Annotated in this window: 71 protein-coding genes and 1 riboswitch (1 of these 72 only partly in view); of the genes, 17 read left to right on the top strand and 54 right to left on the bottom strand. The window is 65.5% G+C overall.

Translation table 11 applies throughout. The features are described 5' to 3' along the window. Nucleotides 1–405 precede the first annotated feature (405 nt). The 8 genes from METUNV2_RS18970 to guaB all read right to left on the bottom strand — a co-directional run bounded on the left by METUNV2_RS18970 (nucleotide 406) and on the right by guaB (nucleotide 15,899). Nucleotides 406–3,789: an EAL domain-containing protein gene (locus METUNV2_RS18970; protein WP_018228681.1), complete on the bottom strand. Its 3,384-nt coding sequence runs from the start codon at nucleotides 3,787–3,789 to the stop codon at nucleotides 406–408. After that, complete coding sequence (locus METUNV2_RS0106505) at nucleotides 3,789–4,235, bottom strand: response regulator (RefSeq protein WP_018228680.1); 447 nt, start codon at nucleotides 4,233–4,235, stop codon at nucleotides 3,789–3,791. The genes METUNV2_RS18970 and METUNV2_RS0106505 overlap by 1 nt, the downstream gene beginning before the upstream one ends. Further along, a complete protein-coding gene (locus METUNV2_RS0106500) occupies nucleotides 4,232–7,252 on the bottom strand; it encodes a PAS domain S-box protein (RefSeq protein WP_018228679.1) in 3,021 nt (1,006 codons plus the stop codon). Before METUNV2_RS0106500 ends, METUNV2_RS0106505 begins: the two co-directional genes overlap by 4 nt. Then, nucleotides 7,249–8,196: an ABC transporter substrate-binding protein gene (locus METUNV2_RS0106495; protein WP_232415628.1), complete on the bottom strand. Its 948-nt coding sequence runs from the start codon at nucleotides 8,194–8,196 to the stop codon at nucleotides 7,249–7,251. The genes METUNV2_RS0106500 and METUNV2_RS0106495 overlap by 4 nt, the downstream gene beginning before the upstream one ends. A gap of 174 nt (nucleotides 8,197–8,370) precedes the next feature. Continuing rightward, nucleotides 8,371–11,256, bottom strand: a complete 2,886-nt coding sequence (locus METUNV2_RS0106490) for a PAS domain-containing sensor histidine kinase (protein WP_081618518.1) — start codon at nucleotides 11,254–11,256, stop codon at nucleotides 8,371–8,373. Then, the gene (locus tag METUNV2_RS0106485; RefSeq protein ID WP_018228676.1) at nucleotides 11,240–12,367 is read right to left on the bottom strand and encodes an HD domain-containing phosphohydrolase; all 1,128 of its coding nucleotides are present in this window, start codon (nucleotides 12,365–12,367) and stop codon (nucleotides 11,240–11,242) included. The genes METUNV2_RS0106490 and METUNV2_RS0106485 overlap by 17 nt, the downstream gene beginning before the upstream one ends. A 374-nt stretch (nucleotides 12,368–12,741) precedes the next feature. Then, a complete protein-coding gene (gene guaA, locus METUNV2_RS0106480; protein WP_018228675.1) occupies nucleotides 12,742–14,346 on the bottom strand; it encodes a glutamine-hydrolyzing GMP synthase in 1,605 nt (534 codons plus the stop codon). Between the two features lie 92 nt (nucleotides 14,347–14,438). After that, the gene (gene guaB, locus METUNV2_RS0106475; RefSeq protein ID WP_018228674.1) at nucleotides 14,439–15,899 is read right to left on the bottom strand and encodes an IMP dehydrogenase; all 1,461 of its coding nucleotides are present in this window, start codon (nucleotides 15,897–15,899) and stop codon (nucleotides 14,439–14,441) included. Between the two features lie 161 nt (nucleotides 15,900–16,060). Here guaB and METUNV2_RS0106470 point away from each other — a divergent pair, with 161 nt between their 5' ends. Next, nucleotides 16,061–16,513 carry a DUF4124 domain-containing protein gene (locus METUNV2_RS0106470; protein ID WP_018228673.1) on the top strand — a complete coding sequence of 151 codons (453 nt, stop codon included), beginning with the start codon at nucleotides 16,061–16,063 and terminating at the stop codon, nucleotides 16,511–16,513. Nucleotides 16,514–16,557: 44 nt separating this feature from the next. Here the strand turns inward: METUNV2_RS0106470 and METUNV2_RS0106465 are convergent, their stop codons facing one another. Further along, a complete protein-coding gene (locus METUNV2_RS0106465) occupies nucleotides 16,558–16,902 on the bottom strand; it encodes an RnfH family protein (RefSeq protein ID WP_018228672.1) in 345 nt (114 codons plus the stop codon). A 4-nt stretch (nucleotides 16,903–16,906) separates the two neighbouring features. After that, on the bottom strand, nucleotides 16,907–17,347 hold the full coding sequence (locus tag METUNV2_RS0106460) for a type II toxin-antitoxin system RatA family toxin (protein WP_018228671.1): 441 nt from the start codon (nucleotides 17,345–17,347) through the stop codon (nucleotides 16,907–16,909). A 93-nt stretch (nucleotides 17,348–17,440) separates the two neighbouring features. Here METUNV2_RS0106460 and smpB point away from each other — a divergent pair, with 93 nt between their 5' ends. Continuing rightward, nucleotides 17,441–17,887 carry an SsrA-binding protein SmpB gene (gene smpB / locus METUNV2_RS0106455; protein ID WP_018228670.1) on the top strand — a complete coding sequence of 149 codons (447 nt, stop codon included), beginning with the start codon at nucleotides 17,441–17,443 and terminating at the stop codon, nucleotides 17,885–17,887. A 7-nt stretch (nucleotides 17,888–17,894) separates the two neighbouring features. Here smpB and METUNV2_RS0106450 read toward each other — a convergent pair whose 3' ends face one another. Continuing rightward, a complete protein-coding gene (locus METUNV2_RS0106450) occupies nucleotides 17,895–18,320 on the bottom strand; it encodes a hemerythrin domain-containing protein (RefSeq protein ID WP_026187928.1) in 426 nt (141 codons plus the stop codon). 171 nt (nucleotides 18,321–18,491) lie between these two features. Here METUNV2_RS0106450 and folK point away from each other — a divergent pair, with 171 nt between their 5' ends. Beyond that, nucleotides 18,492–19,022, top strand: a complete 531-nt coding sequence (folK, locus tag METUNV2_RS0106445) for a 2-amino-4-hydroxy-6-hydroxymethyldihydropteridine diphosphokinase (protein WP_018228668.1) — start codon at nucleotides 18,492–18,494, stop codon at nucleotides 19,020–19,022. Between the two features lie 18 nt (nucleotides 19,023–19,040). Here folK and METUNV2_RS0106440 read toward each other — a convergent pair whose 3' ends face one another. The 26 genes from METUNV2_RS0106440 to METUNV2_RS0106315 form a co-directional block, all read right to left on the bottom strand. Then, entirely contained in the window at nucleotides 19,041–19,589 is a 549-nt protein-coding gene (locus tag METUNV2_RS0106440; RefSeq protein WP_018228667.1) for an NUDIX domain-containing protein, read from the bottom strand. A gap of 11 nt (nucleotides 19,590–19,600) precedes the next feature. Beyond that, nucleotides 19,601–21,082, bottom strand: coding sequence for an NADH-quinone oxidoreductase subunit NuoN (gene nuoN / locus METUNV2_RS0106435; protein ID WP_018228666.1), 1,482 nt, complete (start codon nucleotides 21,080–21,082; stop codon nucleotides 19,601–19,603). Nucleotides 21,083–21,094: 12 nt separating this feature from the next. Beyond that, a complete protein-coding gene (locus METUNV2_RS0106430; RefSeq protein WP_018228665.1) occupies nucleotides 21,095–22,573 on the bottom strand; it encodes an NADH-quinone oxidoreductase subunit M in 1,479 nt (492 codons plus the stop codon). Nucleotides 22,574–22,675: 102 nt separating this feature from the next. Further along, the gene (nuoL, locus tag METUNV2_RS0106425; protein WP_018228664.1) at nucleotides 22,676–24,724 is read right to left on the bottom strand and encodes an NADH-quinone oxidoreductase subunit L; all 2,049 of its coding nucleotides are present in this window, start codon (nucleotides 24,722–24,724) and stop codon (nucleotides 22,676–22,678) included. A 5-nt stretch (nucleotides 24,725–24,729) separates the two neighbouring features. Beyond that, nucleotides 24,730–25,050: an NADH-quinone oxidoreductase subunit NuoK gene (nuoK, locus tag METUNV2_RS0106420; RefSeq protein ID WP_008058302.1), complete on the bottom strand. Its 321-nt coding sequence runs from the start codon at nucleotides 25,048–25,050 to the stop codon at nucleotides 24,730–24,732. Between the two features lie 13 nt (nucleotides 25,051–25,063). Then, nucleotides 25,064–25,666 carry an NADH-quinone oxidoreductase subunit J gene (locus METUNV2_RS0106415; protein ID WP_008058300.1) on the bottom strand — a complete coding sequence of 201 codons (603 nt, stop codon included), beginning with the start codon at nucleotides 25,664–25,666 and terminating at the stop codon, nucleotides 25,064–25,066. A 56-nt stretch (nucleotides 25,667–25,722) separates the two neighbouring features. After that, nucleotides 25,723–26,202, bottom strand: a complete 480-nt coding sequence (nuoI, locus tag METUNV2_RS0106410) for an NADH-quinone oxidoreductase subunit NuoI (protein ID WP_198288846.1) — start codon at nucleotides 26,200–26,202, stop codon at nucleotides 25,723–25,725. 18 nt (nucleotides 26,203–26,220) lie between these two features. Further along, a complete protein-coding gene (gene nuoH, locus METUNV2_RS0106405; RefSeq protein ID WP_018228661.1) occupies nucleotides 26,221–27,288 on the bottom strand; it encodes an NADH-quinone oxidoreductase subunit NuoH in 1,068 nt (355 codons plus the stop codon). After that, nucleotides 27,288–29,612: an NADH-quinone oxidoreductase subunit NuoG gene (nuoG, locus tag METUNV2_RS0106400; RefSeq protein ID WP_018228660.1), complete on the bottom strand. Its 2,325-nt coding sequence runs from the start codon at nucleotides 29,610–29,612 to the stop codon at nucleotides 27,288–27,290. The genes nuoH and nuoG overlap by 1 nt, the downstream gene beginning before the upstream one ends. Next, nucleotides 29,606–30,937, bottom strand: a complete 1,332-nt coding sequence (gene nuoF, locus METUNV2_RS0106395) for an NADH-quinone oxidoreductase subunit NuoF (RefSeq protein WP_018228659.1) — start codon at nucleotides 30,935–30,937, stop codon at nucleotides 29,606–29,608. Before nuoF ends, nuoG begins: the two co-directional genes overlap by 7 nt. Continuing rightward, nucleotides 30,934–31,416 (bottom strand): NADH-quinone oxidoreductase subunit NuoE, encoded by a 483-nt coding sequence (nuoE, locus tag METUNV2_RS0106390; RefSeq protein ID WP_018228658.1) that lies wholly within the window; start codon nucleotides 31,414–31,416, stop codon nucleotides 30,934–30,936. Before nuoE ends, nuoF begins: the two co-directional genes overlap by 4 nt. A gap of 22 nt (nucleotides 31,417–31,438) precedes the next feature. Further along, nucleotides 31,439–32,692: an NADH-quinone oxidoreductase subunit D gene (locus METUNV2_RS0106385; RefSeq protein WP_018228657.1), complete on the bottom strand. Its 1,254-nt coding sequence runs from the start codon at nucleotides 32,690–32,692 to the stop codon at nucleotides 31,439–31,441. Beyond that, nucleotides 32,685–33,284 carry an NADH-quinone oxidoreductase subunit C gene (locus METUNV2_RS0106380; RefSeq protein WP_018228656.1) on the bottom strand — a complete coding sequence of 200 codons (600 nt, stop codon included), beginning with the start codon at nucleotides 33,282–33,284 and terminating at the stop codon, nucleotides 32,685–32,687. Before METUNV2_RS0106380 ends, METUNV2_RS0106385 begins: the two co-directional genes overlap by 8 nt. 15 nt (nucleotides 33,285–33,299) lie before the next feature. Next, nucleotides 33,300–33,776, bottom strand: a complete 477-nt coding sequence (locus tag METUNV2_RS0106375) for a NuoB/complex I 20 kDa subunit family protein (RefSeq protein ID WP_008058281.1) — start codon at nucleotides 33,774–33,776, stop codon at nucleotides 33,300–33,302. Between the two features lie 57 nt (nucleotides 33,777–33,833). Continuing rightward, entirely contained in the window at nucleotides 33,834–34,190 is a 357-nt protein-coding gene (locus tag METUNV2_RS0106370; protein WP_018228655.1) for an NADH-quinone oxidoreductase subunit A, read from the bottom strand. A gap of 146 nt (nucleotides 34,191–34,336) precedes the next feature. Further along, on the bottom strand, nucleotides 34,337–34,708 hold the full coding sequence (secG, locus tag METUNV2_RS0106365; RefSeq protein ID WP_018228654.1) for a preprotein translocase subunit SecG: 372 nt from the start codon (nucleotides 34,706–34,708) through the stop codon (nucleotides 34,337–34,339). 9 nt (nucleotides 34,709–34,717) lie between these two features. Next, a complete protein-coding gene (gene tpiA / locus METUNV2_RS0106360) occupies nucleotides 34,718–35,467 on the bottom strand; it encodes a triose-phosphate isomerase (protein WP_026187924.1) in 750 nt (249 codons plus the stop codon). Nucleotides 35,468–35,561: 94 nt separating this feature from the next. After that, complete coding sequence (gene pstB / locus METUNV2_RS0106355) at nucleotides 35,562–36,347, bottom strand: phosphate ABC transporter ATP-binding protein PstB (RefSeq protein ID WP_008058277.1); 786 nt, start codon at nucleotides 36,345–36,347, stop codon at nucleotides 35,562–35,564. 45 nt (nucleotides 36,348–36,392) lie between these two features. Next, complete coding sequence (gene pstA / locus METUNV2_RS0106350) at nucleotides 36,393–37,316, bottom strand: phosphate ABC transporter permease PstA (RefSeq protein WP_018228652.1); 924 nt, start codon at nucleotides 37,314–37,316, stop codon at nucleotides 36,393–36,395. Between the two features lie 3 nt (nucleotides 37,317–37,319). After that, the gene (pstC, locus tag METUNV2_RS0106345; protein ID WP_018228651.1) at nucleotides 37,320–38,276 is read right to left on the bottom strand and encodes a phosphate ABC transporter permease subunit PstC; all 957 of its coding nucleotides are present in this window, start codon (nucleotides 38,274–38,276) and stop codon (nucleotides 37,320–37,322) included. A gap of 95 nt (nucleotides 38,277–38,371) precedes the next feature. Continuing rightward, the gene (locus METUNV2_RS0106340) at nucleotides 38,372–39,373 is read right to left on the bottom strand and encodes a PstS family phosphate ABC transporter substrate-binding protein (protein ID WP_018228650.1); all 1,002 of its coding nucleotides are present in this window, start codon (nucleotides 39,371–39,373) and stop codon (nucleotides 38,372–38,374) included. A gap of 113 nt (nucleotides 39,374–39,486) precedes the next feature. Then, the gene (locus tag METUNV2_RS0106335; protein ID WP_018228649.1) at nucleotides 39,487–40,758 is read right to left on the bottom strand and encodes an O-acetylhomoserine aminocarboxypropyltransferase/cysteine synthase family protein; all 1,272 of its coding nucleotides are present in this window, start codon (nucleotides 40,756–40,758) and stop codon (nucleotides 39,487–39,489) included. A gap of 115 nt (nucleotides 40,759–40,873) precedes the next feature. Next, nucleotides 40,874–42,229 (bottom strand): phosphoglucosamine mutase, encoded by a 1,356-nt coding sequence (gene glmM, locus METUNV2_RS0106330; protein ID WP_018228648.1) that lies wholly within the window; start codon nucleotides 42,227–42,229, stop codon nucleotides 40,874–40,876. A 12-nt stretch (nucleotides 42,230–42,241) separates the two neighbouring features. After that, nucleotides 42,242–43,087, bottom strand: coding sequence for a dihydropteroate synthase (gene folP / locus METUNV2_RS0106325; RefSeq protein WP_018228647.1), 846 nt, complete (start codon nucleotides 43,085–43,087; stop codon nucleotides 42,242–42,244). Nucleotides 43,088–43,151: 64 nt separating this feature from the next. Further along, complete coding sequence (gene ftsH, locus METUNV2_RS0106320) at nucleotides 43,152–45,038, bottom strand: ATP-dependent zinc metalloprotease FtsH (RefSeq protein ID WP_018228646.1); 1,887 nt, start codon at nucleotides 45,036–45,038, stop codon at nucleotides 43,152–43,154. Between the two features lie 142 nt (nucleotides 45,039–45,180). Then, entirely contained in the window at nucleotides 45,181–45,813 is a 633-nt protein-coding gene (locus METUNV2_RS0106315; protein ID WP_018228645.1) for an RlmE family RNA methyltransferase, read from the bottom strand. 34 nt (nucleotides 45,814–45,847) lie between these two features. On the opposite strand from METUNV2_RS0106315, the gene yhbY reads away from it, so the two are divergent. After that, nucleotides 45,848–46,303: a ribosome assembly RNA-binding protein YhbY gene (gene yhbY / locus METUNV2_RS0106310; RefSeq protein ID WP_018228644.1), complete on the top strand. Its 456-nt coding sequence runs from the start codon at nucleotides 45,848–45,850 to the stop codon at nucleotides 46,301–46,303. 39 nt (nucleotides 46,304–46,342) lie between these two features. Here yhbY and greA read toward each other — a convergent pair whose 3' ends face one another. The 6 genes from greA to METUNV2_RS0106280 form a co-directional block, all read right to left on the bottom strand. Continuing rightward, nucleotides 46,343–46,816, bottom strand: coding sequence for a transcription elongation factor GreA (greA, locus tag METUNV2_RS0106305; RefSeq protein WP_018228643.1), 474 nt, complete (start codon nucleotides 46,814–46,816; stop codon nucleotides 46,343–46,345). Between the two features lie 5 nt (nucleotides 46,817–46,821). Next, the gene (gene carB / locus METUNV2_RS0106300) at nucleotides 46,822–50,037 is read right to left on the bottom strand and encodes a carbamoyl-phosphate synthase large subunit (protein WP_018228642.1); all 3,216 of its coding nucleotides are present in this window, start codon (nucleotides 50,035–50,037) and stop codon (nucleotides 46,822–46,824) included. Nucleotides 50,038–50,123: 86 nt separating this feature from the next. Beyond that, on the bottom strand, nucleotides 50,124–51,266 hold the full coding sequence (gene carA, locus METUNV2_RS0106295) for a glutamine-hydrolyzing carbamoyl-phosphate synthase small subunit (RefSeq protein ID WP_018228641.1): 1,143 nt from the start codon (nucleotides 51,264–51,266) through the stop codon (nucleotides 50,124–50,126). 189 nt (nucleotides 51,267–51,455) lie between these two features. Further along, nucleotides 51,456–54,074 carry a PAS domain-containing hybrid sensor histidine kinase/response regulator gene (locus tag METUNV2_RS0106290; protein WP_018228640.1) on the bottom strand — a complete coding sequence of 873 codons (2,619 nt, stop codon included), beginning with the start codon at nucleotides 54,072–54,074 and terminating at the stop codon, nucleotides 51,456–51,458. Between the two features lie 77 nt (nucleotides 54,075–54,151). Continuing rightward, nucleotides 54,152–54,949, bottom strand: coding sequence for a 4-hydroxy-tetrahydrodipicolinate reductase (gene dapB, locus METUNV2_RS0106285; RefSeq protein ID WP_018228639.1), 798 nt, complete (start codon nucleotides 54,947–54,949; stop codon nucleotides 54,152–54,154). Between the two features lie 58 nt (nucleotides 54,950–55,007). Next, nucleotides 55,008–55,475, bottom strand: coding sequence for an outer membrane protein assembly factor BamE (locus METUNV2_RS0106280; RefSeq protein ID WP_018228638.1), 468 nt, complete (start codon nucleotides 55,473–55,475; stop codon nucleotides 55,008–55,010). Between the two features lie 103 nt (nucleotides 55,476–55,578). Between METUNV2_RS0106280 and fur the strand changes: the two genes are divergently transcribed. Then, nucleotides 55,579–56,022, top strand: coding sequence for a ferric iron uptake transcriptional regulator (gene fur / locus METUNV2_RS0106275; protein WP_008058261.1), 444 nt, complete (start codon nucleotides 55,579–55,581; stop codon nucleotides 56,020–56,022). Nucleotides 56,023–56,081: 59 nt separating this feature from the next. Beyond that, on the top strand, nucleotides 56,082–56,645 hold the full coding sequence (locus METUNV2_RS0106270) for a TMEM165/GDT1 family protein (protein WP_018228637.1): 564 nt from the start codon (nucleotides 56,082–56,084) through the stop codon (nucleotides 56,643–56,645). 72 nt (nucleotides 56,646–56,717) lie between these two features. Here METUNV2_RS0106270 and recN read toward each other — a convergent pair whose 3' ends face one another. Together recN and METUNV2_RS0106260 are read right to left on the bottom strand one after the other, a co-directional pair. Further along, nucleotides 56,718–58,373, bottom strand: a complete 1,656-nt coding sequence (gene recN / locus METUNV2_RS0106265) for a DNA repair protein RecN (protein ID WP_018228636.1) — start codon at nucleotides 58,371–58,373, stop codon at nucleotides 56,718–56,720. Between the two features lie 83 nt (nucleotides 58,374–58,456). Beyond that, nucleotides 58,457–59,347: an NAD kinase gene (locus METUNV2_RS0106260; protein WP_018228635.1), complete on the bottom strand. Its 891-nt coding sequence runs from the start codon at nucleotides 59,345–59,347 to the stop codon at nucleotides 58,457–58,459. Between the two features lie 168 nt (nucleotides 59,348–59,515). Between METUNV2_RS0106260 and hrcA the strand changes: the two genes are divergently transcribed. Further along, entirely contained in the window at nucleotides 59,516–60,535 is a 1,020-nt protein-coding gene (gene hrcA / locus METUNV2_RS0106255) for a heat-inducible transcriptional repressor HrcA (protein WP_018228634.1), read from the top strand. A gap of 72 nt (nucleotides 60,536–60,607) precedes the next feature. Then, nucleotides 60,608–61,705, top strand: a complete 1,098-nt coding sequence (gene hemH, locus METUNV2_RS0106250) for a ferrochelatase (protein ID WP_018228633.1) — start codon at nucleotides 60,608–60,610, stop codon at nucleotides 61,703–61,705. Between the two features lie 60 nt (nucleotides 61,706–61,765). On the opposite strand, the gene METUNV2_RS0106245 is transcribed toward hemH, so the two are convergent. Further along, the gene (locus METUNV2_RS0106245) at nucleotides 61,766–62,299 is read right to left on the bottom strand and encodes an AP2 domain-containing protein (protein ID WP_018228632.1); all 534 of its coding nucleotides are present in this window, start codon (nucleotides 62,297–62,299) and stop codon (nucleotides 61,766–61,768) included. A 146-nt stretch (nucleotides 62,300–62,445) separates the two neighbouring features. After that, on the bottom strand, nucleotides 62,446–63,828 hold the full coding sequence (locus tag METUNV2_RS0106240) for a protein kinase domain-containing protein (RefSeq protein ID WP_018228631.1): 1,383 nt from the start codon (nucleotides 63,826–63,828) through the stop codon (nucleotides 62,446–62,448). Between the two features lie 174 nt (nucleotides 63,829–64,002). On the opposite strand from METUNV2_RS0106240, the gene grpE reads away from it, so the two are divergent. The 3 genes from grpE (at nucleotide 64,003) to dnaJ (ending at nucleotide 67,807) form a co-directional block, all read left to right on the top strand. After that, nucleotides 64,003–64,518 carry a nucleotide exchange factor GrpE gene (gene grpE, locus METUNV2_RS0106235; protein ID WP_018228630.1) on the top strand — a complete coding sequence of 172 codons (516 nt, stop codon included), beginning with the start codon at nucleotides 64,003–64,005 and terminating at the stop codon, nucleotides 64,516–64,518. 123 nt (nucleotides 64,519–64,641) lie between these two features. Continuing rightward, complete coding sequence (gene dnaK / locus METUNV2_RS0106230) at nucleotides 64,642–66,570, top strand: molecular chaperone DnaK (protein ID WP_018228629.1); 1,929 nt, start codon at nucleotides 64,642–64,644, stop codon at nucleotides 66,568–66,570. A gap of 103 nt (nucleotides 66,571–66,673) precedes the next feature. Further along, nucleotides 66,674–67,807 carry a molecular chaperone DnaJ gene (gene dnaJ, locus METUNV2_RS0106225; protein ID WP_018228628.1) on the top strand — a complete coding sequence of 378 codons (1,134 nt, stop codon included), beginning with the start codon at nucleotides 66,674–66,676 and terminating at the stop codon, nucleotides 67,805–67,807. Between the two features lie 75 nt (nucleotides 67,808–67,882). Here dnaJ and METUNV2_RS0106220 read toward each other — a convergent pair whose 3' ends face one another. The 6 genes from METUNV2_RS0106220 to cysS all read right to left on the bottom strand — a co-directional run bounded on the left by METUNV2_RS0106220 (nucleotide 67,883) and on the right by cysS (nucleotide 76,432). Next, nucleotides 67,883–69,934: a TonB-dependent receptor gene (locus METUNV2_RS0106220; RefSeq protein WP_018228627.1), complete on the bottom strand. Its 2,052-nt coding sequence runs from the start codon at nucleotides 69,932–69,934 to the stop codon at nucleotides 67,883–67,885. Between the two features lie 57 nt (nucleotides 69,935–69,991). Further along, nucleotides 69,992–70,780, bottom strand: a complete 789-nt coding sequence (locus METUNV2_RS0106215; protein WP_018228626.1) for a DUF4465 domain-containing protein — start codon at nucleotides 70,778–70,780, stop codon at nucleotides 69,992–69,994. A gap of 26 nt (nucleotides 70,781–70,806) precedes the next feature. Continuing rightward, nucleotides 70,807–71,625, bottom strand: a complete 819-nt coding sequence (locus METUNV2_RS0106210; protein WP_018228625.1) for a hypothetical protein — start codon at nucleotides 71,623–71,625, stop codon at nucleotides 70,807–70,809. Between the two features lie 169 nt (nucleotides 71,626–71,794). After that, a riboswitch (cobalamin riboswitch) is annotated at nucleotides 71,795–72,017 on the bottom strand. Between the two features lie 152 nt (nucleotides 72,018–72,169). Then, the gene (locus tag METUNV2_RS0106205; protein WP_018228624.1) at nucleotides 72,170–74,035 is read right to left on the bottom strand and encodes a phosphoenolpyruvate carboxykinase (GTP); all 1,866 of its coding nucleotides are present in this window, start codon (nucleotides 74,033–74,035) and stop codon (nucleotides 72,170–72,172) included. Between the two features lie 267 nt (nucleotides 74,036–74,302). Then, nucleotides 74,303–75,031: a Crp/Fnr family transcriptional regulator gene (locus tag METUNV2_RS0106200; RefSeq protein ID WP_018228623.1), complete on the bottom strand. Its 729-nt coding sequence runs from the start codon at nucleotides 75,029–75,031 to the stop codon at nucleotides 74,303–74,305. Nucleotides 75,032–75,052: 21 nt separating this feature from the next. Then, entirely contained in the window at nucleotides 75,053–76,432 is a 1,380-nt protein-coding gene (gene cysS / locus METUNV2_RS0106195) for a cysteine--tRNA ligase (RefSeq protein WP_018228622.1), read from the bottom strand. A gap of 151 nt (nucleotides 76,433–76,583) precedes the next feature. Between cysS and METUNV2_RS0106190 the strand changes: the two genes are divergently transcribed. The 6 genes from METUNV2_RS0106190 (at nucleotide 76,584) to METUNV2_RS0106165 (ending at nucleotide 81,332) form a co-directional block, all read left to right on the top strand. Next, nucleotides 76,584–77,690: a nuclear transport factor 2 family protein gene (locus METUNV2_RS0106190; protein WP_018228621.1), complete on the top strand. Its 1,107-nt coding sequence runs from the start codon at nucleotides 76,584–76,586 to the stop codon at nucleotides 77,688–77,690. Further along, the gene (locus METUNV2_RS0106185) at nucleotides 77,687–78,916 is read left to right on the top strand and encodes a L,D-transpeptidase family protein (RefSeq protein ID WP_018228620.1); all 1,230 of its coding nucleotides are present in this window, start codon (nucleotides 77,687–77,689) and stop codon (nucleotides 78,914–78,916) included. The genes METUNV2_RS0106190 and METUNV2_RS0106185 overlap by 4 nt, the downstream gene beginning before the upstream one ends. A gap of 74 nt (nucleotides 78,917–78,990) precedes the next feature. After that, nucleotides 78,991–79,566, top strand: coding sequence for a peptidylprolyl isomerase (locus tag METUNV2_RS0106180; RefSeq protein ID WP_018228619.1), 576 nt, complete (start codon nucleotides 78,991–78,993; stop codon nucleotides 79,564–79,566). A 60-nt stretch (nucleotides 79,567–79,626) separates the two neighbouring features. Then, entirely contained in the window at nucleotides 79,627–80,115 is a 489-nt protein-coding gene (locus METUNV2_RS0106175) for a peptidylprolyl isomerase (RefSeq protein ID WP_018228618.1), read from the top strand. Nucleotides 80,116–80,130: 15 nt separating this feature from the next. Continuing rightward, a complete protein-coding gene (locus METUNV2_RS0106170; RefSeq protein ID WP_018228617.1) occupies nucleotides 80,131–80,889 on the top strand; it encodes a UDP-2,3-diacylglucosamine diphosphatase in 759 nt (252 codons plus the stop codon). An 11-nt stretch (nucleotides 80,890–80,900) separates the two neighbouring features. Next, nucleotides 80,901–81,332, top strand: a complete 432-nt coding sequence (locus METUNV2_RS0106165) for a hypothetical protein (protein ID WP_018228616.1) — start codon at nucleotides 80,901–80,903, stop codon at nucleotides 81,330–81,332. A 20-nt stretch (nucleotides 81,333–81,352) separates the two neighbouring features. Here the strand turns inward: METUNV2_RS0106165 and METUNV2_RS0106160 are convergent, their stop codons facing one another. Beyond that, nucleotides 81,353–81,492 carry the 3' end of a sensor histidine kinase gene (locus METUNV2_RS0106160; protein WP_018228615.1) on the bottom strand. 1,213 nt of this gene lie beyond the right edge of the window, so the window shows 140 of its 1,353 coding nt (coding positions 1,214–1,353); the start codon falls outside the window, past its right edge; the stop codon is at nucleotides 81,353–81,355.

Here is an 81,492-nt window from a genome sequence, read left to right as displayed (position 1 = left end):
GGCCCCCCGCCGCGATAGCCCTTGAATCAGAGACGGCGCGTGCTCAGAGGCCCGATCGCGGCGGGGGCGCCGCTCCCACAATGTCTTTGGCAACGGACTGGGCGGGTTTCCGTGGAAGCGGCGCCCCGCCGCGATGGCCCTTGAATCAGAGACGGCGCGTGCTCAGAGGCCAGATCGCGGCGAGGGCGCCGCGCCCACAATGTCTTTGGCAACGGACTGGGCAGGTTCCGTGGGAGCGGCGCCTCGCCGCGATGGCCGCCTTGAATCAGAGACGGCGCGTGCTCAGAGGCCAGATCGCGGCGAGGGCGCCGCTCCCACAATGTGTCTTTGGCAACGGACTGGGCGGGGTTCCGTGGGAGCGGCGCCTCGCCGCGATGGCCGCCTTGAATCAGAGACAGCGCGCGCTCAGAGGTCAGATCGCGGCGGGGGCGCCGCTCCCACAGCGTTCCTGCCGAGCAGGAAGCGCTGTTCGAACTCATCGGCCGGCACCGGCTTGCTGGACAGGTAGCCCTGCCAGGCGTCGCAGCCGCGCTCTTTCAGGAATGCATGCTGCTCCGGGGTTTCGACGCCTTCGGCGATCACCCGGAGTTTCAGCGTATGCGCCATCGCGATGATGGTGGCCGCGATTTCCATGTCGTTGCGGTCCTGCGGAATGTCGCGCACGAAGCTCTGGTCGATCTTGAGCACGTCGATCGGAAAGCATTTCAGATAGGCCAGCGACGAGTAGCCGGTGCCGAAATCGTCGATCGACAGCTCCACGCCGAGCGCCTTCAGCGCGTGCAGCGTCGCTTCGGTCTGCGCGTGATCGCCGACCAGCATGGATTCGGTCAGTTCCAGTTCAAGCCGACCGGCTCCGAGACCGCATTCGGCCATCAGGCCGGCCAGGCGGCTGGCCATGTCGGCGTGCTGCAGCTGGCGCGCCGACAGGTTGACCGCGATGCTCAGCGTATGACCGGCGGCCTGCCAGGCCTGCGCCTGGGCACAGGCGGTGCGCAGCACCCATTCGCCGATCGGCACGATGAGGCCGGATTCCTCCGCGACCGGGATGAAACGGGCCGGCGACACCATGCCCTCTTCCGGATCGAGCCAGCGGATCAGCGCCTCGGCACCGATGACCCGGTCGCTGGCCATGTCGATCTGCGGCTGGTAGTGCAGCGTGAATTCGCCCTGCTCGAGCGCGCGCCGCAGCCGGGTGTCCAGATGAAGCCTGTCCTGCGCAGCCCGGCTCATCGCCTCGGTATAGAAGCGGAAGGCGCCACGGCCGGCTTCCTTGGCCTGGTACATGGCCACGTCGGAGTGCTGGACCAGTTCGGTCACCGTGGTGCCGTCGTCCGGATAGACCGCGATGCCGATGCTGGCGCCGATGTAGATCGCCCGGCCTTGACCGACGCTGAACGGTTTCTGCAGCAGTTCGAGCAGGCTCTGGGCGACATGGGCCGCGTCCTCCGGCATCTGCATGTTTTCCAGCAGCAGCACGAATTCGTCGCCGCCGAGCCGGGCCAGCGTGTCGGCCTCGCGCAGCCGGGTGCGCAGCCGGCGGGCGATTTCCTTCAGCAGTTCGTCGCCAACCGGGTGGCCCAGGCTGTCATTGACGTTCTTGAAGTGGTCCAGGTCGATGAACAGCAGCGCAAAATGCTCGCGCTGTCGCTCGGCGCGCTCGATCGCGTGCTGCACCCGTGACTGCAGCAGCAGCCGGTTGGGCAGATCGGTCAGCGGATCGTGGTGCGCGAGGTAGTCGAGCTGGGCTTCGGAGCGCTTGAGCTGGCTGATGTCGGTCATCACCGCCACGTAGCGGCTGGCCAGGCCGGCCTCGTCGCGCACCGTGCTGATGGTGAGCAGCTGCTGGTACAACTCGCCGTTCTTGCGGCGATTCCACACCTCGCCCTGCCAGTAGCCGCTGTCCGTTACGCTGTCCCACATGGCGCGGTAGAAGGCCTGGTCATGCCGCCCGGACTGCAGCATGCGCGGATTCTGGCCCAGTGCTTCGGCCTCGGAATAGCCGCTGATTTCGGTGAACGCGCGATTGAGCGCCACGATGCCGGCATCGAGATCGGTGATGAACACGCCATCACGCGTGCTTTGGAACACCGCGGCCGCCTGCCGGAGTTCGGCGGCGGCACGCACTTTCTGCACCGCCAGCGCAGTGAGGCGGCTGAACTCGACCATCATTGCGAGCTGGTTGTCGTCCGGCAGGCCGGGGCGGTCCACATAGACCGCGAAGGTACCCAGCACCCGTCCGTCCTCCCGCTTGAACGGCAGCGACCAGCAGGCGCGGAAGCCGCCGATGGACACCAGCGGACGGTAAGGCATCCAGTACGGATGGTCGAGCACGTCGGCCACCAGCACCGGTTCGCCCGACCAGGCCGCGGTGCCGCAGGATCCGATGCCCGGGCCGGGCATGACGCCGTCGATGGCCGCGTTGTACTCGGCCGGCAGGCTGGGCGCGGCACCGGTATGCAGCGCGCCACTCAGTTCGTCGCAGAGCAGGATGGACACCCGCAGACCGGATTCCAGTGTCTGCATGTGCTGCACGATGGTTTCCAGCACCGATTCCAGCGGTGCCATGCGAACCACGCCATCGAGCACCTCGCTGCGCGCCTCGTTCAGCAGCGCCAGTCGTTTGTCGCGGGTGATTTCGGTCCATGCCCCCACCAGTTCGACCGAGGGTGCCGCCGGATCGCTCACACGCCGCAATTCGTCGCGCACCCAGATTTCCCGGCCGTCCCGGCAGTGGAAACGGTACTCGAGGCTGACCTGGCCATCGGTCATCAGGGTGTCCATGCGACCCAGTGCGGCAGCGCGGTCCTGTGGATGGAGGTGGTCCAGCCACCATCCGTCGCGGCGGATGTCCTCCATCGAGTAACCGAGAATGCGGCAGGCGTTCTCGCTGACCCACAGCGTATCGAAACGGCCTTCGCGCAGGCGCAGGTTGTAGACGATGATGGGGCTGGAGGCCATCAGCCAGCTCATGCGCCGGTTCACGTCGCGCAGGCGCTGTTCCTCGCGCGCCAGTTCGGCGCGGCGATGCACTTTTTCCAGCGTGGCCGGCAGTTCGTACAGCCAGCCCTCATGCCTGACCAGATAGTCGTCTACGCCCAGATGCAGCGCGCTGGAGGCCAGCTCTTCACTGTCGCGGCCGGCCACCACCACGACCGGCAGCACCGACTGACGTTCGATGCGGATCAGTTTCACCAGTTCCAGCGCGTCGGCCGGCTGGGCGCCGGACTCGATCAGCAACACGTCGATGTCCGGATCGCTGCCGTCGGCCGGTACCCGCAGCGCGGCCTCGTCGGCATCGATCGCCGTTTCCAGCCGGATGTGCGGTGCATGGCGCTGCAGGTGAGTGCGGATGCGGTCGAGTTCGCCGCCGCCACCGGCGGCCAGCACGCGTATCGGCCGGTCGCGCCGCGCGCGCATCGTGCGCTGGCGGTTCAGCGCGGCCTGCAGCACGCGCGGCAGGCGCTCCAGATACTGGTCGCGCTTGATCAGGTAGTCGTCGGCACCGGCCTTGAGTGCACGGATCGCCGCATCGCCGTCACCCGAGCCGGTCAGCACGATGACCGCCAGCGGCAGGCCCTGTTCGCGTACGTGGGCGAGCAGTTCGAGCCCGGTGCCGTCCGGCAGCTTCAGATCAGTCAGCAGTACATCGAAGGGATCCTGCGCGAGCAGTTCGCGGGCACGACCGATCGAGGTGGCGATGCACAGATCGATGTCCAGTCCGCAACGCGCCAGCGCCCGCCGGGTCAGGTCGGCATCGAATTCGGAATCTTCGGTGTACAGGACGCGCATCACGACGGACGTTGGTTCAGTTCGCACCAGTAGCGCTCGATCTGGCTGGCGGTTTCGACAAAAAGATCGAAATTGACCGGTTTGACGATGAATGAGTTCACGCCGAGCGCGTAGGCATCGAGCAGGTCGCGATCTTCAGACGATGAGGTGAGCACCACCACCGGTATGCGGCGGAACACCGGATGCGCCTTCAGATGGCGCAGCACTTCAAGCCCGTCCACCCGCGGCAGCTTGATGTCGAGCAGGATGAGCGACGGCGGCGCCTCGCCCTCTTCCCAGCGCTGCATCAGGTCCAGCGCCTCCTCGCCGTCGCGGGCGATGCTGATCGGATTGGCCAGCCGGTTGCGCGCGAACGCCCGGCAGGTCAGATCGATGTCGACCGGGTTGTCCTCCACCAGCAGGATGGGCAGTTCGCTGGCCTGCTGTCGATTGATCGCCGTCGTCATGCCGGAAGCTCCAGGTTGAAACAGGCGCCCTCGCCCGGTGCGCTCTCCGCCCACACCCGGCCGCCCATGCGCTGCATCGCCTTGCGCACCAGCGCCAGACCGACGCCGGTGCCCGCGAATTCGTCGCTGCGATGCAGGCGCTGGAAGATTTCGAAGATGCGTTCGTGGTACTTCATGTCGAAACCGATGCCATTGTCGCGTATCGACAGCGTGATGCGGTCGCCATCGACCCGGGTCGTGAAGGAGATCACTGGCGGCTTCGCGTCGCGGCTGAACTTGAGTGCGTTGTCGATCAGGTTGCGCAGCACCAGATCCAGCCCCTGGCGGTCGGCCCGGACGATGAGCGAAGGCACTTCGCCCACCACCTGGACCGCAGCCGCGGCCAGTTCGTCGGCCCGGCGCGCGAGCACCGATTGCACCAGTTCGCCCAGATCGACGCGGCTGCTTTCCAGCGAGCGCCGCTCCATCCGGGAATAGGCCAGCAGATCTTCGATCAGCGCGTGCATCTGCGACGCGCCGTTGCGGATGTTGCCGAGAAAGCGTCGCGCCTGGTCGTCCAGCAGATCGCCGTAGTCCTCCTGCAGGATGCGGCTGTAGCCGTCGATGCCGCGCAGCGGCGCCTTCAGATCGTGCGACACTGCGTAGGAGAAGGATTCAAGCTCCTTCATCGCGTCGGACAGCGCGCGCGTGCGTTCGGCCACCCGCTGTTCCAGCTCGCCGTTCAGCGCCCGCAGATCCTCCTGCGCCTCGTGCAGCTGCGTGATGTTGCGGGCGATACCGAGCACGCCCTTCAGTTCCCCGGCCTCGCTGAGCATCGGCAGCTTGACCGTCTGCACCAGGATGCGCTCGCCGGTGTCACGCACGGTGATCCATTCTTCGTTGATGTGACGGCCGCCGGTCCGCTTCGCCATCTCGTCGTGCGCCCGGAAGCTGTCCGCAAGCTCGCGCGGAAACAGGTCGTAGTCGGTCTTGCCCACCAGCTCATCCTCACGCAGGCCGAGTACCCGCTCGGTCATGCGGTTGCACGACAGGAAGCGCCCCTCCGGCGATTTCAGCCACACCATGTCGGGCAGCGCCGCGAACAGGGTACGCAGGTGGGTGCGCTCCTTCTCGACCGCCTGTTCGGCCTGTCGCCGCGCGGTGATGTCGACATCCATGCACACGAAGATGGCATCGCCATCGACCCCCGGAATGCTGAAAGTACTCGATTCCACGTAGCGAAGCGTGCCGTCGCGGTGGCGAACGGTGAATTCCTCCGGGCCGATACGCAGGCTGTCACGCTGCACGCTTTCGAGGCGCGCCATGAAGGCGCGGGCATCCTGCTCGCTCAGCACCAGTTCGCCGATGCGCCGGCCGATGGCTTCGTCGATCGCCCAGCCGTAGAGCGTGGCCGATGCGTGATTCCAGTACAGCACCCGCCCGTCGCGGTCGAACCATTGCACCGCCACATTGGGCGCGTGCTCCAGCGTGGCCCTCAGCCGTTCCTCGGACGCCCGCAGCGCCCGTTCGGCCTGCACCGCTTCGGTGGTGTCGATCAGCGTGCCGGCATACTTGATCACCCGCCCTTCGCCATCGGTCACCACCTGGGCGGACGGCAACAGGTGGCGCACCGGGCCGCACTCCGGCGAGGTGCGGTAGGACAGCGCGGTCAGCGTCTGCGCACCGGCCTTCATCTGTTCCAGCACGACGGCCACCGCGGTCCTATCCTCCGGATGCAGGCAGGCCATGAAAACCTCCATGGTCGGCGCCCGGTTGGCCGGCGCCATGCCGAACAGCGAAAACATCTGCGCCGACCACCAGACACGGCCGCTGCCCGGATGAAATTCCCAGCTGCCCAGTCCGGCGATGCGCTCGGCCGCGCGAAGCCGGTTGCGTTCCAGCATCAGCGCCTCTTCGGCATCGTGGCGCGCGGTGATGTCCTGTACCACCGCGATATGGAAATCCGGCCGCTCGTCCGGCGCCCACAGCGGCGTGACACTGAGGGTGACCCATACGGTGCGCCCGTCGGGGTGGCACAGGCGCTTGTCCATCGAAAATTCGCGTATCCGGCCACGGCGCAGCGCGTCCATCTTTTCCAGCTCGGCCGGCAGATCGTCCGGATGCGTGATCTGCATGAAGTCGAACGCCAGCAGATCCTCTCGGCCATGGCCGGCAATGTCGCAGAAGCGCGCATTGACCTCGATGAAACGCCCGCGCAGCGTATCGATGCGCGCCACCCCGGCACCGGCCAGTTCGAACATGGCGCGCATGCGGCGTTCGCCGTCGCGCAGCGCGTCGTGCTGCGCCTGCAGCCGCAGCGCCATGTCGTTGAAGGCGCTGGCGACCAGCGCCAGTTCGTCGCGCCCGCCGATATTGACCCGGGTATCGAGATGACCGCGGCCGATGGCGCGCGCTGCCTCGGACAGGCGCTGAGCCCGGCGCAGCCAGAACACGTGCAGGAACAGGGCGAGCACCAGTGCCGACAGCAGGATGGTGGCGGCATGCCGCCACAGTTCGAGCCGGCTGGCATGCAGGCGCTGGGCCAGTGGCAATTCGAGGTCGGAGCGCACCAGCAGGCGGTGACCGGAATCGAGGATGAGCGCGGCCAGCAGCGCACGGCCGTCCGGTGAGCGCTCGATCTGCAGCGCCTGGTCGGGCTGTACCGGCAGATCGAGCAGAGCGGCGCCTTCGGCATCGATCACGCGGTCTATCCGGTCCTGGCCCACGTCGGCCCGGGCGAGCGAGCCCACCACCCGGCCACCTGGCGCGATCAGGTAGGCGTGGGTCAGATACGGCCGCAATCCCAGTTCGGCCACCACCCGGCGCAGCTGCAGCAGATTGCCGTTGACGATCAGCCGGTCCAGCGTCGCCTGTTCGACCCCCAGACGCTCGGTCAGCGCGTGGCTCTGTTCCTGTTCGACCAGCACGCGGTATTCGCGGACCTGCAGCAGATTGTTCACCACGCCCAGCAGCAGCGCGAACAGCACGAGCAGCAGCGGCACCAGAGTGCGCGAAGGCAGCGCCGCGACCGCCCTCACGGCTGCGCTCCCGGCGCCGGCACCGCAAACAGGCGACGCCAGTCCGGTTCAGCCATGATGCGCCCGCCGGATCTCAGGTCACTGCTGATGCGCGACAGCGCCAGCGCCGGCGAATCCGGCAGCGCCTGCAGCATGCGGTCGCTCTGGTCCCGGCTGAACAGCCGGATGCGGGACAGCGCGCGGACATATTCGTCCGCATTCAGGTCGGCACCGGGTGCCAGTTCGCGCGCCGCGGCCGGCGGATCGGCCAGCAGCGCACGGCGCCCCTGTTCGAACGCCTGCAGCAGCGCCGCGACCTGGAGCGGGCGGCTGGCCAGCACATCGGCGCGCACCACCAGCACGTCGATCACCTCGCCTTTCATGTCGGCGCTGTCGAGCACGATGTTGAACCCGGCGGACGCCAGCCTGGAAATGACCGGCTCGAAGGTGATGACCGCATCGACGCTGCCGTGGGTGAGCGCCGCTTCGTGTTCGGTGGCCGGCATCACCACGACCCGGATGTCGTCCCGCCGGAGTGCGCCGGCTTCCAGCAGGCGCTGCAGCATGATGGCGGCCAGCGCGCTGTCTTCCATCGCGATGCGGGCACCGCGCAGCTGGCCGGGCGTCGTCAGGCCGGCGCTCGCCAGCACCGCGTCCGCCCCTCTGGACTGGCTCAGTACCGCCACTACCCGGATATCGGCGCCGGCGGCCGCCATTTCCATCGCCTCCGGCAATGTAAGGCCGGCAGCATCGATCAGACCGTTGCGCAACTGCCGGATGCTCTCGCCGCTGGTTTCGAGTTCCACCACGCCCAGTTCGGCCGGTGCGAACAGATGGCGTTCGCGCGCCAGTACCAGCGGGTCATAACCTATCCAGGGATTCAGGCCCACCCGCAGTGGCAGCACCGGTGGCCCATCACAGGCAGACAGCAGGCAGGCGATGACGACGGCAAGCAGCAGGCCCACGCACCTCAGCGGGAGCGGTCGGGCAAGCGCTGCGTTCTGTCCAGCGGTCATGCGGCGGATTCCTGGCGGCATAGAGAACCTGGGCGACGCCGGCGGCACCGGCCCCGCCAGTCTGCGTTTCGAATGCCCAGATTGCAACGGCAGCCTTACGCCAAGCTTGAAGGCGAGCGCGCGTCAGAGGGCGTGGTCAGGGCGGCCCAGCAGGCGCTGCAGCGACGCCAGTGCCGCGTCATAGTCGAAGGCAGCGATGCAGCGCATCAGCGCGCAGCCTTCGTCGCCCAGCGCCTCGATGTCTGCCGCCGATTCGCGCGCCAGGGCGCCGGCGCGCGTGTCTCCGGCCGCCAGCAACGGCTGCAGCGCCGCGATGCGACCACGCAGCGCTGCATCCGGTGCGCGCTGCGCCTGCGGGAAATCGACCCGTTTGCGTTCCAGCCAGCGCAGCAGCACGGCATAGAACTCTTCCGGATCGACCGGCTTGGGAATGAAGTCGTCCATGCCGGCGGCCACGCAGGCACCGCGGTCCTCGACGAAGGCGTTCGCGGTGACCGCGATCACCGGCACCGCAGCCCAGCCGGCCAGGCGCCGCAGCTGGCGGGTGGCGTCCATGCCGTTCATGCGCGGCATCTGCAGGTCCATCAGCACCAGGTCATAGCGCCGCAGCGCCGCACGTTCGAGCGCCTCGATGCCGTCGGTCGCCACATCGGCCTTCAGGCCTGCATCCTTCAGCAACGCGAGCGCGACCTCGCAGTTGGTCGCGTTGTCCTCGACCACCAGCACGCGCCGGTCGCTCCAGTCGCGCTGCAGCCGTTCGCGGGCGTCCTCGGATACGCCGAAGGCACGGCCGGCCTCGTCCGCTCCGATACCCAGCCGTGCGGTGAACCAGAAGCGGCTGCCTTGACCGGGTTCGCTGCTGGCGCCGGCGTCGCCACCCATCAGCTGGGCCAGCCTGCGGGTGATGGACAGGCCCAGGCCGCTGCCGCCGAAGCGGCGCGTGGTGGTCGGATCGGCCTGTTCGAAGGCGCGGAACAGGCGCGGCAGTTCGCGCGAATCGATGCCGATGCCGGTGTCGCTCACTTCGAAGCGCACCAGCACCGTGTCGCCCTCGCGCTCGACCAGTGTGGCTGACAGCTCGATCTCACCGCGTTCGGTGAACTTCACCGCATTGCTCAGATAGTTCAGCAGCGCCTGGCGCAGCCGGGTCATGTCGCCACGCAGTATGGCCGGCACCCCTTCGTGCCGCACGCGGATGAGCAGCCCACGTTCTTCGGCCCGTTCGAGCATCATCGAGCGCGTCTGGTCGAACAGCGCATCGGTGCGGAAGGCGGTGGTTTCGAGCACCAGCTTGTCCGCCTCGATGCGCGACAGGTCGAGCACGTCGTCGATGATGTGGCGCAGGTGGCTGGCCGCCGCCTCGATCTTGCGCGTCTGCATGCGCTGCGTGGCGTCCAGCACCGATTTCGACAGCAGGTGGGTAAGACCGATGATGGCGTTCATCGGCGTACGCATTTCGTGGCTCATATTGGCCAGGAACAGGCTCTTGGAGCGGTTGGCGGACTCCGCGGCCTCCTTCGCCACCGCCAGTTCCGAGGTGCGCGAGTGCACCTGTTCTTCCAGCTGTTCCTGGTGCGCCAGCAGTTCGTCCTTCAGGCGCCGCCTTTCGGTGATGTCCTGCACCGTGCCGCGCAGCCGGACCACGTGGCCGTCCTCCATCACCGGAACGCCCAGCGCGCGTACCCACTTGCTCTGGCCATTCCACGTGGTGATGGACAGTTCGAGGTCATAGCGTGTGCCGTGGGTCACCGCGCGGGAGATGGCATCCAGCACCCGCTGCCGGCCTTCGTCGTCGAGCCGGTCGAGCGCCAGGTCGAGCGAGGACAGCTGGCCGGGCTCGGCACCATAGATGTGCATGACCTCATCGGTGATGGACAGCTGCCCGCTGACGATGTCGAGCGACCAGCCGCCGACCTGGGCGATCTCGCCGATCTCGCGCAGCAGGGTTTCGCGCTCTTCCAGCGCGCGGCGGGCCCGGGCCTGTTCGGTCATGTCGGTGAGCACGCAATGGGTGCGCAGGAATTCGCCCCGGCTGCCGGTTTCGACGCGTCCGACGATCAGGCACACTTTTTCGTGCCCGTCCCGATGCATCAGCCGCACTTCGCCCTGGGTGTTCAGCACGTTCTTGAAGCGCTGGAAATTGCCCTGGAAGCGGTCGCGCTGCGCCGGCACCCAGAAATCGCCGAAAGGCCGGCCAAGCATCTCCTGCGCCTCATAACCCAGCAGTTCGCACAGCATCGGGTTCACGTCGAGGAAACGGCCTTCCTGGTCCAACGACTGGTAGGCGACCGGGGCGAATTCAAACAGGCGGCGGAAGCGCGCCTCGCTGTCGCGCAGCGCGTGTTCTGCGTGCAGGCGCTCGGTCAGGTCGCGCGCCACGCCGTACAGGCCGATCACCCGGCCATCGGCATCGAGCAGCGGCCCCTTGGTGGTCAGGAACACGCGCTCGCCGTCTACCGTGGGCAGGCGTTCCTCGAAACGCACCACCTTGCCCTGCTCCATCACCAGACGGTCGTTGGCGCGCATGCGCTGCGCGGCCTCCGGCGGCAGCAGCGCCGTGTCATCGCGGCCGAGCTGCGCGGCAGCGTCGACCTCGAACAGGCGGGCCACCTCGGGATTCATCATCAGGTAGCGCCCTTCGGCGTCCTTGGCGAACACCGGATCGGACGAGCTGCGGATGATGGCATCGAGCAGCGCCAGCGCCTGGGTGCGCTGTTCCAGCATCGCGTGCTCACGCTCCAGCGAATCGATCGAACGCCTGTACAGGCGACTTACCAGCAGATAGAGCGCCAGTGCGGTCACGGCGACGAACAGCCCGCCCTTGATCATGCTGGCATGGGCGAAATCCAGCGAATCGTGGGTCAGCGCGTACAGCAGGTGATCGGACAGCAGGATCCAGCAGGCGGCCACGCCTGCGTAGCCAAGCACCACGGTCAGCACGGCAGCCCGGGCCTCGGCGCGCGCCTGACGCACCGGCGAACTCCTGCCGGCTTCAGTCAGGGTCCGCATGCCGCCGCGCGACCTCGATGAAATCGGGATAGCAGCGCACGAAGGCCTCCACCACGTCGGGATCGAAATGGCTGCCGCTGTGATCGACGATGTGGGCGTACACCTCGTCGGCCGGCAGTGCGGACTTGTACACGCGGCGCGACAGCATGGCGTCGAACACGTCGGCCACCGTCATCAGCCGCGCGGACACCGGAATCGCCTCGCCGGCGAGGCCGTCCGGATAGCCGGAACCGTCCCAGTGCTCGTGGTGCCAGTGCGCGATTTCCCGCGCCAACGCGAGAAAGGCGGCCGGTCTTTCCTCGTCGCGCCCGGCGAATTCGATGGCCCGCGCACCAATCGCCGCATGCGTCTTCATGATCACCCACTCGTCCGCGTCGAGCCGGCCGCGCTTGTGCAGGATGTGGTCGGGTATGCCCACCTTGCCGATGTCGTGCAGCGGCGCCGAACGGGTGAGCAGATCGACATAGGCCGGCGTGAGCAGCGCCGCATGACGCGGATGAACGCTCAGCGCCTCGGCCAGCAGGCGGACATAGGCCTGGGTGCGCCGGATGTGGCGCCCGGTTTCCTGGTCGCGTGTCTCCGCCAGATTGGCCAGCGCGCGGATACTCACCGCCTGGATCTGCTCGTTCTCTGCCATGCGCCGGGCCACCTCGGCTTCCAGCCAGGCGTTCTGGTCACGCATCAGGTCGCGCGCAAGCTTGGCCTGCAGCTGGGTACGCACCCGGGCCAGCAGCACCGCGGGCTTGATCGGCTTGGTGATGTAGTCGGCCACGCCCAGCGCCAGCCCGGCCTCTTCGTCGCCGGCTTCAGCCAGCGCGGTCACGAAAATGACCGGAATGTCTCGGGTGGCCTCGTCGGCGCGCAGTTTTTCCAGCACTGCGTAACCGTCCATGCCCGGCATCATCACGTCGAGCAGGATGAGTGCCGGCCGCTCGCCTTCCGCCGCCAGTCTGAGCGCTGTACGGCCGTTGTTCGCCGCCTTCACCGCATAGCCAGCCGCGCGCAGCAGGCCGTCGAGAACCTCGAGGTTCTCCGGCATGTCGTCGACGATGAGCAGGGTTTCAACCGCCGGCGGCAGGGGCGACGGCGCGGATACAGCGTGCGCGCTCACCGCGCACCCCCGCACCTGGCGCGGCGGAATACCGCCTGGCAGTCGAACGGGGTCTGGGCAAGCACCACTCTGAACGGTGGTTCGGACATGGACATGGCGATGTGAGCGTGAAGTCTGACGGCCTGTTTCCGGTTGTTCCGGCGAAACACCTGCGGTCCTGAGATCGGCAGGCGTGGGGGATTTTCTCACCAATTGCCGCTGAGACAGCGGTCAAACCGCAGACCTGCCGCAGCGATGACCGGGGTACACAAGATTTAACCGAAATGCGGATGCGGGAAATCCTTCATGCCCGGTTCCAGAACGAAGAAAGCCCGGGCTGCCCCAGGCTTTCATGGATGTCCGGACCGGCGCGGAACGCCGGCAGGCACCGACGATCACTCCCACTCGATGGTCGCCGGCGGCTTGCCCGAAATGTCGTACACCACGCGGTTGATGCCGCGCACTTCGTTGATGATGCGGTTGCTCACGCGGCCGAGCAGGCTGTGCGGCAGTTCGGCCCAGTGGGCGGTCATGAAGTCCTGGGTCTGCACCGCGCGCAGCGCAACGACCCATTCGTAGGTGCGGCCGTCGCCCATGACGCCGACCGATTTCACCGGCAGGAACACGGCGAAAGCCTGGCTGGTGAGGTCGTACCAGCTCTTGCCGGTCTGCGGATCGATGGTGGCGCGCAGTTCCTCGATGAAGATGGCGTCGGCGCGGCGCAGCAGGTCGGCGTACTCGGCGTGGATTTCGCCGAGGATGCGCACGCCCAGGCCCGGGCCCGGGAAGGGATGGCGATACACCATGTCGCGCGGCAGGCCGAGGGCCACACCCAGTTCGCGCACCTCGTCCTTGAACAGTTCGCGCAGCGGCTCGAGCAGCTTGAGACCCAGCTGTTCCGGCAGGCCGCCGACGTTGTGGTGGCTCTTGATCGTGGTGGCCTTCTTGCTCTTGGCGCCACCGGATTCGATCACGTCCGGATAGATGGTGCCCTGGGCGAGGAAGGTCGCACCCTTGTGGCCGCCGTCGCCCGCCTTGAGCTTGGCCGCTTCCGCCTTGAACACTTCGACGAATTCGCGGCCGATGATCTTGCGCTTGGCTTCCGGGTCGGACACGCCCTTCAGGTGACCGAGGAACTGGTCGGCCGCATCGACGTGGATCACCCTCGCGTGCAGGCGGCCGGCGAACATGTCCATCACCATCTGGCCTTCGTTCAGGCGCAGCAGGCCGTGATCGACGAACACGCAGGTGAGCTGGTCGCCGATCGCGCGGTGGATCAGCGCCGCAGCCACCGACGAATCGACTCCGCCGGACAGGCCAAGGATGACCTCTTCGTCACCCACCTGTTCGCGGATGCGCTCGACCGCTTCGGCGATGTAGTCGCCCATGATCCAGTCGCCCTGGCAGCCGCACACGTCCAGCACGAAGCGGCGCAGCAGATCGGCGCCGCGTGCGGTGTGGGTGACTTCCGGGTGGAACTGCACGCCGTAGAAACGGCGCGCTTCGTCCGCCATGCCGGCGATCGGGCAGCTGTCGGTGGACGCCATCACTGCGAAGCCCGGCGGCAGCGCGGTCACCTTGTCGCCATGGCTCATCCACACCTTGAGCATGCCGTGGCCCTGATCGTTGCGGAAATCCTCGATGCCGTCGAGCAGCTTCGTATGACTGCGGGCGCGCACCTCGGCGTAGCCGAACTCACGCACCGTACCGGCCTCCACCTTGCCGCCCAGCTGCTGCGCCATGGTCTGCATGCCGTAGCAGATGCCCAGCACCGGCACGCCCAGTTCGAACACCGCCTGCGGCGCGCGGTCGGTCGATTCCTCGTAGGCCGACATGTGGCTGCCGGACAGGATGACGCCCTGCGCGCCGAAGCCGCGCACGAACTCGTCGCTCACGTCGCACGGATGGATTTCGCAATACACGTGCGCCTCGCGCACACGGCGCGCGATGAGCTGGGTGACCTGGGAGCCGAAATCGAGGATGAGGATCTTGTTGTGCATGGTGCGCGGTAATGCGGGCGTTGGTACGGGGCGGGCCCCGGAAATGCGACGACCGGCCGAAGCCGGTCGTTCGCACGGTTCAGGCTTGCACGTCAGTCGACGTGGTAGTTCGGCGCTTCCTTGGTGATCTGCACGTCGTGCACGTGCGATTCGCGGATGCCGGCCGAAGTGATCTCCACGAACTGCGCCTTCGAGCGCATTTCGTCCACCGTGGCGCAGCCGCAGTAGCCCATCGATGCGCGCAGGCCGCCCATCAGCTGAGTGATCACGTTCACCACCGGGCCCTTGTAGGGCACGCGGCCTTCGACGCCTTCCGGCACCAGCTTGTCGGCATTGGACGCCGGATCCTGGAAGTAGCGGTCAGCGGCGCCCTGCTGCATCGCGCCAAGCGAACCCATGCCGCGGTAGGACTTGTAGGAACGGCCCTGGAACAGTTCGATCTCGCCCGGCGCCTCTTCGGTACCGGCCAGCAGGCCGCCCAGCATGACAGCGTTGGCGCCGGCGGCGACCGCCTTGGCGATATCACCGGAGTAGCGGATGCCGCCGTCGGCGATCATCGGCACATCGGTCGAGGCCAGTGCGGTGGCCACGTTGTCGATCGCGGTGATCTGCGGCACGCCGACACCGGCGACGATGCGCGTGGTGCAGATCGAACCGGGGCCGATGCCCACCTTGACGCCGTCGGCACCGGCGTCGACCAGTGCGCGGGCAGCGTCGGCAGTGGCGATGTTGCCGCCGATCACGTCGATGTGCGGGAAGGTGCGCTTGACCCAGCTCACGCGGTCGAGCACGCCCTGCGAATGACCGTGCGCGGTATCGACCACGATCACGTCCACGCCGGCTTCGGCCAGCGCGGCGGCGCGGTCTTCGGTGCCTTCACCGACGCCGATGGCCGCGCCCACGCGCAGCCGGCCGTGTGCATCCTTGGCGGCCAGCGGGTGTTCGGTCGACTTCAGCATGTCCTTGACCGTAATCAGGCCGCGCAGCGTGTCGTTCTCGCCCAGCACCAGCACGCGCTCCAGGCGGTTCTTGTGCATCAGCGACCGCGCTTCGTCGAGCGATGCGCCTTCGCGCACGAACACGACGCGCTCACGCGGCGTCATGATGCGCGAGACCGGCTGGTCGAGATTGGTTTCGAAACGCAGGTCGCGGTTGGTCACGATGCCGACCACGCGCTCGCCGTCGAGCACCGGAAAACCGGAAATGCGGTGACTGCGTGTCAACCCGAGCAGCTCGCGAACCGTCATGTCGGGAGCGATGGTGATCGGGTCCTTCAGCACGCCGGCTTCGAAGCGCTTCACCTTGGCGACTTCGGCAGCCTGCTGCTTGGCGGTGAGATTCTTGTGGATGATGGCGAGGCCGCCTTCCTGGGCGAGAGCGATCGCCAGGCGGGCTTCGCTGACCGTGTCCATCGCGGCGGACATCAGCGGAAGATTGACGCGGATATTGCGGGAGATACGGGTACTGAGACTGACATCGCGCGGCAGCACGTTGGAATGGGCCGGAACGAGCAGGACGTCGTCGAAGGTCAGCGCCTTCTGGATAACACGCATGACTACTTTCCCAACTAGCAAAAACGTATTATACGCTGGTCGGCGCAGCCGTCTGCATCCGGCCCCGCATCAGGCCCGGCGCGCAGGCCCTCAGTGTCCAGACCTTCAGCGTCCAGATCTTTACGCCGTGCCTCCGGGCACCCAGACCAGGAGTTTCCGCCGTGTTCACCGCTGAAGCGCGCGTACGCATCCTCGCAGTCCTGCTGCTCGGACTGCCCCTCGCCTGTGCCGCGCAGGTCTATCAGTACAAGGACGCCCAGGGGCGTACCGTGTTCTCCGACACCCCGCCGCCCGGCGCCAACGCCACGAAAAAGAACCTGAGCGTGCCGCAGCCGTCCGGCGACGCTGCGCGCTCGACCCAGGATAAGCTGCAGGATTTCCAGAAACGTCGGGACGAACGTCTTGAAGCCGAATCCAAGGCGTCCAAGGAACAGGCGGACAAGGACAAGGCGTCGGAAAACTGCAACCGGGCGCGCAACCGCCTGAACGCGCTGCAGTCAGGCCAGCGCATCGTGCGTTTCAATGCACAGGGCGAGAAGGAGTACATCGACGATCCGACCCGGGAAAAGGAGATCGCCTCGACCCAGCAGTCAATATCGGAGTGGTGCAAATGAAACGGCCCGCAGGCCGCTGACGTCTGCGGGGCGGGTCCGGCTACTCAGGCCGGGGCGTCCGCCTCGCCCCCGCCCTTCTTCAGCACCTTGCCTTCGGCCGCACGCTGCCGCCGGACTTCCTTCGGGTCTGCGATGAGCGGGCGATAGATTTCCACCCGGTCGCGGTCGCGCAGCGCCTGATCCGCCTTCACCAGTTTGGCGAACACGCCCAGCTTGTTCTTTGCCAGGTCGATGTCCGGGTATTTCTGCAGCAGCCCGGACGCCTCGACCGCCTGCTGTGCGGTCGCGCCCGCAGGCAGTTCGACGGTCACGATGTCCTGCCGCTCCGGCAGCGCATAGGTGATCTGTACGCGTATCCGGTCGTTCGCGACGCCGGTGTTTTCGCTCATGGCCTCACGCTCCCCTGCCATACACCCGGTCCGCCTGCTTCACGAAGGCATCGACGAAGGTGTTGGCGATGTGGCTGAACACCGGCCCGACCACCTTTTCGATCAGCCGGCTGGAAAACTCGTAATGCAGATTGAACTCGATCTTGCACGCCGCATCGCCCAGCGGTGTGAACAGCCAGGTGCCGTCCAGCCGGTTGAACGGACCTTCGACCAGCCGTATCGTCATGCTGCGCGGGAACACCTTGTCGTTGGCGGTGACGAAGTGAGCCTTCACGCCGTGATAGTTGATGTCGATGCGCGCGCGCGTGAGCGCGTCGGTGCGCTCGATCAGCTGACTGCCTCCGCACCAGGGCAGGAAATTCGGGTAATGCTCGACGTCATCGACCAGCCGGAACATCTGCTCGGCCGTACGCTCGATGAGCACGGTTTTTCGGACTTCAGCCATGTCATCAGAAGGTAAAATCCCGATTCTAGCCGCGCCGCATCACCCGGCGCAGCCCCGATTTGATTTCTGCACTCTCCTCACCGGTTCCGTTTCATGAGCATCGCCGACAACAAGAAGGCCTTTCACGACTACTTCATCGAGGAACGCTACGAAGCGGGCCTGGTGCTGGAAGGCTGGGAAGTGAAGGCGATACGTGCCGGACGCACCCAGCTGAAGGAAGCCTATGTGGTGCTGATGGGCGAGGAAGTGTGGGTGATCGGCATGCATGTGTCGCCGCTGCCCACTGCCTCCACCCACGTGAAGCCGGACCCGACACGCAGCCGCAAACTGCTGCTCAAGGGCGAGGAAATCCGCAAGCTGATCGGTGCGGTCGAACGCGCCGGCTACACGCTGGTGCCGCTGAACCTGCACTTCACCCGCGGCCGCATCAAGCTGGAAATCGGTCTGGCCAAGGGCAAGAAGCAGTTCGACAAGCGCGAAACCGAAAAGAAGCGCGACTGGGACCGCGAAAAGGCGCGCCTGATGCGCGACAAGGTGTGACCGCCGTTCAGGCGGTCACCAGCCCGTCCAGCGTGGTTTCGGCTACATAGCCGGTGGCGGCGATGTGCTCGGCCAGCATGGTGTCCATGGTCGAGGCGTGATGTTCGAACCACAGCGGCAGTTCGCGCACCAGCGTGCGCACGATGCCGTGATCACCGGCCGCCGCCAGCCTGCGCACCTCGCGCAGCACCTCCAGCACCCGCTCGTGTTCGCCGCGATGGCAGTGCACCGGCGGAAAATCGCACGCCTCCATCCATACGTCCTCCTGCGCGAAATGGGCCTCGGTATGCGCCAGCAGCGCGTCGAGTGCCGGCAACTGGCCGGCGTCAGACGCGTCGTCGAGCGCCGCGAGCAGGCGCATGAATTCGTGGTGGATGTCGTCCATCGCTTGCAGGCCGAGAACGTGTTCAGATTTGAGCGTCAGTGCGGACATGGTGCTTGCGGTATCGATCGGGATGGCGCGCACGGTAACCGTGCGCGAGGCAGCACATCTTGATCCAGATTAGGTTTCGCCCGTACCGGCGGCGTCACAGCGTGGCCGGCTGCGGTGGTGCCGGCGGAGGTCGGTGCTAAAGTGCGCGCACCTGAGCTTTCCGAACGCATCATGAGCAGCGTCCCCGCCCCTTCCGCCCCCCAATCCATCTCCTCCGACTGGCACATCGCCCACATCGGCCTCGGCGCCAATCTGGACAACCCCGAACAGCAGGTCCGTGCGGCGCTGGACGAACTGGCGGTGACACCGGGCGTGACGCTGGAGCGCCGCTCGTCGCTGTACCGCACCGCGCCGATCGGCTACGACAACCAGCCGGATTTCATCAATGCGGTTGCCCGTGTGCGCACCACGCTGGCCCCTCAGGCCCTGCTCGACGCGCTGCTGGACATCGAACGCCGGCATGGCCGCGTGCGCGAATTCCTGAACGCCCCGCGCACTCTCGACCTCGACGTGCTGCTGTACGAAGACCGGCAGATCAATACCGACACGCTGAACGTGCCGCACCCGCGCGCGCATCTGCGCGCCTTCGTGCTGCTGCCGCTGCTGGAGGTGTCGCCGGATGTGGTCATTCCGGGCATCGGACCGGCCAGCGCCTTCCTCGCACAGGTGCAGGAGCAGGCGATTTCGCGCATTCCGCAGTAAGCGGAGCGCGGCCCGGCGTCAGAAACCCTGATTGATGACGCGCTGAGCCCAGATCAGGGCCGCCAGCGTCTTGGCGTCGGTCAGTTCGCCACGCCACACCGCAGCCATGGCGGCGTCCAGAGACAGTGCGGTGACTTCGAGGAATTCGCCCTCGTCCAGTGACGCGCCGACATGGCGCAGGTCGCGGGCGAGGAAGATTTCGATGCGCTCGTCGGAATAGCCGATGCAGGGGTGCATTGTACCCAGATGTTCCCAGTGCGCCGCTTCGTGCCCGGTCTCTTCGCGCAGTTCGCGGATCGCGGTCTGCTCGATAGGCTCGCCTGCATCGATCTTGCCGGCAGGGAATTCGAGGAAGACACGGCGCGGACCGTAGCGGAACTGCCGCTCGAAAATCATGCGGCCATCCGGCAGCAGGGCGATGATGACCACCGCCCCCGGATGCCGGATGTATTCGCGGACGGCTTCACCGCCGTCCGGCAGACGGACCGTGTCCTTATGGACCTTCAGCAGCACGCCGTCGTAGACCTGACGGCTGTCCAGCGTGTGTTCGGTCAGGTCCGTCGACATGCGTCCCGGTCTTACTTCATCGCCTGGCCGAGCGCGGTCGCGCACAGCGTCAGCAGCGACTGCGGCATCAGGCCGATCACCGCGATGGCCAGCGCGTTCACCGACAGCAGCGCGCGCATTTCACCGGACGCTACCAGCGGCGCGGTGTCGAGCGGCTCGTCGAAGTACATCAGCTTGACCACGCGCAGGTAGAAGAAGGCACCGATCAGCGACAGCATGACCGCGAACACCGCGGTGTAGAGGTAGCCCGCGGCGACGACCGCCTGCAGCACCGCCAGCTTGGCGAAGAAGCCGATGAAGAACGGAATGCCGGCCATCGAGAACATGACCATCATGAGCACCGCGGCGAACCACGGGCTGCGGCGGTTCAGGCCCTTCAGGTCGTCCAGCGTCTCCGCTTCGACACCGGCACGGGTCAGCAGCAGCAGCACGCCGAAGGCGGCCGCGCTCATCAGCACGTAGGCGATGGTGTAGAACATCGCGCTGCCGAAGGCGTAGGACAGCTGGATGTCGCCGGACGCGCGCAGTTCGATCACGCCGCTGACCAGGCCGAGCAGCATGAAGCCCATATGGGAAATGGTCGAATAGGCCAGCATGCGCTTCACATTGGTCTGCGCGATCGCCACCACATTGCCCAGCGCGATCGACAGGATGGCCAGCATCATCAGCATCTGCTGCCATTCCACCGCCAGCATCGGCAGGCCATCGACCAGCAGGCGGATGGCCATCGCGAAACCGGCCAGCTTGGGCGCAGAGCCAATGAGCAGCGTGATCGCGGTCGGCGCGCCGTGATAGACGTCGGGAATCCACATGTGGAAGGGCACGACGCCGATCTTGAAGGCGAGGCCGGCAACCAGGAACACCAGCCCGAAGCGCAGCACCTCCATATTGGTGGCCGGATCGGACAGCTTGCGGGCGATGGCCGAAATTTCCAGCGTGCCGGTGGCACCGTAAATCATCGACATGCCATAAAGCAGCAGACCGGACGCCAGCGCGCCGAGCACGAAGTACTTCATCGCCGCTTCGGTCGACCGGGCCGACTCGCGGTCCAGCGCAACCAGCGCGTAAATCGCCAGCGACAGCAGTTCCAGGCCCAGATAGAGGGTCAGGAAGTGGTTGGCCGAAATCATCACCTGCATGCCCAGCGTGGCGAACAGCACCAGCAGGTAGTACTCGCCGCGTTCCAGACCGCGTGCGATCAGGTAATCGCGGCTGTACACGACCACCGCGAACACGGTGATGTACAGACAGCTCTTGAGCACGTCGGACAGGCGGTCATCGACGAACATGCCACTGAAGGTGAGCGTGGTGTCCGCACCGGCGGTACCGACCTGAATGGCCAGCGCTCCGGCCAGCGTGGCCAGCGTGAGCAGATAGGGCAGCCAGCCCTGACGCTCGGACTTGAACAGGTCTGCGAGCAGCACCACGCAGGCCATCACCAGCACGAAGATTTCGGCCGATGCAGGGAAGAAATCGGGCAGAGGGAAGTTCATTCTTTTGGTCCGTCAGAGCTTGCCGGCTGCGACATGGTCGAGCAGCTGGTTCACGGTCGCATGCATGATTTCGGTCACCGGCTGCGGCCAGATGCCCATGGCCAGCGTGCACACCGCCAGCACGCCCAGGATGAGCATTTCGCGCGAATTGATGTCGTCCAGTTCGGCGACATGGCTGTTGGCGACGTCGCCGAACACCACGCGCTTGTACATCCACAGCGTGTAGGCGGCACCGAGCACCAGCGTGGTGGCGGCCGCGAAACCGGTCCAGAAGTTGAACTGGATGGCGCCCAGCGCAACCATGAATTCACCGACGAAGCCAGAGGTGGCCGGCAGGCCGGCGTTGGCCATCGCGAACAGCAGGAACAGTGCGGCGAACTTCGGCATCGTGTTCACGACGCCGCCGTAGTCGGCGATGTTGCGGGTGTGCATGCGGTCGTACAGCACGCCGATGCACAGGAACATCGCGGCCGACACGAAACCGTGCGAAATCATCTGCACCAGCGCACCTTCAATGCCCAGCGGATTGAAGATGAAGAAGCCCAGCGTGACGAAGCCCATGTGCGAAATCGACGAATAGGCCACCAGCTTCTTCATGTCGGTCTGCGCCAGCGCGACCAGACCGATGTAGATGACCGCGATCAGCGACAGGCCGATCACCACCGGTGCGAAATGCTGGGCGGCGTCCGGCACGATGGGCAGCGAGAACCGCAGGAAACCGTAGGCACCAAGCTTCAGGCCGATGGCGGCCAGCACGGCGGAACCGCCGGTCGGCGCTTCCACGTGGGCGTCCGGCAGCCAGGTGTGCACCGGCCACATCGGCACCTTCACCGCGAAGCTGGCGAAGAAGGCCCAGAAGATCAGCGACTGCGCGGTCATCGCCAGCGGCTCGCGGTGCCAGTCAAGGATGGCGAAGCTGCCACTCTTGTGAAACAGGTAGAGCAGCGCGACCAGCATCAGCAGCGAGCCGAGCAGCGTGTAGAGGAAGAACTTGAAGGCCGCATAGACGCGGTTCTTGCCGCCCCACACGCCGATCACCAGGTAGAGCGGGATCAGCGACGCTTCGAAGAACACGTAGAACAGGATGCCGTCGAGCGCCGAGAAGATGCCGTTCAGCAGGCCCGACATGATCAGGAAGGCGGCGAAGTACTGCGAGGGCTTGTACTCGATCACCGTCCAGCCGGCCATCACCACCAGCACAGTGATGAAGCTGTTCAGGATGACGAAGGGCATCGAAATGCCATCGACCCCGAGGTGGTAGTTGATGTTGTAGTCGCGTACCCAGGGCATCAGCTCGACGAACTGCATCGAGGCGCTCGACGGGTCGAAGCCGGTGTAGAGCGGAATCGTGACCAGGAAGCCGAACAGCGCGGTCACCAGCGCGATCAGCTTGGAAAAGGCCGTGTTGCGGCCGTCTCCGCTAGCAAGCACGAGCAGACCGCCAGCGATCGGCAGCCAGATGGCAAGACTGAGAAGAGGAATATCGGTCATTTCTGTGTTTGTTCAGCCGACACGATCACCGGTCCCGGTCACCGTGCCTGGCACTCCCTCTGAATTCACGCCACGGGCGGCACCCTCGCCGCCCGCACCACATCACTTGAAGCCCAGTCTCCACACCAGCAGGAGACAGACGCCGATCACCATTGCAAACGCGTAGCGGTAGATGTAACCGGTCTGGATGCCGCGGGCCAGGCGCGCCACCGCGCCAACCGCCGAGGCAGAACCATTGACCAGCACACCGTCGATGATCGTGCGGTCACCCGCCGCCCACAGGCTGCGGCCCAGCAGACGGGCGCCACCGGCAAACACGATCTCGTTGAAGCGATCGAAGAAGTACTTGTTCTCAAGCACCTTGGTGATCGGCGCGAACAGCGGCGCGATGCGACCCGGCAGCGACGGCACCAGGATGTACATGACCCAGGCCAGCACCACGCCACCCAGCGCGAGCCAGAACGGCAGCGCGGTGAAGCCGTGCATCGCCATGCCTGCGGCGGAATGGAAGTGTTCGCCCGCCTTGGCCAGCACGTCGTGCTGCGGCAGCACGGTCACGATGCCGGCGAACCAGTCGCCGAACAGCATGGGCTGTATCGTGTAGTAGCCGATGAACATCGACGGCACGGCCAGCAGCACCAGCGGCAGCCACACCACCCACGGCGACTCATGCGGCTTCTGGCCGGGGGCGAGACCGTGGTGTTCGTCGTGGTGGTCATCGTCCGCATGATCATCGCCGTGATGGTCATCGCCATGGTCGTGATGATCGTCGTGCGCCTTGCCGAAGTTCTCCGGACCGTGGAACACGCGGAAGTACATGCGGAAGGAGTAGAAGGCGGTGATGAACACGCCTGCAACCACGCAGAAGTAGGCGTAGCCCGCACCCGGAATGTTCGAGAAATGCACCGCCTCGATGATCGAGTCCTTCGAATAGAAACCGGACAGGAAGGGCACGCCGATCAGCGCGAGCGAACCGATGAGCGAGGTGATCCAGGTCAGCGGCATGTACTTCCACAGGCCGCCCATATTGCGCATGTCCTGGTCGTGGTGCATGCCCATGATGACCGAGCCGGCACCCAAGAACAGCAGCGCCTTGAAGAAGGCGTGGGTCATCAGGTGGAACACCGCGGCCGAGTAGGCCGACACGCCCAGTGCGACCGTCATGTAGCCCAGCTGCGACAGCGTCGAGTAGGCGACCACGCGCTTGATGTCGTTCTGGATGATGCCGAGGAAGCCCATGAACAGCGCAGTGGTCGCACCGATCACCAGCACGAAGGACAGTGCGGTTTCGGACAGCTCGAACAGCGGCGACATGCGGGTGACCATGAAGATGCCGGCGGTCACCATCGTTGCCGCGTGGATCAGCGCGGAAATCGGGGTCGGGCCTTCCATCGAGTCAGGCAGCCACACGTGCAGCGGCACCTGGGCTGACTTGCCCATCGCGCCGATGAACAGCCCGATGCAGGCGGCGGTCAGCAGCGGCCAGTCGGTACCGGCCACCGTCATCGCGACCAGTTCCTCGCGCTTGGCGAACACTTCCGCGTAGTTCAGCGTGCCGGCGTAGGCGGCAATCAGGCCGATGCCCAGCAGGAAGCCGAAGTCACCGACGCGGTTAACCAGGAAGGCCTTCAGGTTGGCGTACACCGCAGTCGGGCGCTTGAACCAGAAACCGATCAGCAGGTAGGACACCAGACCCACCGCTTCCCAGCCGAAGAACAGCTGCACGAAGTTGTTGCTCATGACCAGCATGAGCATCGAGAACGTGAACAGCGAAATGTAGGAGAAGAAGCGGTTGTAGCCCGGGTCTTCCGCCATGTAGCCGATGGTGTAGAGGTGCACCATCAGCGACACCGAGGTGACGACCATCATCATCATCACGGTGAGCTTGTCGATCTGGAACCCGATTTCCATCTTCAGAGCCGTTTCGCCCAGCCCGCTGGTCGCCCAGGTGTAGAGCGCACCGTTGAAGGTGTTGCCGGCCTGCACGTCCTTGAAGATGATCCACGACGCGACCAGTGCGACCGCGACACCGAGGATGGTGACGGTGTGGGCGACCCAGCGCGGGATGACGCGACAGAACAGACCTGCGATGGCGGCGCCGAACAGCGGTGCCAGGGGTACGAGCAGATAGAGCTTTTGCATCGATGTCATGTCGCTCAACCTTTCAGGCTGCCCAGATCATCGACGTGGATGGTGTTCAGGTTGCGGAACAGCACCACGAGGATGGCCAGCCCGATCGCGGATTCCGCGGCGGCTACGGTAAGGATGAAGAAGACGAAGATCTGGCCGGACGGGTCGCCGAGGTAGTGCGAGAAGGCGACGAAGTTCATGTTCACCGCCAACAGCATCAGTTCGATGGCCATCAGCAGAACGATGAGGTTCTTCCGGTTCAGAAAGATGCCGACGATGCTGATCGCGAACAGCACGGCGCCAAGCACCAGGAAATGCGACAGGGAAAGTGTGGCCAGGGAGTTCATGTCGGGCGCGTCCTTATTCTTTCTCGGCGGGCATCGACACCAGACGCACGCGGTCTTCGCGGCGGACGGCGATCTGCTTGGCCGGCTCCTGGAACTTGGTGTCCTTGCGCTTGCGCATGGTCAGCGCGATCGCCGCGATGATGGCGACCAGCAGGATGACCGACGCGAGTTCGAACGGATACACGTACTCGGTGTAGATCAGGCGACCCAGCTCCTTGGTGTTGCTGTAGTCCATCGCCGGCGCTTCCGGCGCCGGTGCGGCACCGGCCGAGAAGTACTTGGCGCCGAGCACCGCGAACATTTCAGCCAGCATCAGGCCCGCCACGATGAGGCCCGGTACCAGATTGGCCCAGAAGCCCTCGCGCAGCCGCTCGATGTTGATGTCCAGCATCATCACGACGAACAGGAAGAGCACCATCACCGCGCCGACATAGACCAGCACCAGCGCGATCGCGAGAAACTCGGCGCGCAGCAGCATCCAGACGCCGCCGGCGGTGAAGAAGGACAGCACCAGGTAGAGCGCGGCGTGCACCGGATTGCGCGCGGTGATCACGCGCAGCGACGCCACCACCAGTATGGTGCTGAGGAAGTAGAAGACTGCTGTCTGGAAATCCATCATCGGTTTCGTTCTTGTCCGTTCCCTAGAGACCGCCCGCGGTGGCGGGCCGGCCGTCAGCGGTACTTCGCATCCGCCTGCCTGTCCTGAGCGATCTGCGTTTCATAGCGATCGCCCACGGCCAGCAGCATCTGCTTGGTGTAGTACAGGTCGCCCCGCTTTTCACCGTGGTATTCGAGCACCCGGGTTTCCACGATGGCATCGACCGGACAGGCTTCTTCGCAGAAGCCGCAGAAGATGCACTTGGTCAGGTCGATGTCGTAACGCGTGGTACGACGGGTACCGTCGTCACGCTGATCCGACTCGATCGTGATCGCCATCGCCGGACACACCGCCTCGCACAGCTTGCAGGCGATACAGCGTTCCTCGCCGTTCGGATAGCGGCGCAGCGCGTGCAGGCCGCGGAAGCGCGGCGACTGCGGCGTCTTCTCTTCCGGGAACTGAAGCGTGATCTTGCGCGCGAACAGGTGACGGCCGGTCAGCGCCATGCCCTTCACCAGTTCGGTCAGCATCAGCCCACCGAACAAATCTCTCATCGAACCCATGAGCGTCCCTTACTTCCAGATCGACAGCGGAGACATCATCCAGCCGCCGATGAACACCAGCCACACGATGGTGACCGGGATGAACACCTTCCAGCCCAGACGCATGATCTGGTCGTAGCGGTAACGCGGGAAAGTCGCGCGCAGCCACAGGAAGAAGAACAGGCAGAACGCGCTTTTCGCGGCCAGCCAGTGGAAACCATCGGGCAGGAAGCCGACCGGCGACAGCCAGCCGCCGAGGAACATGATCGCGGTCAGCGTCGCGATCAGGATCATGTTCGCGTACTCGGCCAGGAAGAACAGCGCGAACGCCATGCCCGAGTACTCGATCATGTGACCGGCCACGATTTCCGATTCGCCTTCCACCACGTCGAACGGCGAGCGGTTGGTTTCGGCCACGCCGGCGATGAAATAGACGATGAACATCGGGAACAGCGGCAGCCAGTTCCACGACAGCACGCCCAGGCCCATGTCGGCGAACAGCCCGTGGCCCTGCCCGCGCACGATGTCGGACAGGTTCAGGCTCTGCGACACCATCAGCACCGTAACCAGCGCGAAGCCCATGGCGATTTCGTAGGCGACGATCTGGGCGGCCGAACGCAGGCTGCCGAGGAAGGCGTATTTCGAGTTCGAGGCCCAGCCAGCGATGATGACGCCGTACACGCCCATCGAGGTGATGGCCATGATGTACAGCAGACCGGCGTTGATGTCGGCCAGCACCAGCCCGTCATTGAACGGAATCACCGCCCAGGCGGCCAGCGACGGCGCCAGCGCCAGCACCGGTGCCAGCACGAACAGCGTCTTGCTCGACGCCGACGGCAGCACGATTTCCTTGAACAGCAGCTTCAGGCCGTCGGCGATCGGCTGTGCAAGACCGCCCAGTGCCTTGATGCCAAAGAAGGTGACGCGGTTCGGGCCGTTGCGGACCTGCATCCAGCCGATGATCTTGCGCTCGGCCAGCGTGAGGTAGGCGACACAGCCCATCAGCGGCAGGATGATCGCGAAGATCTTGACCAGGGTCCACACCGGCACCCAGGCGACGCCCAACAGGTCCTGCACGGGTTGCAGCAGGGCTTCCATTACACCGCCTCCACGTTCAGAGTGCCGGACAGCGCGCCCAGCGGGGCGGTCTGTGGCCAGCCGGCGGACACGCGCACGCAGGACGCGGGCACGGTGTCGTCCAGCGTCAGATCAAGTTCGCACGCCCCGGCGGCACTGCGCACCCGCACCCGCTTGGCAGCGGCCAGACCGGCGGCCTGGGCGGTAGCGGTGCTGATGCGGGCCGACGGCGCAGCCGAATCACGGGTAGCGGCCAGCGCAGGTGCGCGGCGGGCCAGTGCATCGTTGCGGTAGATCGGGAAATCGGCCACGCGCTGCAGGCCGTCAGCAGCCGCCGAGCTTGCGCAGGCGACGTCGCTGGCGGTATTGCCGAGCTTGAATTCGGGGAGCCAGCCGGTCGCACCGGACAGCGCCTCGTCACGCACCTGCTCCGACGAATCGAAGCGGAAGCCGCCCAGTTCCAGCATGCTGCCCAGCACGCGCAGCACCTTCCACGCCGGGCGGGTTTCGCCCTTCGGAGGCACCACCGCGTGGAAGCTCTGGATACGGCCTTCGACACTGACGAAAGTGCCGGAGGTTTCGGTATAGGGCGACACCGGCAGCAGGCAGTCGGCGTAGTCAAGGCCGGTCTTGAACGGCGACATGACGATGACCGTGTCGGCACCCTTCAGCGCATCAAGCGCGGCTGCCGGGTTGGCGGCATCGAGTTCAGGTTCCGCATGCAGCAGTACGACGGCGCGCAGGTCACCGGCGAACATCTGCTGCGGGTTCAGTCCGGTCTGTGCACCGACCACTGCGGCGCCGACGCTGTTCGCGCCCTCGCCCAGATAGCCCAGCGTGGCACCGGTCAGGCGGGCCAGTTCCTGCGCCAGCGCATGCAGGCCGGCTGCCTGGGCATGCTGCTGCACCACCGGGCCAAGGAAGATGGCGCGTGCGCCGTCGTCGATCAGGCTCTGCGCGATGCGACGCGCGGCGTCCGACACCGAAGCCGACGCAGCTGCGGCCGGCACGGCGACACCGCGGATGTCCGCAGCCGCCTTCACCAGCCCGGCCAGTTCGGCCGCCAGCTGCGACGGCGCCACGGTCACGCGGGCGTGGGTGGTCATCAGCCAGTCTTCGCCGCTCACGCCGAGCGCGCTGACGCGGGTACCGCGACGCGCGGCCTGACGCAGACGCTGGGCCAGCAGCGGGTGATCCTTGCGCAGGAAGCTGCCAACGACCAGCGCGGCATCCAGCTTCGAAACTTCGGCAATCTTCATGCCCAGCCAGGGCGTGCCCGACAGCTTGCCGTCCAGACCGAAATCGCTCTGGCGCAGACGGGTGTCGATGCTGCCGCCGCCGAGGCCGCGCATCAGCTGGGCGCCGAGGTAGAGCTCTTCCGTCGTGGCATAGGGCGCTGCCAGCATGCCGACCTTGTTTGCGCCGTGCTGGTCGACGATGCTGCGAAGGCTGCTGGCCGCGTACTCGAGCGCGGTCTGCCAGTCCACTTCGAGCCACTGACCGTTCTGCTTGATCATCGGCTTGGTGAGACGCTCCTCACCGTTCAGCGCTTCGTACGAGAAACGGTCGCGATCGGAAATCCAGCACTCGTTCACGTCCTCGTTTTCCAGCGGCAGCACGCGCTTCACTTCGTCGTGCTTGACCTGGACGACGAGATTGCTGCCCAGGCTGTCGTGCGGACTCACGGTCTTGCGGCGTGACAGTTCCCAGGTGCGGGCGGAATAGCGGAAAGGCTTGGAGGTGAGCGCGCCGACCGGGCACAGGTCGATCATGTTGCCCGACAGTTCGGAATCGACGGTGTGACCGACGAAGGTCATGATTTCCGAATGCTCGCCGCGGTTGGCCATGCCCAGCTCCATCACGCCGGCAATTTCCTGGCCGAAGCGCACGCAGCGGGTGCAGTGGATGCAACGGGTCATGTCGGTCGAGATCAGCGGACCGAGGTTCTTGTTGAACACCACGCGCTTCTCTTCCTGATAGCGGGAAGAGGATGCGCCGTAGCCGACCGCCAGATCCTGCAGCTGACATTCGCCGCCCTGATCGCAGATCGGGCAGTCCAGCGGGTGGTTGATCAGCAGGAATTCCATGACGCCCTTCTGGGCTGTCACGGCCTGTTCGGAATGCGTCTGCACCTTCATGCCGTTGGTGACCGGCGTCGCGCAGGCCGGCAGCGGCTTGGGCGCACGCTCGACCTGTACCAGACACATGCGGCAGTTGGCGGCGATGGACAGTTTCTTGTGATAGCAGAAGTGCGGGATGTGCAGGCCCAGACGGTTGGCCGCATCCATCACGGTGCTGCCGTCCGGCACTTCCAGCTTCTGGCCGTCGATCTCGATCTCTAGCATGCTTGTTCCACGTAAATGCGGCTGCCCTCGCGCTGCACGTCCACCGGGACGAGACAGCGCTTGTGCTCGACGTGATATTCGAATTCGGAACGGAAGTGCTTGATGAAGCTCTTCACCGGGAAGGCGGCGGCATCGCCCAGCGCACAGATGGTGCGGCCGGCGATGTTGCTGGCAACGTTGTCCAGCGTGTCGAGGTCGTCCGGGCGGCCCTGACCGTGCTCGATGCGATGCACCATGCGGTACAGCCAGCCGGTGCCTTCGCGGCAGGGCGTGCACTGGCCGCAGGATTCCTCGTGATAGAAGTAGGACAGCCGCTCCAGCGACTTCACCATGCAGGTGGTTTCGTCCATCACGATGACCGCACCCGAACCGAGCATGGAGCCGGCCTTGGAGATGGAGTCATAGTCCATCGTGCAGTCCATCATGATGTCGCCGGGCAGCACAGGCGCCGACGAACCGCCGGGAATGACCGCCTTCAGCTTGCGGCCGCCACGCATGCCGCCGCACATTTCGAGCAGGGCCGAGAACGGCGCGCCGAGCGGGATTTCATAGACACCCGGGCGATTCACGTGGCCGGACACCGAGAAGATCTTGGTGCCACCGTTGTTCGGCTTGCCCAGTGCCTGGAAAGCCTCGCCTCCGTTGTTGATGATCCACGGAATGGCGGCGAAGGTTTCGGTGTTGTTGATCGTGGTCGGCTTGCCGTACAGACCATGGCTGGCCGGGAACGGCGGCTTGAAGCGCGGCTGGCCCTTCTTGCCTTCGATCGATTCGAGCAGCGCGGTTTCTTCGCCACAGATGTAGGCACCCCAGCCATGGTGCGCGAACAGATCGAAGTCGAAACCCTTGCCCAGGATGTTCTTGCCGAGGAAACCGGCAGCACGCGCTTCCGCCAGCGCTTCTTCGAAACGCTGGTAGAGCGAGAAGATTTCGCCGTGGATGTAGTTGTAGCCACGGCCGCAGCCCATCACGTAGCCGGCGATGGCCATGCCTTCGATGACCAGATGCGGGTTGTAGCGCAGCAGGTCGCGGTCCTTGAAGGTACCCGGTTCGCCTTCATCCGAATTGCAGACGACGTACTTGTCCATCGGGAACTGGCGCGGCATGAAGCTCCACTTCAGGCCGGTCGGGAAACCTGCGCCGCCACGGCCGCGCAGATCGGACTTCTTCACCTCGGCGATGATCTGCTCCGGCGTCATGCCGGATTCGAGGATCTTGCGCAGGGCGGAATAGCCGCCACGCTTGACGTAGTGCTCGATGCCCCAGGTGTTGTCACCGTCGAGGCCGGCGAGCAGGATGGCTTGCGGGTTCTCGGGGGCGTTCATTTCAGTTCGTCCAGCAGTGCGTCGATCTTTTCGCGGCTCATCCAGCTGCACAGGCGGGTGTTGTTCACGATGATGGCCGGTGCGTCACCGCACACGCCCATGCACTCACCTTCCTTCAGCGTGAAACGGCCGTCGGCGGTGGTTTCGTTGAAACCGATGCCCAGCTTTTCCTTCACGTACTCGGCGGCCTGCTCGCCGCCGGACAGCGCACAGGGCAGGTTGGTGCAGACGGTGATCTTCCAGCGACCGACCGGCTTCACGTCGTACATGTTGTAGAAGGTGGCCACTTCCATCGCCGCCATCGGCGGGATGTTCAGATGGGTCGCCACGGCTTCGATCGCCTCGGGCGTAAGCCAGCCGTTCTGTTCCTGCGCAATGCGCAGGCCTGCCATCACGGCGGAAATCGCCTGGCCTTCGGGATACTTCGCGACTTCGCGGTCAATCGCCGCGCGCGAAGCTTCATTCAGCGAGAAAGTCATTCTGTCGATGCTCACCGGATGCTTATCGGTCAATCTCGCCGAACACGACGTCCATCGTGCCGATGATGGCCACGACGTCGGAAATCATGTGTCCGCGGGACATTTCATCCATCGCGGCCAGGTGTGCGAAACCGGGCGCGCGGATCTTCAGGCGGTAGGGTTTGTTGGCGCCATCCGACATCGCGTAGATGCCGAACTCGCCCTTCGGATGCTCGACCGCCGCATAGCATTCGCCGGACGGCACGTGGATGCCTTCGGTGAACAGCTTGAAGTGGTGGATCAGCTCTTCCATATTGCCCTTCATCGCTTCACGCGACGGCGGTGCAACCTTGTGGTTGTCGCTGATGACCGGCCCCGGATTCTTGCGCAGCCAGTCGATGCACTGACGGACGATGCGGTTGGACTGGCGCATTTCCTCGATGCGTACCAGATAGCGGTCGTAGCTGTCGCCATTGGTGCCGACCGGGATGTCGAACTCCATGCGGTCGTACACTTCGTACGGCTGCTTCTTGCGCAGATCCCAGGCGATGCCCGAACCGCGCAGCATCGGACCGGTAAAGCCGAGCGCCTTGGCGCGCTCGGGCGTCACAATGCCGATGTCGACCAGACGCTGCTTCCAGATGCGGTTGTCGGTGAGCAGGGTTTCGTACTCGTCGACATAGCGCGGGAAGCGGTCGGTGAAATCCTGCAGAAAATCGAGCATCGAGCCGCTGCGGTTCTCGTTCAGGCGCTTGATCGCGTCAGCGTTCTTGAACTTGTTCGCCTGGTACTGCGGCATCGTGTCCGGCAGGTCGCGATACACGCCACCCGGACGATAGTAGGCCGCGTGCATGCGCGCGCCCGACACCGCCTCGTAGGCGTCCATCAGGTCTTCCCGTTCGCGGAAGGCGTACAGGAACACCGTCATCGCGCCGACGTCGAGCGCATGCGCACCCAGCCACAGCAGGTGGTTCAGGATGCGGGTGATTTCGTCGAACATGACGCGGATGTACTGGGCACGCTCCGGCACGTCGAGATTCAGCAGCTTCTCGATCGCCATGCAGTAGGCGTGCTCGTTGCACATCATCGACACGTAGTCCAGGCGGTCCATGTAGGGCACGCTCTGAACCCAGGTGCGGGTTTCGGCCAGCTTTTCGGTCGCGCGGTGCAGCAGGCCGATGTGCGGATCGGCACGCTGGACGACTTCGCCGTCCAGTTCGAGCACCAGGCGCAGCACGCCGTGGGCCGCCGGATGCTGCGGCCCGAAGTTCATCGTGTAGTTGCGGATTTCAGCCATGGCCGACGTCCCCGTAGTTTTCTTCGCGCACGACGCGCGGCGTGACTTCGCGCGGTGCGATGGTGACCGGCTGGTAGATGACCCGCTTGGTATCCGGGTCGTAGCGCATTTCGACATGACCGGAAATCGGGAAATCCTTGCGGAAAGGATGGCCGACGAAACCGTAGTCAGTCAGCAGACGGCGCAGGTCGCCATGGCCGGCGAACAGGATGCCGAACAGGTCGAAGGCCTCGCGCTCGAACCAGTTCGCGGCCGGCCAGACGTCGTTAACCGAGGCGACCACCGGGAAGCCGTCGTCGGCCGCGAAGGTACGCAGGCGCAGCCGCAGGTTCGCCGCCACCGACATCAGGTGGACGACCACTGCGTAACGCAGGCCTTCGCTGCGCGAAGTGTGGGTCGAATAGTCGACGCCACACAGATCAATCAGCTGTTCGAACGGCGTATCGGCGTGATCGCGCAGCGCGAGCGAAATATCGTGATAGTCCTCGGCGGCCACTTCGACCGTCAGCTCGCCCAGGGCGAGCGTGGCGCGGATCTTGTCGCCGAACTGCGCGACCAGTGCGTCGCGCAGGGATTCAATGCGTGTGCTCATGGCGGTCGTCAGGCCTCAGCGTGCGATCGTGCTGGTGCGACGGATCTTGTTCTGCAGCTGCATCAGACCGTAGATCAGCGCCTCGGCGGTCGGCGGACAGCCGGGCACATAGACATCGACCGGCACGATGCGGTCACAGCCGCGCACGACGGAATAGGAGTAGTGGTAGTAGCCGCCACCGTTGGCACAGGAGCCCATCGAGAGCACCCAGCGCGGCTCGGGCATCTGGTCGTACACACGGCGCAGCGCCGGTGCCATCTTGTTGCAAAGCGTGCCGGCGACAATCATCAGATCGGATTGTCGCGGACTCGGCCGGAACACGATGCCGAAGCGGTCGAGGTCATAGCGGGACGCGCCCGCCTGCATCATTTCGACCGCACAACAGGCCAGACCAAAGGTCATCGGCCACAACGAACCGGTACGCGTCCAGTTGATCAGCTTGTCCAGCTGCGTCGTGACGAAGCCTTCCTGAAGAACGCCTTCAATGCTCATCGATCAATCCGTCTTGATTACGTGTATGGGCGCAGCGCACCCCGACGCCAGAGGGAATCACTCCCAGTCCAGCGCGCCCTTCTTCCATTCATAGATGAAACCCACGACCAGAATGCCGAGGAAAATCATCATCGCGACAAAGCCGAACATGCCGATCTCTTCGAGCACGATGGCCCACGGGAAGAGGAAGGCGATTTCCAGGTCGAACAGGATGAACAGGATGGCCACGAGGTAGTAACGCACATCGAACTTCATGCGCGTGTCTTCGAACGCTTCGAAGCCACACTCGTAGGGGGAGAGCTTTTCGGGATCCGGTCTGCTGGGGCCGACCAGCTTGCCTGCGATCATCGGCACGAAACCAAAACCGATGCCGATGAGGATGAACAGGAGGATCGGGAAATATTCGATCAACATGACGGGTCATTCATGCCTGAAATCGTGTCCGGCGGCGCGGCGAGTAATCCGGGGCCGGTTTACGGCGCACAACCGATAGGCTGCGCACCACGTTGCACTGCAGCGTGAAACGCGCGGAGTATAGCGCGTTTCACGACGTCTGCGACTTACTTCGGAATGTCGGCGGCCTTGGAATCGGGCTGCGCCGGGGCTGCCGGAGCTTGTTGCGCCGCACCAGGCGCCACCGGAACGGTGACACCCTTGGCCGCATCAATCACCGAACTGGCACCCGATTTCGGCTGATTGGTCGCCAGATAGCTCAGCGCCAGGCTGGTGCAGAAGAACACTGCGGCCAGCGCCGCGGTCGTGCGGCTCAGGAAGTTGGCCGAACCGGACGAACCGAACAGGCTGCCGGACGCACCGCTGCCGAAAGCTGCGCCCATGTCGGCGCCCTTGCCATGCTGCAGCAGCACCAGAACGATGACGCCCACGCCGACCAGCACGTGAACCGACAACACCAGAGAGAAAACGATACCCATCACATCACCTCAAGAAGCGGCCGCCGCCACGATGGCGAGGAAATCCCCGGCCACCAGCGACGCACCACCAATCAGACCACCATCAATATCCGCCTGCCCGAACAGCTCGGCGGCGTTCTGCGGCTTGACGCTGCCGCCGTAAAGAATCGTCGTGCGCGCGGCCACTTCGGCACCGCACCACTCACCCAGTCGCACCCGGATGAAGGCATGCACTGCCTGCGCCTGCTCCGGCGTTGCGGTCTTGCCGGTACCGATGGCCCAGACCGGCTCGTAGGCCAGTACGCAGGCACCCAGCGCAGCAGCACCGCCGCGCTCGAACACCGCACGCAGCTGGCGCTCGACCACCGCCTCGGTCACGCCGCCTTCGCGTTCATCCAGCGTTTCGCCGACGCACAGAATGGGCAGCAGTTTTGCCGCCAGCGCCGCATCGACCTTGGCCGCAACCCGTTCGTCGCTGTCGCCGAACAGCGCACGCCTTTCGGAATGGCCGACGATGACATAGCGGCAGCCGAAATCGTTCAGCATCGCGCCGGACACCTCACCGGTGTAGGCCCCTACCGCATGCTCGCTCAGATTCTGTGCGCCCCATGCAACGTCCGAACCGCCCAGCAACGTCTGCACCTGAGACAGATAGGGGAAAGGAACGCAGACCGCCGACGGGCAGCCCTGATCGCCCGCTGCGCGCAGGGCGCCGAGCAATTCGGCGTTGGCCGCCAGGCCGCCGTGCATTTTCCAGTTGCCTACAACGAGTTTCCGCATTCGTATCCGCCTGCGCGCCAAAAGCAAAGCCCCGGATTCTAGCGCATCGCAGCGCAAAAATCCGGGGCCGGAGCGGGAACGGACTTGATCGCTGTCAGCCGAAGCGGCCGGTGATGTAGTCCTCGGTTTCCTTCTTCTGCGGCTTGATGAAGATCTGGTCGGTCAGGCCGAACTCGACCAGTTCGCCCATGTACATGTAAGCGGTGTAGTCCGACACGCGGGCCGCCTGCTGCATGTTGTGGGTCACGATCAGGATGGTCACCTTGTCCTTCAGCTCGGTCACCAGTTCTTCGATGCTGGCGGTAGCGATCGGATCGAGCGCCGAAGTCGGCTCGTCGAACAGGATGATTTCCGGGTCGGTCGCCAGTGCGCGGGCGATGCACAGACGCTGCTGCTGGCCGCCGGAAAGATTGGCGCCCAGCTCGTTCAGGCGATGCTTCACCTCATCCCACAGTGCGGCGCCGCGCAGCGCCTGCTCCACCCGCTCATCGATCACCGAACGGCGCTTCTCGCCACGCACGCGCAGGCCGTAAGCGACGTTCTCGTAGATCGACTTCGGGAACGGGTTCGGCTTCTGGAACACCATGCTGATGCGCATGCGCACCTCGATCGGATCGACCTGTTCGTCGAGCAGATTGGTGTTGTCCGGATGCAGCAGGATCTTGCCGTCGTAGCGGTTGCCCGGGTACAGGTCGTGCATCCGGTTGAAGCAGCGCAGCAGCGTGGATTTGCCGCAGCCCGACGGGCCGATCAGCGCGGTCACTTTCTTCTCGTGCACCGGCATGTTGATGCCCTTCAGGGCATGGAAGGCACCGTAATGGAAGTTCAGATTCTGGACTTCGGCCTTCGCCTGGGTGCGCACATCGGTCGCAATGGTCATGGTCGGTCTTTCTCGAATGTTGGATTCAGCGGGGGCCGGCGTGGATCACCACTTGATGTTGCGACGCAGGCGGTAGCGCAGCCAGATCGCGGCGCCGTTCATGCACAGCGTCATCAGCACCAGCAGGAAGCCGGCAGCAGCCGCATTGACCTGGAAAGCCGCTTCAGGGCGCGAAGTCCAGTTGAACATCTGGATCGGCATCACGGTGAAGGGGGCGGTCAGCCAGTCGAAGCTGATGAAGGGGAACACCTCGGTGTAGGGCGCCGGCGGCAGGAAGGCGATGAAGGTGAGCGCGCCGATGGTGATGATGGGCGCGGTCTCGCCGATGGCGCGGGCCATGCCGATGATGACGCCGGTCAGGATGCCGGCACTCGAGTACGGCACGATGTGGTCGCGCACCGTCTGCCAGGTCGTCGCACCGCAGGCATAGGCGCCTTCGCGCACCATCTGCGGAATCGCGCGGATCGACTCGCGGGTGGCCACGATGACCACCGGCAGGATGAGCAGGCCCAGCGTCAGACCGGCCGACAGAATGCTCTGACCGAAACCGAACTTGTAGACGAACAGCCCCAGCGCCAGCAGGCCATACACGATGGACGGCACGCCCGCGAGGTTGGTCACGTTGATCTCGATGATGTCGGTCATCCAGTTCTTCGGTGCGTATTCCTCGAGATAGACACCGGCCGCCACGCCCAGCGGCACCGCCGAGAAGGCGGTCACCAGCATGACCAGGATGGTGCCCACCCAGGCAGACAGGATGCCGGCACTGCCTGCGCGGCGCGACGGAAAGTTGGTCAGGAAGTCGTAGTCGATGCGGCTCGCGCCCTTGATCGCCATGTCGGCGAACAGCACGGTCAGCGTCAGCACACCCACCATCAGCGCGAGCAGGCCGAGCAGGCCGAACAGCATGTCCCAGCGCTTGTGACGGGTGATGATGGCCCGGATGGCCTGGAGGTCCTGTTGGTTCATGGATCAATACACCTCGCGGAAGCGCTTGCGCAGGTAGTAGCCAAGCAGGTTGAAACAGAGGGTCATCAGCATCAGCGTCAGACCGGCGGCGAAAATGGTCTGATAGCCGACCGAACCGTGCGGCAGATCACCCAGTGCCACCTGCACGATGTAGGACGTGATGGTCGCACCCGGCTCGGCCGGATTGAAGGTCAGGTTGGGCTGCATGCCGGCGGCTACCGCCAGAATCATGGTTTCGCCCACCGCCCGCGAAATGCCCAGGATGTAGGCCGAGGCGATGCCCGAGGTCGCGGCCGGCACCACGGTGCGCAGCGCGGTCTGCAGACGGGTCGCGCCCATTGCGTACGAGCCTTCGCGCAGGCTCATCGGCACCGCGCGCATCGCGTCTTCGGACAGCGAACTCACGTACGGAATGATCATGACGCCCATCACCAGACCGGCTGACAGCAGACTGAAGCCCGGCAGATCGGGCCAGATGGACTGCAGCGCCGGCGTCACCACCATCAGCGCGAAGTAGCCATAGATGATGGTGGGCACGCCGCCCAGCAGTTCAAGTACCGGCTTGGCGAACTCGCGGGTCTTGAAAGAGGCGAACTCGGACAGCCAGATCGCGATGATGGTGCCCAGCGGCAGCGCCACCGCCAGCGCAACGAATGAACTGGTGAGCGTACCCGACAGCAGCACCATGATGCCGTAGTGCGCATCGTCGAACAGCGGCGTCCACTGCGTGTCGGTCAGGAAATCCCACAGCGACACGTGTTCGAACAGCGTCAGCGATTCGCTGACCAGGATGTAGACGATGGCCGCGGTGGTCAGCACCGAAATCGAGGCGGCGGAAAAGAGGATGAATTCGATCACCCTCTCCTTGACGTGGCGGGATGCGCGCTTGCGCAGACGGTCACTGACCGTATCCGGAGCACTCGACAGGGGAGCGGACATGGGCGGGGCGTTGGCGGACATGTGAAGGGCGCTCATTTTATCGGTGCCGGGCTTGCGCCGGGCACCGGACGACAAAAAGCCCCGGAACACTGTCCCGGGGCCTCGCTACGCGACGCTTATTCCTTCGGATCGCGCTTGAGCAGGTCAGACACCTTGACACCCACTTCCGAGTGGCCACCGAAGGCGGTGCCGGTCTTCTTCTTGCTGAAGTTGTCCAGCGCGTGCTTGTAGTCGGCGTCGGTCAGCGGCACGTACTTCACTTCCTTGGTCAGCGCGGCGCCGTTCTTCAGGTAGAACTCGACGAATTCCTTCACTTCCGGCTTATCCACCGAAGCGGCATTCACGTAGATGAAGATCGGGCGCGACAGCGGCTGGTAATCGCCGGAAATGACCGCTTCCAGCGACGGCTCGACTGCCTTGCCGGTCTTCGGATTGACCACCGGCACCGCCTTCAGCTTGTCCTTGTTTTCCAGGTAGTAGGCGAAACCGAAGTAGCCCAGCGCACCTGCGTCACGCGACACGCCCTGCACCAGCACGTTGTCGTCTTCCGACGCGGTGAAGTCACCGCGGCTGGACTTGGCCTTGCCGACGACCGCTTCGGTGAAGTAGTCGAAAGTGCCCGAATCGGCGCCCGGGCCGAACAGCTTCAGGCCGGTATCCGGCCATGCGGCATTGACCTGGTTCCACTTCAGCACTTTGGCCTGGGCAGCCGGTTCCCACATGGTCTTCAGTTCGGCGACCGTGATCTGCTTCAGGAAGGCGTTCTTCGGGTTCATCACCAGCGTGAGCGCGTCGAAAGCGACCGGCAGTTCGATGTACTTGATGCCGGCGGCCTTGCAGTCAGCCATTTCCTTGTCCAGGATCGGACGCGAAGCGTTCGAGATGTCGGTCTCGCCGCGGCAGAACTTCTTGAAGCCGCCGCCGGTACCGGAAATACCCACGGTCACGCGGACGGCGCCCTTCTTGGCTTTCTGGAACTCTTCGGCCACCGCTTCGGTGATCGGGAACACCGTGCTCGAACCGTCGATCTTGACCAGCGGCTGGTTAGCCAGTGCGGATGCCGAAACAAAAAGGGCGCCGACAGCGGCTGCGAGGGTGGTGATCTTGCGTACGTTCATCAGACTCTCCGTAAGATTGCGTCGTGTTGCGATGCGACGGAACGCAGTTTATGAATGCTTTGTTACGCCTCTGTGACGGTGAAACAATTCATCCAGCCACCCTCTGACCGCGATCAAACAGCCTGCAGTGCCTGGTCCAGATCGGCCAGGATGTCCTCGATGTGCTCGATGCCGATGGACAGCCGCACCATGTCTTCCGACACCCCTGCCCGCTTCAGTTCGTCCTGCGACAGCTGGCGGTGGGTGGTGGACGCCGGGTGGCAGGCGAGAGATTTGGCGTCGCCGATATTGACCAGCCGGGTGACCAGCTTGAGCGCGTCCTGAAAGCGCGCGCCGGCCTCGCGACCGCCCTTCACGCCGAAGGTGAGCAGACCGGACGCCTTGCCGCCGAAATAGCGCTGCACCAGCGCGTGGCTCGGATGGTCCGGCAGGCCGGCGTAATTGACCCACTCGACCTTGGGATGCGCGCGCAGATGGCGGGCCACCGCGAGCGCGTTGTCGCAGTGACGATCCATCCGCAGCGCCAGCGTTTCCAGCCCCTGCAGGATGAGGAAGCTGTTGAACGGCGAAATGGCCGCGCCCATATTGCGCAGCGGCACGGTACGCGCCCGGCCGATATAGGCGGCCGGCCCGAGCGCCTCGGTATAGATCACGCCGTGATAGCTCACCTCGGGCTCGTTCAGCCGGCGGAAGCGTGCCTTGTGTTCGGCCCACGGAAAACGGCCGCTATCGACCAGGATGCCGCCCAGTCTGGTGCCGTGCCCGCCCATGTACTTGGTCAGCGAGTGCACGACGATGTCGGCCCCGTGCTCGAACGGCCGGGTCAGATAGGGGGACGGCACCGTGTTGTCGACGATGAGCGGTACGCCGGCCTCGTGCGCGACCTGGGCGAACGCGGCGAAGTCGACCACATTGCCCAGCGGATTGCCGATGGATTCGCAGAACACCGCCTTGGTGCGTGCATCGATCTTTGCTGCCGCCGACTGCGGATCGGACGCATCGACGAAACGCACCTCGATGCCGTACTGCGGCAGCGTGTGGGCGAACAGGTTGTAGGTGCCGCCGTACAGGGCTGACGTGGCGACGATGTTGTCGCCCGCCTCGGCGATGGTCAGGATGGCATAGGTGATGGCGGCCTGCCCGGACGCGAGCGCCAGCGCACCGATGCCGCCCTCGAGCGCCGCGACGCGCTGTTCGAGCACGTCGCTGGTGGGGTTCATGATGCGGGTGTAGATATTGCCCGCGACCTTCAGATCGAACAGATCGGCCCCGTGCTGGGTGTCGTCGAAGGCGTAGCTGGTGGTCTGGTAGATGGGAACCGCCACCGCACGGGTGGTCGGGTCGGGCGAATAGCCTGCGTGAATGGCGAGCGTATCGAAACGCATGGCGACCTCCTCCTTGTCATGAGGATTCGCAATCTACACGCGTCCGGCATGGCCACCCAAGGGCCGAGCCACCCTCACCTTCGAGGACGGCCCCGGATGGCGATCAGCGCGGCATTCAGGCGGCCATCGCGGATTCGACGACTTCGGCCAGACGACGTGCCAGACGGCTCACCTCGTCGGCGTCCTGCCCTTCCACCATCACGCGCAGCAGCGGTTCGGTGCCTGAAGGGCGCAGCAGCACCCGGCCGCGCTGAGCCAGTTCCCGCTCGACCTCGGTCCTGGCCTGATCGATGGAATTGGCCGCCTTCCAGTCGAAACCGGGGCGCAGCTTCACATTGACCAGTTTCTGCGGGTACAGCGTCAGACCAGCGCAGGCCTGATCCAGCCCGGCGTCCTGGTACTGCAGCGCCGCCAGCACCTGCAGCGCCGCCACGATGCCGTCGCCGGTGGTGTGGCGGTCGAGGTCGATGATGTGGCCGGAATTCTCGCCACCAAGGCGCCAGCCCTGCTGGTGCAGCGTCTCCAGCACATAGCGGTCGCCCACCTTGGCCCGAGCCAGACCGACACCCATCTCGTTCAGCGCGTGTTCCAGCGCCAGATTGGTCATCAGCGTGCCGACCACGCCATTCAGACGACCTTCGCGCAGACGCTGGCCGGCAATCACGTACAGCAGTTCGTCGCCATCGTAGACGCGGCCGCTGGCGTCGCACATCATCAGCCGGTCGGCATCGCCGTCCAGCGAAATGCCGATGTCGGCACCGTGGGCGCGCACCGCCTCGGACAGCGACTTCGGCACCGTGGCGCCGACGCCGTCGTTGATGTTCATGCCGTTCGGGCTGCAGCCAACGGTCACCACTTCGGCACCCAGTTCGTGGAATACCTTGGGCGCGATGCTGTAGGCGGCGCCGTGCGCGCAGTCGAGCGCGATCTTCAGGCCACGCAGATCCAGTTCGGTCGGGAAGGTGCTCTTGCAGAATTCGATGTAGCGGCCGGGCGCATCCTCGATCCGGCGGGCCTTGCCCAGGCGGGACGATTCCATGCAGCCCATGGGCTCGTCCAGCAGCGCCTCGATCTGCAGTTCGACCTCGTCCGGCAGCTTGGTACCGCGAGCGGAGAAAAACTTGATCCCGTTGTCTTCGAACGGATTGTGCGAGGCGCTGATGACCACGCCAGCCTGCAGACGCAACGCGCGGGTGAGGTAGGCCACGGCCGGCGTCGGCACCACCTTGGCCAGCACGGTATCGACGCCGGCGGCGGCAAACCCGGCTTCCAGCGCGGCTTCAAGCATGTAGCCGGACACCCGGGTGTCCTTGCCGATCAGCACCGCCGGGTGTTCGCCCGCCGGCAGATGTTCGGTGGCGACCAGCGCACGACCTGCGGCGTAGCCGAGGCGCATCACGAAATCCGGCGTGATCGGGGCCTGCCCCACCCGACCGCGCACACCATCGGTCCCGAAATAGCGTCTCGACATCTGCTGAATCTCCTAAATATCCGTCTGTTCGAAAATGCCGGCCACCTGCCAGACCGCGATCGCGTCACGGGTGGCCGCCACGTCGTGTACCCGCACCATGTGCGCGCCGCGCGCGATCGACGCCAGTGCGGCCGCCACGCTGGCCGCCACCCTGTCGGTGGCCGGGCGCCCGGTCAGCCGGCCCAGCACCGACTTGCGCGACAGCCCGACCAGCAGCGGATAACCGTAATCGGCCAGCGCGCGCAGCCCCTTGAGCAGCGTCAGGTTGTGGTCCGATGTCTTGCCGAAGCCAAAGCCCGGATCGAGCATGATGCGTTCGCGCGCGATGCCCGCATCTTCCGCGAGTCGCACCTGTTGCAGAAGGAAATCAGTCACTTCCGCACACACGTCGGCATATCGGGGCTCGATCTGCATGGTTTGCGGTGTGCCCTGCATGTGCATGATGCAGACGCCGGCGTCAGTGGCCGCTACCGCCTCCACCGCGCCCGGCGCCCTCAGGCCGTTGATGTCATTCACCAGCGTGGCGCCGGCCGCCAGCGCGGCACGCATCACTTCCGGCTTCCAGGTGTCGATGGACAGCGGTACGCCCAGACCGGCCAGCGCCTCGATCAGCGGCACGACCCGGCGCAGTTCCTCGTCCGCCGGCACAGGGTCCGAGCCCGGGCGGGTCGACTCGCCGCCGATGTCCAGCATGTCGGCGCCGTCGGCGATGAATTTCTCGGCCTGCGCGACCGCGCGGGCGAGATCGAAACCGACGCCATCACCGGAAAATGAATCGGGCGTGGCATTGATGATGCCCATCACCAGCGGGCGATCGAGCGGAAGACGGTAGGAACCGCAGTGCAGGACAGTGTTCATGGCTCTCGCACAAAGAAAAACCGGAGGCCTGGGCCTCCGGTTCGGGGTGGGGTGAAAAGACCGCTCAGGCCGGGGCTGCCGCATTCGCCGGTGCCCCCGGCGCGCCACCGTCGGACGAGGCCTTGGGCGGACGCGAGGTCGGCTTCGGCGGACGGACCGGGCGGTCGTTCATGATGTCGTCGATCTGGTCGGCATCGATGGTTTCGTAATCCAGCAGCGCCTGGGTCATGACCTCGACCTTGTCGCGGTTGTCCTCCAGCAGCTTGCGGGCGACGGCGTAGCGGTCATCGATGATGCTGCGGATCTCCGCATCGACATGCTGCATCGTCGTTTCCGACATGTTGCGGTGGGTGGCGACCGAGCGGCCGAGGAACACCTCGCCCTCCTCCTCGCCGTACACCATCGGACCCATCGCGTCGGACATGCCCCACTGCGTCACCATGCGGCGCGCCAGATCGGTTGCGCGCTGGAAGTCGTTTGCGGCGCCGTTGGTCATCTGGTTCATGAAGATCTCTTCGGCGATGCGGCCGGACAGCATCATCGAAATGAGCTGCAGGCAGTATTCCTTGTCGTAGCTGTAGCGGTCCTTCTCCGGCAGCGACATGGTCACGCCCAGCGCGCGACCGCGCGGGATGATGGTGACCTTGTGCACCGGATCGCACTTGGGCAGCAGCATGCCGACGATGGCGTGGCCGGACTCGTGGTAGGCGGTGTTCTTCTTCTCTTCCTCGTCCATCACCATGGTGCGGCGTTCGGCACCCATGATGATCTTGTCCTTGGCGCGCTCGAAGTCGTCCATATCGACCACGCGCTTGTTGCCGCGCGCGGCGAACAGCGCCGCTTCGTTCACCAGGTTGGCGAGGTCGGCACCCGAGAAACCAGGCGTGCCGCGGGCGATGATTTCCGCCTTCACGTCCGGCGCCAGCGGCACCTTGCGCATGTGCACCGCAAGGATCTGTTCGCGGCCGCGGATGTCCGGCAGCGGCACCACCACCTGACGGTCGAAGCGGCCCGGGCGCAGCAGCGCCGGGTCGAGTACGTCCGGCCGGTTGGTCGCGGCGATCACGATGATGCCGGTCTGCCCTTCGAAGCCGTCCATTTCGACCAGCAGCTGGTTCAGCGTCTGTTCGCGCTCATCGTTGCCGCCGCCGAGGCCTGCGCCGCGCTGGCGACCGACCGCGTCGATTTCATCAATGAAGATAATGCACGGCGCCTGTTTCTTGGCCTGTTCGAACATGTCACGCACGCGGGCCGCGCCCACGCCGACGAACATTTCGACGAAATCGGAACCCGAGATCGAGAAGAACGGCACCTTGGCTTCGCCGGCGATGGCCTTGGCCAGCAGCGTCTTGCCGGTACCCGGCGAGCCGACCATCAGTACGCCCTTGGGGATGCGGCCGCCCAGCTTCTGGAACTTGGACGGATCGCGCAGGAACTCGACCAGTTCGCCCACTTCTTCCTTCGCTTCGTCGCAGCCTGCGACGTCGGCGAAGGTGACCGTGTTGGTCGACTCGTCCAGCATGCGTGCCTTGGACTTGCCGAAGGAGAACGCGCCGCCGCGCCCACCGCCCTGCATCTGGCGCATGAAGAAGATCCAGACGCCGATCAGCAGCAGCATCGGGAACCACGACACGAAGATGCTCATCAGGAAGCTCTGTTCCTCTTCCGGCTTGGCGACCACCTTCACATTGCTCTTGAGCAGATCGCTCACCAGCCAGATGTCCTGCGGCGGTGCATAGGAGGTGATGCGCTTGCCGTCCGTGGTCTGGGCATTCAGCGTGCGGCCCTGGATTTCCACCTTGGACACCCGACCGGCCTTCACCTCATCGAGGAATTCCGAATACTCGACCATGCCCTGGGTGGCCTGGCGCTGGTTGAACTGGTTGAACACCGTCATCAGCACGATGCCGATCACCAGCCAGATCGCAAGATTTTTGAACATGTTGTTCAAGGCAATTCCTCTGTATTCCTGTACCCGTGAAAATCGGGCAGATCAATGCTGCACTGCTGCTGCCACCGACAGACCGGCCGGAACGCTGCTTGTTCCGCCGCACGTTGCCAAAACAATATCTTCCGGCCCGAAAGCGCCGGTTTCAGGCGGTCGGTTCACCCCGTCTGCCGCGACACAGAAGATACACCTCTGCACTGCGATCGCGGGAACTGTCGGGCTTGCGCACCGCCACCGTCGTGAAAAGTTGTTCCATTTCACGCCGCAGTTCATCGAAACCCGACCCCTGAAACACTTTTACGAGCATGTCGCCGCCGCTCTTGAGGTGTTCACGCGCGAATTCGAGCGCAAGTTCGAGCAGATGGATGGAACGCGCCTGATCGGTCACCGCAATTCCGGACAGGTTGGGGGCCATGTCGGATAAAACAAGGTCCACGCGGCGGCCTTCCAGCGATTCGACCAGTTCGGCCAGCGGCTCGTCCTCGCGGAAATCACCGAGGATGAAGCGCACGCCGTGCACCGGTTCCATCGGCAGTAGGTCGATCGCCACCACTTTGCCGGACGCACCGACCTTCTTCGACGACACCTGAGACCAGCCGCCAGGGGTGCTGCCCAGATCGACCACCACCTTGCCCGGACCGAGCAGACGGTCCTTGTCGTCGATCTGCATCAGCTTGAAGGCGGCACGCGAACGGAAGCCCTGGGCCTGCGCCTGCTTTACATAAGGGTCGTTGATGTGGTCATGTACCCACTGCCGGCTGGTTTTGTTCTTGGCCATGACTTAGACTTGCGCGCCTTTCTGGAAGAACGCCATGTTGACCCTGACTCCTGATGAACGCCGTGCGCTGCGCGCACAAGCCCACCCGCTGAAGCCGGTCGTGATGATCGCGCAGAACGGGCTGACCGCTGCGGTACTGAAGGAAATCGAACTGGCGCTCAAGTCGCACGAACTGATCAAGGTACGGGTGTTCGACGCCGAGCGCGAACAGCGCGATGCCTGGCTGGCCGAAGCCTGTGAAACGCTGGGTGCGGCCGCCGTGCAGCGCATCGGCAAGATTCTGGTGCTGTACCGCCCGAACCCTGAGTTGCACAAGGCCGCCGAAGCCCCCAAGACGGTCCGCAAGACACCGGCCAAGGCCGGCGCGAAAGCATCGGCCGACCGCCCGGGCAAGCCGGTACCCACCCGCAGCACGCCGGGCAAGCCGGTGGCCAACCGCCGTGGCGTAGCCCGCAACAGCACCAAGCCGCGCAGCCGCCCGGCACGCTGACCCGGGTTCGCCACCCTGCGGTGGCGCACCCCGTCCGCTTCAGATGTAACGAACGTCCACCACTTCGTATTCGCGCACGCCGCCCGGGGCCTGAACTTCAGCCACGTCGCCGGCGTACTTGCCGATCAGCGCACGCGCAATCGGCGAATTCACCGAAATCATGCCCGCCTTCAGATCGGCCTCGTCGTCACCGACGATCTGATAGGTCACCGGCTTGCCGGCGTCCACGTCTTCCAGATCCACGGTCGCACCGAACACGATGCGGCCGTCGGCGTCGAGCGCCTTCGGATCGATGATCTGGGCGTTCGACAGCTTGCCTTCGACTTCGGCAATGCGGCCTTCGATGAAGCCCTGACGCTCCTTCGCCGCGTCGTACTCGGCGTTTTCGGACAGATCGCCGTGCGAGCGCGCTTCGGCGATCGCTGCGATGACGGCGGGACGATCCACGGTTTTCAGTCGGTGCAGTTCAGCCTTGAGCTTTTCAGCACCGCTGACGGTAAGGGGTACGCTCATGTCTATCAGTTGATCTGCGCGTGCAGGTCCTGCAGCGCATAGGTTTCAAGTTGGGAAATGCGCATGCCCGCACACGCGGCACGCGCCCCTTCGACGGTGGTGAACAGCGTGACCCGGCTGGCGAGCGCGCTGGTCCGGATGGAGCGCGAGTCGTTGATCGCCGAGCGCTTCTCATCCACCGTATTGACGATGAAGGTGATTTCATCGTTCTTGATCATGTCCACGATGTGCGGACGGCCTTCATTAACCTTGTTCACCGGGGTGACCGGCAGGCCGGCTGCAGCGATGGCGGCCGCAGTACCGCGGGTAGCCACCAGCGTGAAGCCCAGTTCGTGCAGTTCGCGCGCCACCTCGATCGCCTTGGCCTTGTCGGCCGGCTTGACCGAAATGAAGGCGCGGCCGCCGGTGGGCAGGCGCACGCCAGCGGCGAGCTGACTTTTGACGAAGGCTTCGCCGAAAGTACGGCCGACGCCCATCACTTCGCCGGTGGACTTCATCTCCGGGCCAAGTATGGTGTCTACGCCCGGGAACTTGACGAAGGGGAACACCGCTTCCTTCACCGAGTAGTACGGCGGCACGATTTCGCCGGTCACGCCCTGATCGGCCAGCGAACGGCCAGCCATGCAGCGCGCGGCGATCTTGGCCAGCGGCAGACCGCAGGCCTTGGACACGAAGGGCACGGTGCGCGACGCGCGCGGATTCACTTCCAGCACATAGACCGTGTCGCCTGCAGCGCCACGCTGGATCGCGAACTGCACGTTCATCAGGCCGACCACGTTCAGGCCGCGCGCCATCAGTTCGGTCTGGCGGCGCAGTTCGTCGCACAGTTCCGGCGTCAGCGAGAACGGCGGCAGCGAGCAGGCGGAGTCGCCCGAGTGCACGCCGGCCTGTTCGATGTGTTCCATGATGCCGCCGATTATGACCTGGGAGCCGTCAGAGAAGGCATCCACGTCCACTTCGGTGGCGTCGTTCAGGAAGCGGTCCAGCAGCACCGGCGAATCGTTGCTCACCTTGACCGCCTCGCGCATGTAGCGCTCGAGGTCGGACTGCTGATGGACGATTTCCATCGCGCGGCCGCCCAGCACATAGCTCGGGCGCACCACCAGCGGGTAGCCGATTTCGGCCGCCAGGCGCACCGCCTGGTCTTCCGCCCGCGCGGTGCGGTTGGGCGGCTGCTTCAGACCGAGGTCGTTCAGCAGCTTCTGGAAGCGCTCGCGGTCTTCCGCGGCGTCGATCATGTCCGGCGTGGTGCCGATGATGGGCACGCCATTGGCTTCGAGATCACGCGCCAGCTTCAGCGGCGTCTGGCCGCCGAACTGCACGATGACGCCAACCGGTTTCTCGATGGCGACGATTTCCAGCACGTCTTCCAGCGTCAGCGGCTCGAAGTAGAGGCGATCGGAGGTGTCGTAGTCGGTCGACACGGTTTCCGGGTTGCAATTGACCATGATGGTTTCGAACCCGTCCTCGCGCAGCGCGAGGGCCGCGTGCACGCAGCAGTAGTCGAATTCGATGCCCTGACCGATGCGGTTCGGACCGCCACCCAGCACCATGATCTTGCGCGCCGAGGTCGGGTTGGCTTCGCACTCCTCTTCATAGCTGGAGTACATGTAGGCGGTGTCGGTCGCGAACTCGGCCGCGCAGGTATCCACCCGCTTGAACACCGGGCGCACGCCCAGGGTCTGGCGGTGCAGGCGCAGCGCGGTTTCGTCGCACTGGAACAGCTTGGCCAGACGGCGGTCGGCGAAGCCCTTGCGCTTCAGGTCGCGCATGGTCGCGGCGTCGACGCTCTTCAGGCTGCGGCCGAAGAAGGCGCGCTCGGTCAGGATGATGTCCTCGATCTGCGCCAGGAACCACGGATCGATCTTGGTCAGCTGGTGCAGTTCGTCCAGCGTCATGCCGTTGCGGAAGGCCTGACCGACGTACCAGATGCGCTGCGGGCCGGGCAGCGCCAGTTCGCGCTCCATCTCGTCCTGGTCGGTCTCGACCTCGTCGAAACCGTAGACGCCCACTTCGAGGCCGCGCAGCGCCTTCTGCATCGACTCCTGGAAGCTGCGGCCCATGGCCATCACTTCGCCCACCGACTTCATCTGGGTGGTCAGGCGGTCGTTGGCCTGCGGGAACTTCTCGAACGCGAAACGCGGAATCTTGGTGACCACGTAGTCGATCGACGGCTCGAAGGACGCCGGCGTGGCACCACCGGTAATGTCGTTCTTCAGCTCGTCCAGCGTGAAGCCGACCGCCAGCTTGGCGGCGATCTTGGCGATCGGGAAGCCGGTCGCCTTGGACGCCAGCGCCGACGAACGCGACACGCGCGGGTTCATTTCGATCACGATCATGCGGCCGTCGGCCGGGTTGATCGAGAACTGCACGTTCGAGCCGCCGGTATCGACGCCGATCTCGCGCAGCACCGCGATCGAAGCGTTGCGCATGATCTGGTATTCGCGGTCGGTCAGCGTCTGCGCCGGTGCCACGGTGATCGAATCACCGGTGTGCACGCCCATCGGGTCGAGGTTTTCGATCGAGCACACGATGATGCAGTTGTCGGCGCTGTCGCGCACGACTTCCATCTCGTATTCCTTCCAGCCGAGCAGCGATTCCTCGATCAGCAGCTCGTTGGTCGGCGAAGCTTCGAGACCGCGCTTGCAGATCTCGACGAATTCCTCGTGGTTGTAGGCGATGCCGCCGCCACTGCCGCCCATCGTGAAAGACGGACGGATGATGGCCGGGAAGCCGATGGTGGTCTGCACCTGCAGCGCCTCTTCCATCGAGTGTGCGATGCCGGAGCGGGCCGAACCGAGGCCGATCTTGGTCATCGCCTGCTTGAACTTCTCGCGGTCCTCGGCCTTGTCGATCGCTTCCTGCTTGGCGCCGATCAGTTCGACCTTGTACTTGTCGAGCACACCGTGGCGGGCGAGGTCGAGCGCGCAATTCAGCGCGGTCTGGCCACCCATCGTGGGCAGCAGCGCGTCCGGGCGTTCCTTCTCGATGATCTTCTCGACCATCTGCCAGGTGATCGGCTCGATATAGGTCACGTCGGCCATGCCGGGGTCGGTCATGATCGTGGCCGGGTTGGAATTCACCAGCACGACGCGGTAACCCTCTTCACGCAGCGCCTTGCAGGCCTGGGCGCCGGAGTAGTCGAACTCGCAGGCCTGGCCGATCACGATGGGACCGGCGCCGATGATCAGGATGGATTGGATGTCTGTACGTTTGGGCATTTGTCTGTGAGGGGCTAGGGATCAGGGGTCAGGGATCAGGGTGAAATTTCCGGGCGGCTGCGCCACCCGCATGCTTTCCCTAGACCCTAGCCTCTGGCCCCTTTCCCCTCCTCCATCATCTTCACGAATCGATCGAACAGATAGGCCACGTCGTGCGGACCGGGGCTGGCTTCAGGGTGACCCTGGAAGCAGAAGGCCGGACGGTCGGTCCAGGCCATGCCCTGCAGGCTGCCGTCGAACAGCGACACGTGGGTCACACGCACATTGGCCGGCAGCGTGGCCGGATCGACCGCGAAGCCGTGATTCTGGCTGGTGATGAGCACGCGGCCGGAGTCGTTGTCCTTGACCGGGTGGTTGGCGCCGTGGTGGCCGAACTTCATCTTCAGCGTCTTCGCGCCGGCGGCCAGGCCCATCAGCTGATGGCCCAGACAGATGCCGAAGGTCGGAATCCTGCGGTCGAGGAAAGTGCGGATGGCCGAAATGGCGTAGTCGCAGGGTTCCGGGTCACCCGGGCCGTTGGACAGGAACACGCCGTCCGGATTCATCGCCAGCACCGTTTCGGCCGGCGTCTGCGCCGGCACCACGGTCAGGCGGCAGCCGCGGCTGGCCAGCATGCGCAGGATGTTGCGCTTGACGCCGAAATCGTAGGCCACCACGTGGAAAGGCGTGGCGTCCGGCTTCACGAAGCCCTGGCCGAGTTGCCACTCGCCCTCGGTCCATTCGTAAGGCTGGGTCGCGCTCACCACCTTGGCCAGATCCATGCCGGCCAGACCGGCGAACTCGCGCGCCTTGGCCACGGCTTCGGCGGCATCGACCTTGCCCGCCATCAGACAGGCACTCTGCGCACCCTTCTCGCGCAGCAGGCGGGTGAGCTTGCGGGTATCGATGTTGGCGATGCCGGGAATGCCCTGCTCGCGCAGGTAGGCATCCAGCGTCTGGTGACTGCGGAAATTGGACGAACGCAGCGGCAGGTCGCGGATGACCAGGCCGGCAGCGAATACGCGGCCAGCTTCAACGTCCTCGACGTTTACGCCGGTATTGCCGATGTGCGGATAGGTCAGCGTGACGATCTGGCGGGTATAGCTCGGATCGGTCAGGATTTCCTGATAGCCGGTGAGCGCGGTGTTGAACACCACTTCGCCGGTCGTGACCGTTTCCGCCCCTATGCTTTTGCCGTGAAAGACCGTTCCATCGGCGAGTGCAAGCAGCGCGGGCGCATGGGCGGACACGTTTAACTCCTGAATTGCGAATCTGGGGGACGGTGACGCGCACGCGCCACATATGCGAAGCGGGAGGCGCCGTTTTGGGCACCTCCCGCTGATCAATTCATTATAGCCTGACGGTGGTGCGGCGCGCAATTTCGGTGCGCACCGGTCGCCGTGGCAAGCCCGCCAGAACGGGGCGATTCCGGCGCCGGATCAGGCGATGACCGAACCTCGACCGGCCACCAGCGCCTCGCCCAGCCGCGCCAGCTGCAGGTCGGCGTCGCGGTGCAGACCGGCCAGTTCGCCGCTTTCGCCGGCCCGTGCCGCCTCTTCCAGGCGAGATACGCTGAATTCGGTGCCGCTGGCGCCAAATACCGACAGCGAACCGCGCAGCCGGTGACCGATGCGGGCCACGATGTCGCAGTCCTGACCGTGCACGCCCACCGCCAGCGTGCGGCGCAGCTCCGGCAGTTCGCCGAGGAATACGTCGATCACCCGCAACACCATGGCGCGATCGCCCTCCAGCGTTTCCAGCGTGTGCGACAGGTCGATCACCGGTTCGGGCGCCTCCGGCGGCCATTCGGCAGACAGATGGCTGTGGCCGGCATTGCGCATCAGGCCATTGATGTCGGAAATCGCGGTGTGCATCATCCCGGCGCCGGCTTCATCGTCCGGCCGATCGAGCACGCGTTCGAGCGCCGCCAGCAGATCTTCCGCCTTGACCGGTTTGCTCACGTAATCGTCCATGCCTTCGTCCAGGCACAGCTCGCGGTCGCCCTTCATCGCGTTGGCGGTCATCGCGATGATGGGCAGGTGCTGCACATGGTCGGTATCCACCACCCAGGAGCGGCGCTGTTCGCGCGCGCGGATGGCGCGGGTGGCTTCGATACCCCCCATCACCGGCATCTGCACGTCCATCAGCACCGCGTCGAAGGACTCGCGGTCGATCAGATCCAGCGCTTCCTGACCGTTGTTGGCGACCGACACCTTGAAGCCGGCGCGCTCCAGCGTGCGGACCGCAACCAGCTGGTTCACCGGATTGTCTTCGGCCAGCAGCACATGCCTGACCGTGGCGCCGCCCAGCCCGGAATGGACCAGCGAGCGCTCGATGTCCAGGTCGCCGATGGTGAGCGCGAAATCGTCCAGTTCGTGCGCGCCCTCGTCCGGCTGGCTGCTCAGCGCATCGGTCAGCGCAGTCGCCAGTTCGGCAGCCGAGAAGGGCTTGTGCAGACGGCCCCGCACACCGAGCGAGCGCGCCAGCGCATTGTCCGCCGCCTGGTTGGCACCGCTGAGCATCATGACGACCCGGTTGAGCCGGTTCGGTCCTTCGCAGAAGCCGGACACGAAATCGAATGCATCCTCGTCCGGCAGCGTGCGATCGACCATCAGGATGTCGAACGGACGGCCACCGTCATGCGCCTGCTTGAGCGCCTGCCGCGCCGCCTGCACCGAGCCGACCGCGAGCGCCGAAGCGCCCATGTCCCCCAGCATGGCGGCCACCGCGCTGCGGCTGGGCGGATGGTCCTCGATCAGCAACACCCGCAGCCCGGGGAATCGCTGGAAATACGGCGACAGACCGGCCGCTTCGAGCACCCGGCAGCGCATCGTGAAATGGAAGGTCGATCCCTGGCCCGGCGTGCTTTCCAGCCACAGCCGGCCACCCATCAGCGAAACGAGGCGGTTGCAGATGGCCAGCCCGAGGCCGGTGCCGCCAAAACGGCGGGTGGTCGAGGTGTCGGCCTGGGCGAATGCCTCGAACACCAGAGCCTGTTTGGCGGCATCGATGCCGATGCCGGTATCGCGTACCCACAGATGCAGTTCGGCCTGCTCCCCTGCGGCCGACGGCACACCGACCGCTTCGCAGCCGATTTCGATCTCGCCGCGCCCGGTGAACTTGACCGCGTTGCCGACCAGATTGACCAGGATCTGGCGCATGCGGCCGGGGTCGCCCAGCACGCGCCGGGGCAGATCGGGCGCGATGCGGCAATACAGCTCCACACCTTTCTGCTGCGCGCCGATAGCCAGCCCGCGGGCCGCATCGCTGACCAGATCGGCCGGCACGCACTCGACTTCCTCTATCGCAAGCTTGCCAGCCTCGATCTTCGAGAAATCCAGGATGTCGTTGATGATGACCAGCAGCGCGTCGGCCGAGGTCTTGATCGCATGCACGTATTCGCGCTGTTCGCTGTCCAGCGAGGTGTCCTGCAGCAGCGCCGACATGCCCATGATGCCGTTCATCGGCGTACGGATTTCATGGCTCATATTGGCCAGGAAGTCGCTCTTGGCGCGGCTGGCGGCTTCTGCCTTCTCCTTCGCGCGCAGCAGTTCGACTTCGGCCTGGCGCCGGGCGTCGAGCAGACCGAGCAGGCCGGACACGCTGACCACCCGGCCGCGCTCGTCACGTTCGGTGGCGGTGGATTCGATGCGCAGCCACAGCACCTCACCGTCGGCACGCCGCAATCGCAGGTCGAAGGCGGGCTGTGCCGCCGCGCCGGCCAGCCGGTCTTCCAGCCATTTGTCGAAACCGGCGACGTCGTCCTCGTGCACGATGTCGCGCCACACCGCCAGCAGTTCAGGCAGTTCGGCCTGGCTGTAGCCGAGCGACTGCCGGAATTCGGAGGGTACGGCAAAGCGTGCGGTGGCCGGCTCCCACTGCCAGGCGTGGCGGGAGGCGTCGGGTTCGCTGCCCGCCTCAACCAGCCGCTCAACCTCACGGAGCGCCGCTGCCAGCGCAGCTGGCGCAGGGCCGGTGGCGAGCCAGTCGGCCACCGACCGGTCATCGGTGGCCGTCAGACCGATCTGCTGCAGCAGGGATGACAGCGAGGGGTGCATGGACGAGGGTAAGAAACTCCAGCCCCAATTAACGACGCACCGTGCGCCGACTGTAGCCGGCGCACCCTGGAAACAGCTCAGCGCAGACCGAGCACGTCCTGCATGTCGTACAGGCCGCTGCTGCGATCGACCAGCCAGCGCGCCGCGCGCAGGCTGCCCAGCGCATAGGGCATGCGGCTGGCCGCCTTATGGGTGATTTCGACCCGCTCACCGATGCCGGCGAACAGCACGGTGTGATCGCCGACGATGTCACCGCCACGCACCGTGGCGAAGCCTATCGTGCTCGCTTCGCGCTCGCCGGTATGACCTTCGCGACCGTAGATCGCACAGTCGGCCAGCGAACGGCCGAGCGCATCGGCCACCACTTCACCCATGCGCAGCGCGGTGCCGGACGGAGCATCCACCTTCATCCGGTGATGGGCCTCGATCACCTCGATGTCGTAGCCGCTGTTCAGGATGCGCGCGGCGACATCCAGCAGCTTGAACACCGCATTGACGCCGACCGCCATATTGGGTGCGAACACGATGGCCAGTTCCTTCGACGCCTCGGCCAGCTGGGCGCGCTGCGCCTCGCTGAAGCCGGTGGTGCCGATGATCATCTTGACGCCCAGGCGCTTGCAGATGTCCAGATGGGCCAGCGTCGCTTCAGGGCGGGTGAAATCGATCAGGAAATCGGCGCCGGCCAGCGCCGCCTCGACGTCGCCGCGGATAAGCACGCCGCTTTTCACGCCCAGGAAGGCACAGGCGTCCTCGCCGATGGCCGGCGAGTCCGGACGGTCGAGCGCCGCAGCAAGCTGGGCGCCTTCATCGCGCGTAGTGGCTTCGATCAGCATGCGGCCCATGCGGCCAGATGCCCCCGCGATCGCAATGCGCATCGGTGACATGAAATCCTTTCGGTTCGCAGGAAGGGCGCCCCGGGCGCCCGATGGAGATTTACTTCGCCTTGTCCGGCGCCGCGACCTCGGACAGGTCGAGCGTACGGGTGCGCTGTTCAGGCGGCTGGATTTCGCCGTCTTCCGCCGCCACCACGTCGCCACCCACGCTGACCAGCTTGTCGTCCTCGAAATAGACGATGAGGCGGCGCTGCTGGGTGTCTTCCGGCTTGTTGCCCGGCTTGAAGAAATACACGTAGTCCCAGCGGTCCGGGTGGAACACGTCGGCCAGCATCGGCGTACCGAGCAGGAAGCGCACCTGTTCGCGGCTCATGCCGGCCTTGAGCTGGCCCACCATTTCCTGGGTAACGAGGTTGCCCTGGCGGATGTCGATGCGGTAGGGATTGAGCTTGCTCACCACGTCGAGCGAATCCGGCACCTCGAAACTGCTGCAACCCGCGATCAGCGGAACGAGGGCGACGCAGGCGCGACGGGCGGTGACAAGGCGAACCAGGGGGGCGAAGGACATCGCGGCAGGACTCGAATGAAGATCGGACGGCCGGCGCAGCACGCCGGGCCGGACACGAAAGTCTATATTATAGCGACCTTGCCAATGCCTCCAGGCGACCCGGATGAGCGCAAATTCCCAGAACCTGAAAAACATCGGGCTCAAAGCCACGCTGCCGCGACTGAAGATACTCGAGCTGTTCCAGCGCGCAGACGTACGCCACATGAGCGCGGAAGACGTCTACAAGGCGCTGCTGCAGGAAGACATGGACATCGGTCTGGCCACGGTCTACCGCGTGCTGACCCAGTTCGAGCAGGCCGGCCTGCTCGAACGCCACTTCTTCGAATCCGGCAAGGCGGTGTTCGAACTGAACGAAGGTCACCACCACGACCATCTGGTGTGCATCCAGTGCGGCAAGGTGGAAGAGTTCTACGACGCCGAAATCGAGCGTCGCCAGATCAAGGTGGCCAAGGAACGCGGCTTCACGGTGCATGACCACGCGCTCACCATCTTTGCCGACTGCGCCACCGACGACTGCCCCAACCGCCGCAAGACGCTGCGGGGCTGAGCCCCCTCCTTCAAAGCCTCTGATTCAGGGCCGACCGCGGCCCGCCACTGCCCCGCCCCATGGACGCACTGATCGCTTCGACCGCGCTGGTCGCGCTCGCCGAAATCGGCGACAAGACACAGCTCCTGTCCTTCGTGCTGGCCGCGCGCCTGCGCCGGCCGCTGGCCATCTGCCTCGGCATTCTGGTGGCCACCGTACTCAATCACGCACTGGCTGCCTGGCTGGGTGCGCTGGTCGCATCGGTGCTGTCGCCCGACGTGCTGCGCTGGATCGTCGGTCTGGCGTTCATCGGCTGCGGCCTGTGGGCGCTGGTGCCTGACAAGCTGGAAGAAACCGAAGTGCGCAGCGCGCATGGCGTATTCCTGACCGCCACGCTGCTGTTCTTCATGGCCGAAATGGGCGACAAGACACAGCTGGCGACGGTGGCGCTAGGCGCCCGCTTCGAGCACGCCTTTGCCTGGGTGGTCACCGGCACCACGCTGGGCATGATGATCGCCAACGTGCCGGCGGTGTATATCGGTCAGAAGCTGGCCGAGCGGCTGCCGGTGAACTGGATACGACGCATCGCGGCCGGTCTGTTCGTCGCCACCGGCATCGTCACGCTGGCGGTCAGCGCCGCCTGAGCGCAGCGGACAGTCTGCCGTGGCTGCGTCCGCGAGGCCCGGCTCCGGAGGTCCGGACCCGGTGTTCGAGGTTCATGGACCCAGCATTTCCCGCGCATGCGCGCGGGTGGTGTCGGTAATCACCTCGCCGCCCAGCATGCGGGCGATCTCATCCACCCGGGCGCCGGCATCGAGCTGGGTGACCGCACTGCGGGTCTGGCCGTTGTCGCTGCGCTTGGCGATGGACCACTGCCAGTGCGCACGCGCCGCCACCTGCGGCAGATGGGTGACGCACAGCACCTGACGCGCCTCGCCCAGCCGCGCAAGCTGACGGCCGACCACCTCGGCCACGCGGCCGCCGATGCCCACATCCACCTCGTCGAACACCAGCGTCGGCGTGCCGCTGCGTGCACTGGCGATCACCTGTATCGCCAGACCGATGCGCGACAGTTCGCCGCCGGACGCCACCTTGGCCAGCGGTGCCAGCGGCTGGCCCGGGTTGGCAGCGACCTGGAATTCGATGTCCTCCAGCCCGGCGGCGGAGGGCAGTTCGCGCGGCTGCAGCACCACTTCGAAGCGACCGCCCTGCATGGCCAGTTCCGACATCGCTGCGGTGACCGCCCCGGACAGCTGGCGCGCCGCCGGTGCGCGGGCCGCGGACAGTGCCTGCGCAGCCTGCACGCAGGCTGCCAGCGCGGCGTCACGCGCCGCCGCCAGCGCAGCCGGATCGGATTCCAGCTGCAGCTGTTCCAGCCGGGCGCGGCTGTCCGTCAGCAACTGCGGCAGCCCATCCGGCTCGACCCGGTGCTTGCGCGCACAGTCCAGCACCGCCGCGATCCGCTCGTCGGCGCGCGCCAGCGCCTGCGGGTCGGCGTCGATGCGGTGAGCGTAGGTGCGCAGCGCCCGCGCCGCCTCGTCCACCTGGGTCGCGGCAGATTCGATCAGGCTGCGACATTCAGCCAGCGAGGCGTCATAGGCCTCCAGCCGGCCGAGCAGCGCCGCGACGTGCGCGAGCTGACCGTCGAGCGCGGCGTCGCCCTCCTCGATCAGCGCCAGCGCTTCGGCCGACCCTTCCAGCAGCTGGGTGGCATGCGCCAGCCGGCCGTGATCCTGCTGCAGTTCGGCCCAGGCCAGGGGTTCGAACGCCAGCGCCTCCAGTTCCTCGACCAGCCACTGCAGCCGTTCGCGTTCGCGTGCGGCCGATTCGCTGTCCTGCAGCGCGCGCGCCAGCGCCTGTTCACGCTGCTGCCATTCGCGATGCAGCCGGCCGACCGCCGCCACCTGCGCGGTCAGTCCGGCGTGCTGGTCGAACAGCGCCCGCTGAGCGGATTCGCGCATCAGCGCCTGGTGCGCGTGCTGGCCGTGGATGTCGATCAGCAGCCCGCCCAGCTCTTTCAGCTGGGCCACGCTGGCCGGCGCGCCATTGATGTAGGCGCGCGAACGGCCGCCGGCGTCGATGACGCGACGGGCGATCACAACGCCCTCTTCCGGCTCGAAATCCTGTTCCCGCAGCCAGTCGCCCAGTGCGTCATTGCCGGCACAGGCGAATTCGGCGGACAGTTCGGCGCGCTCGCAGCCGTTGCGCACCACCGACGCGTCGGCACGGCCGCCCATCAGCAGGCCAAGCGCATCGATCAGGATGGATTTGCCGGCGCCGGTCTCACCGGTCAGCGCACCGAAACCGGGCGAAAAATCGAGCTCCAGCCGATCGACCAGAATGAAATCGCGGATGAATAGACGTTCGAGCATGAAACCCCGGCAGGAAACGGACAGTACTGGACGCTACGGGACGATACAGGGACGGCGGCTCTTCGGCGCAATGCGGGCGCCGCTCAGACTTCCTTCGGCGCCTCGCTCCAGCGCAGCTTCTCGCGCAGCATGGCGAAATAGCTGTAGCCGGGCGGATGCAGCAGGGTGACCTGATGCGGCGAGCGCTCGATGCGCAGCACGTCGTCACCCTGAAGATTGACATGCTCCTGGCCGTCGAAGTGGGCACGCGCATCGTGGCGGGAAAACAGGCGTACGTTCAGCACCGCACTGTCGCCGAGCACGATGGGCCGCGACGACAGCGCGTGCGGACACAGCGGCACGATGAGCATGCCGCCGAGCGAAGGATGAACAATGGGGCCGTTGGCCGACAGCGAATAGGCGGTCGAACCGGTGGGCGTGGCAACGATGAGCCCGTCCGAGCGCTGGCTGTAGACGAATTCACCATCCACCCGCACTTCGAACTCGATCATGCGACCGAGGTCGCCCTTGGAAATGACGACGTCGTTGAGCGCGTAGGCGGAAAACGTGGTGCGGCCCTCACGCAGCACCTGCGCCTGCATCAGCACGCGCCGCTCGGCGCGGAATTCGCCGCGCAGCAGCGAATCCAGCGAATCCAGCATGCTGGAGCGGGCGACGTCGGTCAGAAAACCGAGCCGGCCCTGGTTGATGCCGACCAGCGGCACGTCGAAAGGCGCGAGCTTGCGGGCAGCGCTGATCAGCGAGCCGTCGCCGCCGACCACCACCGCCAGCTGTGCGCGACGGCCGAGGGTATCGAAATCGGCGGATTCGAACCGGTCATCCGGCATCACTTCGGCCGATGCCTGTTCGATCAGCACCTCGCGGCCGGCATCGCGCAGCCAGTGCGCCAGCGTGCGCAGCGACTCGGCCACTTCGGCGCTCTGGTACTTGCCGATCAGCGCAACGCAGCCGTAGGCCGGAGATTCGGTATTCATGCGCGGATTAAACCACAAAGGCCGGGCACGGCCGTGACGTCGCGCCGCCCTGCCCGGCCATCGGTGTCACTGTGTCAAGATGGCGGGCAGGATGCCTGACGCCGTGGCGCGCACTGCTCTAGAATCAGGTGCTGAACATGACTCGCCCCGCGACACGCTGCCCGCTCCATGCTTGAAGACCGTTCGAGACTGCTGCTGAAAACCCTGGTCGAGCGCTACATCGCCGACGGCCAGCCGGTCGGCTCCCGCACGCTGTCGAAATTCGCCGGGCTCGACCTGTCTCCGGCGAGCATACGCAACGTCATGTCCGACCTGGAGGAGCTGGGCTACATCGCCAGCCCGCACACCTCGGCTGGCCGGGTGCCGACTGCGCGCGGCTACCGCTTCTTCGTCGACACCCTGCTGTCGGTGCAACCGCTGGAGCCAGGCCAGATCAGCGAACTGAAAGGCGAACTGCGCCCGGCCGACCCGCGCCTGCTGGTCAATCAGGCCTCGCAGCTGCTGTCCCAGCTCACCCGTTTCGCCGGCATCGTGGTGGCGCCGCGCCGCCAGCTGCCGCGCATACGCCAGATCGAATTCCTGAGCCTGTCGGACAAGCGCATCCTGCTCATCATCGTGACCGAATCCGGTGAGGTGCAGAACCGCATCCTGCTGACCGAGAAGAATTTTTCGCCGTCCGAACTGGTCACCGCGGCCAACTTCCTGAACCAGCACTATGCCGGCCTCGATTTCGACGAAATCCGCAGCCGGCTGCAGGCGGAACTGAAACAGCTGCACGGCGATCTGACGACGCTGATGGCAGCTGCGCTGCAGGCCGGCAACGAGGCGTTCTCGGACGACAAGGGGCAGTACGTGATCAGCGGCGAGCGCAATCTGCTCGAAGTGGATGACCTTGCATCCAATATGTCGCGGCTGCGCGAACTGTTCTCGCTGTTCGACCAGCGCACCCAGCTGGCCAGCCTGCTCGACCTGTCGCAGCATGCGGAAGGCGTGCAGATCTTCATCGGCGGCGAATCCGGTCTGGCGCCGCTCGATGAATGCAGCGTGGTCACCGCGCCTTACGAGGTGCAGGGTCAGGTGGTCGGCACGGTGGGCGTGATCGGCCCCACCCGCATGGCTTACGAGCGGGTGATACCCATCGTGGACGTGACCGCCAAGCTGCTGTCGAGTGCGCTGAGTCAGAGCTGAGACAGATCTGAGCGAGACCTCAGTCAAACCCGAACGCCGTGCTCCCCGGGCCGGCCACAACACGAACACGACATGTCCCGTTTCATCGCTGAACCGTCCTACACCCATGGCCAGACCGCACGCACCGGCGTGCTGCTGGTCAATCTCGGCACGCCGGACCAGGCCGATGCCCCGTCGCTGCGCCGCTACCTGAAAGAGTTCCTGTCCGACGACCGCGTGGTCGAAGTGCCGAAACCGGTCTGGTGGGTCATCCTGAACGGCATCATCCTGAATGTGCGGCCAAAGAAGTCGGCCGAAAAATACGCCACGATCTGGACCGACGAAGGATCGCCGCTGCGCGTGCATACCGAGCGCCAGACCCGGCTGCTGCGCGGCTGGATGGTGGCCGAAGGTCAGCCGGACATCGAGGTGAGGCACGCGATGCGCTACGGCAAGCCGTCGATCGGCGACGTGCTGCAGCAGATGAAGGCCGAAGGTTTCACCCGCATCCTCGCCGTCCCGATGTACCCGCAGGGTGCGTCCAGCACCACCGGCTCGGTGGTGGACGAACTGGCGCGCGCGCTGCTGCGCTGGCGGAACCTGCCTGAACTGCGCTACGTGCGCGCCTTCGCCGGCGACCGCGGCTACATCGACGCGCTGGCCGCCAGCGTGCGCGAGCACTGGCAGAAGAACGGCCGCGCCGACAAGCTGGTCATGTCCTTCCACGGCGTGCCGCACTTCCATCTCACGAAGGGCGACCCCTACCACTGCGAATGCCACCGGACCGGCCGGCTGATCGCCGAAGCGCTCGGTCTCGGGAAAGACGACTATCTGGTCACCTTCCAGTCCCGCTTCGGCCGGGCGCGCTGGCTGGAACCCTACACCCAGCCGACGCTGGAAAAACTGGCCGACGGTGGCCTGAAGAGCGTGGATGTGATGTGCCCCGGCTTCGTCGCCGACTGTCTGGAAACGCTGGAGGAGATCGCGGTCGAGAATCGCGACGCCTTCATCGCGCACGGCGGTCAGCGCTTCGGTTACATCCCCTGCCTGAACGAAAGACCGGACTGGATCGCTGCGCTGGGCAGCGTGGTGCGGCGCGAACTGGGCCACTGGTGGGACGAAGCCGGCCAGCCGCAGCCTGAACGCACGCTGCAGGCACAGCGCGCCCGGGACATGGGCGCCGCGCGCTGAAGCGCGCAGGGCAAATAAAAAGGCGACCCGGAGGTCGCCTTTTTCATGGACGGACGGACATCAGGCCGCTGCGCGCGCCGGCAGCACGTTCTCGTCGTTCTTGGCCTTGCGCGGGCGTCCGCGCCGGGCCGCACCCGGATCGAACTGGCCATCCAGCTTCTTCAGCGCATCCTTGCGCGCCTTCAGCGCCATCTTGAATGCACCTTCCTCGCCGTACTTGTTCACCGAGAACTTCACCCGCTTGCGGCGACCCGACGGCAGCGGCCAGGACGCCACCCAGAACCAGCGCTGCTTGTCCTCGGGCATGTCACGGGTTTCCGATGCGCAGTAGCGGCAGACGCCGACCACGCCGGAACGGTTGTTCTTCTTGACGATGCTGGAATACTCCCGCAGCGAAAACGGCGGGAATTTCGAAATGATGTCGTCGCGGAACTGCTTGGCAGCGGCAAACGCCTTCTGCTTTCCGCCGAACACGCCGTCGCTGAAATGCTTGCGGTGAATCACCCCGCGTCGCTGGATGGTTACGAGCCAGCCGTGGGTGCGGCTGGCCTCGTTATCAACGCGGCTGATGCCATAAACTGAATTGCGGCTCAAGGTTGCTCTCCTTCGATCAGCACCGGGGTGAAGCCGTGTGCTTGCAGGGAGAGTTTCGGCCTGCGGGATGGAAACTTTAGAAGCGGTCCGAGGGCAGACGTCACGCTGCGCGCGACGGAAGACCCGCGTGAAGGGGCCTCTGCGGGTCAGCGACGGACCGGCGCGTCAGGCAGCAGTTCGAGGTCCAGACCCGAGCCGATGACCGAAAAACCGGATTCGGTCGGCATCATTACCTCTTCGCCCTGGGCTGCCAGCGCGGCATTGGCGCGTGCCAGACGCTGCACCACGGTGCTGATGAGCTGGCCGCGGAAGTGCTCCAAGCACTCTTCCGAGGCCAGCGCCAGCGCCGACGGACTGACTTCGAGGAAGGCCACCGGAGAAATCGCCACCACGGTGGCAGAACGACGGACGTGGGCAGGATCGAGGTAACCCATTTCGCCCACCGCCTCGCCCGGCCCCAGTTCGGCCAGCAGACGGCCACCGACCACCACCCGCACATGGCCGGACACGATGAGGCCGAAACGGTTGTCGCCGTCGCCCTCGCGCATCAGTACGGTCCCTTCGGCGTACTGGCGCCAGTTCGAGAAACGCAGCACCTCCCACACCTCGACATCGTCGAATTCGGTGAAGAAGGGCATCTTGCGCAGGATGGAAAAGCGCGTCGTATCCGGCGGCACGTACTTGTCGTCGAGGATTTTGAACCGCACCGACGACAGGTCCTTGGCGAACTCGGCACCGTTCTTGTAGCGCGAGTACAGATCCTTCTCCAGCGCCTTGCGGATCACCCGGTCCATCGCCTCCGGCACTTCCGGGTTCAGCTGCGACGCCGACGGCGGATCGGCATTGATGATCTTGTAGATGAGCTGGGCCGGATGCTTGGCGCGGAAGGGCAGCCGCCCGGTCAGCAGGTGGAACAGCACCACGCCGAGCGAGTACAGGTCGGTCTTCTGGTTCAGCGGATAGCCCTTCACCTGTTCCGGGCTCATGTAGGCCGGCGAGCCCACACCCATGATGAAGGTCGAATCCTTGTCGTTTTCCTTGGCCACATTCAGCGCCAGACCGAAATCGGTCACCTTCACCAGGTCATTGGCGCCGATCAGGATGTTGGCCGGCTTGATGTCGCGATGCACCACGCCGTGGCGGAAGGCGTAGTCGAGCGCCATCGCGCACTTGAACACGATGCTCACCGCGCGTGGCAGCGGCAGCATGGTGTTGAATTCGCAGTAATGGTCGAGTGGCTGGCCGTCGATGAATTCCATGACCAGATAGGCCCGGTTCTCTTCGACCTGCGCGTCGTAGATGCGGATGATGTTGGGGTGGTCCAGCCTGGCGGCGATCGCCGCCTCGGTCAGGAAAAGCTTGCGCATGCGCCGCGACCACTTGCCCTGATCGCGATTCTTGTCGCCGAAATCGACCAGCTTGACCGCGACCATTTCCTCGATGTCGTCGCTCTTGCACAGGTAAACGGTCGCGGTTGCACCTTTGCCGATTTCGCGGATGACCCGGTATTTGCCGATGCGCTCAAGCATGAGAAGGACAGGAAGGAAGCGTGGAACGCGTCATGAAGCGGGAATGATAGGGCATCGCCGGGAGCACGACAAAATAACCCGCGGCCGCGGTCTGCGAAACCACCCGAAAAGGGGCTTGAAAACCTTCCGGATGCCCCCATGTGCGGCGGGTCTCAGAATCAGAGGATCCCCGGAATGACCGAACAGACCCCGAACCCGACGCCGGAAAACCTCGCCGACACCGTGCCGGCCGCCGAAGCGCCGGACGCGCTGGCCGCCGCCGAACAGAAGATCGCCGAACTGCAGGACGCCCTGCTGCGCGCCAAGGCGGAAACCGAGAACATGCGCCGGCGTGCCGCCGAAGACGTGATCAAGGCCGGCAAGTTCGCCGCCGAAAAGTTCGCTTCCGCCATGGTGCCGGTCAAGGACAGTCTGGAAGCCGCGCTGGCGGACACTTCGAACGACGTCACCAAGACCCGTGAAGGCGTGGAACTGACACTCAAGCAGCTGGTGCAGGCCTTCGGCGGCGCCAGCGTCGAGGAAGTGAATCCGCTGGGCGAGAAATTCGACCCGCACAAGCATCAGGCGATCAGCCAGATCGAGGCGCCGGGCGAACCGAACCACGTGGTGCAGGTGCTGCAGAAGGGCTATCTGCTGCACGACCGCGTGCTGCGCCCTGCCCTGGTCATCGTGTCCAGGGCTGCTGCCTGAACGCTCCGCTGGCCGTGAGGCAGCAAGGGCGACAAAAAGCCCCTTGAAATGAAGGGGCATGCGCCCCACCTCCGGCACAGACGAATCTTTCCTCCACCCGCATATATATAGAGGACCCCGAACATGGGAAAAATCATCGGTATCGACCTGGGCACCACCAATAGCTGCGTGTCCGTGATGGAAGGCGGCAAGCCCAAGGTGATCGAGAACTCGGAAGGTGCGCGCACCACGCCGTCCATCGTCGCCTATGCCGAAGACGGCGAAATTCTGGTCGGCGCCTCGGCCAAGCGCCAGGCGGTCACCAACGCCGCGAACACGCTGTTCGCGGTCAAGCGCCTGATCGGCCGCCGCTTCGAAGAGAAGGAAGTGCAGAAGGACATCTCGCTGATGCCCTACAAGATCGCCAAGGCCGACAACGGCGACGCCTGGGTCGAAGTGCGCGGCAAGAAGATCGCGCCGCCGCAGGTGTCGGCCGAAGTGCTGCGCAAGATGAAGAAGACCGCCGAAGACTACCTCGGCGAAGAAGTGACCGAAGCCGTCATCACGGTGCCGGCCTACTTCAACGACAGCCAGCGCCAGGCGACCAAGGACGCCGGCCGCATCGCCGGTCTGGACGTGAAGCGCATCATCAACGAGCCGACCGCGGCTGCGCTCGCCTTCGGCATGGACAAGAAGCCGGGCGACTCCAAGATCGCGGTGTATGACCTGGGCGGTGGCACCTTCGACGTGTCCATCATCGAAATCGCCGACGTCGATGGCGAGCACCAGTTCGAAGTGCTGGCCACCAATGGCGACACCTTCCTCGGCGGCGAAGACTTCGACCAGCGCATCATCGATTACGTGATCGAGGAGTTCAAGAAGGACCAGGGCGTCGACCTGAAGAAGGACATCCTCGCGCTGCAGCGCCTGAAGGAAGCGGCGGAAAAGGCCAAGATCGAGCTGTCGTCGAGCGCACAGACCGAAATCAACCTGCCCTACATCACTGCCGACGCGTCCGGCCCGAAGCACCTGGCGATCAAGATCACCCGCGCCAAGTTCGAATCGCTGGTGGAAGAGCTGATCGAGCGTTCGATCGAGCCCTGCCGCATCGCGCTGAAGGATTCGGGCGTGAAGATCGGCGACATCGACGACGTCATCCTGGTCGGCGGCATGACCCGCATGCCCAAGGTGCAGGAAAAGGTGCGCGAATTCTTCGGCAAGGAGCCGCGCAAGGACGTGAACCCGGATGAGGCGGTCGCCGTCGGCGCGTCCATCCAGGGCGGCGTGCTGCAGGGCGACGTCAAGGACGTGCTGCTGCTCGACGTGACCCCGCTGTCGCTGGGCATCGAGACGCTGGGCGGCGTCATGACCAAGATGATCCAGAAGAACACCACGGTGCCGACCAAGTTCTCGCAGACCTTCTCGACCGCCGACGACAACCAGCCGGCGGTGACCATCAAGGTCTATCAGGGCGAGCGCGAAATGGCGTCGGGCAACAAGTCGCTGGGTGAATTCAACCTCGAAGGCATCGCCCCGGCGCCGCGCGGCATGCCCCAGATCGAGGTCACCTTCGACATCGACGCCAACGGCATCCTGCACGTGTCAGCCAAGGACAAGGGCACCGGCAAGGAAAACAAGATCACCATCAAGGCGAACTCGGGTCTGTCGGAAGAAGAGATCCAGCGCATGGTGAAGGACGCCGAACTGCACGCCGAAGAGGACAAGCGCGCGCATGAGCTGGCAGACGCCCGCAACCAGGCCGACGCGCTGGTGCATTCGACCCGCAAGGCGCTGACCGAGCACGGTGACAAGGTCGACGGCAGCGAGAAGGAAGCGATCGAAGCCGCGATCAAGGAACTGGAAGACGCCATTCGCAGCGGCGAGAAGGACGCCATCGACGCCAAGAGCGCCGCACTGGCCACCGCCGCGCAGAAGCTGGGTGAGGCGATGTATGCGCAGCAGCAGGCCGAAGCCGGCGCAGCCGGTGCGGCAGGCGCGGCACCCGGCGGCAAGAAGGACGACGACGGCGACGTGGTCGACGCCGAATTCACCGAGGTGAAGGACAGGAAGTAAGCTGCGCGTCGGGCCTGCAGGCCCGCACTCAACAAGCGGGGCACAGCGCGGCGGGAGCCTCTCCTGACGCACTGTGCCTTTGCCGCATCTGTGGTGAACACGAATGGCGAAGAAAGACTTTTACGACATCCTCGGCGTCAACCGCGACGCCTCCGATGACGAAATCAAGAAGGCTTACCGCAAGCTGGCGATGAAGTACCACCCGGACCGCAATCCGGACAGCAAGGAAGCCGAGGACAAGTTCAAGGAAGCGAAGGAAGCCTACGAAATCCTGTCTGACGGCCAGAAGCGCGCGGCCTACGACCAGTACGGCCACGCCGGCGTCGACCCGAACATGGGTGGCGGCGCGGGCGGCGGCCAGGGATTCGGCGGATTCGGCGACGCCTTCGGCGACATTTTCGGAGAAATCTTCGGCAACCAGGGCGGCCGCGGCGGCGGTCGCAGCGGTGTCTACCGCGGTGCCGACCTGCGCTACAACCTCGAAGTGTCGCTGGAAGAAGCGGCGCGCGGCACCGACACCCGCATCCGCATCCCCACCATGGACGACTGCGGCAGCTGCGGCGGCACCGGCGCCAAGGCGGGCACCAAGCCGGTCACCTGCACCACCTGCAACGGCGTGGGTCAGGTACGCATGCAGCAGGGCTTCTTCTCGATCCAGCAGACCTGCCCGAAGTGCCACGGCACCGGCAAGATGGTGAAGGACCCGTGCAACGACTGCCATGGCGCCGGGCGCGTCAAGGGCAGCAAGACGCTGCAGGTGAAGATTCCGGCCGGCATCGACGAGGGCGACCGCATCCGTCTGGCCGGTGAAGGCGAGCGCGGCCAGGGCGGCGGCCCGGCCGGCGACCTGTACGTGCAGATCCACATCAAGCCGCACGCGGTGTTCCAGCGCGAGGGCGACGATCTGCACTGCGAAATGCCCATCGGCTTCGCCACCGCGGCGCTGGGCGGCGAAATCGAGATTCCGACGCTGGATGGCGCGGCCAAGATCAAGATTCCGGCCGAAACCCAGTCCGGCAAGGTGTTCCGCCTGCGCGGCAAGGGCATCAAGGGCGTGCGCAGCAGCTACCCGGGCGACCTGATGTGCCATGTGGTGGTCGAAACGCCGGTGAACCTGACTTCGCGCCAGCGTGAGCTGCTGAAGGAATTCGACGACATCAACCGCAGCGACGAAGCCAATCACAGCCCGCGCGCGAAGTCGTGGATGGACAAGATGAAGGATTTCTTCGCCGGCTGACCGGCGCGCGATCCGCATCCGGAAGGACGAAAGGGGCCGCATCAGCGGCCCCTTTTCATTGCACAACCGCCCTGCTCACTCAAGCTGCCAGCTCACGCCCATCCACGCGGTGCGCTCGGGCATCGGGTAGTAGGTGTTGCTGTAGGCGATGGTGGAATACACCTTGTCGAACAGGTTGCTGACCCCCGCCGACCAGGTGGCGGCGCCGCTGCGCACGCTGAGCGCCAGGTCAAACACGGTGTACGACGGCAGCGGCGCGAAGCTGCGGTTGTCGAGGTCGTTGCCGTCGAAGCGGCGGCCGGCATGGCGGGCGCTGAAGGTGATGCGCCGCGCCTCCGCCGGCGTCCACTCGATGCGCAGATTGGCGGTGCGACGCGGCACCAGCGGTACATCGGCGTCGCTGCCTTCGAAACGCGGCTGCACGTAGCCGGCGTTGGCGGCGAACAGCAGCGAAGGCCGGAGCCGCCAGCGCAGATCGATTTCGACGCCGGTGCGCACGGTCGGCAGCGCGTAGTTGCGGTTTACGCTGAGGCCACTGGCGCTGTCGAAGTAGATTTCGTCCTCAATGTGCATGCGATAGACCGTAGCGCCGAATTCGACCGTGTCGCTCCGCGCCCGCAGGCCGGCTTCGCGCGTGCGGCCGCGCTGCGGACGCAGGTCGGGCGCGGCAAGCGCGAGTTCGTCGATGTTGGGACTGCGGAAGTGACGGCTGTCCGCGGCAAACACGGTCAGCACGGACGAAACCTGCCAGCTCGCCCCCAGTTCGCTCGCCCGGTTGCGCCAGTCCGACGCGGTGGCGTCGGTCGCACGGAAGGCATTCACGCAGCTGCCCGGCACTTCCACCGGAAACGGAATGAAGATGTACTGGCATTCGCGCGTGTAGCGGCTGCCCGTAATGCGGCTGTCGGCGCGGTCGCGACGCAGGCCGGCGTTGATGCTGACGCCCTGCCCCAGCCTGAACACGCCCTCGCCCCACCAGGCGTGGCCATTCAGTTCACCGCTGCGCCGGGTCGAATTGCCGACCACGGAATCGCCGTTCTCGCGACGCAGGTAGTCGGACGACTGGCTGACGTAGCCGAATGCCAGATCGTGCCGCCGGCCGAAGGCGTCGACGCTCAGTTCGTGCGTCATGCGCAGGTCGCGCCGGGTGGAATCGATCACGTTGCGCTGGTCCGCCAGCGCAACGCCAGTCTGCACGCCGATGAAGTACGGGTTCTCGCGGTCGCGATGATCGAGCTGCAGGGTGAGCAGGCCGGCGTCGCCGAAGTCGGCACGCAGCCGGGCGCCCAGCGTGCGGTCGTCGGTGCTGCCGCCGTCCTGCGGCGACGCGCTGCTTGCCCGCCGCCGGGCGCTGCCGGCGCGAAAGGCTTCAGCGCTGACCGGCCCCGGCAGTCCATATTCGTCGATGTGGCGCGCGGCACGCAGGCTGAGGTCGATGAAGGACCACGGCCCGTCCGGCAGCAGGCTCAGTTCGAGCGCGCTGTCGCGCGCGGCGTAGCGGTCGTTGTCGCGATAGCCGTCGCTGTCCAGCCGGCTCAGCGTGACACTGGCGGCCAGCGGCCCGGCGCCGCCGCTGGCGCGCAGCCGCGCCTCGCGTGTGCCCCAGGCGCCGCTGCGCAGATCGAGCTGACCGGTGAGCGGCCCGGGCCGCGGGCGCCGTGTCTGGATATGCACGATGCCGCCGACCGCGCCGTCGCCGTAGCGTACGGCACCTGCGCCACGCAGCACCTCGATGCGTTCGACCTGCGACAGCGCGACCGACGACAGATCGGCGCCCGACAGGTCGTCGGCATTGAGCCGCACGCCATCGACCAGCACCAGTACGTTGCTGACCGCGGTCGCGCCCAGGCCGCGCATGTCGACCGTGGCGCCCTTGTCGCGGCCGAAATAGCTCTGCAGGTTGAGTCCGGCCTCGCGGCTGAGCAGATCGCCCACGCCCTGTGCACCGGCGCGTTCGATGTCACCGGCGGTGATGACCGACACGCCATGCGGCACGGTGCGCAAGGTGTCGTCGGCCGACGGCGCACTGATCACCACTTCGTCCAGCCGCAGCGCGTCGTCTGCCCGCGCGTGCGGCGCGAGCAGGCACAGCAGGCCGGCAAGCGCCGGCCTGAACGGGATGTTCATGAAAGTCGCCTCCGCACCGGCGCCACCACGCGGGGCGGCGCCGTGCCTGTATCTGCGTCAGGCCATGCGACGGCGGGCGACCGCGCTCACCAGCGCCAGACCGGCCAGCAGCAGTGCGGCCTGCTCCGGTTCCGGCACTGCGGCCACCGCCAGGCTGTCCATCGCGAAATAGGCCGGCGTATTCATGCCGAAGGCGCCGCTGTCGCTCGATGACAGCGCGAACTGCAGGCCGCTCACGGTGCCCAGTCCGCTCAGATCCAGCCAGCGCCAGTCGGTCACGATGTAGTCGTCGGCGCCGTTGGCGTAGCGATAGTCCGCCAGCATGAAATCGACGCTGCCGGTGTGCCCGCCGACGCTGTCGAGACCGGTCACGGTGAGCATGAACCAGTCGGCATCACGGCCGTCCTCGCCGCCGAAGCGCTTGGCGAAACCGTCACCATTGAGCATGGACAGCGCGGCATAGGTGCTGTTGGTGAAGAAGGCGCCCAGCACGGTGACCGGTGCGGCGAAGGTCGCCACCGGCGCACCGGCATTGGCCACCGCGTAATTCGCCGAGCCCTGGGCGCCGCCGCCGGCGATGGCGCTGTGCTGGTTCAGGTAGCCCTCGGTGGTGGTGTCGGTGCGGTTGGAATACACCCAGTCGGTATGGCAGCAGTCGCCGCCCCAGTCGTTGAAGCTGTGGTTGAAAGTGGCGGCACCGCTGGTGAAGGTCGTGGACACCTTCGGGAAAAAATGGCTTTCCGGACTCAGTGCCAGGTCGTCGAAGGTCGATACCTCGACCGCGGCAGCGGTCGACTGGCTGAGGGCGAACGCGCCGAGGGCGCAGGCAAGCATGCGGATGTTCATGTGCGGGATTCCCTGTGCGGCGCCCTTCAGGCGCGGTAACGGCGGACGACGACAGACAGCAGGCCCAGCGCGGCGGCGTACATCGCCCACTGCGACGGTTCGGGCACCGGCGGTGTCTGGGCGGCGAAGGCGGCGTAGTGGATGACGCCCACCGCGTCGAGGTCGAAGCCGCTGCTGCCCGAGGTCGGGTACGGGTCGTAGATCGGGTGCGGGCCGCCGTAGGCGGCTGGGTAGCTGTCGAAGGTCGAGCCGTTGCCGATCACGTCGATCAGGCGCACGTACTGCACCCTGTTCACGTCCAGCCCGGCGATGCCGCTCAGCTGGTCCAGATCGAAGGGCGTGCCGTAGCCCTGGCGATACTTGCCGGCCAGGCCGTCGATATTGGTCGGATCGATGCTGCCGAAACCGGACACCGGGCTGGCGGTGAAGGAGTAGTTCGGGAAGCGGAAGAAGTCGCTGCCGTTGGACGACACCTCGACGAAAGCCAGTTCGAGGAAGGTGTTGCTGAAGCTGTTCTCGAACACCGCGAAATCGGCGCCGGCGCCGTTGGTGATGTAGCCATCGAAAGTGAGCGTAATGCGGCCGCCGTCGCCCAGCACCACTACATCGGTGGATGTGCCTTCGGCCTTGCCCAGGCCCTTGGCCGGGTTCTTCCAGGCGGCGTCGACGTTGGGGCCCGGCTGGTAGTCGCGGTAGCCGGTGGCCCACTGGACGAAAGCGGCATTGTCCTTGTGCAGGGCGGTGGAGCCGGCGCTGCCGGCCGCCGGCGCGAACGGGCCGGCGTGTGCGGAAGGGGCCAGCGCGAGGCCGGCCAGAGCGATCAGGGGGGTCAGTGAGGTACGCATGCAGATCTCCGTGCATTGCCGGCATCACCCGCCGGCGAAAAGCAGAAAATCCGATGGCACGCGGCAGGCCGCGCGAGAAACGCACAGGAACGTAACATGACGGCCGCGTGGCGGCCGAACGAACGCATGCGCCCCAGGCCGCCCACCGCAGCCATCGGTCCGAAGGTCAAAAGACCTTGCGCGCCAGGCCGGTCTCCGGGCTTGCGAGGGGGTGTGTGCGATCCGCCTTCCCGTGCGTGGGGCACAGTGGCTGAATGGAGCGCTACGACTCGCTTACCGTTGCGGGGGCAGCGCCGGAATTGCATCACCGTGAGGCGGTCATGCGCACCGGACTTCCCGTTTCACCCCTTGCGACGACAGCCGCGCGGGGCACCTGAGGCGTGCGCAGGGTATGCGATCGGGAAGCGCCGGGTCAAGCCCGCTTGCGCAGGCGGGCGCGGAGCGCTCGTGTCGCGGAAAAGAAAAAAGCCCGCCGAAGCGGGCTTTGAAGCGGTCTGTGTGGCGTGTGCAGCAGGTCGCGGCACCCCCGCGACCTGCGTCGCCATCAGGCGGCCAGCTGGCGGGCGATCTCTGCCTTCACTGCCGACAGCGCTTCCGGCAGACGGTGCTGCAGACGCTCGAACAGCTCGTCGTGCAGCGCGATTTCCTGCTGCCAGGCGGCCACGTCGATCGAGGTGATGCGATCGAACAGTTCGCGGCTGAACTCGGTGCCGGCCCAGCTCAGATCGTCATAGCGCGGGCTGGTGCCGAACAGGTGCTCCGCACCTTCGGCGCCGCCGGCCACGCGGTCCAGCATCCACTTCAGCACGCGCATGTTCTCGCCGAAGCCCGGCCACACGAACTTGCCGTTCTCGTCGGTGCGGAACCAGTTCACGCAGAAGATGCGCGGCACTGCACTGCCCTGGGCCGACAGGTTCTGGCCCACGCGCAGCCAGTGCGCGAAGTAGTCGCTCATGTTGTAGCCGCAGAACGGCAGCATGGCGAACGGGTCGCGGCGCACCACACCCTGCTGGCCGGCGGCCGCAGCGGTGGTTTCCGAACCCATGGTGGCGGCCATGTAGACGCCTTCCACCCAGTTGCGCGCTTCGGTCACCAGCGGCACCGTGGTCGAACGACGGCCACCGAAGATGAAGGCCGAAATCGGCACACCGGCCGGATCGTCCCAGGCCGGGTCGATCACCGGATTCTGGGTGGCGGCCACGGTGAAGCGGGCGTTCGGGTGAGCGGCCTTGGCGCCGGTCTGCTTGGCGATTTCAGGCGTCCAGTCCTTGCCCTGCCAGTCGGTCAGGTGAGCCGGCGGCGTCTTGCTCATGCCTTCCCACCACACATCGCCGTCGTCGGTCAGCGCGACGTTGGTGAAAATGGTGTTGTCCGCGAGCGAGGCCATGCAGTTGGCGTTGGTGCTGTCGTTGGTGCCCGGGGCGACGCCGAAGTAGCCGGCTTCCGGGTTGATCGCGTACAGGCGGCCATCCTTGCCCGGCTTGATCCAGGCGATGTCGTCACCGATGGTGGTCACCTTCCAGCCCTCGAAACCCTTGGGCGGAATGAGCATCGCGAAATTGGTCTTGCCGCAGGCCGACGGGAAAGCGGCGGCAACGTAGTGCTTCTGGCCCTGCGGGTTCTCGACGCCGAGGATGAGCATGTGTTCGGCCAGCCAGCCTTCGTCGCGACCCATGGTCGAGGCGATGCGCAGCGCGAAGCACTTCTTGCCGAGCAGCGCGTTGCCGCCGTAGCCGGAGCCGAAACTCCAGATTTCGCGGGTTTCCGGGTAATGGACGATGTACTTGGTGGCGTTGCACGGCCACGGCACGTCCTGCTCGCCGGCAGCCAGCGGCTTGCCGACCGTGTGCACGCAGGGCACGTACTCGCCGTCTTCGCCCAGCACGTCGTACACCGCTTTGCCCATGCGGGTCATGATGCGCATGTTCACCGCGACGTACGGCGAATCGGACAGTTCGATGCCGATCTGCGAAATGTGCGAACCCAGCGGACCCATCGAGAACGGCACGACGTACATCGTGCGGCCGCGCATGCAGCCGTCGAACAGGCCGTTCAGCGTCTGGCGCATTTCGGCCGGCGCCATCCAGTTGTTGGTCGGGCCGGCGTCTTCCTGGCGTTCGGAACAGATGTAAGTGCGGTCTTCGACGCGCGCCACGTCGGACGGGTCGGACCAGGCGAGATAGGAATTCGGGCGCTTCTCGGGGTTCAGGCGGCGCATGGTGCCGGCGGCGACCATGTCGGCACACAGGCGGTCGTACTCCTCCTGCGAACCATCACACCAGTGGATCGCGTCCGGCTTGGTCAGCGCGGCGATCTCGGCAACCCATTTCACCAGACCGCGGCTTTTGACCCAGGTCGGAACGGGGATTTCTCCGGAGTTCAGCTGCTCCGGCGACAGGACGACTTTCATTGCGACGCTCTCCAATATCCACCGGACTCGGACAACGGTGGTAACCGTTGCCGTCCCGGTTCGACGGTTGAAACAGACTCGGCATCCACCGGGTAGGTGTATGCGTCGGACCCTGCTGACCGCCGACAGCGTCTGCGGTCATCCTTGCGGAAGTGGCACTTTAACCATAACCGTGTCTTATGTCTGCTATAAGAGTCACGAATGATGCGATTTGGGTGGACGCGACCGGCCCTGCCCGCAAAAGGCATTGCATTCCGCAACAAACAATCAGTTTTCCTGATCTTGCGCCGCAAGAAGTGCGGCCAGGCCTGAAGAGTCAATCCGCCAGTGGTAGCGGCTTTCCGCGTCGGCCAGGAGCTTGCTGCGACGCAATACCCCCAGCGCGCGGCTGGCCGATTCCGGGGCGACGCCGAGGATGGCGCCGAAGTCTTCGAGGCTGAGCCGGATCACGCGGTCCGGGGCCTCGGCGGTGCGCAGGCGCAGCAACAGCCGCGCCACCCGGGTCTTCACGTCGGCGTGACCTGCCGCCAGTTCGGCCAGCCAGGCATCGGCTTCGGCCAGCGCGGCGTACCAGTGTTCGAGCAGCGGTTTCTGCAGGCGGGGGGTTTCGCGGTTCAGCCGCTCGATCAGCGTGCGCGGAATGCGGCACAGCTTGACCGGGGCCAGCGTGATCGCGGTGTGGTCATAGCCGGGCCTGACCAGCGCTTCCAGCCCGCACACATCGCCCGGCCGCAGGATGCGCAGGATGCGCTGGTTGCCGTCGGTGCTGTAGCGCACCAGCTTGACCGCACCGGCACGCAGCGTGAACAGCCAGTCGCCGTGCGCACCCGCGTGGTAGATCACCGACCCGGAGGGGTAGTCCAGGTCGTCGATCTGGTCATGCAGCAGCGCAAAATCGGCCTCGACCAGATCAGCGAACAGCACCGAACGACGGATGCTGCACCCTTCGCAATCGCTGTGGCCGTTCCACGCTGCCTTGATCGTGATCGCACGCATGTCTTGCGGCCAAACCCCATGTCACTCCCGTCGCCAGGTCGTTCCGGCGGCGGAATCTTCCAGAATGATGCCCTGCTGTTTCAGCTCGTCGCGCACCCGGTCGGCAGTCGCGAAGTCGCGTGCCTTCTTGGCGGCAACGCGCTGCGCGATCAGTGCCTCGATCTGCGCGTCGTTCAGACCGCCGGCCTGTGCACGGCCTTTGAGGAAGTCTTCGGGAGAACGTTCCAGCAGACCGAGCACGCCGGCCAGTGCGCGCAGTTCGCCGGCCACCGCCGCGTCATTGCCGCGGTTGGCTTCGTTCGACAGTTCGAACAGCACCGCCAGCGCCTCAGCGGTATTGAAGTCATCGTCCATCGCGGCGCGGAAACGGCTGCCGGCCGGCGTGCTCCAGTCCGGCTGACAGGTGGCCGGCGGCACGTTCTTCAGCGTCGTGTAGAGCCGGGTCAGCGCGCCGCGCGCGTCGTCCAGATGGGCGTCGGAGTAGTTCAGCGGGCTGCGGTAGTGGGCGCGCAGAATGAAGAAGCGCACCACCTCGGCGTCGTAGGTCTGCAGCACTTCGCGGATGGTGAAGAAGTTGCCGAGCGACTTCGACATCTTCTCGTCGTCTACGCGGACGAAGCCGTTGTGCATCCAGTAATTGACGAAGGTGTGGCCGTGCGCGCCCTCGCTCTGGGCGATCTCGTTCTCGTGGTGCGGGAACTGCAGGTCGGCGCCGCCGCCGTGAATGTCGAACTGGTCGCCCAACAGTTGCGAACTCATGGCCGAGCATTCGATATGCCAGCCCGGGCGGCCGTCACCCCAGGGCGACGCCCACTTCGCCTCGGCCGGCTCGGCCGGCTTGGCGTGCTTCCACAGCACGAAATCGAGCGGATCCTGCTTGTCGTCGATCACGTCCACCCGCTCGCCGGCACGCAGATCGTCCAGCGACTTGCCGGACAGCTTTCCGTAGCCGTCGAACTTGCGCACGCTGTAGTTCACGTCGCCGCTGGCGGCGCGGTAGGCCAGGCCCTTCGCTTCGAGCCGCTGGATCAGCGTCTGCATCTGCGGCACGAATTCGGTGGCGCGCGGTTCGTGATCCGGCCGCAGCACGCCCAGCGCGTCGGCGTCCTGATGCATGGCGGCGATGAAGCGGTCGGTCAGCGCGCGCATCGTTTCGCCGTTCTCGGCGGCACGCCTGATGATCTTGTCGTCGATGTCGGTGATGTTGCGGACATAGGTCACCGCGTAGTCGGACGCGCGCAGCCAGCGGGTGACCATGTCGAACACCACCATCACACGCGCATGACCCAGATGACAGAAGTCGTACACCGTCATGCCACATACGTACATGCGCACCCGGCCGGGTTCGATCGGCACGAAATCCTGTTTTTCGCGGGCGAGGGTGTTGTAGATCTTGAGCATGGCAGGGGACGGTTTCGGAGCGACGGCTGGAGGACGGCCCGGCTGGGAGCGGGCGGCGAACCGAATCAGGTGCGACGGCAGGACGCCGGGGCACCTTCTTGATAAGATCCGGGGTTGTCAAACGACGTATTCACGCCAAAAAGTCTAACACATGGCCCTCTCGCCCCGCTCCGCCCCGCGCTTCGCCACCCGCCTGCTCGCCGGCCTGTTCGTGCTCGGCGCGTCGCTCGCGCCCGCCTTTGCCAACAGCGTGCAGGAAGCCGAACAGCTGCTGCGCCAGAAACAGCCGCAGCAGGCGCTGGAAAAGATCGATGCCTTCCTTGCGCAGAAACCACGCGATCCGCAGGGCCGGTTCTTCAAGGGCCTGATCCTGACCGAGCTGGGCAAGATCCCTGAGGCAACCTCGGTATTCCAGAAGCTGACCGAGGACTACCCGGAACTGCCGGAGCCTTACAACAACCTGGCCGTGCTGTACGCACAGCAGAAGCAGTACGACAAGGCCAAGACCGCACTTGAAATGGCGATACGCACCCACCCGAGCTACGCGGTGGCGCACGAGAACCTGGGCGACATCTACGCCCGCATGGCCACCCAGGCCTATGACCGGGCGCTGCAGCTCGATTCGTCCAACGCCGGTGCGCAGAGCAAGCTCAATCTGATCCGCGAAATGGTGAGCAACGGCGCCCGCGGCCAGACCCGCCCGTCGGCGCTGGCCCAGGTAGCGCCCTCGCCGCTGCCACCGGTCGCTGCCGCTCCGGCGCCGTCGGCCAAACCGGCCACCCCCGCACCGCAGGCGGCGGCTCCGGCCGCAGCCCCGGCCAAGCCGGCACCGACCACGGCCCAGCCGACCGCACCGCAGGCTGCACCGTCGCTGCCGGTCAAGGCCGCGGTTCAGGTGCCGCCGTCGGACGCACTGCCGGAAGCCGAACTGTCGCGTGCGGTCGAAGACTGGGCTGCCGCATGGTCGCGCAAGGACGTGAAGGGCTATCTCGGCCATTACGCTGCCGATTTCAAGGTGCCGGACGGCAAGTCGCGCAGCGCCTGGGAAAGCGACCGTCGGGTGCGCATCGAGAAGCCGGGCACGATCGAGGTGAAGGTGGAGAACGTCAAGGTCAGGCCGGCGGGTGCCGATCGCGCCGACGTGAGCTTCCGCCAGCACTACCGTTCGGTCGGACTGAAGACCAGTGCCACCAAGACGCTGACGCTGGTGAAACGCGATGGCCGCTGGCTCATCCAGCAGGAGCGGGTCGGCGGATGAGCGCGTGGCAGCATCCGGGCAGCCGCGCGCTCGCGCGCGTGCTGCGCAACGCGCTCTTCCTGTCTTCGCTGTGCGTGCCACTGGCCATCGGCTCGGGTCAGTCCGGCGACGCTGTCCGTTACTCGGACAGCGGGCCGGAGCCCATGCTGGAGCAGGTATTCCGGCAGATCGAGCACAAGCGGCTGGACCTTGCGCTGGAGCAGGTCGACGCCCTGCTCCGCACCTGGCCCAATTTCCGGCTCGGTCACCTGATACGCGGTGACCTGCTGCTGGCACGCGCCAGCGCGCTGACCACCATAGGCAATGCGCCGAACGCGCCGGCCGAAAGACTGGCCGACCTGCGCGATGAGGCGGTGGTGCGCATCCGCGCCTACCGCGACAAGCCGCCGGTCGACAGCGTGCCGCGCTATCTGCTGCAGATGCCGGCCGACCAGCGGCACGCGGTGGTGGTGGACACCCGGCGCTCGCGCCTCTATCTGTACGAGAACGTGAATGGCCGGCCACGCTTCGTCGCCGACTGGTATGTGTCGCACGGCCGCCTCGGCACCGACAAGATGCGTGAGGGCGACAAGAAGACGCCGCTCGGCGTATATCAGGTGACCGGCTTCCTGCCGCCGGAAAGGCTGACCGATTTCTACGGCGCCGGCGCGCTGCCGATCAATTATCCCAACGCCTGGGACCGCAAGCTGGGCAAGAACGGCCACGGCATCTGGCTGCACGGCACGCCGTCCGACACCTTCTCGCGCCCGCCGCGTGCCTCCGACGGTTGCGTGGTGCTGGCCAATCCGGATTTCCAGGCACTGAACCGCTACCTGCAGGGCGCACCGGTGCCGGTGGTCATCAGCGACCAGGTCGAATGGCTGTCGCAGGACGACTGGCAGGCCGAGCGCAGCGAATTCAACCGGGCAATGGAGCAGTGGCGACTGGACTGGGAAAGCCGCAATCCGGATCGTCTGCTGGCCCACTATTCACCGAAATTCAGCGCCGACGGCAAGGACTTTGCCGCCTTCGCCCGCAGCAAGCGCGACGCGCTCACCACCAAGCAATGGATCAAGGTCGGCGTGCGCAACCTGAGCACCTTCCGTAACCCGGGCCGCGAACAGCTGGTGGTGGTCACCTTCGAACAGGACTACCGCAGCGACTCGCTGTCCAACGTGATGCGCAAGCAGCAGTACTGGCAGAAGGAAAACGGCCGCTGGCGCATCGTGTTCGAAGGTTCGGTCTGAACCGGCGGCGTCCGGATCTGTCTGTGTCGCCGCCACCCCTTTAATCCACCTTTCACCCACACGGAGTCTCCCGCATGAAGAAGTTGCTGCTCGGCCTGCTGGCCGGCCTGATGCCGCTGATCGCGTTCGCCACCAATCCTCAGGTCGAACTGAAGACCAGCCAGGGCACGGTGGTGATCGAACTGTTCCCGGAAGCCGCCCCGGCCTCGGTCGACAATTTCCTGCAGTACGTGAAATCCGGTTTCTACGACGGCCTGATCTTCCATCGCGTGATCAACGGCTTCATGATCCAGGGCGGCGGCTTCGATCCGCAGATGAACCAGAAGGCCACCCGCGCCCCGGTGAAGAACGAAGCCAAGCAGGCGATCGAAAAGGGCGTGCGCAACGCGCCGGGCAGCATCGCGATGGCCCGCACCAATGATCCGCACTCGGCCACCGCCCAGTTCTTCATCAATCTGGTCGACAACCGCATGCTCGACTACCCGTCGCGCGACGGCTACGGCTACACCGCATTCGGCAAGGTAGTGAAGGGCATGGAAGTGGTGAACAACATCGCCAACGTGCGTACCGGCAATGCCGGCATGCACCAGGACGTGCCGATGACGCCGGTGGTGATCCAGACCGCCCGCGTGCTCGAAGCCAAGCAGTAAGCACTGCGGGCGGTTCGCCCGCAGAAACAAGAAACGCACAACGCAACCGGAGATACAGCAATGGTCAAACTGCACACCAATCACGGCGTCATCACGCTGGAACTCGACGCCGACAAGGCGCCGCAGACGGTGGCCAACTTCATCGCCTACGTCGAGGCCGGCCACTACGACAACACCATTTTCCATCGCGTGATCGGCAACTTCATGATCCAGGGCGGCGGCTTCGAGCCGGGCATGAAGCAGAAGGACACCCAGGCACCGATCAAGAACGAAGCCGGCAACGGCCTCTCGAACACGGTCGGCACCATCGCCATGGCCCGCACCTCGGACCCGCACTCGGCCACCGCCCAGTTCTTCATCAACGTCGGCGACAACCTGTTTCTGGACAAGGAACAGTCGCAGGACGGCTGGGGCTACTGCGTGTTCGGCCGCGTGACCGAAGGCATGGACGTGGTGAACAAGATCAAGGGCGTGGCCACCGGCCGCTCCGGCTTCCACCAGGACGTGCCGAAGGAAGACGTGGTGATCGAACGGGCCGAAGTGGCCTGATCCGGCGGGCGCGGCATGGACCTGCTCTGTTCCGACCTGCATCTGTCTGCCGCCACGCCCGCACTGAACACGGCTTTCGTCGCCCTGCTCGAAGGTCGTGCGCACCAGGCGCGCCGGGTGTTCCTGCTCGGCGACCTGTTCGAGGCCTGGGCCGGCGACGAAGATGTGGCCGACCCGGCGGTGCGCCCGGTGATTGACGCCCTGCGGGCGCTGCACGCCGCCGGCATCGAAGTGCACGTGCTGCCGGGCAACCGCGATTTCCTGATGGGAGCCGGCTTCGCCGAAGCCACCGGCGCCCGCATCCACGGTGACTGGCTGATCGCCGACATCGGCGGCCGCGACACGCTGCTGCTGCATGGCGACACGCTGTGCACCGATGACCTGCCCTACCAGCAGTTCCGCACCATGGTGCGGAACCCGCAGTGGCAGGCCGCCTTTCTCGCAAAACCGCTGGCCGAACGCCACGCGATCGCCGAAGACATGCGCCGGCGCAGCAAGGAAGCGACCGCAGGCAAGGGCGAATACCTGATGGACGCCAATGCCGATGCGATCGCCGCCATGTTCCGTCACCACGACGTGGGCACGCTGATCCACGGCCACACCCACCGGCCGGCGCAGCACCGGCACACGGTCGACGGCGCCACCTGCATACGCCACGTGCTGGCCGACTGGCGCGACCGCGCCTGCTGGTTCGAGGCGGAAGACGGCGCACTGCGCGCCTTCACCACCGACGACGCCGGCCAGCCGGTGGCCGACACCCGCTACCCCGCCTGAGGATTTCCACGATGAGCACTTCCGAACTGCGCATCCGCATCGGCGCGGATGGCCGCATCGAATGCCGCAAGGGCGACGCCGCCCCGGCACTGACGCTGGATCCGGATTTCTTCGGCAGCCCGGAGTCGGCCGAAGCCCAGCGCGCGCTCGGCCGCTTCGTGTTCGCGCTGCTGCAGGGCGTGAGCCCGGCTGACGCAAGCGATGAGGCGCCGGCAGAGCCGGCCTTCGATCCGAACAGCCCGGGCGCGCTCTATCAGAGCTTCGTCGATCTGCAGAACCGCGCCCTGACCGAATACTCGGGCAGTCTGCTGTCGCTGGCGGAACAGTCGCTGCAGCGCTCGGCCGCCGCCGGTTTCGAACAGGCGATCGAGGCGCTGAAGGACTGGCCGACCATCAAGGGCGTGGCCAGCATGATGATCGCGCGCGGCCCGGAAAACCGCTGACGCACGCCCGCCGGCGCGTTTCAGGGCGCGCCGGACGCCGGAAACTTCACCCGCACGCACACGCCCCTGCCGCCTGCCCGCGGCGGATGCACGCAGGCCTCCGCATCGTGCAGCTGCGCGATCTCGCGCACGATGGCCAGGCCCAGACCGCTGCCCGGCC

This window comes from Methyloversatilis universalis EHg5, from assembly GCF_000378945.1.
Taxonomy (GTDB): domain Bacteria; phylum Pseudomonadota; class Gammaproteobacteria; order Burkholderiales; family Rhodocyclaceae; genus Methyloversatilis; species Methyloversatilis universalis_A.
The sequence above is the reverse complement of the archived record's forward strand: the minus strand, read 5'-3'. Positions and strand labels throughout refer to the sequence as shown.

What these genes read in the sequence shown, in the direction of transcription:
- METUNV2_RS18970 (WP_018228681.1), bottom strand. Translation starts at nt 3,789, where the DNA reads ATGCGCGTCCTGTACACCGAAGATTCCGAATTCGATGCCGACCTGACC.
- METUNV2_RS0106505 (WP_018228680.1), bottom strand. Translation starts at nt 4,235, where the DNA reads ATGACGACGGCGATCAATCGACAGCAGGCCAGCGAACTGCCCATCCTG.
- METUNV2_RS0106490 (WP_081618518.1), bottom strand. Translation starts at nt 11,256, where the DNA reads ATGCGGACCCTGACTGAAGCCGGCAGGAGTTCGCCGGTGCGTCAGGCG.
- guaA (WP_018228675.1), bottom strand. Translation starts at nt 14,346, where the DNA reads ATGCACAACAAGATCCTCATCCTCGATTTCGGCTCCCAGGTCACCCAG.
- guaB (WP_018228674.1), bottom strand. Translation starts at nt 15,899, where the DNA reads ATGCGTGTTATCCAGAAGGCGCTGACCTTCGACGACGTCCTGCTCGTT.
- METUNV2_RS0106465 (WP_018228672.1), bottom strand. Translation starts at nt 16,902, where the DNA reads ATGAGCGAAAACACCGGCGTCGCGAACGACCGGATACGCGTACAGATC.
- METUNV2_RS0106460 (WP_018228671.1), bottom strand. Translation starts at nt 17,347, where the DNA reads ATGGCTGAAGTCCGAAAAACCGTGCTCATCGAGCGTACGGCCGAGCAG.
- smpB (WP_018228670.1), top strand. Translation starts at nt 17,441, where the DNA reads ATGAGCATCGCCGACAACAAGAAGGCCTTTCACGACTACTTCATCGAG.
- METUNV2_RS0106450 (WP_026187928.1), bottom strand. Translation starts at nt 18,320, where the DNA reads ATGTCCGCACTGACGCTCAAATCTGAACACGTTCTCGGCCTGCAAGCG.
- folK (WP_018228668.1), top strand. Translation starts at nt 18,492, where the DNA reads ATGAGCAGCGTCCCCGCCCCTTCCGCCCCCCAATCCATCTCCTCCGAC.
- METUNV2_RS0106440 (WP_018228667.1), bottom strand. Translation starts at nt 19,589, where the DNA reads ATGTCGACGGACCTGACCGAACACACGCTGGACAGCCGTCAGGTCTAC.
- nuoN (WP_018228666.1), bottom strand. Translation starts at nt 21,082, where the DNA reads ATGAACTTCCCTCTGCCCGATTTCTTCCCTGCATCGGCCGAAATCTTC.
- METUNV2_RS0106430 (WP_018228665.1), bottom strand. Translation starts at nt 22,573, where the DNA reads ATGACCGATATTCCTCTTCTCAGTCTTGCCATCTGGCTGCCGATCGCT.
- nuoL (WP_018228664.1), bottom strand. Translation starts at nt 24,724, where the DNA reads ATGACATCGATGCAAAAGCTCTATCTGCTCGTACCCCTGGCACCGCTG.
- nuoK (WP_008058302.1), bottom strand. Translation starts at nt 25,050, where the DNA reads ATGAACTCCCTGGCCACACTTTCCCTGTCGCATTTCCTGGTGCTTGGC.
- METUNV2_RS0106415 (WP_008058300.1), bottom strand. Translation starts at nt 25,666, where the DNA reads ATGGATTTCCAGACAGCAGTCTTCTACTTCCTCAGCACCATACTGGTG.
- nuoI (WP_198288846.1), bottom strand. Translation starts at nt 26,202, where the DNA reads ATGAGAGATTTGTTCGGTGGGCTGATGCTGACCGAACTGGTGAAGGGC.
- nuoH (WP_018228661.1), bottom strand. Translation starts at nt 27,288, where the DNA reads ATGGAAGCCCTGCTGCAACCCGTGCAGGACCTGTTGGGCGTCGCCTGG.
- nuoG (WP_018228660.1), bottom strand. Translation starts at nt 29,612, where the DNA reads ATGCTAGAGATCGAGATCGACGGCCAGAAGCTGGAAGTGCCGGACGGC.
- nuoF (WP_018228659.1), bottom strand. Translation starts at nt 30,937, where the DNA reads ATGAACGCCCCCGAGAACCCGCAAGCCATCCTGCTCGCCGGCCTCGAC.
- nuoE (WP_018228658.1), bottom strand. Translation starts at nt 31,416, where the DNA reads ATGACTTTCTCGCTGAATGAAGCTTCGCGCGCGGCGATTGACCGCGAA.
- METUNV2_RS0106385 (WP_018228657.1), bottom strand. Translation starts at nt 32,692, where the DNA reads ATGGCTGAAATCCGCAACTACACGATGAACTTCGGGCCGCAGCATCCG.
- METUNV2_RS0106380 (WP_018228656.1), bottom strand. Translation starts at nt 33,284, where the DNA reads ATGAGCACACGCATTGAATCCCTGCGCGACGCACTGGTCGCGCAGTTC.
- METUNV2_RS0106375 (WP_008058281.1), bottom strand. Translation starts at nt 33,776, where the DNA reads ATGAGCATTGAAGGCGTTCTTCAGGAAGGCTTCGTCACGACGCAGCTG.
- METUNV2_RS0106370 (WP_018228655.1), bottom strand. Translation starts at nt 34,190, where the DNA reads ATGTTGATCGAATATTTCCCGATCCTCCTGTTCATCCTCATCGGCATC.
- secG (WP_018228654.1), bottom strand. Translation starts at nt 34,708, where the DNA reads ATGGGTATCGTTTTCTCTCTGGTGTTGTCGGTTCACGTGCTGGTCGGC.
- tpiA (WP_026187924.1), bottom strand. Translation starts at nt 35,467, where the DNA reads ATGCGGAAACTCGTTGTAGGCAACTGGAAAATGCACGGCGGCCTGGCG.
- pstB (WP_008058277.1), bottom strand. Translation starts at nt 36,347, where the DNA reads ATGACCATTGCGACCGATGTGCGCACCCAGGCGAAGGCCGAAGTCCAG.
- pstA (WP_018228652.1), bottom strand. Translation starts at nt 37,316, where the DNA reads ATGAACCAACAGGACCTCCAGGCCATCCGGGCCATCATCACCCGTCAC.
- pstC (WP_018228651.1), bottom strand. Translation starts at nt 38,276, where the DNA reads ATGTCCGCCAACGCCCCGCCCATGTCCGCTCCCCTGTCGAGTGCTCCG.
- METUNV2_RS0106340 (WP_018228650.1), bottom strand. Translation starts at nt 39,373, where the DNA reads ATGAACGTACGCAAGATCACCACCCTCGCAGCCGCTGTCGGCGCCCTT.
- METUNV2_RS0106335 (WP_018228649.1), bottom strand. Translation starts at nt 40,758, where the DNA reads ATGCGTTTCGATACGCTCGCCATTCACGCAGGCTATTCGCCCGACCCG.
- glmM (WP_018228648.1), bottom strand. Translation starts at nt 42,229, where the DNA reads ATGTCGAGACGCTATTTCGGGACCGATGGTGTGCGCGGTCGGGTGGGG.
- folP (WP_018228647.1), bottom strand. Translation starts at nt 43,087, where the DNA reads ATGAACACTGTCCTGCACTGCGGTTCCTACCGTCTTCCGCTCGATCGC.
- METUNV2_RS0106315 (WP_018228645.1), bottom strand. Translation starts at nt 45,813, where the DNA reads ATGGCCAAGAACAAAACCAGCCGGCAGTGGGTACATGACCACATCAAC.
- yhbY (WP_018228644.1), top strand. Translation starts at nt 45,848, where the DNA reads ATGTTGACCCTGACTCCTGATGAACGCCGTGCGCTGCGCGCACAAGCC.
- greA (WP_018228643.1), bottom strand. Translation starts at nt 46,816, where the DNA reads ATGAGCGTACCCCTTACCGTCAGCGGTGCTGAAAAGCTCAAGGCTGAA.
- carB (WP_018228642.1), bottom strand. Translation starts at nt 50,037, where the DNA reads ATGCCCAAACGTACAGACATCCAATCCATCCTGATCATCGGCGCCGGT.
- METUNV2_RS0106290 (WP_018228640.1), bottom strand. Translation starts at nt 54,074, where the DNA reads ATGCACCCCTCGCTGTCATCCCTGCTGCAGCAGATCGGTCTGACGGCC.
- dapB (WP_018228639.1), bottom strand. Translation starts at nt 54,949, where the DNA reads ATGCGCATTGCGATCGCGGGGGCATCTGGCCGCATGGGCCGCATGCTG.
- METUNV2_RS0106280 (WP_018228638.1), bottom strand. Translation starts at nt 55,475, where the DNA reads ATGTCCTTCGCCCCCCTGGTTCGCCTTGTCACCGCCCGTCGCGCCTGC.
- fur (WP_008058261.1), top strand. Translation starts at nt 55,579, where the DNA reads ATGAGCGCAAATTCCCAGAACCTGAAAAACATCGGGCTCAAAGCCACG.
- METUNV2_RS0106270 (WP_018228637.1), top strand. Translation starts at nt 56,082, where the DNA reads ATGGACGCACTGATCGCTTCGACCGCGCTGGTCGCGCTCGCCGAAATC.
- recN (WP_018228636.1), bottom strand. Translation starts at nt 58,373, where the DNA reads ATGCTCGAACGTCTATTCATCCGCGATTTCATTCTGGTCGATCGGCTG.
- METUNV2_RS0106260 (WP_018228635.1), bottom strand. Translation starts at nt 59,347, where the DNA reads ATGAATACCGAATCTCCGGCCTACGGCTGCGTTGCGCTGATCGGCAAG.
- hrcA (WP_018228634.1), top strand. Translation starts at nt 59,516, where the DNA reads ATGCTTGAAGACCGTTCGAGACTGCTGCTGAAAACCCTGGTCGAGCGC.
- hemH (WP_018228633.1), top strand. Translation starts at nt 60,608, where the DNA reads ATGTCCCGTTTCATCGCTGAACCGTCCTACACCCATGGCCAGACCGCA.
- METUNV2_RS0106240 (WP_018228631.1), bottom strand. Translation starts at nt 63,828, where the DNA reads ATGCTTGAGCGCATCGGCAAATACCGGGTCATCCGCGAAATCGGCAAA.
- grpE (WP_018228630.1), top strand. Translation starts at nt 64,003, where the DNA reads ATGACCGAACAGACCCCGAACCCGACGCCGGAAAACCTCGCCGACACC.
- dnaK (WP_018228629.1), top strand. Translation starts at nt 64,642, where the DNA reads ATGGGAAAAATCATCGGTATCGACCTGGGCACCACCAATAGCTGCGTG.
- dnaJ (WP_018228628.1), top strand. Translation starts at nt 66,674, where the DNA reads ATGGCGAAGAAAGACTTTTACGACATCCTCGGCGTCAACCGCGACGCC.
- METUNV2_RS0106220 (WP_018228627.1), bottom strand. Translation starts at nt 69,934, where the DNA reads ATGAACATCCCGTTCAGGCCGGCGCTTGCCGGCCTGCTGTGCCTGCTC.
- METUNV2_RS0106215 (WP_018228626.1), bottom strand. Translation starts at nt 70,780, where the DNA reads ATGAACATCCGCATGCTTGCCTGCGCCCTCGGCGCGTTCGCCCTCAGC.
- METUNV2_RS0106210 (WP_018228625.1), bottom strand. Translation starts at nt 71,625, where the DNA reads ATGCGTACCTCACTGACCCCCCTGATCGCTCTGGCCGGCCTCGCGCTG.
- METUNV2_RS0106205 (WP_018228624.1), bottom strand. Translation starts at nt 74,035, where the DNA reads ATGAAAGTCGTCCTGTCGCCGGAGCAGCTGAACTCCGGAGAAATCCCC.
- METUNV2_RS0106200 (WP_018228623.1), bottom strand. Translation starts at nt 75,031, where the DNA reads ATGCGTGCGATCACGATCAAGGCAGCGTGGAACGGCCACAGCGATTGC.
- cysS (WP_018228622.1), bottom strand. Translation starts at nt 76,432, where the DNA reads ATGCTCAAGATCTACAACACCCTCGCCCGCGAAAAACAGGATTTCGTG.
- METUNV2_RS0106190 (WP_018228621.1), top strand. Translation starts at nt 76,584, where the DNA reads ATGGCCCTCTCGCCCCGCTCCGCCCCGCGCTTCGCCACCCGCCTGCTC.
- METUNV2_RS0106185 (WP_018228620.1), top strand. Translation starts at nt 77,687, where the DNA reads ATGAGCGCGTGGCAGCATCCGGGCAGCCGCGCGCTCGCGCGCGTGCTG.
- METUNV2_RS0106180 (WP_018228619.1), top strand. Translation starts at nt 78,991, where the DNA reads ATGAAGAAGTTGCTGCTCGGCCTGCTGGCCGGCCTGATGCCGCTGATC.
- METUNV2_RS0106175 (WP_018228618.1), top strand. Translation starts at nt 79,627, where the DNA reads ATGGTCAAACTGCACACCAATCACGGCGTCATCACGCTGGAACTCGAC.
- METUNV2_RS0106170 (WP_018228617.1), top strand. Translation starts at nt 80,131, where the DNA reads ATGGACCTGCTCTGTTCCGACCTGCATCTGTCTGCCGCCACGCCCGCA.
- METUNV2_RS0106165 (WP_018228616.1), top strand. Translation starts at nt 80,901, where the DNA reads ATGAGCACTTCCGAACTGCGCATCCGCATCGGCGCGGATGGCCGCATC.